This window comes from Saprospiraceae bacterium (genome assembly GCA_016716185.1).
Taxonomy (GTDB): Bacteria; Bacteroidota; Bacteroidia; order Chitinophagales; family Saprospiraceae; genus Vicinibacter.
In genome coordinates, this window is the sequence record JADJWV010000002.1 from 173,015 (window position 1) to 288,357 (window position 115,343).

Sequence of the window (115,343 nt, forward strand, 5' to 3'; positions counted from 1 at the left end):
TGGGACATTTGCATGAGGGAAATTTGCATGCCCGTTTATTTCAGGATGTTGATATTTTTTATCATGGATTTTATGGAGGAGGAATTTATGCTGGACATTCTGAGATGAATGCAAGGATAAATAACAAATTAGCTGCCAGTCATTTTGTGGTGAGGAACAATGAATATCATTGCGATGATGCATATTTCAATTTTAATTCAATTGATCCCTACATCGTTTTTCAGCGGATGCGCTATCAGGCTGCTTACAGCATTTTATTATTATCCCAATTTACGAAAATTGCAATTCCTTTTTACGATCCCGACTGGCTTATTTGCAACTACCAGATCGATGACAGAGACCAGGCATTTAGTCGTTTTTATTTGAATACATTGGGCCGGCAACTCGATAAATCGTTGTTGGAAATTCCCTGGCAACGCACCGGTTTAGCCCCAAAACATGTAGCTTTAAATTGCTTTGTTCAACAGTATAAGCTCAATTCAGTTGGTGAACGGATTTATAATTTATTTGGAAAGAGCCGTCATTTCATCAACTACAAATATTTTGATGATGAAATCAACCATTGGATCAGGGAATTTTCATCGGAGATCAAACATTTGGGTGTGCCATATTCCATTCGCAAGAGGGAACACAAATTACGTATGCTGAGTCTGATGGTTTGGCTTCGCATGAGTCAAAAGAATCGCCCCAATGTCTTATAGAATTTTACATATCGTCGATCAGTGGTTGCCGGATACGATGAACTGGCTGGATGCCTTGTTGCAAAGTTCATCAGCCAAATGCGAGCATCTCATTTTTTGTGAGTACAGGATTCACGAGGGTCCCGATCATTGGGAGTTTATCATGAAGCAGCGCCAGTTGGATTATCCAATTACAAAGTGGCAAAGACTCATTAAGTATTTTAAAAGGCAGGAATTTGCTGACACATTGAAACAATTTGCGAAGGAGGGAAATGTGGATTTGATCCATATTCATTTTGGACATTTGGCTGCACGATATTATCGCGAATTGATGGAAACAGGCAAGCCTTTATTGATTTCCTTATATGGATTCGATTATGAATATTTGGTCCATGCTCATCCTTGTATCCTGGAAACTTACCTGAAACTTGCATCTGTTGGTGCTTCATTTATAGTAGAGGGCCAGTATTCCAAATCATTGTTGATTAAATATGGGATCACAGATACGCAAATTCATATCGTACATTTATTATTCAGACGAAATGAACACATCAACTGCATTCGTTACAGGGGTCCTGTCAGGTTGTTACAGGTGGCTACTTATACTGAAAAAAAGAATCAATTGGGTTTATTGGAGGCACTCCAGGATCGTCATGCAGGTAAGTTTGTAGTCAAATTTTTTGGTGAGGATAAGGATAAACAATATACCCAGGAATTGATGAAGCTTCAAAAGATCAGAAACAAACACTCAATTCTCATAGGAAAAAAGATTTCTTTTGAAGATTACCTTAAGCAAATGAGGACTTCCCATTTTACAATTCAATGGAGTAAACGATCGAAAAATTTTGATACGGAAGGCGGTTGTCCGGTCTTTATAAAAGATAGTTTGAGTCTGGCCTGTCCGGTCATCAGCTCCAGGCACTGCGATATCCCTGATATAATTGTCCACCGTTATAATGGATTTTTAACAGAAGAACAAGACTTGTACAATTTAAGTGAGCTTCTGGATGAGATACTTTTGATATCGCCTTTAGATTACTTAAAGCTCCAGCGAAATGCGCTTCAAAGTGTAGATCAAAATATCGAAGGCAATTTATGTGGATCAGAATTAATCGGAATATACAAACGCATGGTTTCATTCAATTCTTAATCGACGCAACATCTGAGCTCATTGAGCAAAGAATTCAGACTGAATAGAATATAATGTCTGAAAACGGCCAACTGGAATCTTTAGAATTTCGCCTCCTGTTAGGGTTGTGGTACCGCCCAACTGGCAACTTCGGGGCAGATCTTTCTTACATCAGGATCAATGGATATATAGGCTTTAGGAACATTATCTGCCAGCCATTCCTGGAATTTCTGACCTTTCTTATTTTCTTTTGCGACTTGTTGTATTTTTGAATAATCGTCTTTTAGATTTGCTTTGTGAGGTGGTGTTTTCGAATTTAATTTTACTAATTTAAATACCTTCGTTCCATCCTGTTCAGTACTGGAAAAAACTTTGCTGATTTCTCCCACCTGTAATTTATCGATGGCAAAAAATACATCGGGATCCAGATCACCTGTTTCAAATTCGGCAGTTCCGGTTTTGGGATTTAAGAGTAGGCCACCATTATTATACGATTCTGATTTTTTATCGGAATACAGGCGCACTGCTGCTTCAAAGGGAATTGAATCTTTGATGATCACAGATTTGATCGAATCGAGATATAACTCAGCAGCCTTATAGTCTGCTTCATCGTATCGGGGTTTGATCAGGATATGTTTTGTCAAAATGGTATTTCCTCTTCTTTCAAGCAACTGGATGATGTGATACCCATATTCACTTTCTACGATCCCGGAAATAGAATCTTTATTTAATGAAAAAGCAACGGCCTCAAATTCAGGAACCAGACTCCCGCGTTTTGTCCAGCCTAAAGAACCACCATTTTTGGCAGATCCGGGGTCGTCGGATTGAACCTCAGCTATTTTGGAGAAATCTTCACCTTGCTGAATCCTTGTTAAAATTTTTTGCAAGCGTTCTTTGGCTGCATTTTTTTGGTTTTCGTTGAGCCGGGGCTTGTAAACTATTTCTGATATTTCAACTTCGGAGTTGATATACGGGATGCTGTCTTTCGGAATCTTGCTGTAAAATTCTCTGGTTTCTTCTGGAGTGATGCGAATTTCGCCAATGATTTTATTTTGAAGTCTTTCTGTAAGCAATTGATTTTTTAATTCTTCTCGAAATCTTTCCCGTGTTTCTGTTACACTTTGTCCGTAGTACTCTTTGAATTTATCGTAATCATTATTGAAATAAGCAAGAATATTTTCAATTCTGGAATTGAGTTGTTGCTCAACTTCATCGTCTTTAATTTCAATACTGTCGACCTTAGCTCTGTTCACCAGATACTTTTGAATGATGAGATTTTCAAGGATCCCGCATTCATTATTTCTGTTCATCACATTGTTCTGCCTCGATTTAATGAATTGGATTTGCTCCTGCCAATCAGAGTACAATATAATTTCTGATCCGACTTTCGCAATAATCCGGTCAATGGTTTGTGCAAAGTTGTCATTTGTTAAAACAGCGAGCAACAAGCTGCAGAAAATTTTTAGAAATGATATTCTCATTTGTTCATGATTTGTATGCGTTTTTCTTTAAGCTCATTTTCGTAGCGTTCAGCTTTATATGTTTCAAGAAGTTTGATTTTACGCTGGTGAAGAATTGCTTTTTTAGCCTGATCCCGTACAAAGGATAAAGGCGGATCTTCATGTGGTCTTACTACTTCGAAAAAACGTATTTTATAACTGTGATTAAAATCGGCAAAATCCCGGTTAAGTCCTTCATTGATATTTTTCTCCTGAAGAAACCGGTTCGGGATGTAAGATTTTATATCATCCCACTGATACCATTTTGCTGAATTGAGAAAACATATTTCGGCATTGTTTTGGCAGTAGATATTTAAAGCTTGCAGCGAACCCTGGTTTAAATTGCCCCACAATTGATCCAGTTTCCGGGAATCGTTCACTGGTTTATTAGCTTTAACCATTACAAAACGGAAAATGGTGCTTTCCAATTTGTAATTGGATTTATTGCTGTTGTAATAACGCACAAGTTCGGCATCGCTGATGACCGTGTCGAGCTTTTCACTGATCAGCTTTTCTTCGTATTTTAACAGGAGCAACTCGTCTTTATATTTTTCTACAAGTTGGTTGATTTCATCGAGTTGTTTGAGTTCCGAATATGCATCTTTAATGAGGATCTGATCTTTGAGCCAGCGGTCTATAAAGTTGTTGATAAATTGTAGGCTGTCCTCTCCCTGAAGTTCTTCAGGGATGCTTTCTTCGAGTTCCTTGAATTTTAGTTTCCGCTCTCCATATTGAACGAGAATTTGATCCGGATTTGAGGAAAGGTCTGATGTTTCGTTTTTACATCCAGCCAGACAAAGCAAACCGCCAATCCACAAGCTTAATCCAAATGCATATATCCCAGACACCCGCTTTAGTGCTTATTTCTTAACCAGAGAATTGAATACATCTGAATTGATCCTTAACTCATATTTTTTCTGAGTTCGTCGACCCACATCATTTCAAGGTGATCCTGGTAATCAGCAATGATGTATCCTCTTGCTTCATCGAGTGTTTTGGTGCCGGCAGGATGTATGGCTTCTATTTTATTGAATTGATAACCCGTATTATCCTGATTCAGATGAAGTTTAGATACTGAATTTTTAGAAAAGGATAAATCTTTGTAAGGTTCCATTCCCTTTTTCTCTACCATGGTACGCTGATAGGAAATGAATTTTTTGTTCGTATCGAATTTTGAAAATACTTTTTCAATCGGATTTTTTCTGGCAAAATTATAAACCTCGTCCACAAGTTTTTTATCTGTTGTGTCAACAGATACTGTAAGCAACATAGCCCTTTCCTCCCAACGATACTTATCTTTATTTTTTTGATGAAACATTTTTAATCCGGCGGTATCTTCTGATGCCCGATCCCAGACCACAATTTTTGTAGCTTCAAAAAGTAATATTCCTTCTCTGTATTCGCGCATGAGCGCTTTAAAATCGGGATATTTTTCCTCGAGTTTTCCTTCTTCAAACTGAAGGCATTTTTGATTGGAGTATTCTTTGAGCATGTTTTTCAAAGTGGTCTTTACGTCCTTGTTTTCTCCACCCTGCATTCTCAGTCGTGTATTGCTTTTAACAAATTCAGCAAATTCCAAAAGTCCAAACGCCTGATTGCTTAAAGTAAAAATCGGATCGTTCTTCAAGTTTTCGGGAATCTTCCATTTATATGTATAGAACAAGGTATCGATATTGGCAATGAAATCATTCAAAGTATTTTCATTTTCTTTATAGCCGGCTTCGGATTTGATCTTCTCTATAAGTGACGCCTGAGCTACATTAAAGCGTTCGTCTCTTTGAATATCTACCTGGATCTTCCTTTTGCACGTTCATAGGGGAGTTCATCGTCTTTGCGCAGTCTTTTGATGATGTGCCATCCAATTGCCGATTCAACCGGAACTGAAATGTCTCCATCCGATCCTATAGCAAATGCAGCATCTTCAAAGGAGGGCTCAAACTGATTGATTCCAATATATCCAATCGAACCACCTTGAACAGCACTCGCTTTGTCGTCGCTGTGCACCCTGGCCAGTTCTTCGAAATTCTGTCCGGATTTGATCAGTTTATATAAGCTGTCAGCTTTAGCCTGGGCGATGATGTCGGGATTTCCGCGACTGGATTTTTTGATAAAAATGTGTGCAATTTCCATGCGTCGATAGGCCGGCCTTTCTGCTTCCAACTGCAAAACGTGATACCCAAGTTTGGTACGTATGGGCAACGGATAGACCTGTCCGGGCTGAAGCGAATATGCAGCATTTTCCAGGGTATAAAACCATCCGGAAACATGGATGTAAACCATCCTAACCTGCCATTCTTTTGAGCGGAATTTAAATCGTTGCTGTTTTTGGCAGCATCGCTCCATTTCATTCCGGTATTGATCATTCGAATGGCGTTGGCTGCCATGTTATAAGATTTTACAGTGTCGGCACCAGTGGCGTTCGGACTCAGGCTGAACAAAATATGATTGATCAGAAGGTCCTTTCTTTGTCTTTCATAAACTTCCCTCGCAAGTTTATCGGTAACTTCTTTATCGTTTAAATAACTGGTTGTAAGTTGTTGACGATAACCTTCCAATTCCTTGATCAATGCCGGTATGGTATCGACTTTCATGTCTCTTGCGGCCTGAACTTTCAATTTGAATTTGGTGTACAGATTGAGATAGTCGTCCAGCGATTTACGGCTGTAATCGGCTTCTTTCTGGTTGTTTTTGTTGTATATATATTCGAATTCAGAAAGATGTACAGGGGTTCCTGCAACCGTAAACAGAACCGGATCAGTTTGGGCGTTGGTTACCCATGTCAAAAAGGCAATAAAAATGGTGAGAATTAATCGCATATGTTTGGCTTTTTAAAAACGGTCAAAATTAAGAACTAGAAACGTTCAAACCGCGTATTCTATTGGATGAATGCAGGGATTAACATGAACTTTAATAAAAAACTACAGGATCCCCAAAGTCTGGATTTTATTTTAAAGTTTGAGGGCTAACTCCTTAATCCTGAAGGAATAAGCGTTTAACCCTACCCGAGAGTCTGGCTAAGATTTCGTAGGGAATGGTCTCACAGGCCTGAGCCAGGTCCTCCAACGGAGCATTTTTTCCGAATATTTCCACCTCCATACCTTCCGAAACGTTTTCCAATCCGGTCAAATCGACCATACACATATCCATGCAAACCACGCCTATCAACGGAACTTTTTGACGGTTGATCCAAACCTCAGAGGCCTTGCTGCCGGCATTTCTGGGTAATCCATCAGCATAACCGAGGCTAAGTACTCCAATTTTGGATTCCCGTTTGAGCACTCCGGACCTGTTGTAACTTATGGTTTCTCCGGCTGGATAGGTTTTAATCTGGCTGATCCTTGTCTTTAAGGTATGTACTTTTTCAAGTTTATTTTGAACGGCAGGGTCGCTGTCGAAGCCGTATAAGCCAATGCCCAATCTGACCATCGAATAGGACATTTCGGGATGTCGCGAGATGCCTCCACTGTTCAAAGCATGTAAAAATGGTTTGTAACCAATAACTTCAGAGATCTGTTCTGCCATTTTTTCAAATAAGCTCAATTGCTGTTTGGTAAATGCATCAAAAAATGACTGATCACTGGCAGCCAGATGAGTAAATATACTTTTTACCTGGATCCAGGGATGTTTACTTAAAATTTCCTGGAGCGCCGGGAGGTCCTGCGACAAAAATCCCAGGCGATGCATGCCGGTATCCAGTTTAATATGGATGGGAATAAAATTGGATGATCCCATTTCAAGAAGACATCTTTGCAATTGTGCAATTGAAAAAATTTCAGGTTCCAGATGATATTCAAATAAACTTTGAAAATCTGAAGTTCCAGGTATTCATAACCATTACCGAAGTCTGACTCCTTTTTGACGGAGCAGGATTCCTTCATCGGGATAGGCCACGGCCAGGTATTCAACTTTTTTTGTGTTCGAGTAGTTTAGCGATTTCATAATGGCCACTCCCATAGGCTGCTGCTTTTACAATGGCCATGATCTGGGTGCCGGGTTTAAGCAAAGATCTGTAGACATCCAGGTTATGAGCAATCGCCTTGAGATCAATTTCCAAAAGGGTGTCGTGTTTAGACAAACTAAGTTGATGAAACAGCCGTTCCAATTTGAATTTTCGGGCACCTTTAATGAGAATAAGTTCATTGTGGAAATTTAAATCATCCAGTTTTTCTAAAACATCTTCTGTATTACGGAATGGGTGAAAACTAAGGTTTCTTTTATTATTAAATTGAAGTGTTGAAATTTCTTCGCCAATGAGGATCACTTTTTGAATGTGATATTTGTCTATCAAATATTCCAGCCCGGAGAACAATTCTGAATGATCGCGGTGTTCTGCAAAATCAGTAATTACAAGGGTGCGCGGTAGATTCTGGTTTTGCTGATCCACGAACTGAAGAGCAAGCTGGAGGGACTTGAGATCCAGGCTGTAACTGTCGTTGATCAGGATGCAGCCATTCAATCCTTCTTTTTGTTCGAGCCTCATGCTGAGGTTATGCAAATGGCCGATGCCCTCCTGAATTTCCGATGGAGACATTCCGAGTTCGAGAGCCATGACGATGCAATGCATGATGTTTTCAAGGGAGGCTTCATCCTGAAACTGCAGATCGAATTCAAATTTTTGCTCATCTCTGAGCAATTCCAAAGCAATATGATCTCCTGCTTTTTTCAGTCTTTTAATTTTGTAAGCAGCATCTAATTTTTGCGACCAGCTTATGTTTCCATGATGATGCTTTCTGTGATGGTCTATACTTTGGTAATCTTTGCAATAAATGAGTTTTTCGGCATGATTAAACAACCGGAGTTTTTCCCGGGTCTTTTCGTCCATTCGGAGAAACCCGATTGATGGGCGTCGCCAATATTGGTGATGATGCCAAGAGTGGCAGAGATCATGGCAGACAAGCGCGGCATTTCACCGGGATTGCTGATACCCGCTTCAAATAATGCAATTTCATGGGTATCGTTTAAATCCAGTACCGACAAAGCAACACCCAGCTGAGAGTTATAAGATTTTGGATTTTTGCATACTTTGAATTTTGACTGAAGGATGGTTGCCAGCCATTCTTTGACTATGGTTTTGCCGTTGCTGCCTGTGATTCCGATGATCGGAATGTTAAATTTTTTGCGATGGTGTTCAGCCAGTTTTTGCAAGGCTGACAGGACATCATTGACAACCAGAAAACAAACGCTGTTGTGGATTTCTTCAGGAATTTCCCGGACTACAAAAACATGTACTCCTGATTCGATGAGTTGCGCAATAAAATTGTGGCCATCACTTCGTGTGCCTTTCATCGCAAAAAGAGGGTCTGTGCCGGTTGCAAAACAGAGCGGCTGTCGCATTCTGCATGACTGACCGTCCAATCAGCTAACGAACGTTCGTAAGTTTGTATATGGAATATTTCTGCAAGTTCCTTAACCGTATATTGCATGCTCAGGAGGTGTGTTCCTTTTCAGACAAACTGATTTCAGGATAGAGATCAAAGCCAATGTCATTTCTGAAATATTTTTTATCAAATTGAACAGAATGTGCAAGTTGGCGGCAAAGCTGAAGCGCTTCCTTAGGCGAATCTTGAAGTGCGGTAACGGCAAAAACTCTGCCTCCCTGAGTTCTTAGCACATATTCATCCAATTTGGTGCCTGCATGAAAGATATAGGAATCCGGAATGAACTCATCTTTGAGTTCTATGGGCTTTCCTTTTTCGAAGCTACCCGGATATCCGCCACTGGCAAGCACGATGGTGGCTGCGGTTTTCGGACTGATTTCAATTTTAGAGTCCTGGAGTTTTTCCGCTTGCATATCCATGAAAAGTTCGAGAAGATCAGATTCAATTCTTGGTAAAATCACCTCCGTCTCCGGGTCACCGAGTCTGCAATTGTATTCGATGACCTTTGGTTGCTCGCCTACTTTCATCAGCCCGAAAAAAATAAAACCTTGATAGGGAATTTCATCTGCCTGTAATCCTTTCAATGTCGGTTCAATGATTTCCCTTTTTACACGGTCCATTAATGCCTGATCTGCAAACGGTACCGGCGAGATAGCACCCATTCCACCTGTGTTGGGGCCCGTGTCTCCTTCTCCTATCCGTTTGTAGTCTTTCGCTTCAGGTAAAAGAACGTATTGTTTTCCATTCGTAAGTACAAAGACAGAAAACTCAATCCCACTCATAAATTCTTCGATGACCAGCGTTTCGGATGCCGTACCGAATTTTCCCGAAAGCATGGAGATGATTTCTTTTTCAGCTTCCATGTGATCCTCACAAATGACCACGCCTTTTCCAGCTGCAAGTCCTGATGCTTTTAGCACAATTGGAGGGATGAGATTGCTGATGTAATCCATGGCATCGTTCAGCTGGTTCTTTTGAAATATTTTGTAAGCTGCAGTTGGAATTCCATGTTTTTGCATAAAATCTTTGGAAAACGCTTTACTACTTTCCAGTTGTGCACCTTTTTTGCCAGGGCCTACTAAAATGAGCTTGTGTAATCCTTCCGTTTGTGAAATAGCATCCATGATCCCTGCATCCAGCGGCGCTTCGGGACCGCAAACGACTACATCGATATCGAATTGCCGGATGGCGTGTATGACAAAGGGGATATCTGACAAATCTCCGGGAATATTGATGGCTACGGACATCGTGCCTGGGTTTCCGGGCAGGACAAAGAGCTGTGCCAGGTTTTCACTTTCAGACAATTTCCAGGCAAGTGCGTGTTCGCGTCCACCGGAACCAAGGATCAAAACATTTTTTTTCATAGGATGAATCAGATTACGAAGGTAGAGAATTATGTTTGATCAGTCTTCAGGAGCCATGGGTGATCTGTTTTTGGAAGTTTCCTTTACGAAGAAGTTTTTCCTATATAGTGCCTGTGCAATTCGTTTACTTTTCGTTGAATATCAGTCATGCGTTCGTCCATCAGACTTTGGTGGATCAGCGAAGGCTCGCGAAAAGAAATATGAGCCTGGTATTCCCATAATTCTTTTATTTCTTCCATTGGAAGCTGAAAACTTGGGTAGAGTTGGTTATCAGAAATACAAAGCATTTCCTGATTGTTTGGAGTTTTCTGCAATCGCTTATACACCACCCCTTCTCTTTGTGAAACTACGATATAACAGTTGTTATTTTTTACTTCATCGAGGCGTTCGACGTATTTACAGATCACGATGTTGCCGGGTTCCATGGGAAGCATGGAGTCGCCTTCGATCTCGAAAGCCCTGAGGTGTCCCTGCAAGGAAGGCAATTGAAATCTGGGCAATTCGCTGATGTATTCCGGGTCCTGGAAGCTGTCCATATAACCTGCGGCTGCTTTGGTGCGAACCAGTTCGATGTTGTTTTTTTCCTGGGCATCGACCGAAATGGCCAAAATTTTAAACTGATCCGACCGTTGATCTTCCCAGGCCACATTTTTGAGTCTTTGGCTGATGAGGCTTTCTATTTTCAGTCCGTACACCCGGGCTATTTTAGAGAGCGTTTCGATATTGGGTTCGGTATGACCGCGTTCGTAATCACCTAGCGTGGTTCTGGGTATGCCTATTTTTTCGGCAGCTTCTGCCTGGGAATAATTTTTTTCCTGTCTTATAAATCTAAGATTTTCTGCTAAATACATATATGTAGTTTATTTGCCCGGTACAAAAGTACAAAATAATTGTTGAAAAACTCGTCCAAAAATATTATTCATCCTATTTTTGACGATAAATTCGTCAGACAGCTATTCACTAAGGACTTTTATGTATCATCGAGCGATTTTGCATATGGACCTCGATGCATTCTTTGTTTCGGTAGAATGCATCAAAAACAGTCAGCTCCAGGGGCTTCCGCTGATTGTTGGGGGTTATAGCAGTCGCGGGGTGGTGGCAGCCTGCAGTTATGAGGCCCGGGCATTTGGCGTACATTCGGCGATGCCCATGAAAATGGCCTTGCGTTTGTGTCCGCAGGCCACGGTAATTCGCGGCGACATGGATTCTTACACCAAATATTCGGCGATGGTAACCGATATCATTGCAGAGCAGGCGCCGGTATTTGAAAAGGCTTCTATCGACGAGTTTTATCTGGACCTGACCGGGATGGATCGTTATTTCGGATGTATGAAATGGGCTGTGGAGCTCAGGGAAAAACTGATGCGGGAAGCGGGTCTTCCCATTTCGTTTGGTTTGTCGGTCAACAAGCTGGTGTCCAAAATCGGTACCGGCGAAGCCAAACCCAACGGGATGTTGCAGGTGGCTTCGGGCGAGGAGCGGGAATTTTTATCGCCACTCAGTACCTCCAAGATACCGGGTATCGGCAAGCAGACCTACAAGCGATTGAGTTTTATGGGGGTGCGTTTCATCCATACCCTGCGCGACATTCCGGTACCCCTGCTGCAGCGCGAGTTTGGCAATGAATCGGGCAAAAGCTTGTGGGAGCATGCCAATGCCATCGACGAGACAGCGGTGGTGCCCTATCACGAGCAGAAATCCATTTCGAAAGAGACGACATTTGAAAAAGACACTCTTGACATTCGTCGCATCCGCATCCTGTTGCTCGACATGTGCGAGAAGCTGGCCTTTGAGTTGCGTCAGGGTGGCCGCGTATGTTGTTGTGTAACCGTCAAGATCCGCTATGCCGATTTCAATACCTATTCCAAACAAAGGCGCATTGCCTATACGGCGCACGACGACACCCTGCGCAGAGTGAGTTACGAATTGTTTGATGCCCTGTATGAAAAGCGGCAGCTGATCCGCCTGGTCGGACTCAAATTCAGCGGACTGGTCCAGGGTCATTACCAGATCAGTTTGTTTGAAGACACAGCAGAGCAGATCTCCCTGATGCAGCAACTGGATCACATCCGCCGCCGCTGGGGCGCAGGTTCGGTGATGCGGGCTGCGGTGTTGAAGTAGGGGGGAGGCTTAAAGCTTAAAGCTCAAAGCCTAAAGCCGGAAGCTCAAAGGCTAAAGCCTAAAGCCTAAAGCAATTTGGTTTATTAAACTAACTAACGTTTGTTAGAATTAGGGTAAAAGAAGAAAAGAGAGGACTTGTGCTGGGCTAATTGTCCTTAGATTTGCGCAGAGAAATTTTTCTGCGTAAATCTGAGAAATCTGCGGGAGTCTCTACGGATGATTCAGTTTGTCGATAACGTTGAAAATGAATACTGATATTTCCATAACTAACAAATGTTAGTTACATTTCCAACACCTAGCACCTAACACCTAACATCTAACACCTAACACCTAACACCTAACACCTAACATCCAACACCTAACATCTAACACCTAACATCTAACACCTAACATCTAACACCTAACATCTAACACCTAACATCTAACACCTAACACCTAACATCCAACACCTAACATCCAACACCTAACACCTAACATCTAACATCTAACACCTCACACCTAACTGACATTGATCCATTTACAGGTACGCAACAAATAGCAAATAAAATCTTGACATTTTCATCATTTGAATTTGTCAATTTATAAATTTTAGTTTGAAGATTTGATAACGGAGTGATGACTTGCTAAATAATGCTCTATTCTTTTTGGGCAGATACTTTTGCAACAACTCAAAACTAAATTTATGAAAACAAGATTTTTTAAGATCCTGTCAGGGATCGCACTTGCTGTATGTATTCATTTTGATGGCCATGCGCAAATTAAAATGATGAATGATTACAAGAATTACCACTCCGCACGCATTGGTACCTATCAGGGTATATTATTTCGGGAGGCTGGATTTTCTTCTCTTTATCCGATCGCCGGGAGTCATGGGACCGAATTCTGGACTTGTTCAGATCGCGGGGTAAACGTCGATGCAGCCAATGCAAATGATCAGGCTTGCAGACCAACCTACGATAAAATATTTCCATTTCCATCGTATATACCAAAGATTCATCGCCTGCGGATTGCAGGAGATAGCATTCAGATCCTTCAAACCATTCCAATTCTTCGTCCAAACGGACAAGGGGCAAGCGGTTTGGTCAATCCAACAGGTTTTGGGAGTACTGCTTCCGAACAGATTTCTACAGATACCGTAAACAATTGTAGTGCTTTTCAAAGTAAAACTACATTAAAAGATACTTTTGGGATTGACTGCGAAGGTTTGGTAGTAGATCCCGACGGAAATTTTTGGTTGTGTGAAGAAGGAGGCCCAACCGTATGGCAGCTCAACAAAGCAGGTGTTTTAATAAAGCGCTATTCACCTTATGCAAATTTACCGGGAGCACATCCCGTGGATGTATTGATAGATACCGTATTTAAATATCGCAAAAACAACCGGGGCTTTGAAGGCATCGCCATTACTCCCAGTGGTAAAATTTATGTTGCAATTCAAAGTCCACTTTTATTTCCTTCAAAATCAGCAGGAGAAAATACAAGAATTCATCGTCTTCTTGAAATAGATCCTAAAACAAATGCAACCAGAATGTTTGCGTATCTCAACGATGGAATTATTGGCAAAGGAGGTGACCAAATCCGTCTCCGCGATTGGAAAATCGGAGATTTATATGCGATTAATGACCATGAATTTTTAGTTTTAGAGGCTGCTGCCCGCGGAACTACAGATATCAAAAGACTTTACAGGATCAATCTTTCCAATGCGACTCCGGTTCGGTCGGGTTTATTTAATAATAACATGACCCTGGAACAATTGGTGGATTCAACTGGACTGGCCGCCAACCAAATCAGACCCGTTGAAAAAACGCTGGTGATGGATTTGTTGGCAGAAGGATGGCCCGCAAGTCTGGATAAAGCAGAAGGAATTTCCATATTAAACGACAGCACGATTGTCATTGGAAATGACAATGATTTTGGTCAATTTTCTCCCGATGAAAACGGGATTGCAATGGCTACCGGTAAAGAAAGTCATTTAATCGTTTTCCGGCTTTCAGGCAAAAATAAAATCAGCCGCTATCGGGAAGTTTATCCGGTCACTCAGGGACTAACGGGTCCGAGTACCAACCAATCACCCTATGTTCTTCCAGCAGCACAAGACGTTCAATTCACTTCCATACTTACAGTGGGAGAATCTGCAAATGGTTATACCCTGTGCGGAATTCCGGATGGGATGGGAGCTTATGACAACGGCGATGGAAGCTTTACAATTTTGTTGAACCACGAATTTGGTACAACTGCAGGTGCTGTCAGAGCACATGGCTCCACCGGAGCGTTTATCTCTAAATGGAAAGTAAGAAAATCCGATTTAAAAGTGCTTAACGGAGAAGACCTGGTAAAGAAAGTAAACTTATGGAACGGTACGGGTTACACAGAAGGAACTACCGCTTTCGCAAGATTGTGCTCTGCAGATCTTCCACCCTATACTGCATTCTATCATAAATCTGGGATTAAAAGATTGGGTACCATGACCCGGTTATTTTTAAATGGAGAAGAAACTGGTGATGAAGGTCGCGCTTTTGCGCATATTGCGACTGGCGTGAATACCGGGACCAGTTATGAATTGCCATATCTGGGTAAAGCCTCCTGGGAAAACGTAGTTGCACATCCAGAATCCGGAGTAAACACCCTGGTGGCGCTGTTGGATGACAGCAATGGCGGACAAGTGTATTTTTATTTGGGGAAGAAAGGAACAGCCGGTAATGAAATTGACAGAGCAGGACTCAGCAAGGGAAAATTGTTTGGATTGAAAGTTGAAAATTATCCAGTCGAATTGGATTCTGTCATCCCTGCATCCAATCAAAGATTTTCGATAGTGGATCTGGGAACCGTTCAAAATAAATCAGGTGCTGAATTGAATACAATGAGTAATGCGAATGCGGTCACTCAATTTAAGCGTCCTGAAGATGGAACCTGGATTCAAGGCGAGCCCAATGTATTTTATTTTGTGACGACCAATGCATTCAACGCACCCAGTCGTTTGTGGAAAATTGAATTTGACGATATACAACATCCTGAAAAAGGTGGAACGATTGAGATTCCTTTAGACGGAACTGAAGGACAAAAAATGTTTGACAACATGTGTTCAGATAGCCGTGGAAATTTATTACTTCAGGAGGATGTAGGCAACAATGCACGTTTGGGGAAAATCTGGCAATATAATATTTCCACTGACGAATTAAAAACAGTGGGAGATCATGATCCTACAAGATTTATTAACGGTGCCCATAATTTTCTGACTCAGGATGAAGAATCCTCGGGAATCATAGACGTTCGTCATATTCTGGGACATGGTATGTTCTTGCTGGTAGATCAGGCTCATTATCCGCTACCCGGACAACTCGTTCAAGGCGGGCAGATCCTTGCCATGTATAATCCGGATTCAGATAAGCCATCAAAACTTAAGAATCCTGTACCTGGTTTAGACTCAGGAAGTATTTTAGATGCAATAGAACAAAAGACAAAAACCAGCACAGCGAAAGAATTTCAACAACATATACGCGTCGGTGAATTGAATAATCAGCATAAACTGGTTATTTATCCAAATCCAATTTCTTCCGGTCAATTATTAACCCTTGAAGGTTCAACACAACATGAACTTATCTATGAAATCGGACTTATAAACAGCTCCGGACAGTTGATCTGGAACGAAAAAATTTCAGAACCTGCAAACCAATATTTTTTGGAGCTTTCAGAAAAGAGTGTAGTCAGTCCAGGCATGTATTACCTCTATACCATTACGAACTTTGAAAGCCATTTGTTGAAATTGTTTGTTGAGTAATTATTTGACTCAATTATAAAAATTAAAGCCCTGTCTGGTTTTTCAGGCAGGGTTTTTTTATTCAAAAATATTAATATTGCGGACTTCATTATGGAATCCAATAATTTCCATCAATAAGTCATGATTAGAGGCTATCAAAATGTCATTTTATAATGCAATATTTAACAAACGTTCATTAGTGCTTGAGTGTAAAATAAAATTATCATTCTCCAAAATTGATAAGTTATTTTTCACCAAACCAAACAAACCTTACCCGTACTCTTCCTGTTCTCCAACAACTCGTGGGCTTTTGCAATGTCGCTTGCTGGAAAACGGTGCGGAGTTTCCGGCTTAAAAATACCCTGTTCGGTGATTTGAATGACTTCGCAAAGCATTTGATGAATGAAATCCGGTTTGTGATCCGCAATTTCCAACATGTTGATACCCAGTATTGCCTTCGATGGCATCATCAGCATCACGGGATGAAAGAATCCGAAGGATAGGAACTGAGCTATTTTTGAAAATAGATTTCCCGAACTTAAAGCAGATGCACCATGTAAAACAAGTCTGCCACCGGTAGCGAGTATTTTGAAGCTCTTGCGGGCAGTGCTGCCACCCACACCGTCAAAAACTACATCTACACCACCTTGACCGGTGATCCTTTTTTACTTCGCTTACAAAATCAGTTTTACTGTAATGGATGGGAAAATGAACACCCAGGTCTTTCAGAATTTTCGTTTTCTCTTCGGAACCGGCAGTTGAGATCACTGTGCATTTTTAAAAAGACAATACTGAATGAGCGCGCGTCCGAGTCCGCCGGCACCGGAATGGATGAGAACTTTATCTCCTTCTTGTAAATTTACCAATTTGGCAGCAGCGTAATAAGCCGTCAGGTATTGAACAGCAAGTGCTGTGGCATCAACGGGATCCCATGTAGCGGGTATCTTCACAACTCCGGTTGCTGAAGTGCATACATATTCGGCATACCCATTGAATTTGGAAAGTGCCACCACCACATCACCGGGTTTTAAATGTTTTATTTCAGATCCAACAGAGACCACCGTTCCGGCTGCATCAAATCCAATGACCGCAGGGAGTTTCGGCGCACCATCGTATAAGTTTTTGCGAACCATGACATCAGCAAAATTCAATCCCGAACAAATGTTTTTAATAAGTACCTCGTGGGGTTTTGGTTCCGGAATGGCGATTTCTCTGAATTCAAAAGAACGGAACGGGCAGGAATGACGCACCAGGTAAATGGCTTTCATCGGTTAATATTTAGAATCGTATTAAAATTACAATGGAAATAATGATCAGGCTTTTCAGCAGAGAGTTAATTCCAGCGAGGTCTTGCTATGATGACAAACAAAAGAAAAAGCAAATATAAAAATCCGGGAATGGCAAGAATGTATAACAATCTCTGGCCAAGCTTCATATAATCATGGTTATAACACCAATAACTTCCTCCCAGGATGACAACCAGTCCCAATAGGAGCAAGATCCATATTTTCATATTAAAAGCGCCGACCGACCCGTCACTCAACCCGGTGATAAAAAAATATAGTGCAACCAATGCTATGATTGCATCGAAGATCCAAAGTATCCAAAAGAAGTTCATAGAACAATATTACGATTATTTGAGAGAATAAAAAAAGAACTCAACCAGGCGAGCCCTTGGAGAATAATCTGTAAGCACAAATCTTCTTAATATGTATAATTTCATTTTCTAAGGTTCAATTTATTATTTGAATCATACACTCTAGAAAAATTCTTTGAATCTTTAAATTCGTATTATTATTTCATTTAATACTATTGATAATTATTGGATTCTATTATAATGTAATTGCCTACTTTTAAACTCCATTTTATCAGCCAAATATGAAATATACACACCTCTTTGCTGGAATACTGTTCCTAAGCACCCATTTAAATGCCCAATCCATTGTCACCGACCGGCCGGATCAAACCGAAAGCGCTCTTTGTGTGCCCAAGAATGTACTGCAGTTTGAAACCGGAGTAAGTGTTCAATTTGAAGATCTCGATGGCGGTAGTATACAAGGTTTGGTGTTGCCGGGAACTTTGTTCAGATATGGTCTCGGAGGCCCCGTCGAATTTAGGGTCTATCACCAGTTGGTGAGTGAAGGGGTTAATTCTGATACCCGGTTTGGAATTGCGGATCTGGAACTTGGTCTCAAATTTAAATTGTTTCGTTCAGCTTCAGAAAAAACGAACCTAGCCTTGCTGACTCAAGTCCTGCTGCCCAGTGGATCCGGATTTTTGAGCAATGATAAATATGGCAGTTTGAATAAATTATGTGTCAGCCATCAGATCACGGAATCCAATAGCCTGAGTTATAATGTTGGTTATAATTATTTCGGTAAGGGGAAGGGCGATTTGACGTATTCTCTTTCCCTGGGAGCAGCAATTTCAGAAAAGGCCGCACTTTATGTAGAGCCTTTTGGAGCCTTCGAGGAAATGGATGAATTTATATTAAATGTCGATGCCGGTTTTACCTACCTCCTCAAATCCAATATGCAATTGGATTTTTCCTGGGGAACAGGGATTCAAAGAAAGATGAACTACCTGGCGATTGGCTTCAGCTGGAAATCCGGAGGCTGATCCAGGCATCTATTCAATTTTGCTACTATAACTTATGAAATATGGCTAAGCAGGGATCATTCCCAGCCTTTCCAGCCTGTAAAACTCGCGGAAAGTAATCATCCTTTCCTGCTGTTCATCCCAGAGTTTATGGCTGGCTAATTTCAAACTCTGCCAGAAATTGATCTCTGTGGTGTATTTGTGAAACCAGGGAATGGCATCCATACATTTCTTAAGATTGTAATTGGGTATGGCCGGATTCAGATGGTGAATATGGTGAAAGGCAATATTCCCTGTAAACCAGTTCATAATTTTAGGCAGTTTGTAATAACTGCTGCCTTTAATAGCCGCATACATGAATTCCCACTTATCTTTCCAATGCTTGTAACCATGCTCGTGCTGATGTTGCACATAAAAAAACCAAATCGCAATGATCGCAAATGCACAGAGGATTGCAACCTGTAGCAACACAACTTTTTTCCAATCGAGCAACAGACAAAGTCCGGTAAATAAAGCTATATACACGAGATTATTAAGCAACAATCCGGGTTTCAGTTTTTTGAATTCAGACATGTCTATTAAGGGCAGGCGATTGTGGATAAATACATAATAAATCGGACCCAGAAAAAACATCACTAACGGCGATCTGTATAATCTGTATTTGAATCTCGCCCATCTTCCCAGAGCGGCATATTCTTTCACCGTGAGCGTATCGATATCGCCAATATCCCTGACCTCCAACCTGCCATTATTCATGTGGTGAAAATGGTGCGACTTGGCCCAATAAAAATAAGGAATCGAACTGGCAAGGCTGCAACAATAACCTATGATCTTTCTTACGGTCTGATTGGCCACAAAACTTTGGTGCCCGCAGTCGTGCTGGATAATAAATATACGCACTAAAAAAAGTGCGTTTAAAACGCATAAGATCAAAGCCAACCATAAATACGAATCCCATAAATTGTAAATGGCAACCCAGATCAGTAAAAACGGGCCGAAAGAATTGAGAATTTGGATAATGGCCTTTTTATTGTCTGTAACCTGGTAGTCTTTGATCGATTTTAGGGCCAGCTTAACTTTAGCCGTAAAATCCTGAAGTTCCTGATGCTGCATGTCTTTTTGAAATGGATACAAAGATAACCGGAAGCTTCCTCTAAATGTATACATAATTTTAAGTCAAACTCATCTTTAATTGTCAGGAATTTATATATTGGAGAAAATTCAATGCTTAATGTCCTAATTATGAAATAGAAGAATGGTCTATGTGGATAAAAGTTTTGGCGTTATGCACCAATTTTAATCTCAGGTGTACCTTCAATTTTCAGAGTCCAAAGAGAATGATTAACTTCACCAAAAATATTTAATAATGATCAAGTGGCTGCTCACAACCTGCTTTTACCTCTTTATAACCAGTTTATTTGCTCAAAATTACAGCATTAAGGCTTCCGTGTTGCTCAGCGTGGAAACCAACCAGTCTCCACCCATGATTAAATTGAAATGGGCAGCAGAACCGGATGCTACTTCTTATTCGGTTTTCAGAAAACTGAAAGGAGCCTCATCCTGGGGAGCTGTAAGAGCAACACTTCCAAAAGATTCAACCAGTTATACCGACTCCAGTGTTGAGATCAATAAAGCTTATGAGTATCGGGTTAAACAGAAGCAGTACGTCAATTCCTGGGTCTGGTTATGTTTATGCGTCAATTGCTTTACCCGCAATGGAATGGAATGGCACCGTCCTCTTGCTTATCGATAGCACCGTAAATAAACAATTGTCCGCGAAAATCAATATACTCAAAGATGATTTGTCAAATGAGGGCTGGTTTGTGTTGACCTATGTTCCTTCTGTCCGAGAATCCGTAACCGATATTCGCAGTAAAATTGCCAATTTCAGATCCATCCATCGAGATTTGCGCTCGGTGTTTATTCTTGGGCATGTAAAAGTTCCTTATTCCGGAAATTTTAATCCGGATTCACATCAAGATCATCTGGGGGCCTGGCCTGCAGATACCTATTATGCAGATGTTGACGGGATATGGTCTGACATTTCTGTCGATAACAATGCAGCTTCAAGACAGGCCAATAAAAATGTTCCCGGCGATGGAAAATTTGACCAAAGTATCATTCCTTCAGATGTGGAACTGGAAGTCGGCCGGGTTGACTTTTTTGATATGCCTGCATTGAATAAAAGTGAAATGGAGTTGTTGGGAAGGTATCTCGATAAAAATCACTTATGGAGAACCGGACAAATTCAGGCTGAACAAAGAGGAATCGTCCTGGATAATTTTAATTTTAGGGACGAAGGTTTTGGGCAAAGCGGGATGAAAAATTTTTCGAGCTTTTTTGGACCCGGAAATGTGTTCTATGGTAATTACCGGGATAGTCTGCTTAAAAAATCTTACCTCTGCTCCTTTGGTTCAGGAAGTGGAAACTATACAGGTGCTGCTGGAATTTCAAATACGGCTAACATGGCTAACGATAGTTTACAATCCATTTTTACTTTTCTATTTGGAAGTTATTTTGGAGATTGGGACAGTCCAAATAATTTTTTACGCGCAGCCCTTGCCAGTGGTACCATACTGACCAATGCGTGGTCGGGCAGACCCTTATGGACCCTGCACCATATGGCACTGGGAGAAACTATTGGTTATTCTACCCGTATAAGTACAAACAACAATTCGACTTATACCGCCGGTTACAGTGCCCGTGGAACTCATATGGCATTGATGGGGATCCCACTTTGCGCTTGCATCCCTGGAGTGGAACCGGTCAATTGCAATTGGTTGAATCCGGACCCCATATTGATTTGCGTTGGAATACCAATAACCTTGCAAACATGGGTTATACAGTTTATCGTCGTATTGAAGGCAACACTCAATTTGACGTGATTGCAAGAAACATAATGGATACTACTTTCAGAGATGCTTGTTTACTTCCGGGTTTCAGGTATGAGTATATGGTCAGGGGAACTAAAATGGAAACTTCCGCAAGTGGAAATTATTACAATCTTTCAAGCGGGATAAGAGACACCATCAGCAAAATCTTAAACATCACGCCGACAGCGGATTTCAGCTTTTCGAAGGACTATGAATTTTTGCATCTGAAATCCGAATCAAAAAATACAAATCAGGTAAAATGGATCATTGGAACAGATACATTGACCGGAAACGAACTCGATGTGGTGCTGGATTGTAAATCCAGCAACGTTTTGGTTTGCCTCATTGCAGAAGGAGCATGCGACTTCGATCAAATTTGCAAAACCATCAATTACGATTGCAGCATACCCCAGGTTTCAAAAGTGATCATCGACAGCATTCGTTGCAATGGATTAAAAGGAGGAATTGAAATTGCAGACCTCACCTGGAGCGGATCCTTTCCGTTTTAAATGGAACACTGGTGATACTACACTAAAATTAAACAACATCAGCGCAGGTAATTATATGCTCACCATCACTTCTTCGAGAAATACAGAATCCATTTACACATTTAATTTAACCGAACCTGCAATCCTGCAGGCTAATTACAACATAAAACATGCAAGTCCGGGTAATAATGATGGAGCTGTTGAAAATCTCGACATTACAGGAGGAACACCACCTTATCAATACCAGATCTCTGGTGGTCGTCTGGATTCACTGGCCGCAGGCAACTACATTATAGGTATCCAGGATCATAACGGTTGCACACTTCAAGTCAATATAAAAATAGAAGTAAGAACAGCAGTTGACAATATCCTTGATGGAACCCGATATTTCATTTATCCGTCCCCTGCAAGAGAATTGATCAGTTTACATGTAGATGGTCCAGGTAGATTAAGCAAATTAGAATTGCTGGATGCACAGGGCAGATACATCCGGAACCTGAATCCTGAAATCACAGAAATTGATTGCAGCAACTGGCCACCGGGATATTATGGTTTGCAATTGTGGTCTAAATCCGGGAAAAATTTAGTGTTAAGGTTTGAAAAACTCTAAACCCCAACACAAAATTTATTTCTCTGCAGGTTCTGGTCCGGTTTGATTTTAAATCATACTTTTATCGGAATGGATAACTGCATCCAAATAATTCTTTTTGTTCCTTCTTGTTCTGGTGTCTTCGTGACAGAAAATAGGCAACCTAATCTCTAAGCATTGAAATGCATTTTCAATATGTCGAAATGTCGAAAAACCTGTGCCATTTATTTCCCGCAGAAAACGCAGATGACGCAGATCTTTTATTTAGTTTTTTATCAAAATCCCGATAAAATAGCATAATACGTCAGAAAAAAAATAGGTAGCTTTAATTTATCGGGACATAAACTCATTGCTGTTTACCCTATCAAAATTTCTTTGTGTCCCTTCGGGTCTTTGTGCTTTTGTGGCAAAAATCTAACAACGAAAACTCTAAGCTTAGAAAAGCATTTTCTATATTTCAAAAAGTCGAAAGGTCGAAATCCCGATAAAATAGCATAATACTTCAGAAAAGAAATAGTTAGCCTTATTTTATCGGGACAAAAGGTCCAAAAGTCGAAACTTCGAAACTTCGTCCTGACAAAATCGCATTTGTATTGTTAAAAAACTAATATGGGTTAAAAATATATTTTAAACTACTTCAAGTGGTTATCATAAAAACTCAATTTGGTTCTACCTTTATCTTCTAAAATCGATTTTACCATGAGAATGAACCATTCACTGAGAAGCCTGTTTTCAGGTTTATTAATTTATTTAACACCTGCTTTTTTTTGTGCACAGGCAACACAAGTTAAAGATATACATCCTGGTGGAAGTTCTTCCAATTCAAATCCTGCTTCCCTGGTCTGCTTTGAGGACTTGCTTTATTTTGAAGCCACAGACGGAAGCTTAGGCAGAGAGCTCTATCAAAGTGACGGAAGCAATGCAGGAACTATTTTATTAAAAGACATTCGTCCGGGAGCCGGCAGCAGCATTCCTTCCTTTTTTGCGGTTTATGGATCCAAATTATATTTCCAGGCCAATGATGGAAGCAATGGCGCTGAATTATGGGAAACCGATGGCACCCTAGCCGGTACAGTGATGTTTAAAGACATCAAACCCGGTGGAGGAAGTTCGGATCCGAGTTTTATGACGGTAGTAAATGGTCTGCTGCTTTTTTCAGCGGATGAAAATGCCACGGGAAGGGAATTGTATAAAAGCGACGGAACCCCGGGAGGTACCGTTTTGGTTAAAGACATCAATCCAGGCGCCTCCAATTCTGCACCTGATGAATTTGTCAGAGTTGGGAATAAATTATTTTTTGAAGCCACAGATGGAACTAACGGTCGTGAGTTATGGGTCAGCGATGGTACAGCTGCCGGTACGTTTATGGTGAAAAATATAAGTGCAGGGGGTTCTTCCTCAAATCTTACAGAAATGACCGCAGTCGGGGACATTTTATTTTTTGTAGTCAACGATGGCATAAATGGTCTGGAGGTATGGAAGAGTGATGGCACAGATGCAGGAACTACTTTGCTGAAAAATATACATCCCGGAGGAAGTTCAAATCCGGAAGAACTTACTGCTTCTGGCGGAATGTTGTTTTTTGCAGCAGACGATAACGTTAATGGAAAAGAACTTTGGAAAAGTGATGGTACGGAAGCCGGTACAGTGATGGTTAAAGACATACGTGCAGGTGCAGCCAACAGCAATCCTCAGTACCTCGTCGATCTGAATGGCGTGGTGATGTTTACTGCTCATGATGGCGTCGTAGGTTTTGAGTTGTGGAAAAGTGACGGAACCAATGGAGGAACGGTACTGGTAAAGGATATTCGTGCCGGAGGTGCAGGATCAACTTCTCAAATTAAGGACACCTATAAAGCAGGCCCTAAAATTTATTTTGAAGCCAACGAAACCAGTTTCGGACAAGAACCCTGGAAAAGCGATGGCACGGGAGCAGGAACTGTAAATATTGCCAATATCAATCCGCCACCCGGAGGCAATGGTTCTGATCCGGATTTCTTTACCTTGTGTGGGCCCTATATTTACTTTGCTGCCAGAGATGGAGTTACGGGGACAGAATTATGGAAAACGATGGCAGATGGCGATGTTACACCCCCCGAAATCAATACATGCCCCGTAATGATTACCGATAATTCTTCTTGTATGCAGGTTGGTACACTCGATCCTCCTTATTCTACGGTACAAGCAAGCTCAGATTATGCCACTTTTTCGAATGCCACAAACCAGGGAGATGCCGACGATAATGTGGGAATAACGACTGTTAGTTATCAGGATGCTTCAACAGGAACCTGTCCGATCGTGATCACGAGAACCTGGATCGTTGGAGATGCTGCCGGAAATACGGCTTCTTGTGTTCAAACGATAAATATGGATGATATCAATGAACCAATGATCACATCAGATGCAGAATTGGATCCTTGTTACGCTACAACAGCTGAGGCTATTTCGGCAGCGGTCGCAGCCACAACTGCAATAGACGATTGTACTGCGGAAGTGGATCTCACCAAACAGTCAGATATTCAGGGGACTTGCGATGCGCTGATAACCGTATATGTATTTGATGCTTGTGGCAACTCTGCAAGTGCAAGTTATTCAACCAGCATCGACAATACAGATCCAACCATTGACTGTCCTTCTACACAGACTCAATTTTTAGATTCCAATTGCGAAACTTTGTTACAGGATTATACGGGACTAGCTGATATCGACGATAATTGTCAAGCATTGGTTACCGTTTCTCAGACACCCGCACCTAATACTTTGTACGATGCCGAAACTACTGTGAATGTGGTCCTCGTTGCAACAGATGGCTGTGGTAACACAGCGGAATGCAACTTTGATGTGATCATAAACGACAATACGGCTCCCCTGCCAGATTGTGAATCCGACCAAACGATTGTTCTGAATAGCGTGTGTCAGCTGATGGTTCCGGATCTCACGGATGACGCAACGGCTTCCGATAATTGTTCGTCTTTATTTTCCTGGAGCCAATTTCCTTATGCAGGAACTTTAATGGCCTCTGGAGAAGGTACTACCCACACCATAACGGTGACCGTTGACGATGGTAATGGAAATACGAACACTTGTTCGGTTGTTTTGACCGGAGATGATACTACTCCACCCATACCTGATTGTGAAAATGATCAGACCGTATTGTTGAATGTGAATTGCGAGGCAAATGTTCCGAATCTTCGAAATGGTGCAACGGCTACCGATAATTGTTCGACCACATTTACATGGACCCAGAGCCCTGCCCAAAATACCAAACTAAGTCTGGCAGAAGGCGCCATGTATACCGCAACGGTCACTGCCAACGATGGCAATGGAAATACCGCAAGTTGCACCGTTGTGCTTACGGCGGATGACCGGCAGGATCCCGTTCCAACCTGTGAACCCGATCAAATTGTTGGCCTTTATACAACTTGTGATTTGACGGTACCAGATCTCACCGACATGGCCACCGCAACTGACAATTGTGCCATGAATTTCAGCTGGTCGCAAAATCCAATAGCCGGAAGCCAACTGGCATCAGGGGAAGGAATGACCCATACAGTTACGGTTACCGTCGATGACGGAAATGGAAATACAAACCCGTGTACGGTTGTGCTGACCGGAGATGATTTGGACGGACCAACCCTATATTGTCCAGGTAATCAGACCATCAGTTTAGACAATACATGCAGCTTTATCATGCCTGATTTTATTTCAGCATCATCGGCATATGATAATTGTTCTAATAGCTTTACATGGGCTCAGTCTCCACCGGCTACCACACTGATTTTATCTGGGGAAGCTATGATGCATTTTGTCACAGTTACCGCAGACGATGGAAATGGAAATTCCGATTTTTGTGTCATTAAAATTACAGCGGATGACATTATTCCACCTGATCCCGTTTGTGAAAATAATCAAACACGGAACTTAAATGTAAACTGCAAATTGGTAGTTCCCGACTTAACCGATGGAGCATCGGCAACGGATAACTGTTCCGCTAATTTTAGCTGGTCGCAAAATCCTGCTTTCGATGCGCGCTTAAATTCCGGAGAAGGAATGACGCATACAGTCACCGTAACGGTAGATGACGGTAATGGGAACACGAACACTTGTACGGTGGTCCTCACCGGCGATGACAAAAGAGACCCTGAACCAATTTGTGAACCGGATCAAATTATTATGCTGGATCAGTTTTGTCAGCTAACGGTTCCGGATCTTACAGATGGGGCCACGGCAAGCGATAACTGTTCTTCGAGTTTTACCTGGGGACAAAGCTTACCACCCGGAACGATGATTGCTTCAGGGGAGGGAATGACCCATACCATCACGGTTACCGTTGATGACGGCAACGGCAACAGTACCACTTGTTCTGTCATTTTGACCGGAGACGACACCACACCACCCGATCCGATTTGTGTCAATGGAGGTGTTATTTCCCTTGACGCAGAATGTGAAATTTTAGTGCCTGATGCAGTCACAGGAGCTTATGCTTATGACAATTGTTCTCAATCTTTTTCCTGGTCTCAAAGCCCTCTGGCGGGTACCGAATTAGCATCGGGAGAAGGAATGTCACACACCATCACAGTAACCGCCGATGATGGCAATGGAAATACGAACACCTGTTCGGTAGTAATTTCCGGCGACGATGTAACTCCTCCTGTGCCGGATTGCGAAAACAATCAAACCGTTGCACTCAATGCGAATTGTGAATTGATGGTTCCAAATAAGTTGAACAATGCAACGGCGACCGATAATTGCTCGATGAATTTTACCTGGGCGCAGAATCCAACCATAGGCAGCAAATTAGCATCTGGCGAGGGGATGACCCATACGGTCACCGTCACCGTCGACGATGGCAACGGCAATTCAGCAAGCTGTACTGTTATTCTTACAGGTGATGACAGGAGGGATCCTTTACCTATTTGCGTAAATGATCAGACGATCATACTTGATGAAGATTGTGAATTGCTCGTTCCTGATTTGTTAGATGGAGCGATCGCATCTGACAATTGCTCCACATCCTTCAGCTGGACTCAGGATCCTGCAGAGGATTCTGAATTGGCTTCCGGTGAAGGAATGACCCATACCGTTACGGTGACGGCAGATGATGGAAATGGAAATACCGGAACTTGCGTGGTTATTTTAACCGGCGATGATCAGGAAGATCCTTTGCCAGACTGTGAGGAAAATCAAGTCATCACTTTAAATGAAAATTGTGAACTCGTAGTTCCGGATTTAACGGATGATGCATCGGCTACAGATAATTGCGCCAGCATGTTCAGTTGGAGTCAAAGCATAGCTGTCAACACAGCACTGGCATCCGGAGAGGGCGTGACGCATACAGTGACAGTAACTGTGGATGATGGAAATGGAAACAGCAACACCTGCGAGATAATACTCACGGGGGATGATAGAACCAATCCTGAACCTGATTGTGAGCCATTGTATAATGTTAGCCTGGATGAGAATTGTGAGCTTTATGTGCTGGATGCTACTTATGATGCCAGTGCGACGGATAATTGTGCAACGAGTTTCTCCTGGTCACAATCCATTTCACCGGGTACCTTATTAGCGTCCGGTGAAGGAATGATGCATACCTTAACACTCACCGTCGATGATGGAAATGGGAATAGCGCAACGTGTTTAACGGTATTGATTGGAGATGACAAGTTGCCTCCATTCATCAATTGCGAATCCAGCCAAACCATCGAACTGGACGAGGATTGCCAATTACTTGTACCAGATTTGACAGATGAAGCAAGTGCAACTGATAATTGTTCAATGAGTTTTACCTGGGAGCAAAGTACCATGGCTGGTGCTTTAATACCCTCTGGTGAAGGCATGGAACACTATTTTACGGTCACAGTACATGACGGAAATGGTAACAGCTCGATCTGTTTTTTAACGCTCACAGGCAACGATGCTGAAATACCAACATTGGTTTGTGAAGACCCTCAGATTGTTTCGCTGAATCATAAATGTGAACTTCTTGTACCGGATCTCACGGATGGAGCCCTAGTCGAAGACAATTGTGCAACGGACTTTATCTGGACTCAGAGTCCTGCAGCGGGTACATTTTTATACTCCGGAAATGGGATGACGCACACGATAACCGTTACCGTTGATGACGGAAACGGAAACAGTACAAGCTGTACAACAGTTCTTACCGGAGACGACAATACACCTCCTTCCATTGAATGCCCTATAAAAACCACACGCGGAACGACAGAAGGATTATGCAAATATGTCATTCAGGAAGATGAGTTTGATGCCGCAGCGAGTGACAATTGTAGTTTGGTAAGTCTTGAATATGAATTGAGTGGTGTGACGATAGGAAGCGGAATGAATACCGTTTCAGGATCTATGTTAAATAAAGGAACGACCACCATCAAATGGAAGGCCAGCGATGCTGCAGGAAACATGAGTATGTGCAGTTTTACGGTAGAAGTGAAAGATACAGAACCACCATCCATCACTTGTCCGCCAAATATTAATGTCATCACGGCTCCGGGTCAGTGTTCAGTTCCGTCCGGCTCAGTTCCATTGGGCACACCGGTGGTTTCTGATAACTGTGCGATCAAATATCCTTTAACCAACAATTCTCCGGGAACTTATCCGTTGGGTGTCACCAATGTAAAGTGGATCGTAACAGATTCCAGTGGCAATACCAAAAGTTGTATCCAGAAAGTTACGGTGACTCCATACAACTGCGGTAAACCAACGAGCGTTAGTCATTTTGATGTCACCTACAATTCTGCGAAAGTATCCTGGGCTGCGGGACTATGCGCTACTGGTTATGAGTTAAGGATCAGAAAGCAACTTTCTCCCGGAGTATGGGGCCCTTATTCTTCCTGGGCAGTGGCATCGGGCCCTGGAAACCTCCATATGTTTATGGATCTTGATGAAAGTACGTATTATCATTATCAGGTCCGCGCTAAATGCGGGAATGCGAATTCTACTTCAGTAAATGGATTTTTCACGACTCTGGCTTCCGGATTTTTGAAAAAGTCGATTAAAGATGAAATTCAAAAAAATAAAGAATACGAACAGTTGTTAGTATTTTCTAATTTGAGTGAAAAATATATTCCATCGATTGATATTCATCCAAATCCTGGGCGGGATTTTGTGATCATCACTTTGAATAACTGGGATCCCGGAATCCATAAATTGATTAGTATTGTCGATATTTTCGGAAGAGTGGTTTACAACGTAATTATCGAACAAGAAGTTACAGAATTGGAACTGGATCTACAACAACTGGAACTCAGTACAGGACTTTATTTGGTGAAGATCTCGGGAGTAGCACAAAGTTGTAGGGCCACAATGTATATTGAGCGTTAAAAAAAGGAAAAGAATTCCAGGAGTTTATTAAAAGTAGCCGACATAAAATTTAGGAGTCGCACAAATGCGTGCTCCTTTTTTTATTTAGAGCAGTTTGTAAATATTATTTATTTCTTACATCTATTTTCTTTAGAAATCCTGTTTTGAGAGCAATTATAAGGTTAATGCTGGGACTGATTTGCATGGATGGTTCGAAATAAATAAAAACAGGTCAGGTTTGGCTGAATTTCGAAATTCTAATCGATTATTAAATTGTTCTAATTTAAATTGCCTTTCGGGAAATCCAAAGCTCCGTCTCCTAAATCGCAGCTTCAATAATTTTAATTTTTATCTTTTTGAGAGTTAATCATTTAACAATTAAGTAATTTTTACATAATTGCACCAGGAGGTAAACAATAGGGAATAATATTGGGACAGGATCCAAAGGAATGCTGCCAAATTTTATTTTTTTGGTTAATGTTTTGCGAATACTAAAATTTTTGTTATAACTTCACCTGCGTTTTTACATCAAGATCAAGCCTTTAAGCGAAATCGCATATGTAAAAATTGTTTAATTTTAACAATAACCATGATTTACAACTTACCAACCCCGGGTATTCGTATTCATCAATACGAAACCAGTTTCATTTTTTTTACGAGGTTTATTTTAAAAATAGTTTGGCCTGTTGTCATCGGGCTGCGAGGCTTTATTTTATTTTTTCACCTGAATTATAATTAAAAATTACTATTACCTTAAATATGATCGCCATGAAATCTTTCATCAATTTTAGAATTAGGGTGCACGCAATTGAAATTACAAGTCGCATCCTTGTTCTCTTTTTTTTCAATTTGTGGGTGACGCAAATTTGGTGTTCAAATTTGATTGATCCTGTGCACAACCTGACACAGTTGACAGATCATCCAACAATTATGGCAGCCATCGCAGCAGCAAACCCAGGCGATGTGATTGAATGCGACCCGGGCACCTATCCGGAAAAAGTGATCATCGATAAATCACTTACGCTGCAAGGCACCAACGAGGCCAGTTGTATTCTCGATGGCACCGGCCTGGGAACGGGATCCGGAATTGTGATCAACAATGGGGTTACAAACGTCACTATAAAAAAACTTACCATTCAGGACTATGCAGGAACAGCTCCCAACTCTTACGCTGGTATCTATGCAACTGGAGGTAATAACAACCTCACCGTGATGAATTGTACCATCAAGGACAATATCGGAGGTTGCGGCTTTTATGCCAATGGACCTGTAAATACGGTAAATCTTCAATACCTAACTGTATCCGGCCATTCGAATGCATTCGGTGCTGCTAGAGGAATTGTTATTTGGAATGGATTGAAGGAAAACATTACCATTCAGAATTGCACGGTATTTAATAATAATTGTTGTGGAATTGAGCTACAGGATGGTACTTGTTCTGCTGTTAACATGAGCAATAATAATGTTTATGATAATGGGGATAGTGGAATGAGTGCAGTGGGTCTTACGGGTATCACTGGAGCGAATACCATATCAAATAATACACTTAATAATAATGGTCGTTTTGGTATCGAAATCAAAAATCCTGACGGAAATGGAAGCAATACCACGGTAAGTGGCAATACGGTAAGTATAACAGGCAGTTTTGCGGTTTTGCGTCCTTTGGAAAAAAGGGACCTTGCTGGGATCGCAGCTTTCCGAAGGGGGGTACTTGCCGGAAACGTGGATGTGCCAACCGGGGTAAGTATTACGGGCAATACCGTCAGTGGATACATTCAGGATAATGCCACCAGTAATAGTGAAGGTTTTGGAATCGTGGTGGAGGGAACCAATCATACAGTTACCGGAAATACAGTCAATAACAACGATGTAGGGATTCAACAGCAGGCAGGTCATACACCTTATCCGGGAGACGGGGATCAATCAGATCTTGCGGACATGTATTTTGGACGAGGCAATTCACCGGCAACATGTGGCAATACCATCAGTGGCAATACATTCAGTGGAAACGGGACCAATACAAGAAACAATGGTTCTGTGGGAGGGGCAGGCTTTGTGAAAAATACCAATTCCGGAGAAACATTTTGCAGCATTCAGGCTGCTATCAACGATGCACAAACATTGAACGGGCATGAATTGATCGTTTATGGCGGAGTCTACACTGAAAATGTCAATGTATCGAAATCCTTAACTCTAAAAGGAGCTAACAACGGTACGAACGGTTGTTCGGGAAGCCGGGTTACGGAGAGCCGCATCGATGGCCTGGCTGGAACAGCGGTTACGATCTCAGCGAATGGAGTGACCTTGGATGGATTTGAATTGAATGGACTAATTGGAATCAGTTCTACAGGATTTAACGATATAGAAATTATCAATAATAAAATTTATGTGCAGGCAGCAGGTGTGCAGCTTACCAACCTCACCACCAGTGCTGGAAATACGTGCAAGATTGAAAAGAACTGCATTGATTTAGTCAGCCAGGTGTTTGGAGGAACCAACACTTCTGCCGGGATTTATGTGAGTGGTGCAAATGGTACCGAAAAAGTTACGATCAATGACAATACGGTTACAGATGGATTCTATGGTTACGTTATGCATTCCATAACGACCAATCCGAAATCTATTATTTCAAATGGAACCGTCACGGGTTGCATGCAGGGTATTGCGCTTGTCAATACTGTTGGCGGCCCTTTGGCGATGGTCGACATTGAAATTGTTTCGATGAATCTTATGGGATTCTCCGGAAATTATCCAACTCTGCCAGCACAAAACTTTCATGCAGGAATTTATACGTTTACGACAGCCACCACAGTTCCGGCAAATGGTATTCAAGCGCTCATTCAAAATTGTACGATCAGTGGAACAGGGTCCCTGAGTCCATCTGGTGCAGGAATTTATTTGGGAGATTTCAGTACAGGTGGTGTTGCAGTACAAAATCTTACCATTGATGAGAATACGATTTCAAACAATTTAAATCGAGGAATTGATGCGCGAGGATATGTGCTTGCCACAATTACTCAAAACACAATGACGGGCAATGGTTCAGCACCGTGGGGCACCGGTGGAAATGATGGCTTCACGATCTTAGCACAAAAAGGAGCTGTAGTCTCTGCCAACAACAATTTTATAACACATCCGGCTGCAAGTACCCATCCCGTAACGGCTTTTTTTACTGGAAACGCGCCTCTAAATACCATAACGGCCAACGACAATAGTGTATTGATGAATGGCAATCCCAATGCGTTAGGAGCCAATTCGATTGCCGGAACAGGTAGTATTTCTGCAGAGTGCAATTGGTGGGGAGTTACGGGTTCATCGGTTCCTCCTCTGATGTCTGGTACTGTAGATTATGAATTGTTTTTAACCTCTGGAGTGGATGATGCCCCCGGTACGCCGGGATTTCAGCCGGAACCTAATTCTTGTAATGGTTGTGTGAATGGAAATTCTGTTCATAACATGAACAGTGGGGAGTTTTTCTGTTCAATCCAGGAAGCCATCGATGACGCGCAAACTTTGAATGGACATACCCTGAACGTTGCATCGGGAACCTACATCGAAAATGTAATTGTGAATAAAGAAGTTTCCATCATTGGGCCCAATAATGCGATAGACCCATGTTCCGGCATGCGAGTCCCTGAGGCCATAGTTGTTCCTGCGACAGCAGCTATTTCCAGTGGTGAAATTTTTCACATAGCGGCTTCAAATGTTACAATTTCTGGAATCACTATCGATGGTGACAATACAGCTCTTACAAGTGGGTTCTCAAGCACCAACGGGGCTGATATCGATGCAGCGGAAGGAATTACGGTGTATGAAACGGGTGTCAATAATTTAACGGTAAGCCATAATATTTTTAAAAACCTTTCTTATTTTGGTGTTACTCTTTACGATTATCCGGCTGCTGTTCCTTCTTCAGGGCATACCATTTCAAATAATAAATTCCAGGATTTTGGTACGTATGATGCTACCTCGGGTATTGATTATTGGGGCGGTGGTGTTTTGATATATAACAATCAATATGCCTGGGTGAAAAATAATTGTATGACCAATTTAAGAATTGGAGTGCAAACTGGTAATTTTCATTTAGCAAATCCAGGATCCAATTCCTATCAAAGAATTGAAAATAATACCATGGTGGTCCGTAGAAGAGGAATTTTCCATAACCTACATTACAATACTGCAAGTCCTCTGACGCTTTCTAACAATAACATCTCTGGAATTGAGCATGCCAGTGAGAGTTTTTGGGATGGAATCCTTTTGTCCTCACTTTCTGTTAATTCCACTTCCTCCTCTAATACCATAAATGGAACGGGAATTACCAAACCATCCGAAGGCTATGAAGTTTGGAACGTAAAAAGTTTAACACCCGCTCTTATTGATGGTGGTTCTGTTACGGGCGTAGATCGCGGAGTATTTATTAACAATTACGATGGTTACAATAGCGATGCAGGAGATGGTGCACATGCCAGTCTTTCCAACATCAGCATATCGCCAAAGGCATCTGGTATTGGAATACGTTTATTCGATAACCCGCTGGCAACTTCCAACTCCAACGTGCACGCAACCCTTGGTGCCAATATAAGCATTTCGGGAGGTACAGATGGTCTGGTGATCGAAAATGAAACGGCTATGGTAGCTTCGCCATTAGGTAACCTTTCATTTACAGGCCAAACAGGACAATATATTAAGCTCATCAGCAACTCCAACAACCTCGACGCCACCAGTGCCAGTTTTGATGGTGTCACAGGTGTTTCAGGAACCCATGCTCAACTCTTTACAATAGAAGATAAAATCACGCATGGTATCGATGAAAAACCTTTGGGTTTTGTTACCATCAAAAGCAATCATGCATTTGTTACAGATGTTGCTCCTTCAACGGGTACCAATAATGATTATACAAGAATTCGCAATGCAGTTGAACTTGCAGGTAACAACTGGACTATCAATTTAAAAGGAACTTTTGATTGGACGGAAACCAACGCAGCGACATCGTGGTCTTTGGGTAATGATGGTATCGTTTCGCCGGCTGATGATTATTCTATTTTAATTCCCGCCAATAGAAACGGGGTCACATTTACTGCTCCCGAAGGATTGGGAACTGCAAGCATAACAGGTCCGGGCGATTTGGCGTCAGTGAATCTCGAAGGGGTACTTGTTTTTGATGGCGGCGATAATCAATCCTGGACGATATCCAATATTGAATTTAAAGAATTTGACCTTTCCATTGGAATGTTTTTCGGAGCCGGAGGCTCAGATGCATTTAACAATACAACCATAACGAACAACAGATTTGATATAGCGACAGATTTGAATGCTGTTGACGCACCAGCGGATGTGAACCAGAATATCGGAATACATTACGCATTTGGAACCAATCAAACGATTTCCAACAATATATTTAATGTTCCCGGAGATGGAGTAAGTAACGGTGCGAATTATTCAAGTACCGTTTGTATGCAATCCAATACCAGTGGGGGAAATGTGTATGATGGCCTTCTCATATCGGGTAACACAATCAATATACTGAATGCGCAATCGGCAAATCCTCAAGTTGTTTTGGGAATTTGGGAAAATGGCCACGCTCATACAAGCAATATTACCGTAAGTAATAATCAGTTTTTAAATCTTGCAGGTGGCAATAATCCAGCACTCAATTTACAAAGAGGATTTCGGGTAACTTCACATTCGGACGCAGGAACCAATGTTGTTTATTCCGGCAATACCGTTAAGGGTGCAAACATTGGTTTCCAATGGATATCCGGAAGCAACTTCAGCGCACAACAAGCTGTGCAATTAACAGGAAATATTTTGAATGGAAATGATCTGGGTGTGTTGTTGCAATCAAATGGAAAAGCATTGTTTACCAACAATGATTTCGATGATGCTACAGACAACACGAAAGATATCCAGATTCAGGCTGGAAGTATGATGACAACCGGTGGTAGCAATCAATATGCCGGTGAAACATACTACATTGAAAATTTAAGCTCTTCAGGTGTAAACATCAGTGGCGAAACATTTGATCAGGCAAACTTATTCAGACAGACGGATAGAATTTATGGAGCGCTCGATGATGCAGCATCAGGTCTGATTAGATTTGATGGAAACAATTTGTATGTTTCAACTCCGGGAACTGGTAGTTCTGATGAATCTATCTCAAGGGCAATGTCTGCAGCCAGCATGTCAGGCGATAACATTCATATTGAATCGGGTTCTTATTCAGAACCCATTGATGCTTCTTCAAAAGATGTGACGGTTACACCAGGATCCAGCCCCGGATGTGTTACGGTTACCGGTTTAACGCTCGGAGGAGGAGACGAACTCGAAATGGAGATCAATGGAACTACTGTTTGTACGGACTATGATCAAATAGTTGTGAATGGCACTGTTGCGTTGGGCGGAGCAAATTTGGATTTATCATTGGGCTATACCCCCTTGCCAGGTGATCAATTTGTAGTGATCAGCAATGATGGGGCAGACCCCGTAAGCGGCACTTTTGCTCAGGGAAATATGGTTTCGACAGGAGGATTTGATTTTAAGATTAATTATTCAGGTGGCGATGGAAACGATGTCGTGTTGAGTGTTTGTTTACCCGTTCAAAACGTAAATACAGGAGAATATTTCTGCACCATACAAGCAGCTATTGATGATCCCCAAACCCTGGATGGTCATGTAATTATTGTTGCAGCAGGAAATTATACAGAGGCGATCAATATAAATAAAGCCCTTACGATAAACGGACCCAATGTCGGCGTAGCGGGGACCGGGATGCGGGTCGCGGAATCAGTTTTACTGAACTGTTCTATTGACATTAATAACGGAGGCACAACAGTACTTGACGGATTACACATACTCAGAACCGACGCAGTTTCTGGCGACCAGATCATTTTGGATGGAAACGGCGTCAATACGGTTCAAAACTGTTTAATAGAAAGAAATGGTTCGGCTGCAGGAACATTTATTCGGGCTATTACAACGTCTGCAGGTGGGGGTACAAAAAATATACTAAATAATAAAATCACCGGGGATCCTTCCGGAGGCCTTTTTGGTTCTCATAAATCCTGGAACAATGCATTATATATCAATGCAGGATCAGCTCTTGTGAATATTACAGGTAATACCATCATGAATTGTAGAACTTCACTCAATGTGGACGATTACAATTCTAATTTAAGTATATCGGGCAACACTTTTAACAACAACGGTACGCATATTTCTTTGGGAGGGGTGGTCCCGACTTCAGGTTCCCACACATTAGGGGCTAATGATTTTATAAATAATGCCGCTTCAACCATGGTTAATTTGAGCAATGTTGCGGAATCATTTCGATTTAACATCACATCTTCTTCGTTGAACGGTACTGCATTTTCAGCTTTGACCGATGCCCAATTGTTTGAAATGGAAGCGCGGATGGCACATAAAGAAGTAACGGCATCTAAAAAAGGGAAAGTCATTTATAAAGCCAGTCAACAATACGTGAATAATTTTACGGTACCTGTAGTTAAAATTGATAAAATCCAGAATTCAATAAAGTATGCTGATGCTTCTGATGTGATCAATCTTGAGGATGGTACTTACACGGAGAAACTGGTAATTGATAAATCAAATATCACCTTGAAAGGTGTTACAAATAGTAAGGCAATATACATTCTTGATGGAACAGGCCTGGGAATAGCATCTGGAATTTTACTTAACAGTAATGTTACGAATGTTTCCATTAAAGATCTAACCGTTCAAAATTTTAGCGGGGCCGGAGGAAATTCTCATGCAGGCATTTATGCAACCGCCAATAATAACAATCTTACCATAGACAATGTGTTCATTAAAGACAATACAAACGCCTCTGGAATATACGCAAACGGGCCTATTGACAATGTTTCTATTACCAACTCCATGGTCTCCAATCATGTGACCGGAGCGCGTGGTATTGTGATATGGAACGGATTGAAAACTAATATTACGATTACAAACAATATGGTCACCAACAACAGTTGTTGTGGAATAGAACTCCAGGATGGTGATGCCTCTGCTGTAAATATTTCTGACAATACCATAGATATAGGAGTGGGAGATAATGCTATTGGCGTAGTTGGATTAACGAATACCACAGGAGCTAATACCATTAATGACAATACAATTACAGGTGGTGGTCGATTTGGTATTGAAATAAAAAATCCTGCTGCAGGAGTGACTGTTAACAATAACAGTGTAACCTTATTGAGTCAAAATACAGACCAAAGAGACCGGGCTGGTATCGCGATCTTGCGACGGGGAGTTTTAGGCTCAAATGTTGATATTCCTAATGGAGTCACGATAACAAACAACACGGTCGACGGATATCAACAAAGTTCCGCGAGTGAAGGTTTTGGAATTGTTGTAGAGGGAATTAACCATGTGGTTACCGGAAATACAGTTCAAAATTGTGAGGTGGGCATTTTACAGCAGCAAAACCCTTCCAATTATCCTGGTGATGCAGATCAAAGCAATTTACCAGACCAATATTTCGGTAGAGGCAATTCTCCTCACACTTGTGGCAATACGATTAGTAGCAACACCTTCAGCGGCAATGGTACGAACGAACGAAATATTGGGGTCGGATTTGCGGTTGTAACAAATGTTAATAATGGTAAAAAGTTTTGCAGCATCCAGTCTGCTATTGACGATAGCCAAACGATGGCAGGACATGTGCTTTCAGCAAGTGATGGTTTATACAAAGAAAACGTGGTCGTAAACAAAGCAATCACTATTAACGGATCAGGAAATGGAAATGATCCCATGTTAAACACCGTACTGAAACCGATGACATCGTGTTCAGGCACGGGAATCACGGTTTCTACCTCCAATGTAACCTTGAATAATATGCATCTCACCGACTATCAGGACGCAGTAGCATTGGGAGGGGTTACTGATCCGACGTTGACCAATATGGCTCTTGTAGATTACTGCAGATATGGAATTAGATTGGATGGATCCAACACCTCTGTTGATGTCACAGGTTCCGATATTCTTCGGACTTCTAATCTGGCTGGTACTGTTGGGATAAGGGCTGGTACTGCAAACGCAGTCAATGGCATGGTCATTGACGATTGCACGATTAACGGCAATGTCATGGGGATGGCTATCTTTCAATCTTCCACACCGGTGGCATTTGATAATATAAACATCAAAAACAGCACCATAAGTAATAACTCTCAGAAGGGAATGTACTTTGAAAAGCTTAGCAACGCCACATTAGAAAATCTGACCATGGACAATAATGGAAATGACCCATTAAATAACGTGAACAATGGAATTGATATAAATCTTAAATATGGAAGCTATTCCAATATCACTATCAAAGATTGTGATATCACTAATTCAGGAGCAACGGGTATAGCGACCGATCCACAAAACCCTTGCGCTCTAGCAATTAAAGCTAGAGATGATGCCCCATTCTACAATACTATTCCTGCAAGTCTTAATAATGTTATCATTAAAAATAACAAAATTACCGGGCCTCAAAACGGAATTCGCATTGGCGAATTTGGAAAGATCAACACCACCCCAACCAATGTAACCATTGAAGGGAATGATCTGTCTTTTTCGTTTGCCCACAAGACGCTCATTAGTAGAATCGACAACGATGTTACGGTTAAGTGTAATTGGCACGGAACCACAGATCTGGCTACTGTTTTATCTACCTTTTCGAAATCGGGAACCGGTAACATTCTTTTATCTACAGTGCTCAATTCTGGGGTTGACGCAAGCATGAATGTCGGATTCCAACCAGCCGGTAGCTGTGTTTGTCCCAATGGAAACTTGGTAACCAACAACAACACTTCTCAAACTTATTGTACCATTCAGGCTGCTATCGATGATGCGCTGACTTTAGATGGGCATACATTAATTGTGGGTGCTGGGTTGTATATTGAAAATATTATTGTAGATAAACAGCTCAATATTTTAGGACCCAATTCAGCAATAAACCCCTGTACAAGTTTGCGTGTCTCTGAAGCTGTGGTGGTTCCATCTATTGCTGCTATTTCAAGCGGAGAAATATTCCATGTGGCCAAATCTAATGTAACGATTTCTGGTTTCACAATCGACGGTGATAACACAGCCATTACAAGTGGCTTTACCAGTACCAATGGTGCAGATATAGATGCTGCAGAAGGAATAACGGTTTACGAGACAGGAGTAAATAACCTGACAGCAACCCATAACATCATTAAAAATCTTTCTTATTTCGGGATAACCTTATATGATTATCCTGCAGGGGTGCCATCTACAGGACACACTATTGCATATAACCAGATAAAAGATTTGGGAACATACGATGCTACTTCCGGAATTGATTTTTGGGGTGGAGGCGTACTGTTATACAACAATCAATATGCAAATGTGAAGGAAAATTGTATGACTAACGTTCGTTTGGGTGTACAGACAGGTAATTTTTACAGCGCGAACCCAGGCTCTTCAACATTTCAAGTGATCGAAAATAATACAATTAGCGCACGCAGAAGAGGAATTTTCCACAATTTGTTTTATACGAATGGTTCTGCATACACCCTTTCTGGCAATACCATAACAGGTGTCGCGAATGTAAATGAAACAGGCGCCTGGGATGGTATTTTGTTATCTTCCTTATCAGGGGCCACTCATCTGGCTAGTTCCAACATCATCAATGGTTCTGCCATTACAGGGATACCTAAAACCGGAATTGGAGTGTGGAACGATCAAAACGCACCAACCATTTCTGGAGGTACAATCAGTAGCGTTGGGCTTGGAATCAATGTAAACAATTTTGAAGGGTACCCAACTTCTGGATCTAATGCAAACAACACTTTGGCAACAATTGATGGAGTGACCATAACTGGAGCTTCCATTGCCGGTATTAAAATTCAGGATCATCCGTCAAATAGCAATAATGCTACAGTTTTTGCAGAAGTGAAGGGAAATACGGAGATAAATGGAAGTCCAACAGGAATTCTGGTTTCAGGCTCTGATGCAACGGCTACCATTCAAAATAATTTGATGTCTATCCATGACAATGCGATTGGTATTGATGTTGATGCTGCAACCGCAACTATTCATCATAATGCAATATATGATAATGGAACGGGTATTCGCTTTACCAATGGAGGTACAGGAACAGTCCATACAAACAAATTTGAGAATGCGAATACAAACAGTACCGATTTGCAGTTGACAGCCACAGCAGGGAATGTATTGGCAAGTCCAGACAACTGGTTTGCAGGTTCACTTTGGGGTGTTGAAAACCTTGGCGGGACTACAGTAGATGCCACATTAAATTATTGGAATGCAGCAAACGGACCTTCAGGGGCTGGCTCGGGCTCAGGTGCAGCAATTTCAACTAATGTTGAATATTGCCAATTCCTGAACGGAGTTCCTTCTCCTTTTGGAGGAATGGGCGTAGCTACTTCACCCACAGTTACAATTGGTGAGACAGATATAAGTGGAGTTGCTCCAAATGATGACATCATTTGTAATGGGGCTTCTGCAACTTTAGATGCAACCACCACGGGTGCAACATCTTATTCGTGGTCAACAGGGGCAAATACTGCCAGTATTGTTGTATCGCCAGGGACAACCACAACGTATACCGTGACTGTTTCATTTCCCGATTGCGATGTCACAGCAACTAAAACAATTACAGTAAATCCACTTCCGGTTTGCAATATATCAGGAACAAATGGACCCGTTTGTCCTTCTTCTTCAAATGATTTCACCGGACCTGCCGGCATGAGCTATTCGTGGTCAGTTACAGGGAATGCAAGCATTCCAGGTTCATTGACTTCTCAAACGGTTACAGTCATAGCAGGTTCAACGAACAATGCCAGTTTTACCTTGAATCTGGAAATTACCGATGTAAACGGATGTAGCTCAAGTTGTTCAAAAACAGTTTCAGTACAGGATAATGTTGCACCCACTCCAACCTGCGAGATGGCACAGACCATTGCATTAAACAGCAGTTGTCAATTGGCTGTACCTGATTTAACAGACGGCGCGACAGCAACCGACAATTGTAGTATGGCATTCACGTGGAGTCAGAATCCAACAAGCGGTACATTACTTGCATCCGGAGAAGGCACAACACATACTGTAACGGTGACAGCAAATGATGGAAATGGAAACAGTGCTACATGTACGGTAGTATTGACTGGAAATGATAACACCAATCCGGTGCCGACCTGTGAAATGGCACAGACCATTGCATTAAACAGCAGTTGTCAATTGGCTGTCCCTGATTTAACAGACGGCGCTACAGCAACCGACAATTGCAGTATGACATTCACGTGGAGTCAGAATCCAACAAGTGGTACATTACTTGCATCCGGAGAAGGCACAACACATACTGTAACGGTGACAGCAAATGATGGAAATGGAAACAGTGCTACATGTACGGTTGTATTGACTGGAAATGATAACACCAATCCGGTTCCGACCTGCGAGATGGCACAGACCATTGCATTAAACAGCAGTTGTCAATTGGCTGTACCTGATTTAACAGACGGCGCGACAGCAACCGACAATTGTAGTATGGCATTCACGTGGAGTCAGAATCCAACAAGTGGTACATTACTTGCATCCGGAGAAGGCACAACACATACTGTAACGGTGACCGCAAATGATGGAAATGGAAACAGTGCAACATGTACAGTAGTATTGACTGGAAATGACAATACGAATCCGGTTCCGACCTGCGAGATGGCACAGACCATTGCATTAAACAGCAGTTGTCAATTGGCTGTCCCTGATTTAACAGATGGCGCGACAGCAACCGACAATTGTAGTATGGCATTCACGTGGAGTCAGAATCCAACAAGTGGTACATTACTTGCATCCGGAGAAGGCACAACACATACTGTAACGGTGACAGCAAATGATGGCAACGGTAATTCTGCAACATGTACAGTTGTTTTAACAGGAGATGATATTACACCACCGGTGCCAGATTGTGAAAACAATCAAACATTATCTCTAGATGCCAATTGCGAAATTATGGTACCTGATAAAACCAATGCAGCCTCAGCAACAGATAATTGTTCATCAACATTTACCTGGACCCAAAACCCTTTGCAGGGAGCGAAATTGCCCTCTGGTGAAGGTATGATGCATATTGTTACAGTAACTGTATCTGATGGCAATGGTAATTCTGCAACATGTACAGTAGTATTGACTGGAAATGACAATACGAATCCGGTTCCGACCTGCGAGATGGCACAGACCATTGCATTAAACAGCAGTTGTCAATTGGCTGTCCCTGATTTAACAGACGGCGCGACAGCAACCGACAATTGTAGTATGTCATTCACATGGAGTCAGAATCCAACAAGTGGTACATTACTTGCATCCGGAGAAGGCACAACACATACCGTAACGGTGACCGCAAATGATGGAAATGGAAACAGTGCTACATGTACGGTAGTATTGACTGGAAATGACAATACGAATCCGGTGCCGACCTGTGAGATGGCACAGACCATATCATTAAACAGCAGTTGTCAATTGGCTGTCCCTGATTTAACAGACGGCGCGACAGCAACCGACAATTGTAGTATGTCATTCACTTGGAGTCAGAATCCAACAAGTGGTACATTACTTGCATCCGGAGAAGGCACAACACATACTGTAACGGTGACAGCAAATGATGGAAATGGAAACAGTGCTACATGTACGGTTGTATTGACCGGAAATGACAACACAAATCCGGTTCCGACCTGCGAGATGGCACAGACCATTGCATTAAACAGCAGTTGTCAATTGGCTGTACCTGATTTAACAGACGGCGCGACAGCAACCGACAATTGTAGTATGTCATTCACATGGAGTCAGAATCCAACAAGCGGTACTTTACTGGCATCCGGAGAAGGCACAACACATACCGTAACGGTGACAGCAAATGATGGAAATGGAAACAGTGCAACATGTACAGTAGTATTGACTGGAAATGACAACACAAATCCGGTTCCGACCTGCGAGATGGCACAGACCATTGCATTAAACAGCAGTTGTCAATTGGCTGTACCTGATTTAACAGACGGCGCGACAGCAACCGACAATTGTAGTATGTCATTCACATGGAGTCAGAATCCAACAAGCGGTACTTTACTGGCATCCGGAGAAGGCACAACACATACCGTAACGGTGACTGCAAATGATGGAAATGGAAACAGTGCAACATGTACAGTAGTATTGACTGGAAATGACAATACGAATCCAGTTCCGACCTGCGAGATGGCACAGACCATTGCATTAAACAGCAGTTGTCAATTGGCTGTACCTGATTTAACAGACGGCGCGACAGCAACCGACAATTGTAGTATGTCATTCACATGGAGTCAGAATCCAACAAGCGGTACTTTACTGGCATCCGGAGAAGGCACAACACATACCGTAACGGTGACTGCAAATGATGGAAATGGAAACAGTGCTACATGTACGGTAGTATTGACTGGAAATGACAATACGAATCCGGTTCCGACCTGCGAGATGGCACAGACCATTGCATTAAACAGCAGTTGTCAATTGGCTGTCCCTGATTTAACAGATGGCGCGACAGCCACCGACAATTGCAGTATGTCATTCACGTGGAGTCAGAATCCAACAAGCGGTACTTTACTGGCATCCGGAGAAGGCACAACACATACCGTAACGGTGACTGCAAATGATGGAAATGGAAACAGTGCAACATGTACAGTAGTATTGACTGGAAATGACAATACGAATCCAGTTCCGACCTGCGAGATGGCACAGACCATTGCATTAAACAGCAGTTGTCAATTGGCTGTACCTGATTTAACAGACGGCGCGACAGCAACCGACAATTGTAGTATGTCATTCACATGGAGTCAGAATCCAACAAGCGGTACTTTACTGGCATCCGGAGAAGGCACAACACATACCGTAACGGTGACAGCAAATGATGGAAATGGAAACAGTGCAACATGTACAGTAGTATTGACCGGAAATGACAACACAAATCCGGTTCCGACCTGCGAGATGGCACAGACCATTGCATTAAACAGCAGTTGTCAATTGGCTGTACCTGATTTAACAGACGGCGCGACAGCAACCGACAATTGTAGTATGTCATTCACATGGAGTCAGAATCCAACAAGTGGTACTTTATTGGCATCCGGAGAAGGCACAACACATACCGTAACGGTGACCGCAAATGATGGAAATGGAAACAGTGCAACATGTACGGTAGTATTGACTGGAAATGACAATACGAATCCGGTTCCGACCTGCGAGATGGCACAGACCATAGCATTAAACAGCAGTTGTCAATTGGCTGTCCCTGATTTAACAGACGGCGCGACAGCAACCGACAATTGTAGTATGGCATTCACGTGGAGTCAGAATCCAACAAGCGGTACTTTACTTGCATCTGGAGAAGGTACAACACATACCGTAACGGTGACCGCAAATGATGGAAATGGAAACAGTGCAACATGTACGGTAGTATTGACTGGAAATGACAATACGAATCCGGTTCCGACCTGCGAGATGGCACAGACCATTGCATTAAACAGCAGTTGTCAATTGGCTGTCCCTGATTTAACAGATGGCGCGACAGCCACCGACAATTGCAGTATGTCATTCACGTGGAGTCAGAATCCAACAAGTGGTACATTACTGGCATCCGGAGAAGGCACAACACATACTGTAACGGTGACAGCAAATGATGGAAATGGAAACAGTGCTACGTGTACGGTTGTATTGACTGGAAATGATGCCACGCCTCCGACTCCAGTTTGTGAAGATCCACAAAACATTAATTTGAATTCAAATTGTCAATTGACGGTTCCAAATCTAACAGATGGCGCAATAGCCACCGATAACTGCAGCATGGCATTTACATGGAGTCAAAATCCAACTGCCGGCTCAAATTTATCATCGGGTCACAACATGACTCATACGGTGACAGTTACTGTTGATGACGGTAATGGCAATAGTGCAACATGTACAGTAGTGTTGACCGGAAAAGACGTAACTCCACCTGTAATGACTTGCCCTGCTAATCAAATAAGGGGGATGGATGAAGGACTATGTCGGTATACGGTCGTTGGAAGTGAATTTGATGGAACTGCATCTGATAATTGCGGTGTAGTTACTAAGACCTATATGCTTTCTGGAATTGAATCGGGAAGTGGATCCGGGTCATTGGCAGGACAATTGTGGAAAAAAGGAATTACAACAGTGAAATGGACCATTACAGATGCTGCTGGATTATCTTCTATGTGTAGTTTTACCGTTAATGTGAAAGATCTTGAACCACCTCAAATAACATGTCCACCTAACATAACAGTAATAACTGCACCTGGACAATGTTCTGTGCCAGCATCTTCAGTTTCATTAGGCACTCCAACGGTTTCTGACAATTGCGGTATAAAATATCCTTTGACAAATAATTCACCGTCGAGCTATTCTGTTGGTGTAACCAATGTAAAATGGATCGTAAAAGATTCCAGCAATAATTCAGCAAACTGTATTCAAAAGGTAACAGTTGTGGCTTATACATGTGGAGCCCCAGTTCAGGTATACCATACGGATACAACACACGAATCGGCAAAAATTGTTTGGAATCCTGGAACCTGTGCAACGGGTTATCAGCTAAGGATCAGAAAAGAGTTGTCACCCGGGGTCTGGGGACCATGGAGTTCCTGGTCAAATGCAAGCGGACCAGGAAATACACATTTGTTTATGGGCCTGGATGAAAGTTCATTTTATCATTATCAGATACGCTCAAAATGTGGAACCACATTTTCAATAAATATAAATGGATGGTTCCACACGATTGAAGCGTTTGGTGGAGTGGTAAACAGGGCAAGAGATAATGAAAATTCAAACCAGCTTGAGAATTCAATAACTGAACCACAAGTTGAACTGGTTCCCAATCCGGCAAGCGATGTAGTCCGAGTTCAAATTACAGGATTTGATCGCGAAACCAAAGAGGTTACTTTAGCAAATCTGTTTGGCAAACTAATTTTTGGGGTGAAACTAAAATCAGATCAAAACGCAATTGAAATAGATTTAAAAGTTCTTAGTCTAAGAAGTGGAATGTATTTTATACAAGTAAAGGATTCTAAAGAAAGAAAAACTCAACAACTTATGATCGAAAGATAATTATTGGATTTGGAGCTATGTTGATGAAACATTTATAATTGTACATTCATCCCGATAAATTATACTTCAGAGGAAGTGAAATTTGTCGGGATGATAAATTGGGCCAATAAGAAATTTAATGTTTATGAATTTCAGTACATAGACAAAGGTTCGTGCTTTATTAGTAAAGGGAATTTCGGTAAATTCATAGTTTAATCAATCCATTTTTGGAAAACAGAATAATATTCTGAAATATTTTTTATTAAATGTTGACAAGTAAGTCAAAGTTGTTGAAAAGCTGAATTTTCCAGACAGCTCCGCTTGGGTTATGTTTAGAACTTTAGATTAAATATGAATTACGCAGGCTTTTTTGTTTGCCTTGATCTAAGTATTCTTTTTCCTATGTCTACTGCATTGGCGGTATGGATGCCGAAGAAAATGCAAAGAATTTCATTAGCTGCAGTTCTGGCTTTTATTTTTGATAACCCATAGTGATCTTTCTCAGTTCCGAATGAACCTTCTAATCTGGTTGCTCTTTCTTTAGAAAGTAAGGATTGCATTTGACTGCGCTGGGGCTCTAGTGGCCCTGGTCTGCCTTTAGGTGTAAAATTTTTTTTAATATTCTGGCTTGTACAATAAGATCTGTTTTTATTGGTGGCATAGATTGATCCGCAGCTATGTGAGTGCACTTCCCTGTGAGTTTTCTTACTAAAAATATACTTTGTTCTAAGCGAATACCTTCATTAAATGCATCGAAGCTTAGGTATTCTATAAAATTGATACCATCAATCTGAACACAGTTCACCTTAGCTCCAAATTCTACGATCTTGGTTTCCTTTCCCCGAACAATTGGGCGAAGATAATTTTTAGCAATACTTACTATCCTGTCCTTAATAGGCAATCCAGTTTCAAAGCGTTCCTGCTGCTGACTCAGGATAGTCTGAATCGTTTGAATCCTCTTGGCATAGGCAGCAGGTAAAACAAGATCACGTGTGGATGCTATTTGGTAAACTTGTTCTATTTGACTCAATAACTTATTGAGTAGATAAAGTAATGCGCGCTTTCTAATTTGAGCTTGCTGATACGTCTTCTTTCGTTTCTTCTGATAGGATAGGTACTTATCTTGCTGTTCCTTGAATTTTGACCGTGGTATTCGCTGTTTAGACTGCTTGCAAATTCTCTTCATTTGACCATATGTCCATTCGCAGCACTCCCATAATAGTTTTACGTCGGTTGGATATCGAAGTAGTGATTCATAACATGTCGCATCAACCAAACCGATATGTACATCCTGTAAATAGGGTTTCCAGTGTTTCATAAGTTCAATCTGAATTTCATCCAACGACAATGCCGGTGCCAGTTCACACCGGATTTGACTGGTTATTTTTTTATCCTTGATTTGATCATCAGGTCTAAGGTAAATCCCACAGAAAAACTGTAAAACATAATCCGTATTTATTCGATCAATTATTTTCGAATCTGAATCTCCAATATATTGCTTCAAAAACATCAAGACGATCTTACCTTGCAAATTGAAATAGGATTTTCTGCCTCTTTGTTCTTTCCGACGCAGATTCTTTCTAAAAACTTCGCACAAATTAGCCCAAGGAATAGCTTGATGGATAAGCCCTAATTCAGTTCTTAAAAAGGACTGATAATATGTGTCAAACCTTTGATCGGCACTCTCGAAATTAATTTTCAGAATATTATTCTGAATGCTTATTAAATTAGCAACATTATTTTATTTAAACTTACCCTGAATTTATACAAAAAGTGCTGAATTCAGGGTTTTTTGTGGCCTTTATTTTTTCACATTCCGTTAATTTCTACGTACTTAGATTTTTACCGAAACGCCCTAATAATTTCAATAATAAGTTTCTAAAGGAATGGTTTCAAAATCACTAAGTATCTAGAAGTGCTTTAAGAAATAAACATAACACAATTAAATTATTGAACTTTGAATCCTCTCTCTCTCATAAGGGCATTTTTATCGGGATCTTTCCCTCTGAATTTTCTGTAGGCTTCTGCTTCATTGAGAGTACCCCCAACACTGAAAATATAATCGTGTAATCTTTTTCCAACAACTTTATCGTAAGGGCCTCCTGCTTCAGTGAAAGCCTCATATGCGTCTGAACTGATCACATCTGACCACAAATAACTGTAGTAACCCGCAGAGTAGCCATCGTCAGAAAAGATATGGCCAAATTGAGGAGTCCGGTGACGCATCACAATTTCTTTGGGCATGTTCATCGCTGCAAGAGTTTCCCGCTCGAATTGGTCAGGGTCTATTTTCTGATCTCCTGCCAAATGAAGTTTCATATCGATAAGGGCACTGGCTAGATATTCTAAAGTTGCAAAACCCTGATTAAATTTCGCTGCATTTTCAATTTTTTTCAGCAACTCTTTTGGCATGGCTTGACCGGTTTGATAATGCAGTGCATATTTTTCAAGTACTTCAGGAGTAGATAACCAACGCTCAAGTATTTGCGAGGGAAATTCTACATAATCTGTAGCCACATTCGTTCCCGATAATAAAGGATAATTTACATTTGAACACAAACCATGCAAGGCATGTCCAAATTCATGAAACAGGGTGACTGCATCATCCCATGAAATCAATAAGGGTTCTCCTTCTTTGCCTTTAATAAAATTGCAATTGTTGGATACGATGGTAGTGATATTTCCGTTTAAGGTTTCCTGCTCCCGATACGCAGTCATCCATGCACCGGATCTTTTTCCTGTGCGGGCATAGGGATCAAAATACCAAAGCCCAATAAATTGACCATTGGTTTTATGGCTGACTTTGTAAACCCTTACATCGGGATGGAATACAGGAACGTCCTGCACCTGGTCAAATTGCAATTGAAATAATTCTCCGGCCACAAAAAACATCCCTTCCCTCAACTTTTCCAATTGAAGATATTGTTTCACTTCTTCATGATCGAGATCGTATTTTTCTTTCCTTACTTTCTCCGCATAATATCTGTAATCCCAGGCCTCAATTTTTATTTTATCTCCTGATTTATCTGCATAGGATTGCATATCTGCAACTTCTTCATGCACGCGTTGTACAGCATAGGGCCAAACCGATTCTAAAAGTTCCATTGCTTTTTCAGGAGTTTGAGCCATTTTGTCTGCCAACCTCAGGTGGGCGTGTGTCGGGAATCCCATCAATTTTGCACGTTCAGCCCGCAATTGCAGTATTTCCGGGATAATGGCGTTGTTGTCTGTAGCATCACCGTTGTCTCCTCTGTTCACAAACATCTTCCATGCTTTTTCCCTTAGGGCTCTGTTATTACAGGAACTTAAGAAGGGCTCGATGGCCGAACGGGTGTTAGCTATTACCCATGAGCCTTTCTTGTTTTTTGATTCTGCGGCTTGTGCCGCAGCGGTGATCAGATTTTCAGGAAGTCCGCTAAGATCTTTTGGGTCTGTGATGAGTAGAAACTTTTGAGATTCATCGGCCAGAAGATTCTGACTGAATTTTGCAAATAATGCGGCTAAACGCTGATTGATTTCTGCGACTCTGGCTTTTGCTGAATCATCCAATTTTGCGCCCGCTAGTGTATAGCTGGTATGATAGCGCCACAGCAGTCTTTTCTGTTCATCTGATAATTTGGATTGATCGCCGTTATGAAGTGATTCAATACGCGAAAACAATTTTGAATTTTGAATTACGGAATCCTGAAAAGATGCAAATCTGGGTTCTAGTATGGATTGGATGGAATCCAATTCAGGACTTGACATGTTGCTGGTCCACACCCAATATATGGATTGAATTCTCTTGAATGCATTACCCGATTTTTCCAATGCTTCAATGGTGTTTTCAAAAGATGCAGATTCCGGATTTTCGGCAATGAGATTGATCTCTTCCCTTTTTTCTGTCAGGGCTTCTTCTACAGCCGGAATAAAATCATTGATATCAACCTGGTCAAAGGCTGGAACACCATTGTGTGGTCCTGACCAGGGGTTAAGGATTTGAAAGGTATAATTAGTTGTTGATCCAGCTTGATCGTTTTTTTCGTTTTGGGATATATTGCAAGACATAAACAGAATTACAAGAAGAATAAAAATTTGCATAAGTAATAAATTTTAACCTGTTATTTATTTAAGTCGTAAAATTAAACATTTTTTTATCACCGGAATAAGGATTCTAATGCTTTGAAACTAATCAAATCCACGTGATTGTTTTTAAAATAGTAGGCTTTTAAATCCTTAGTTTCAATTTCGTCTATAAAACACAAATCCGTTTTTCCGGTACAGCTCCTGTAGATCCGGTAGCTGATTTAGTTCATGAACTTTATGAATTTTACTTACGATGTAAACAGGTTTATCTGTCTGGCCTGTCAAAAGCCAGTTCCGGTTGTTCGGATCAGGTAATAGAGGATAGCTTTTTCTGCTGTAAAAATAATGCGCATAGGTTTTAAAGCCATGCGGATAAATATAACAATCCTCTGATTCTTTCTCTTTGTAAAATTCTATAGCTGCATTTTGCGAATACGATTCAATGTGATTGATGTGAAAGATTAAAACAAGAGTATAAAAACATGCTAAAGAGAGAAACAATAAATTAATATTTTTTAAAGAATAAAAAACTTCTTGGAAAAGGAGAACCACAGCAATATGATTAAAAGGATCATCGCCGGAGTATAATCTGCTAATGTCCATTTTACTTTGGCTTCGAGGTTTGCCATAGCAAAAGGATCCTTCATAAAATAGGGTTTGAGCATTTCAATGTTATTGCCAAAATAGGGTGCTGTACCCACAACAAGGAGAAACAATGCGCCGGAAAAAATAAAAATAGCGTTTAACCAACGGCCCCATTCAAGCTTTTGATCTATCATTTTATCTAAAGCAAACGCAGATAAATAGGTGATGGGAAAATATGCTAAAGATGAATAATGCACAATTTTTGATTCAACAACAGAAAACAAAACGAGCACGACAACCAACAAAAGCATCATCCATTTTTTTATATCCGATTGGTGATAATAATCGCCTGGGTCTTTGTAAGAAAAAGCCTTCAAACAAAATATCGATGCAGGAAATACACCTAGGAGTAGAATTGCAAAATGATATCCTGGAAATCCTCCATGCCCGGCATCCGGGGTAGAAAAGAGCCGTACCTGATAACTTACAAAAGCATTTACAAATGCAGGTCCATTGATAATGGTTTCCATCAAAAACCATATTCCGGGAACGCCCAATGAAATCGCGACATAAATCGCGAAGTCTTTCAGACTTAAACTCCATTTAAATTTGTTTAGGACTCCATAAAGCCCAAGGCAACTCAATAACACAAGCAAAACTGCAGGACCTTTGGTTAGTATGGCCAATCCCGTAGCAAACCCAGCTATACGTAAATAATAAACTTTTGGCCATTGAAAAGATTCCAGATTAGGATTTAACTGTTTCTGGTGGAAAGCGATTAAAGAAAACAAACCAATGAAACTAAACAAATTATACCAGGGATCGATAATCCCAGATTTAAAGTAGAGGAAGGGAAGTAAGGAGCCAAAATAAGATAAAGCCCAAAGCCAACCGAATCTGGAAGAATCAACTTTTTTTCCGATATAGAATATTACAAGCAATGTAATAATCCCACACACCGCATTGGGCAAACGGGCAGCAAATTCATTAATTCCAAATACATGCATACTGCAAGACTGAATCCAGAAAAATAGGGGAGGTTTTTCAAAAAACGGTTTGAAATCAACATGGACGCTGCTGTACTCATTCAAAACAATCATTTCCCTGCTGATCTCGGCAAAGTTGATCTCGTCCCAGTCAAAAAGATGCACTCCTCCCAATAAAGGCACGTAAAATATCAATCCCAGCAGTGCAAGAAATAATGGAAAATAACTATTGAGCTTTTGTGGCATGCCGACAATTAATCAAAGCTTCACAGACTTTCGGCAAATGTAATGATGTGCGCACAATAATCTTGAACGAACCCCATCCCCATGTGGAAGTAAGGATCAAACAGGCAAAAAAAAGGCCACAAATGTGACCTTTATTATTTTTTAACCCAGCTTAGGTTTACACACCACACACCACACCACATCACACCCACACTCACACTCACACTCACACTCACATCACACTCACATCACACTCACACTCACACTCACACTCACATCACACTCACACCCACACCCACACCCACACCCACACCCACACCCACACCCACACCGGATTCGTGGTACCTCCAGGAATCGAACCAGGGACACACGGATTTTCAGTCCGTTGCTCTACCATCTGAGCTAAGGTACCTCCTGAGTAAAATTAAAACATTGATAATGAGTCAATTCTACTCAAATGGGCTGCAAATATAGTTTAAAAAGGAAATACTGAAAAGCAAAAGTTGAAAAATGAAAACTGAAACCAGAAGAAAATTAGGAGGATGAGTTCCAAACTGGGGGTTCTAAAAATCATATGAAAAGGAGTTAAGACCAGGAATCCCTGCAGGGAACCAGGGACACACGGATTTTCAGTCCGTTGCTCTATCTCCCGAAAAAAGCAAGCAAATTGTAAAATCAAATAATGATTATTTCGGGATGAGCTAAGGCAGTTCATTGTCATAATTTAAGCATTGGTAAAGAGTGAATTCAACTTCAATAGTCTGCAATGGCAGCTTAAAAAGGAAATACTGAAAAGCAAAAGTTGAAAAATGAAAAATGAAACCAGAAGAAAGTTAGGAGGATGAGTTCCAGACTGGGGGTTCTAAAAATCATATGAAAAGGAGTTAAGACCAGGAATCCCTGCAGGGAACCAGGGACACATGGATTTTCAGTCCGTTGCTCTATCTCCCGAAAAAAGCAAGCAAATTGTACAATCAAATAATGATTATTTCGGGATGAGCTAAGGCAGCTCCCGACTAAAATTAAATTATTGAAAATGTGTCAATTATACTTAATTGGACAGCAATTTGGGCCTCATCTAAAAAGGGAATTAATCCAAACTATAATAAAGAGTACCAAAACAATCTGCAGTGAAGCAAAATCACCTAAAGGCGGGATGATTATGATTGACCCACCTTTTTCATGTAGCGGGATCCTATACTTTCGAATGACCTGAAGGAATCCACGGTCTGTCTTTCATTGGGCGGTTTTCATTTTCTGTTCGGTTGATTAATGTTTTCTTTATCCAGAGGGAATGATGATATGTGAGCAGCGCAATAAATTGCAAGGTCTTGATAATTAATAAATTAACATAGAACTCACAAAACTGGAATTTAAAGGATCCGGTACCTGCCTGATCAGGCATACCCTCCATAAAAACTGAAACAGAATACAAATTCTCCATAGAAGCAGCTTTCAGGAATGAAAAATTCAAGGATAGTTATCTTGCTTTTTGGGATTAAATTCTAATGCGGCGGATTAACTTTAAGTCAGATTTACACAACTCCCTATGCCTTCAAGACGACTACAGACCTTTTGTGTTTTGATTTTTCTTCTGTGCCTTTGGCTCACCGATAAAAACGAGATAACAAGCTTGTGGATCCTTTTACCGGCGGGCCTTTTGGTCGTTGCGAGTTTTATTTTTTCAGACCTGATCAATGAGTGGTGGTTTCATAGAATTCCTCCAGACATTTCTTCATATGAAAGAAATTGGCTCGCGAACTTTGTGCCTTATTATGCGAAGTTGAGAGAGGATGCCCGAAAAAGATTTGATAGCAAATTAGCAAAACAATTATTTCGCAAGGAATTCATACATATGGCGGAAAAGGATATCCCGGAAGAATGGAAAATCATGGCTCTTGCTCCGGCAGTGTATCTCGGATTGGATCATACCAGTAAAGATGCCGACCATTACAATAGAATTGTATTTTATATGCACCAGTTTCCTTCGCCTAAACAAGACTATCTTCATGTTTCAGAAGTGGAGCACGAAGACGGTGTGCTTATCTTTTCTGTTCCACATCTTGAATCATCGTATATTAAACCGGAGTCTTATTTTAATACAGCCAACTACGAGTGGGGAGAAGTATTTTTTAAAATACATGGTTTGCCTCAGAGCTGGTCTGAAAATAAAGTAGCGCTCATCAACGATTGTTGCCAATCCATTCAAATTACTGAGTCCGATTTATTAAAGTACCTGTGTCAGGATGAACTTTCCTATGGTGGAATGATCATGTATTACTTTCTTTCATTTCCTGCAATTATGCAAATTAAATGGAAAGAACAATACGATTACATTGAGCAATTCGTTTTGAATTGATGTATGTATTTAAATGACTACCAAATTTACTCATACGGAAACCATCCTAAAATTCCTTTTTCTGATTTGCAGTTTATGCATGCAAAATGGTCATGCACAAAACTCCAATCATAAGCTGTGGAATGAATTGTTATCCAAACATGTCAGCGAAACCGGATGGGTAAACTACAGGGGATTTACATTCGACAGCCTGAAATTGAATATTTACTTGAATCTCCTCAGTAAGAGGCCACCACAAACGAATTGGAAAAAAGAGGATAAAATTGCTTACTGGATCAACGCCTACAATGCATTCACCATCCAATTGATGATTCGAAATCCAGGAATTCAAAGCATCAGGGAAATCGGCGGAAATTTTCCATTTGTAAATAGCACCTGGGATATAAAATTTATAACGCTGGGAGGTATTCAATTCGATCTCAATGAAATTGAACACGGTATTCTCCGAAGGAAATTCAAAGATCCAAGGATTCACATGGCCCTGGTTTGTGCATCTGTATCCTGCCCGGCTTTATTGAATCAAGCCTTTACAGCACTGCGGCTCGGAGAGCAACTGGATTTGTGTGCAAAAAAGTTTCTGGCTGATACATCACGGAATATTATTTCATTGGAACAACTTCGTTTATCGAGAATTTTTGAATGGTATTTTCGAGATTTTAATGGGAAAAAGGGGATTATCAGTTTTATTCAAACTTATGGTCCCGTTAAAAATCTCGATCCAAAAATAAAAATCGATTATTTGGATTACGACTGGTCCCTAAATGGAAATTTCTAAAATTTATATTTGTATTCATTAAACTTTTGGATGCATCGAAAGTCTATTCTTAAAATTTTAAACAAAGAATCATGAAAAATCAAGTCCATTTTTTTGCAATCATCCTGATGTTCGCTTCATTTTCCTCTCCAATCTCGTCAGCCTGTCTTGTTCAACCGGAATCAGTTCAGCCACGCTGGGAACTTTTGGGCACGCGCAATGTAAACTTTGCAAATGATCGTGACGAGATCGAAGTTACTGCGGCAGAAGGCCTGTTTACAGCATTGAAAATAAAAGTACTCCGGTCCGCCATGGATATGAATAAAATGGTGGTTCATTTTGGTGATGGAAGTACTGAAAACATAGAATTGAAAAACCTGTTCAAAGCGGGTGATGAAAGCAGAGTCATCGACCTGCCGGGAAACAGAAGGGTCATTAAAAAAGTCGTATTCTGGTACGATACCAAAAATTACAAAAAACGCAGAGCCGTTGTAGAGCTCTGGGGAAGGCACTAAGAGAAGATCATTGAGTACCCATAAAGCGTCCTGACAAGTCTGTTTGCCAGGACGCTTTCTTTTCATTTATCTTCGCAGCATGTTCAGCAAATCAGAACTTATCGCAGAGCTTTGTTACAACACGTTTGTAAGTCTGCAGCCTTCACCGGTTCATGGAATAGGTGTTTTTGCAATCATTGATATACCCCAACATTGTAAAAATATTTTTTCGACAGAACAAGGCGATTGGCATACATTGACCATGCAGGAATTTCAATCGCTGCCTCCTCATGCCCGCCATCTGGTAGAAACCTATTGCCTTTTTGATGAAAATGCGTATTACGTACCCGCAAACGGTTTCAAACAAATGGACCTTTCTCTCTTCCTCAACCATAGCGATCAACCCAACATCCTATCCGTAAATGATGGAGAGTATTTTATGACATTGCGCGATATCGCAAAAGGAGAGGAACTGCTCATCGATTATGGGACGATTGTTGAAGGGGAAGAATAGGCTGAAGGGGAAAAGGCTGAAGGCTTAGGGAGAAAAGGCTGAAGGGGAAAAGGCTGAAGGCTTAAGGAGAAAAGGCTTAAGGTGAAAAGCTAAAAGGGAAACGAGCGCCATTCTAATTTAATAGGACTTGTTAAGACATGGGGGAACTTGGCATTCATAAGTTGTTAGATGCTAGTTGGTAGTTTGCTTGATAAGTGATAAAGCAACTAAACATTCGTTAGTTTTGCGTTTCCCAGACGAGCAGACATTCCTCCAATCCTCCATTCCTACCAGCCTCCATGCCCCTCACCCATTATTTCAGAATCTGAATTGACAGAATTTTGAATTCACAGAATGAAGAATTAATTTGATACTGAACTCTCCCCAATTATGAAAATTCTAAAATTCAGAAAAATCTGTTTTAAATATTCGATAAATTGTTCGTTTTTATATGAATGATGCATCAATGGGAATCGCACCTAAGCTTTAGGCTTTTAGCTTCAAGCTTTTCCGCTGAATTGCATTCCCTCCAAGCCTACTCCGCTTCCGCAACTACCTCCTGCACTTCCGGAACCATTCTTTTCAACAAGCCCTCAATGCCGGCTTTTAAAGTTACGGTAGATGACGGACAACCACTGCAGGAGCCCTGCATGGTGACCGTTACAATACCGTCTTTGTAATTTTTGAATTCAATATTTCCTCCATCCATTTCGACCGCGGGTTTGACATAGGTTTGGATCATTTCCCGGATGCGCTGCACAATTTCGCTGTCTTTGCCGCTGTACTCTCTGGCAACGTCGGCATCCATTTGTTCTCTTTGAAAGACTTCAAAATCTTCATGAACAATAGAGGTGCCTTGCTCAATTAAAGCTTTCAGATATTCCTTGGCAGGTATCATGATTTCCTGCCATTCGAATTCAGGCTTTTTGGTTATCGTTACAAAATTGTTGGAGATATATACTGCCTGAACGTATTCCTTTTCGTAAAGTTTGGATGCCAGTTCAGACCACTTTCCTGCAAATTCCTGATCCTTGAAATCAGCAATGCCCTTATAGAGCAGTTGATTGGTAACAAATTTTAGAGATTCCGGATTGGGTGTTTGTTCGGTATATACCAGCAACATACTGTTTACAACGGGTTTGGTAGCCATAATTTTCAATTTTATTCAGATACCCTTAAGGACAATTGAAAAGGGTGAATGTTCAGCTTAGTTATAACTAAATTTCGTAACAAGCTTCTATAGGGCAGTGATCTGAAAATCGTATATCCCGGTGATGTTTGTAATCTAAAACCTGAGAGGCCAGGTTTTCGGTAACGGAGTGATAATCAATCCTCCAACCTTTATTCTTGCCATAAGAACCCGCGCGAAAACTCCACCAGCTGAATTCGATTTTATCAGGGTAGATCAATCTGAAACTGTCTTTAAATAAATGGGTAAACCACTTGTGAAGCCAGGCCCTTTCATCCGTTCTGAATCCACTTGGATTGTCTTTCCGTTCCGGATTGTGGATATCCATATCCTGATGGACGATATTGTAATCACCCACTACGATCAACTTGCGTTTAGATTGAACCAGCTTTTCAAAATAGGGATAGACGTCATGAAGAAATTGCATTTTAAAAGCATGACGGTCTTCCCCTGATGAACCCGAGGGAAAGTAACAATTGCACAATGAAAAATTTGGATACTCCAATAAAATCATTCTTCCTTCGCGGTCATAAAGGGGAAGATCAAATCCAATCGTTACCTGGCTTGCTGGTTCTTTGGCAAGAATCAACACTCCACTATACCCCTTTTTTTCAGCACAATGCCAGTAGGCATGGTATCCTTCTGCTTTAAACAGATCCGGATCTGCATGGGAAGCATCCATTTTAGTTTCCTGGATACAAACAAAATCGAAATTGTTTGCTAGCAACCACTCCCTGAAACCTTTGGTTATCGCTGAGCGAAGTCCGTTTGTATTTAAACTGATGATTTTTTTCATGTACGGTGTTTAGAATTATACTGCAAAAGTTCACGAACACAATAATAATACCCCTTCAACAAATATTTGAATCCCGTTTTGTTTTGATCAAAATGGACCTGATTTTTTATCCCGTTTCAAGAAAAGACACATTTTTCGGATGTGAATTTGGGCCAATTTAAAATGAACTAAGTCAAATTGCCTTCTATTAAAAGGTATTTTAAATCCAATTTTCAAAAAATGTAAGTGAATTGACAGATGCAGCATTTGTTATCAAGACTTTGACAAGAAGATCTCTATGAATGTAAATTATAAATATGTAAAGGATGATATTACATTTTTATCACATGCCGGTGACTACGCGAATGGGGTATTTTTTTCAAATTTTAACTGAAGATATGTGATCTGGTCACTATATGAGCGCTTAAACCCTTGCAAAATGGATCATATTAGATCAATTTGCTATGGTATAGTTTTTGAAACATTCTAAATACTTCACCTGATATATAGAACTGTGTTCTTAGTTTGATTTACAGTTTCTGTCCGAAATGTCGAATGGAAAATACCCGGGTTTCCGATTAAAATTAGTAAAGTTTATTTTTTTATTCATTAATCTCTGAAAGCGTATGAAGACAAACCAGGCCCCAGCTGTTTTGTACAAGGACGTTAGGTTTTGGTTGGTGACGATTCTGACTATAGTGTTAGTCGTTTTGCTCATTGCAACCTATCCTGCATGATTCAGCCTTGTATCTTCAGACTTAGGTCGAGGCTTCCGGCGCTGTGCGTCAGGGCTCCAATAGAAATAAAATCAACTCCGGTGAGTGCGATTTTTCTGACGGATTCCAGACTCACACTTCCGGAAGCTTCGGTTTTAAATTGCTTATTAACCATTTCAACACCTTCTCGCAACAATTCCAAAGCGAAATTGTCCATCATGATCTGGTCAACCATACCAATGTTTAATACTTCTTCTAGCTCCACTAAATTTTTCACCTCAATGGTTATTCCCAAAGCTTCCAGTGCATTTTCTTTGGCGTATTCGTTTACCTTATGAATTGCAGTTCTTATATTTCCACAAGCTTCTATGTGATTGTCTTTGATCATGAATCGATCGTATAATCCAAACCGATAATTTTGACATCCCCCCAGCCGAACAGCCCACTTCTCAAAATACCGGTTTAAAGGCGTGGTTTTTCGCGTGTCCAGTAAAACAACCGGCAAATCTTCAACTTCAGCATGAAATCTGTTTGAAAGGCTTGCAATACCGCTCATTCTTTGCATCAGATTCAAAACCAGTCGTTCGCTTTTTAATAGTGATCTTGTGTTTCCTTCCACTACAAAGGCGATATCACCATAATGAACAACATGACCATCCTGTTTCATCCTGGTCATATTCAAATCCGGATCCACAACCTTAAAAATTTGAAATGCGGCTTCCACTCCGGCAAGAATACCATCTTCCTTGACCTTCAATATCCCTTTGGAATGATGGCGTTCCGGAATACAGGCCAGCGAGGTGATATCTCCATTGCGGATATCTTCCTCAATCGCCTGGTTGATATATTTTTCGAGATCAAATAGCTGCATAGTTTAAAAAGTAATGCCAATTCTGAAATCAACACTGGATAATATACCTTTTGAATTCTCTTTGCTGCCATCTGTATAAATTCCCGTGTCATTTGTAATATCTGTAAAAGATTGATAAAACCGGATTCCGGCGAGTAAGGATAAGTCATCGGAAATCGTTTTCTCAAATCCAAGATTAATTCCGTAAAACATACTTGCACCAGCAATAGATCCCCGGATATCTTCGTCGACTGTATATGGCAAGTTATCGGCAGCAATTTTTGCTCTGGCTTTGGTTCTGAACGATAAACTGAATTCTGGGGCCTGCACATAAAATCGGTAACCTTTAAAAGAACCGGTCCGTAATTTCAATCCGAATGGAAAATCAAGATAATTCATTTTATAATCAATGCGCGTTCCGGCTGGCAGATTGTGATAATCGGGAAGACTCAGGTCTGATCCTTTCAAAAGATCCCCGCCTTTTTTAAATTCCAAGGCCCCTCCTTGGGCAATCGAAAATCCGATTCCGGCAGTGAACGCATATTTATCGTTAAACCAATATTCGCATTGGATATGGGCTTTGTAGGAAAACAATGAACCTTTGGATTCAATGACATTCTTGTTTGCCCGCAACCAACTATACGACAAGCCACCCATCATATTGAAATGGATTTCCTGAGCCGGGCTTGATATGGATATCAAAATGAATAGAATTGCTGCAGAAAATTTCATAAAACTTGTTTTAAAACGGATTCAAATTAAAAGTAAAACTATAACAAAATAGGAAGATCATTCCAGTCATTATTTAAACGAATCGAGGTCGTACAGCAACAATTGACCAATAGACTTGCAATAATGGGGATTTTTAGAAGTGCCCTAAATGCATTTTCTTTGTAGTTGAATTTCATTAGTGGCAAACAATATGCGCATCACTCTTATTTCTTTTTGTTCGTTTTTTATTTTTTTTTCATGCAAAGACCCGGGTTCAGAACAGCCTCCCGATGTCAGCAAAATAAAGTCCGGGTTAAAAATATTCCGGTTTGAAAATGAACTCTATGGATTGGACACTTCCAATTTCATGGCATCGTTGAAAAAACTTTGCGAATCGCATCCAGCCTTCAGCAAGATCTATTTCAACTCTGTAATTCAAATTCCCCTACCGGATGTCCAGATGGATACTGCATTCGCATTGGAATTAAAAAACTATTTATACCATGCTTCAAACTTGCGGATTTATGATAAAATAAGACAAGCAATTCCTGGTGAAGAAGATATAAGAAAGGATTTTGAGCAGTCCTTGCGTTACTTTATTCATTATTTTCCCGAAGTTAAACCACCGGTATTTTATACGGCATTTTGTGATTTTAGTTATTCGAATTTTATATTTGAACACGAATCCGGAACAGATGGAATCGGAATCGGACTGGAATTTTTTGCAGGGGATCAAATCGATTATAAATCCATAGATCCGGAAAATCCCGTTTTCTCGGATTACCTCAGCCGGAGCTTTAATGCCGCCCATTTATTGCCGCGCACCTGGGATGCCTGGCTTGAAGACCGGATTCCGGTATCCGCAGGCGGACAATTGCTGGATTATATAATTCAGCGGGGAAAAAAGATATACATCCTGGAGCATCTGCTTCCTGAAGTGGCTGATACTGCAATCTTTGAAATGTCGTCTTTACAACTTGACTGGTGCAAGAAAAACAGAATGGAAATCTGGGCCTTTTTTCTAAGCCAACAATTGTTGTATTCCTCTGAACTCCTCAAAATAAATAAATACATCAATCCAAGCCCAAATTCACCAGGGATGCCCGAAGCAGCTCCGGGACGGACGGGATCCTACATAGGCTATGAACTTGTCAAATCTTACATGGAAAACAATCCTAATACACAGATCGTTGATTTACTGAATTCTACAGATAACCAGGTTTTTTTACAAAAATCCAGGTTTAAACCCAGGAACGAATAACAGGTCTAAGCTGTTATATCGAGGTTTTGGTTTGGTTTTTGATACAAGCCTTGTAAAAATTAGTTATGTCAGACCGCGTCATTCCATTAGTCGATCTGGATCAATTCAGTTCAGGCGATCAGACTCAGAAAGCACGATTTGTCGCCGGACTCGGAAAAGCTTTTCACGAAATTGGTTTTGTGGGGGTAGTCAACCATGGAGTGCCCAAACCTCTGGTCGACGGTTTTTACGAAGCATCTAAAAAATTTTTTTCGCTGCCTCTCGAGGTAAAACTCCAATATGAAATTCCCGGTCTTGCCGGTCAAAGAGGTTATACTTCTTTTGGAAAAGAGCACGCAAAGCATTCCAAAGTCGGAGATTTAAAAGAATTCTACCAAATCGGCCAGGTGGTAGAGGGCGATGATCCTATTAAATCAGAATATCCCGAGAATGTGATGGTTAAGGAAACTCCTGAATTTACAGATCTTGGGAATAAACTTTACAAAGCCTTCGAAAACAGCGGTGCTAAACTACTGGAAGCCATCGCATTGCATCTTGGGCTCGATGAAAATTACTTTACTCCTAAAATACATCATGGCAATAGCATCCTGCGGGCAATCCACTATCCTCCCATTATTGAAGAGCCGGCCTCTGCTATCCGGTCGGAACAACACGAGGATATCAATCTGATCACTTTGCTGGTTGGCGCTTCCTCCGGAGGACTTCAGGTACTGACGAAACAGGGAGAATGGAAGGATGCTATTCCCGGAGAAAACGAAATAGTTGTAAACGTAGGAGATATGCTTCAAAGATTGACCAACAATTATTTGGTCTCGACGACACACCGGGTGGTAAATCCACCCCGGGAGCTGTGGCATATTCCAAGACTGTCGATTCCGTTTTTCCTGCATCCGAGGAGCGCCATGGACCTGACTTGCCTGGATTCTTGTATTAAAACAGGCCATGAACCGGATTACCACCCCATCACAGCCGGTGAATATTTGAACGAGAGACTCCGAGAAATCGGATTAAAAAAATAACTTTGACCTTTAAATTATACACAACATGAAATTATTATTATTGGGAAACCTGGGGACAACAGAAGTCATTGTCATTCTGCTTATAGTGCTTTTGATGTTTGGTGGTAAAAAAATTCCAGAGTTAATGCGCGGTTTGGGAACGGGTATTAGAGAATTCAACAAAGCTAAAAACAACATCTCTAATGAAATTCGAGAGGGGATGAGAGATGCCGATCGCAAAAGCATTGATTCCGAGAACAACTAACTTATTTACATAAAGACTATCCATAATTATGAAAGTAACAATGCTTTTATGCAGTATGCTTATGTGCTTTTATGCACAGCAGGTATCTGCACAAAAAGTCGGGCATGTGAATTCAGTCCTCCTGATCGATTCGTTAAAGGAAGCCAACCAAGCTTCAATTGCTCTAAAGCAATACGAGCAATCTTTAGCCAAAACCGGCGAAGAAATGATAGCAAGTTTCCAGCAAAAGCTGAAACAATATCAGGAAGAATCCAAAAAGGGAAACTTTACCATCAATCAGCAGAAGCAAAAGGAATCGGAGTTGGAAGTTGACCAGAATGCCATCGTCAATTACAGAGAATCCATGCGAAGCAGTCTCGATAAAAAAAGACAGGAATTGGTTAAACCCATATTGGAGAAAATTAATAATGCCCTCAAGGAAATTGGCAAAGAGGAGCAATATCAGTTTATTTTTGACAGCTCAGTCGGAATGCTTTTTTTCAGAGAGAGTGACGACTTGTTCAGCAAAGTTTTCAAAAAACTGGAACCACAAAACTAACAATCGTTAGTTTTTAGTCTTCAAAACGGAGGTGCTTGACCGTGGTGTCGTTTTCGATGAGTTTTTTCAGGGAATCTATTCCGATCTTCAAATGAAGATCCAGGTAGTGTTTGGTCACCAATTGGTCACTGGCTTCGGTTTTAACACCTTCCGGGATCATAGGCATATCTGATACCAGTAATAAAGCCCCTGCCGGAATTCTGTTTTTAAAAGATGCTATAAAAATTGTTGCTGTTTCCATGTCGATTGCCAGGGCACGAAGACGGGTCAGATATTTTTTAAAATCCAGCCGATGTTCCCACACTCTTTTATTGGTGGTATAAACCGTACCGGTCCAGTAATCTTTCTCGTATTGCCTGATCGTTGTGGATATGGCTTTTTGCAATGCAAATGCAGGCAATGCAGGAACTTCAATCGGGAGGTAGTCGTTTGACGTACCTTCTCCCCTGATGGCTGCAATGGGCAAAATAAAATCACCCACTTTGTTTTTCCTGGATTTGAGGCCTCCGCATTTTCCTAAAAACAAAAGCGCCTTGGGATGAATTGAAGTCAGCAAATCAACTACCGTACCGGCATTGGGACTGCCCATTCCAAAATTAATGATCGTAATGTTGTTTGCAGTTGCATTCGGCATAGACCGGTCTCTGCCCAACACCGGTACCTGATGCCATTCGGCAAAAAGATCCACATATAAATTAAAGTTGACCAAAAGAATATACTGCCCAAAATCTTCCAATGCAGTACCCGTGTATCTGGGTAACCAATTTTCGACAATTTCTCTTTTCGTTTTCATAGGCTTCAGTGAATCAATGGGCTTTTGTTTATCGTGTAAGATACATATACCGCTTCGCATCGATCTCTCTGAAGTAAGGATCATAAAGATCTTTGATGAAATGTATGGCTTCTCCGGTTGATTTCATTTCGGGTCCAAGGCTGATGTCGACACCGGGAAATTTATTGAATGAAAAAACAGGTACTTTGATGGCATAGCCCTGGAGCTTATGCACAATTTGAAAGTCACTCAGCTTTTTATATCCCATCATAATTTTTGTAGCCATATTTAAATAAGGCACCTGATAGGCCTTGGCAATAAAAGGTGTGGTCCTCGATGCTCTTGGATTGGCTTCGATCACAAAAACCTGATCGCCTTTGATAGCAAATTGGATATTGATCAGTCCCCGGATATTCAACCGGAAAGCTATGGCTTTTGCATATTCAATCATGGTTTGTACAGAAGCTTCACTCAGGCTGTATGGTGGGAGGACTGCCGAACTATCGCCGGAGTGAATACCGGCAGGTTCGATGTGCTCCATAATTCCCATGATGTGTACATCTTCACCATCGCAAATGGCATCGATCTCCGCTTCTTTGGCACGTTCGAGAAACTGATCGATCAATACCTTATTATCGGGCATATGTTTGAAAATGGAGAGTACATGTCGTTCGAGTTCTTCATCGTTGATGACAATTCTCATTCGCTGTCCACCAAGTACGTACGATGGTCTCACCAATACCGGATATCCAATGTTTCTTGCGACTCCAAGGGCCTCATCAGCATCCGTTGCTACACCATATTTTGGATACGGAATCCCCATTTCTTTCAACAGGTCCGAAAATCGCCCGCGATCTTCTGCAATGTCCATGTTGTTGTAATCCGTACCTATAATAGGGATGCCTTTTTTGTGAATTTTTTCAGCAAGTTTTAAAGCAGTTTGTCCACCAAGCTGCACAATGATTCCTTCGGGTTTTTCATGTTCGATGATCTCCTCGAGATGCTCCCAGTAAATGGGTTCGAAATATAGTTTGTCGGCTATGTCAAAATCCGTTGAAACGGTTTCAGGATTACAATTCACCATAATCGCTTCCAATCCTTCTTCGCGAATGGCCATGACGCCATGCACACAGCAATAATCGAACTCAATACCTTGTCCAATGCGATTGGGTCCTGAGCCCAGGACAATTATTTTTTTCTTAGGATGTGAAACACTTTCGTTTTCAGAATCAAAACTGGAATAGTAATAGGGCGTCTTGGCTTCAAATTCTGCCGCACAAGTGTCGACAAGTTTGTAAACTCTCCGGATGTTTAATTTCAATCTTTGTTTGGTAACGTCTTCTTCTTCCACCCGCATTAACCAGGCAATCTGGGCATCGCTGTATCCGCTTTTTTTGAGTTCTTTGAAAAAATTGACAGGAATATCTTCGGGTAAATTGTATTTCATCAACTGGTCTTCCATTTGGACCAGCATTTTAATTTCTTTTAAAAACCAGGGATCAATTCCGGTGAGTTTGTAAACAGTCTTTTCAGGAACCCCAAGTCGCAACGCATCTTTAATTCTAAAGATGCGATCATCGCTTACGACTTCAAGCCGCTCTAGAATATCTTGCGTATTGATCCATTCTTTTTTGTCGGCTCCCAATCCGTGACGGTCATTCTCCAATGACTGACAGGCTTTTTGAAGGGCTTCCCGGAAGCTCCGTCCAATAGCCATGACCTCTCCTACAGATTTCATCTGCAAGCCAAGCCGGCGATCTGCTCCATGAAATTTTTCAAAATTCCATCTGGGCATTTTGACGATCACATAATCCAACGAAGGTTCAAAATAAGCAGAGGTTGTTCCGGTGATTTGATTCTGCAATTCATCAAGTGTATAACCAATGGCAAGTTTTGCGGCAATTTTTGCGATCGGATATCCGGTGGCTTTGCTCGCCAAGGCAGAAGATCTGGATACCCGTGGATTAATTTCCACAGCGATGATCTCTTCGGTATCCGGATTCATGGCAAATTGCACATTGCATCCTCCTGAAAAATTTCCAAGAGATCGCATCATTTTAATGGCAGTATCCCGCATTCTCTGAAATCCCGTATCGGATAAGGTCATGGCTGGGGCTACTGTGATGCTGTCGCCGGTATGGATTCCCATGGGATCGAGATTTTCTACCGTGCAGATGATGACTACATTGTCTTTTTGATCCCTGAGCAACTCCAGCTCAAATTCTTTCCATCCCAATACTGCTTTCTCAACCAACACTTCGTGTGTTGGCGAAGCATCCAAACCTCTTCTCAGGGATTCGTCAAATTGGTCTGCTTTAAGCACGAAACTTCCACCTGAACCACCTAAGGTATAAGATGGTCTTATAACCAAAGGATAACCTATCTTTTGTGCTGCTTCTTTACCCTCGAGAAAGGAGTTGGCTATTTGAGATTGTGCCACACCAATTCCCAAATTGATCATGTGTTGTCTGAAGAGTTCCCTGTTTTCTGTAAGTTCAATTGCAGAGATATCGACACCGATCATTTTAACTCCGAATCGTTGCCAAACATTTTGTTTGTCAGCTTCAATGGCCAGATTCAAGGCAGTTTGCCCCCCCATGGTAGGCAATACTGCATCGATCTTCCTTTCTTCAAGTATTTTAACGATGCTTTCGACTGTAAGAGGCATCAGGTAAATATGGTCTGCTGTTACAGGGTCAGTCATAATGGTAGCTGGATTAGAGTTGATCAGACTGACTTCAAGCCCTTCTTCCCTTAAAGACCTTGCTGCCTGTGTTCCAGAATAATCAAATTCACAAGCTTGTCCTATAATGATGGGCCCGCTTCCTATGATCAAAACAGACCGGATCGAGTTGTCTTTTGGCATTAAATATTAAATTTGGCGCAAAGATAAGCTTTGCAAGAAGAACACAGTGATCGAAGCCCGATTCAACTGTTTCTCTGAAACCTCATCCTGAACAAATTATACATGACAAAACCAAAGGTTCTGATTACCGACGATGTGCATCCCATGTTGATCAATGCACTGATTTCTAAAAATTACGAGGTGGATTACATGCCGGATATCAGTCTGCAAAAGACCATAGAAATAGTAAAGGAATATGAAGGACTCGTGATCAATAGTAAAATCAAAGCTGACCGTTCTTTTATTTTGGCGGCAGACAAACTTAAATGGATTGGAAGACTCGGTTCCGGAATGGAAATTATAGATGCTGTGGCCGCCCGGGACAAAAACATTCACCTGATCAATACACCGGAAGCCAATTGTCAGGCCGTTGCCGAACATGCCTTAGCCATGATTCTGAGTCTTTTCAGAAATCTGAAACGCGCAGACAGTCAAGTAAGAGCCATGACATGGCTGAGAGAAGAAAACCGGGGCAAAGAGCTTCAGGGTCAGACAGTTGGAATCATTGGTTTCGGCCATACAGGCCCCGCTTTTGCCAAATTATTGTCCGCTTTTGATGTTAAAATTCTCGTTTTTGACAAATACAAGCAGCATTTGGAAACCGGGTACCGTTATGAGCTTGTAAAGAATGTCGAAACGATTCAGAAAGAAGCCGGCCTGATCAGTCTCCACATTCCACTAAACCCTGATACGAAACATTTGATCGATGAAGAATTTATAAATTCTTGCAGCCATTCTTTTTATCTGATCAATACTTCCAGGGGTCCGATTGTTAAAACGACCGATCTGATCGACGCGCTTAGATCGGGCAAGGTTCTGGGAGCCTGTCTGGATGTCTTTGAAAACGAGCATCCTTTGAATTTTTCCGAAACGGAACGAAAACTTTATGAAGATTTGTACACCTTTGATCAGGTAGTACTGAGTCCGCATATTGCGGGTTGGACCCACGAGTCCAAACTTAAAATTGCTGAAGTCCTCTTGGCTAAACTGGAAGCATGGCTATGGAATAACATGTCTTAAATATTGATAATCAAGAGGTTATTTTTATCATCTTCAAATGCATGAAATAATTTAAATGCCTGCTGGTTAAATAGGTTTGAAATGCATTTAGAAATTCTTAACATTGCGAAATTTTTAAAGGATAATTTTTTCAAATTCACATTATGGTCAAACGTTTAGTACTCATTTTCCATGCTGTCATTCTTATGTCCATAGCCGCCATGGCACAGACCGCATTGGCGGGAAAAGTTTCGGACAAGGATAATGGTGAACCCATAATTCAATGCGCCATAATCTTATTCAAAAACGGGATCCAGGTAACCACCGTGGTCACCGATTTTGATGGAAATTATAGCGTACAGTTGGATCCGGGGAAATACGATGTCGAAGCAAGATATGTGGGTTACAATCCACAAAGAGTTACGGGCATCAACGTTTTAGGGGGTAAAGCCAATACCCTGAACATCAAAATGACTTATGGTCTTGCTCTTGAAGTTGTGGAAGTTGTAGAATACAGAGCTCCGTTAATAGAAAAAGATAATACAACTCAGGGATCCGTCATCACCGCCGAGAAGATCAAAAACATGCCGGTTAAAAATATCAATGCGGTTGCAGCTACATCTGCCGGTCTCTCCAGCGTAGACGGTGGGAATGCTTATATACGGGGAGGTCGTTCGGATGCTACCGTTTTTTATCTGGATGGTTTGAGAATCACAGGAAGACAAATACCAACTTCCGAATTGGAACAATTACAGGTGGTCACTGGGGGAATTGAAGCTCAATACGGAGATGTCACGGGAGGTATCATTGCACTCACAAGTAAAGGCCCTTCCTCCAAATTTTCAGGAGGTGTTGAGGCGGAAACTTCAGAGGGACTGGATCCTTATGGCTACAGACTGTTAAGCTTGAACCTCAGCGGTCCCATCTGGAAACAAAAATTGACTGATTCAACTTACGGGCGCACCATTTTGGGTTACCGCGTAGCTGGTCAGTACAATTATCAGAAAGACGATGATCCTCCGGCTTACCCGATCTACAGAGCCACAGAATCATCCATATCGAGATTATCAAGGGATCCTCTGAATTTATTGGGCGGAACTCCTACCGTGTCAGGCCAATTCCTGGAAGATAACGAAATCGATGTGCTCGACTACAATCCTAATGAGGACAATACGGCTTACGATATCACAGCAAAACTGGATTTCCGGCCTGTTGAAAATATCGATATCTCTATCTCGGGTAATTATTCCGATGTAAACAACCGCTTCAATCCAGGGGATGACAATACCACAGGACAAGGTGCCTGGACTTTATTGAACTGGATCAACAATCCCGTACAAGATAGTCGGATTTACCGGGCCAACATCAGATTACGCCACAGATTAGGGAGGTTGGTTGATTTAGGAACAAATCCCGGAGAAGAGGGAGCCGCAAGTTCAAATATCCAGAATGCATACTATACCCTTCAGGGAGGTATACAGAAATCCTTAACTGAAACTCAGGACTGGAGACATAAGGATCGTCTATTTGATTATGGTTATATAGGCAAATTCCCGGGCCACTATCAATGCGAAACCAGAGAAGGGGTACACTCAGGTTGGACCTTTCTCGTCGATGGTTTCGATCCTGCAGGCAGTCCTAATCCGTCTTATGCTGCACTGAATCAAATTGGAATCACAGAACCTCAGTTGCTGGATGGCTACAGGGCTTCCAATGGTAGATTGAGCTCGGCTTTCGACAATACCTGGTCAGGTTTGAACAATAACGTGGGAGGAATTTACAACCGATATAATAAGACTGATAATGACCTGGTTACTTTACAGGTTACCAGCGGATTTGATTTTCTACCCGGGGGTTCAAAAAGCGGCAGACACAACATTCAATTCGGTCTGGTATATGAACAAAGGGTGTCGAGAAGTTATACAGTTGCTCCATTTGCACTCTGGAATTTGGCCAGGCTTTATACCAATAACCATATTTCCGGTGTTGATACCACAGTAGTGGTTGGCTTTGATCCGGACTGTGGCGATTTGTACAGAAATATCATTACACCATCACCTGAATCCAGATTTTATAGAGAAGTCAGACGTAAAATATTGCCTAATATTCCTATCGACTCAGCTATTTATCAATACGTGAATGTTAACGAATTGGGTGCAAATGATTTGAGTCTCGATATGTTTTCTGCTCAGGAACTGACCGATCAGAGTGCCATTGGTTACTCTGGCTTTGATTACCTGGGAAACAAATTAACCGGAAATGCAAAATTTGAAGACTTCTACAAAATCATCGATGCCGATGGAAATAAAGCATTTACCGTAGCTCCGTTTTCTCCGATTTATGCAGGTGGATATATTCAGGATAAATTTACTTTTAAAGACATTATTTTCAGGCTCGGATTTCGCGTAGATTACTACGATGCCAATACTAAAGTGTTGAAAGATCCTTATTCTTTATATGGCATCATGGGGGCCAAATCATTTCACGAAATCAATGGCACCAACAAGCCCGGATCCATTGGAGATGATTATAAGGTATATGTCACGGGAGAACGCTCTACTACAGTTAGAGCATATCGCAACGGCGACCAATGGTACAACTCATCAGGTACACCTGTGAATTCTTCCGATCAGATCTTTACGAGTAATCTTGTATTCCCGGCTTACGTAGAACCGGAAGATACCATTCGTTCTATCAAAAGGGCTACATTTAAACTCGACGATTCATTTGAAGACTATGATCCTCAAATTAATTTTATGCCGAGGTTGGCATTTTCTTTTCCTATCTCAGACAATTCCAACTTCTTTGCACATTACGATATCTTAGTTCAAAGGCCAACTTCGAATGCATTTGTTTCACCCCTTGAATATTATTATTTTAATGATCAGGGACGCACACCGGCAAATAATCCAAATCTGAAGCCCAGCAAGACCATCGATTACGAAGTTGGTTTCCAACAAAAAATTTCCAATTCATCTGCAATAAAATTATCGGCTTATTATAAAGAATTGAGAAACATGATCAACAGAATAACCTACAGCCGCGTTGCGACTGTTGGGACTTACGACAGCTATGGAAACATCGATTTCGGTACCGTAAAGGGATTTAACTTTACTTACGATTTAAGAAGAACCGGAAATATCGAATTCACAGCTGCCTACACCTTACAGTTTGCAGATGGTACGGGTTCTGATCCGGAATCTCAATCGGGTCTGACCCAGAAGGGAATCAATATCAGAAATATCTTTCCGTTCAATTACGACGAGCGCCACAGATTTGCATTTACTGTGGACTATCGTTACCAGTCAGGCAAGGCTTATAATGGTCCAAGAATTGCTGGCAAAGATATTTTTGCCAACGCAGGAGTTAATCTCCAGATCATCACCGCATCAGGGCGTCCTTATTCGCCGGGAACACAGATCGTCCGTTTTGGCGGATCCGGATTCCGTGGAGATATCAATGGAGCGCGTTTGCCCTGGAATTTTGGAGTGGATATGCGAATAGATAAAAATTTCAGTCTGGTAAAAGGCAAGAATCCACTGGACCTTAATATTTATCTCCGCGTGCAAAACTTATTTGATACCAAGAATGTAATTGCCGTATACAGGGGTTCAGGAGATGCCAAAGACGATGGTTATCTGAATTCTGATCGCGGTGCTGCAGAACTGGATAATGTGATCACTTCTTATGGAGAAGATTACGTCGATTATTTCGTAAACCAATATAACTACAGGGTTCTGAACCCTGACAATTTTACGCTGCCTAGAAGAATATTTATAGGTGCGATATTGGAATTCTAATTTTAAAAATTTAAAAAATAATATGAAATATTCATTTTTTATTTTCATTCTTTTATTGTCTTTTAGCAATGGTGTATTTGCACATAAGCCATCAGAGGCTTATCAAAAACAAAATGCATCCGGCAAAAAATTACAATTGCGAGGGGGTGCCTGTGCACCTGCAACAAAACAAATAGACCTCGACATCAATAACGTCCGGGCAAGACTCCTCAATGGTGGCGATTGCTGGTGGGATCTTAACCGCGGAAGTTATATCGTTCCTAAAGTGGAACCAGGGTCCAACAAAGAAGAAGTTTCTGCAATTTTTGCCGGAGCCGTTTGGGTTGGAGGAAAAGACCCTGCTGGAAACCTTCACATGATGGGTCAGACGTTCAGAAGTTCCAGTGAAAATGATTGCTGGCCAGGTCCATTGACCAATCTTGGAGAAACCGATATGGACATTTGTTTGAAATGGGATCAGTTTTTCACAGTTTTAGGATCAGACATTCGTACCCAGCAAAAAAATTTCAGGCTGGTCAGGGGTATTCGCGATTTGAACATCGATGAAATTCCCGAAGATGTTTTATACTATCCAGCCAGAGGTAATAAATACTTCTCACAGAAATATAATTTTGAATTGCCTGATCCGGTTCTGTATCCTCAGGGTTTAGGTTTGTTCTACGAATATCCCGAATCGGAAGATGGAATCTATCAACCAGAGAAAGGCGAATTTCCGATTATCGATATCCGGGGATGCCCCGAGCCGGTTTTCCCCGACCAAATGATCTTTTGGATTTACAACGATAACGGAGGGATCCACACCAACTCCAATGGAGAGCCCATTCGTATGGAAGTCCAGGTCCAGGCTTTTGGATTTACTACCGGTGATGAGATCAACGACATGACCTTCCAGCGATATAAATTGATCAACAGAGCTCCACAGGATCTCGAGGAATGTTACTTCGCTATGTGGGTCGATCCCGATTTGGGATGTTATTCCGATGATTACATTGGATGCGATATCGACCGCAGTCTGATGTTTATCTACAACATCGATGCTTCGGATGGAAACAACGGTTGCAATTGCGATCGTGGTGTTAACACCTATTGTACTGAAATTCCTGTTTTAGGTGTTGACTATTTCAGGGGTCCTCTTGACACGAATGGTTTGGAGATTGGGATGTCTTCTTTCATGTATTACAACAATCCAAGTGGAGGCGGGAACCACCCGGCTGCCACTACAGACCCGCAATTAGCCACAGAATATTACAATTATCTCACAGGTAGATGGCGCGATGGAACACCATTGACAAGGGGAAACACAGGTTACAATCCTGGCTCTGTGGACTCTTCCAGATATGCCTTTCCTGGCGAACCCAATGACCCTGCTGGCTGGAGCATGTGCTCCGTGCAAGCTCCGGAAGGAGACCGCCGTACATTACAGGCTACTGGTCCTATGTTGTTAAAACCAGGCGCTATCAACGAATTGATCATTGGTGCAGTCTTTGTTCCCGATCAAAATTATCCTTGCCCGGGTCTTGATGAATTGTTTGCAGCCGATAACCTTTCGCAGGATCTGTTTGACAATTGCTTCAGGCTTAAAGACGGTCCTGACGCTCCGGATGTTGATTTTATTGAACTGGATCGCGAACTGGTTATGGTACTTACCAATGATATTGGATCCAATAATTATCATGAGTCTTGGGCAGATAAAGGAATTGGTTTACCTCCAGGGGTGGATAGTCTCTATCGTTTTGAAGGTTACCGCATTTTTCAATTGGCAGATGCATCAGTCACATTGACAGAGGCTGTTATTGCCGATCCTACAAAGGCAAGAGAGATCTTTACCGTGGATCTGAAGAATAATATCACAAAAATTTATAACTGGGTAGGTACAAAAAATCCAAACCCGGATCAGACAACACATCCGATTGTGTATAGTCCTGTCGAAAAGGTTTCAGGTGCGGATGTAGGTATACGCCATACATTCAGAATTAAAGAAGACCAATTTGCGACCAGCGACCGGAGACTGGTCAACCATAAAAAATATTATTTTGTGGCCATAGCCTATGGTTATAACAATTATAAAAGCTATGACCTCGTGGAAAACCTCGGACAAAGAACACAGTATTGTCCTGGCCGATTGAACATCGGGCCGAATGGAGACGGTAAACCATATACGGCGGTTCCCAGACCTCAGGTTTACGAAAAATTAAATGCAGAATACGGACAGGGATTTGAAATCACACGCCACGATGGTGTGGGCGCAGGCCATATCGATCTGAAATTGAAGTCTGATATGTATGATAAAATGCTGAGTCCAAATTTTGATGGGAAAATCACCTATCAGGGGGGCAGTGGTCCGGTTGAAATAAAAGTTTACGATCCGCTTCGGGTTAAAGACGGAGATTACCAGCTTCGTTTTACCGATGCCAATTTGAATAATACAAAATTAGACGACCCGGTAAACTGGATGCTGATCCGGACCAATTCAAACGATACCATTTTTGCTGAATCCGATATCAACCAGTTCAATGAACAGGTTATGAATAAATTCGGAATATCTGTGGCGATAGGTCAAACCGTTGATGCCGGCAGCGATTCCACCAATACTTGTGGAGTCATAGGAGATGGTTTGTATTTTGATTATAAAGATCCCAATGGATTGAGGTGGTTAATTGGCCAACCCGATAACAACGTCGGGCAGGTTGATTTTATACAAACCGGACTCGGACAATCCCGCTATTTATTAGACCCTCAGGAGTGTTTTTCAAATCTGGGTGGCCCGGAAATTGAGGGAACCTGGTATCCTTACAAGCTACCTGCTGATTCGTTTAGTATAACTCCGGTTTGGATTGATCCATTGTCGAAAGTTACACAGGGTACCATGAAAATGTCGGAGCTCAATAACGTAGATATTGTATTTACTTCTGATAAATCAAAATGGAGTCGTTGTGTAGTCATTGAAACCTGGAATTCTAACACGACAATGGATCCTAATTTACTAAAATTGTACAAGAATTTTGCAATTAAAAAGAATCCATCAGTTACTAAAGATGATTTAGATGGAGATGGTTTGCCAGATATAGATACAAACGAGGACAGTACAGGCTATGGTTGGTTTCCGGGATATGCTGTAGATGTTGAAACTGGAAAACGATTAAATATTTTCTTTGGAGAAAATTCATTTTATTCAAGCGATAATGATTTGCTCAATTTTCCTGCCTGTACTCAAAGAGGATTAACAGGAAATGACATGATGTATAATCCAACTGATGAATACGTAATTTTGGATCAAGGATGTCCATTTAATGCACTAATCTCTGAATTAGGAGTTCCTCTGGGAGGTCATCATTACATTTATGTGACCAAGACCCCCTATGATTCCTGTAAGTCCTTCAGAGCAGGTCTGAATTCAACAAGGATTGCAGATAAGAACAGATTATTCCGTGATTTCACCTGGTGTAGTATGTCGGTGATCAATCAGGGAATGCAAATGAATTCATATAAGGATGGTCTGATACCTAATGACGTGACTGTGAGATTGCGTGTGGATAATCCTTACCAATACGCGGTTGGTACCAATGAAAACAAAGGACATAATTTATATTCCTTTACGGTTTCGGGTTTTGAAGCCGATGTTGTGGTTGATCAATCATCCTTTACAAATGCATTGGACAATGTGAATGTGGTACCTAATCCGTACTACGGATTTTCGAATTATGAAACGGGACAATTTTCTAATGTTGTCAAAATTACCAACCTTCCGGCAAGCTGTACAGTAACCATCTACTCTGTCGATGGTAAATTTATCAAGCAGTATAAAAGAGATGAGGTTCCTGTGAAGAGAAGAGGTTCCAATCCGGGCATTGTAGAAACGCAAATCACACCAGATCTCGAATGGGATTTGACGAATTTTAAAAGCATACCGGTATCGAGTGGGGCATATATCATACACATTAAAGAAAACACTACCGGAGCTGAACGCATCGTGAAGTGGTTTGGTGTAGCCAGAAAATTCGATCCATCCGGATTATAATTAGAAAAAATTTAACCTGCCCGGAAAAGAAACCGGGCAGGATTTTTTGAAATTAATAAATTCATGTTTTATGCATAAAAAGTTACTTAGCCTCGTCATCTTATTAAACCTAGCTGTTATAGCCTTTGCGGGAAATCCCGACAGACAGGGAGAGGCGGGCGCTTATGAGTTGTTGATGAATCCATGGCCAAGAAGCGGCGCACTCAATAGCTTGAACGCTTCGCGCGTGGGTGGAATAGAAGCCATGATGCTGAATCCTGCCGGACTTTGCAGGATCAACAATTGGGAATTGGGGATTGCTCAAACCAAGTGGCTGCGACCCAGCGGTATTGAAATCAGCTCAGGAGCTTTCGCTACAAAAGTGGGCAAAAATGGTACATTGGGTATAGCATTGATGAGCATGAACCTGGGTGATATTAAAGTGACTACAACCACTAATCCCGAAGGAACCGGAGCATTTTATTCTCCTAATTTCAGCAATATTGCTATTGGATATTCGCATTTATTTGGCAACAAGATTTCTGTTGGATTCCTTGTGCGAGGAATTTCAGAAGGGATTCAGGACTTAAGTGCGTTTGGTATGTCTTTGGATGCAGGAGTACAATACGTTACCGGTGATGAAAACAATTTTAAATTCGGGATTGCTCTCAGAAATATTGGCGGCCCGATGAGTTTCAGCGGCGACGGGCTCTCAGCGCAGTTAAAAAGTCCTGAAAATACAGACCTCACCTACAACATCAGACTTACACAATTTGAATTGCCATCGCAATTGCATATCGGTGTTTCTTATGATTTTAATCCTTCCGGACAAATTGGTTTCACACCCATTGTCAATTTCACTTCCAATTCTTTTGGAAGAGACGAAATTGGTGCCGGTGTCGATACCAGACTGACTAAATATCTGGATCTAAGAGCTTCTTATAAACTGGAATTGGGAGAGGCTATCGAAGGAGATGTCAATACTGCTCATACAGGTTTAGCCGCGGGAGTCACAATAAATGTTCCTTTGAGTAAGAAGAACGACAGCAGACTGGCTATTGATTATTGTTACAGACATTCTGATCCGTTTGACGGAACCCATCAACTTGGTTTGAGGTTAGAATTTTAATTTTCCCTGAACTAAACAGGGGTATTATGTTGTTGTAATATTTAAAGAGCAAAAAATAAAACGTTTGTCGCCCCAAGCGGCAAGCGTTTTTTTACTTTAATCAGCCAAATAATTGAATCATGAATGGATTGAATTACATGACCCAGGAAGGTTATGATAAGCTAAAGCACGAACTGGATCATTTAAAAACTACCGGCAGACAAGATGCGGCCAAAGCAATTGCTGAAGCCCGGGAAAAGGGCGATCTTTCGGAAAATGCAGAATACCATGCTGCTAAAGATGCACAGGGTATGTTGGAGTTTAAGATTCATGAGCTGGAGAAAAAATTGATGAATGTCAGAATTCTTACAGAAGACGATATCGATACCTCCAGTGTCGCCATGTTAACCAATGTCAGGATTAAAAATCACAAGGCGAACAAAGAAATGACCTTGAAGATCGTTTCTGAAGCTGAAGCGGATGTGAAAGCCAGTCGAATTTCTGTAAATTCACCAATCGGACAAGGGCTCCTGGGTAAAAAAGTAGGAGAAAGAGCCGTGGTCAATACACCTGCCGGCGAAATGGTTCTCGAAGTTCTTGAAATAACCATCTGATGGCAAGCATCTTTACCCGTATTATCGGGGGTGAAATACCCTGCTATAAAGTTGCGGAAAATGAATTTTGCTTTTCATTCCTGGATATTAAGCCCCTTGCCAAAGGCCATTGCCTGGTCATCCCTAAACAAGAAATTGACTATATTTTTGATGTGCCGGATGAGCTTATAATAGAAATGATGTTGTTCTCAAAAAAACTGGCCGTAGCTTTAAAAAAGGTAGTTCCTTGTTTAAAAATTGGAATGAGTGTCATTGGACTCGAAGTACCTCACGCACACATTCATTTGGTTCCGCTCCAGCAAATTTCAGATTTAAATTTTAGCAATCCACGAATGCAATTTTCAGAAGAGGATTACAAAGAACTTGCTGAAAAAATATCTCAGGCATTTTCAAATGTATAATGGCATTTAGTGATTCATTATTAATAGAAAAGCCAATGAATACAAAAGTGAATTACCCTGGAGGGATCACTTTTTCCGGATTCTTTTCTATGAACTTTTTCCACCCCGTGGATGCTTCTTTAGGTTTTTCAGGGGATTTGATTTGAAATGACAGGCATAGGGCAGCTGCCAGTGCATCCGATGCATCAAAATATTTGGAGTTCATTTTAAAATTGAGAATGGATTCCAACATGCCGGCTACCTGTTCTTTACTTGCATTTCCATTTCCGGTAATTGACTTTTTTATTTTTTTTGGTGAAAACTCGTGAATTTCAAGACCCATCACCATGGCTGCGGCAATAGCAACTCCCTGAGCACGACCCAATTTGTGCATACTTTGTGCATTTTTTCCAAAGAATGGAGCTTCAATGGAAAGCGCAAATGGTTGATACTTTTCGATCAGTTCCTGAATGCTTAAAAATATTTCTTTTAATTTATCCTGATGAGAATCGATCGACTTTAAGTGCAAAACATTAAATTCAATAACTGAAGTATGATTATCTTTGAATTCAATGATTCCGTAACCCAGTACATTTGTACCCGGATCAACACCCAAAATGCGAAATGACTTATGCATGCCATGGCAAATGTAATCACGATTGACGAATTGGTGTTCTCATGAATAATAGTCAGGAAGCTTTGTTTTCAATTTGGAAGAATGCGATCAGAAAGCCTGGTTTTACTTGGATGCCTCTCATGGCTTTTGTTGGTTTATGGATTGTACTTCTCAATGAGCTAAACGTATGGAAGTTCAATTTTTATTTTTTTGATTATTATTTTTTAACGGCCCTGTTTTTCATCGTTTTTTTAATTCCCTTCAATATCGGATTTGAGGCATTGAAGTTTTCGGTGATCAGAAGGTCTGGGTTTTCTGTTTGGGACAATGCAATTAAAATTTGCATGGGATGCTGTATGCAATTCTTATTGCCTTTTGGATTGGGAATGGTGACGGGGCGAATTTGGAATTCTAAGGAAATTGATAAACGCGCGCAGATAGAAGCAAGCATTTTAGGTGGTACCATGCAATCAATTAGCAACCTGAGTGGTTTGGTTTTACTGGCAGTGCTTCCAACGACAATGCTCAAGCCAATATCAGGATTAATTCCGGATTGGGGTCGGTATACCATTTTGTCGATATTGTTGTTCTCAGGGTTCATATTATTAGCTACATGGTATTTTAGAAAGTGGCAGGGGTGGTCAATTTGGAAAAAAATAAAACCTCTGGGTTTTATGTGTGTGGGAGAAATAAAATGGAGCTTGAAGAAACTGTCTGGTCTTTTTGCCTGGAGTATGATGCGGTATTTTATTTATTTGTTGCAATGGGTTTTGCTGCTGGCTTTGGTTGGTAAGTTGAGTCTGACCGAGTCACTTGTGGCGGCGATTGTATATTTGATTGTTTTGACCTTTGTCGTATTGCCCCCCGTTTTTTCGGTTGCTTCGCGCAATATTATTGCCTGGACGGTATTTGGTGCTTTTGGCCTGGAACCATCTATGAGCATCTTTTTTAGTTGCCTTATTTTTTTGTTAAACAATGCGGTCCCTGCAATGTTCGGATTTCTTTTTTTGTTAAAAGCAAAAGATGGCTCATAAAATTTGTATAATCTGTGTATTCATTGCTGTAATGTCTGGCCTGGCATTCAATCCGGCAACAAACAGCAAATCCGGGGAATCTGCTTTTGGAAATGGAGAGAAGCTGGTTTATAAGATTTTCTATAACTGGAATTTCGTTTGGCTGACGGCTGGTGAGGTGCATTTTGAAATCAAAGAAGAAGAGGATTTGTTTCATATTGAAGTCACTGGAAAGACATACGCGTCATACGAATGGTTTTATAAAGTGAGAGATAAGTACCATTCCTATATTGATAAAACAAGCGGTTTGCCAAAACTCTACATCCGCGACATCCAGCAAGGTAATTACAGAAGATATGAAAAGGTAGTTTTCGACTATGATAAACGAATGGCCTACAGCTATACAGGAAGAACCATGTCAGATTTGAAGCTGACTGAAATTCCATTGGATAAGCCCTATTACGATATGATTTCGTGTATGTATTATTTGCGAAGTCAGGATCTGCAGAAATTCAGTACAGACAAGAAAACGACGTTTAATATTTTGCTCGATGATGAAAAATATGAATTGGGTTTAAAGTTTAAGGATTATAAAAAATCCTTTAAAATTAAAGATTCAGGGACGTACCGGATCTTTCATGCAGTCGCAGATGTCATTTCTGGTCATGTGTTCGACAAGGATGCCAAAATAAAATTGTATGTAGGTGACGACCACAATTATCTGCCTGTTTTGATTGAATCACCCCTGGTGGTAGGTTCAGTAAAAGCCATATTAAGTAGTTGCAATAATTTAAAACACCCTTTCGACTCCAAAATAGAATGAGCAGAAAAACCAAAAAATTCCCCGATAGAAGAACAGGATAATACTTTGGGGATCGAAGGATGAGTCAATTATAAAGTCGAAATCATAACTTTTCAACATCTTCTAAAAGATACATTAAACGGTTGATGTCGACTGAATTTAAAATAAGCTTGCCTTTAATGTCAATAGGCTCTGATGTATAGGGAATGGGCTTGTTGGCTTTTATTTCGACGACGGTTTCCGGCCCGGCTTTTCCGCAAAAAAAACAACTGGCGTATGGGAACGCAGAAAACACAAATTCTGTATGGCTCTTGAATCCATCTGTAGGGATAATATAGCCTTTCAATTGTATGATCTTTCCTTCAAGCGCTTTGAGTTCCTTACTGAATATGGGTTTATCTACCTTAATACCAAGTAACTCGTCGTATTCTTTTTTATAGGTTACTTTCGCTAAAGCCGGCCACATGTTTTGAGCCTGTGCCTCAGTTATAAATGCCATACAAACAATGGTTAGTATGGTCATGGCCCCATGTTTAGAAATAGATTTTATAATGTGCGTATTCATGATTCTTGGCTCAAGGTAAGGTGAATGTCGGTTTTCATGGCCCGGATGGCTGGTATCAAAGCTGCAATCAGACTCAATAGGCAGGCAGCTAACGGGATCATCCATTCTCCTGGAACGAGGACAGATGATCTGATGCCATACTTCATTTCAAGTTGAAGTGTGGGCTCGAGAATGGCAAGAGCTCCGTGAGCCAGCAGCATCCCGGCAATTATGCCGGTGATCGTCAACAGAGTGGCCTCTGCCAAAATCCACAACACGATTTTTAAAGGGCTTGCACCTGCAAACCTCAGCAAAGCCAGTTCGTATTTACGTTCTTCCATAGCTTGCCATAAACTGATAAACAAACTAAGCATGGAAAGCAAGATAAGAGCCAGAAGTACAAATGAAAGCAATTCACTGGCTGTTCCTGTAAGTTCGTATAAACGGTTAAGCTCAATGGCAGGACTTGCTGCCATGATTGAAGTATTCTCGTTGATGCTCCTGCCAAAATTCAAACTTTGAATATTAGTGCCTTTAAACTCCAACAGCAATGAGGTGACAGATCCCTCAGTTTTGATAAGATCTTCATTACTGAGGCAGGCTGGCCCATGGTGATGTTCGGAATGATCCTCAGCCAGTTCGTCGTGATGCAAAGCCCAGTATGAAGATATAGTCACGAATATCAATTGGTCGGTCACCGTCCCGCTTTGATTTAAAATACCCTGGACTTTAAACTGGTGCGAATCGTGCTGATGGGCATTTTCATTGTCTGATTGAAATCCATGTCCGGAAATGAAAGTATCTCCTAAACGAAGGCCTGTTTTCCGGGCAACTTCTGAACCGAGTACAGCTTTGAAATCGTCATCAAAATTATGGCCTTCCCGAATTCTGGCATTATAAAAATCGAGGAAAGCCGTGGTAGTGCCTACCAGTCTGAATCCTGCATATTGATCTCCAAGTGCCAGAGGCAACGCTTGTTGAATAATTGGGTGATTTGATCTCAGGAATGCCTTAGATTCTTTCAGTGATATATTGCCGGTTGGAAAATCTAAATGAAATAAATTGCAGAGAACGGATTGGAGCGGACTTCCTTTTGCAGCGAGAATGAGGTCTGTTTTGCCCAGGTTTTTATTGAAGTGATTTTCAAATTGACTGTTTACCAATAAGCCCAGTGTGATGAGGCCTCCGGAAAAAACGAGTAATAGCAGATTGAAGCCGGTATTCAGCCGCCGGTGCCATAAATTCTTCCAGGCCAGATGAAAGGCATTCATGTAAGCAGGATTTGGGTTTCGAAATAATCTTTTAATCTCGAATCATGGCTCACCACGACCAGGGAAGCCTTGTGGATTTCTGCCTGGTCTGAAAGCAATTTTGCCACGACAAGAGCACGTTTGTCATCTAAAGAAGAAGTTGGTTCGTCTGCCAATAACAAAGCTGGTTGATTGATCACTGCTCTGGCCAGGCTGAGCCGTTGAGCTTCCCCCTGTGATAAGGAATTTGGAAGTTGCTTTGCTTTGTCGCTGAGATCGAGTATTTTCAATAGTTCTATGATGCGATCCACATCCTTCTTTCGACCGGAAAGTTTTTGAAAAAGTTGAAGATTTTCAGTAATATTCAATGCATTTAAAAAATGAGGCTTTTGTAATACAAGCCCAATGTGGGCAGCCCGGAATCGGTCGTGTTCATGCATTGGCAACTTTTGAAATTCCTGTCCGGCAATTTGAATACTTCCGGAATCAGGAATGAGCAATCCTGCGAGTAAATGCAATAAAGTAGTTTTTCCGCAACCAGAGGGGCCTAATATCAATACGGCTTTACCTGCTTCGCATTGTATATCAGGAAATTGAAATACGCGATTCGCAGAGCGATACTTGAAGGAGACCTGACTGGTAGATAACATGTTATTGTCAATAAAAAAAGCTGTACATCAGGCACAGCTTTCATTTTTAAGATTTATATGAACGATTACTTCATTAAAATATAACACAAAAATATCTTATTGCTTAACCCATTTTTTTGTCGTACTCGATCCACCACTTTCTATTTTTGCAAAATAAATACCTTTCTCGAAGTGCTGAACATTCAGTTCAAAACCATGGTTTTGCAATTGAATGCTACTGTTATACATAACTTTTCCCAGCAAATTCGTAATGACCAAGTTTGCATTTTTTTGTAGGTTTTCAGGGAAAATAATATTTAATTTCTGAAATACCGGATTGGATTGGATGTGGAAGGGAAGAATTTTCTCCTGAGTGGTGGCTGTAATGACATCATTCGCTGATCCGCTGTTCAGGATCTCTTTGGTCGTTTCTTCCTGCACCCATACCAACGTATAAATTTGATTAGGCACCCAGGAAGGCTGGAGGGTATATGTAAAGGATTTGGCAACGGATCCACCCTGATTGCTGAGATCTATTTCATCGCCACCTGCATCGCTTGCAAAATCTCTGAATACATCGTAATGAACTTTTTCGCCATTGGGTGAAGCATATTGCAAAACGCGTTCGACAATGGCAGCATAGATGCGATATTTACCTGCTGGTTTTGTACCTAATGTTTTGATTTCAATATTCGAAATTCGCATATCCGTACCGGCATCTTTAACTAAAATCTGTATAGGGGATTCTTTTTTTATTTCAGCATCCATGAATGAAGCATTGACAGAAGATGCAGATTTTTTTGTTGTACCGTTGAAAACGATGGTAGGAGTGCCTAGAATTCCATAAAAGTTGCTGCGTTGATTTTGGTCATCTTTATTCGCCTGATAGAGCAGACAGGCCGAATAAGGAATCGGAGGGTGAATGGATATGTGATGATATTTGTCTTTATAATTATTTAAAAGGTTATAGTAACCTGGATTTGTCGCCGCACAAACCCCGCAACGTGTATTGGTGAAGTGTTCCATAAAAACATAGCGCTTGGCTTGCGAAAAAGAATGGCTAATTACAGATAGGAAACAAAAAGAAATAAGTAATTTTTTAGTCATGTTCATCATATTTAAGTTTCGGAATGCAATAATAACGAATGGTTGTTGAAGATGTTTAAGAAAACCATAGGCTTCTATATTAATTTTAGTTAAATAATTTCAGGCGCCCCCCTTCCAAAATTGCAACTTTGTCGTGGCTTGTGGAAAGTTGACGAATACGATTAATTCCAGAATATAATTCTGTTTCAATTCCAGTTTTTTGGCTAAAACCAAATATTTTGTTGTTTTTTATCTTATATATGGACTTGCTGTTGAGGCTGGCTGTTTCGAGGTCGGGGTCTTTCCAATGATCATGTTCAAAAAGTTGGGTGGTGAAGCTTTGTATCCCGACGTATCTGCAAATGAAATAGATTTTATCCTGAAACTTTAAAATCGAGACATCTCTCCCTTTGACAGGTAAGTTTAATCCGCTATAAATAGAATTTTCAATTTGTTGCGTGTGATAATTTTTGATATAGAGTTTATTTCCGTCATATAAGATCAGCCGTTCGCTATCAAAGTGACAAATCCTTGTGTTTTCACTCAATTCGGGTTCATACAATGTTTGGATTAAATGCAACTGGGCATCGAACAGGCTCATTTGGAAATCTCCTGGATAGTATAAAATAAGTTTAAAAGGGTCGCTGACATCCAGTGCAACTTCATTCCAGTTGTTTTGAAGAGTCGTCTGGTGAAGCAACTTAAAATTTACATCGTATTTTAATAAAGTTTTATCGGATTGACGGAGAACATATATATTTCCAAGTGGATCCAATTGTATCAAATCTGCCTGAATCGCGGTATCCAGCAACAATTTTAAAGTCTGTGAATACGCAGACGTGAAAACAGCAATCCAGAGTAAATTAAGAATAAGGAAAAACCTGGTCATTCTTATAAAAATTAAGTTGAACATGGCCACCTTCCATGCTGGCATATGACCTGAAGCTAATCCAGTCTCCTAAATTTATATAACGGGATTTTTTATTCGACAATAAATAGTCGATTGGCAAATGACGGTGTCCAAAAATATAGTAATCACAATCATTTTCGGGTAGATGTGATTCGGCAAATTGAATCAACCATTCTTTTTCAGGTCCTAAAAACTGCTGAACCGCATCCTGTGCTTCCCTGCTTTTTGAACTGAAATAGTTGGCTAAACCGATGCCGACATCCGGATGAAGCCATCTGAACATCCTTTGGGCAAGTGGATTGGTAAATAGTTTTTTAACCAGTTTATAACCATGATCTCCCGGACCGAGTCCATCGCCGTGACCAATAAATAATTTTTTGCCCTGAATTTCCCTGATGATTGGATTTTTGTAAATTGGAATATCCAACTCCTTTGTAAAATAATCAAACATCCAAAGGTCGTGATTGCCGGTAAAAAAGTGAACAGGTATATTTTTTTTTCGCAACGCATACAAGGCGGAAAGGATACCTGTATATCCTCTGGGAATCACTTTTTTATAATCAAACCAAAAATCAAAAACATCTCCTACAAGGTACAATTCAGCTGCATGATCTGAAATGCTTTCAAGCCAATTCAGGATGTGCTGCTCCCTATCCTTACTATGTTCAGTTTCGGATTTCAGGTGAAAGTCGGATGCAAAATAAACGACTGCCAAAAGATAAATTATGTGGGATCAGTAAACCTGGGATCTGCTTCCATAACAGTGCCACAATTGGGGCAGGTCCTGAGTTCTGAAGAGTTGTAATATTCCTTGAACCGTGGTAAGAAGTCTTTTTCAATATTTTCAAGATGAAAATAACTATCGTGAAGTTTGGTATTGCAATTCTCGCAAAACCACATCAGGCCATCCATATCCTGTTCGCGCCGTTTTGCTTCGATGACCAGTCCGATGGTTCCCGCGGGTCTCATCGGTGAATGGGGCGTTTTCGCAGGAAGGAGAAATATTTCCCCTTCGCGTATGGGTATGTCCACAGGTTTTCCATCTTCCTGGATCCGTACCGTGATATCGCCCTCTAATTGAAAAAACCATTCTTCCGTTTCGTTGTAATGGTAATCTTTCCTCGCATTCGGGCCTGCAACGACCATAACAATAAAATCATCGGCTTCCTGATAGAGGTTCCGGTTGGCAACAGGTGGTTTGAGTTCAGAGCGATGTTCTTCCACCCATTTTTGGATATTAAAGGGTCTGCGTACAGGCATGGTTTTAAAATTTAGGATAAAGATAGTTCATTCAGGCTAAAGGCAAAAGGCTGAAGGGAAAATGGAGGATGGGGTCTTTCTTTACTTTTTGAGATAATCCTTCACGGCATTACCCCTTCCACATTTGGGTACGACTTAAAAACTGCTTTTATTTTATTCTGGTAATGTTATGTTCACGCTTTAGGCAGTAAGTAGTACATCCAAAATAAAGTGGCTGATCTATTTGTAATCTTTTAGAAAAGAAATCGACCTTTAAAAAAAACCGAAAAAGGCATCCAGCTTGATCCAATGCAAAAGTTTATACAACTTAATAAAAGACTTCTAAAAATTCGTTGCACAAAGCACTATAAATGGATAAAGACATTCCATTATTTTAAAAGTTATTTCAAAATCGATGATAATATTTTAATCCATACGAAACATTATTTCAATTGTTCCAAATCAAATATAATTTTCAGAGTTTATGATTCGTTAAATTATTTATTCGGGTACAAGAGAAATTTATATGAAATGAAATTTGAGTGATTGTATGGAAGGCATGGCCACAATTATGAACCTAACATTTACCATAATTAAGAATTTGCAGGATTTAGGCTAATGTAAGGATTTGCTCTTCAAATCTGTTCATCTCACAATTCATTAAATCCCCTTAAAATCCGTTAAATCCTGTCAACTTTCCACTACTTTTGCAAATCCTAATGATATTTCCTAACAAATCAAGATCATGCGTTTAATTTTTATAGTATTGTATTGTTTTGCAAATTTGCCAGGCCCCGCTGCTCAATCTCTCAAAACGCCATTTGAAAAAAACAACAACCAAACATCTACCTATATAGATTGTATCAACTTTTATAAAGCGCTGGAGAAAAAATCGGGCTTGGTAAAAGTTTTTGAAGCAGGTCCATCTGACGTTTCTTTGCCCATTTACACGGTCGTATTGAGTAGTAAAAAAAATTTTACTCCTGAAAAAAGCCGGAAAGCCGGCAAAGCCATATTATTTATAAATAACGGAATTCATCCGGGCGAACCGGATGGCATCGAAGCTTCTATGATGTTTGCACGCGATCTCGTATCAGATCCCAATCAGGCAAAAATTCTGGATGAAATCAGCATCGTAATTATTCCGATCTACAATGTGGGCGGTAGTCTGCTACGAAATAAATATTCTCGGGTCAACCAGAACGGTCCCGATGAATACGGATTCAGAGGCAACGCACAAAATCTGGACCTCAACCGCGATTTTATCAAATGCGACAGCAGAAATGCAAAGACCTTTACCCAATTGTTCAGACATTGGGATCCCGATATTTTTCTCGAAACCCACACAACAGATGGAGCTGATTACCCTTACCTGATGACCCTTCTTTCCAGCCAAAGACATAAGCTGCAAATTGAATTGGCAAATTACATTTATAAGCATTTCATCCCTCCCTTTATAAAATCGATGTCTGAAAGAAATTTAGATGTGATCCCTTATGTAAATTCAGAAGGAGATCCTTCCGGAGGAATTTTTGATTTTTTAGACTCACCACGATTTTCTACAGGATATGCAGCACTTTTTCATTGCATGGGTTTTCTGGCCGAATCTCATATGCTGAAACCCTATAACGCAAGAGTAAGTGCACATAAATTGTTGATGCAAAAGCTTGCCGAACAAACCCGGTTGCAGAAAAATGAACTGCTCCGTGTTCGCGAAGAAGCCAAATCAGCAGCTACTAAAAGTAAGACTATGGATATACGCTGGAAAATCGACAAGTCGCGCTGCGATAGTTTGTATTTTACAGGTTATACTGCTGAAAAAAAAATCAGTGAGCTTACGGGTTTAGAACGCATCTCATACGATAAAAATAAACCTTATTCAAAAAATATTCCCTATTACAATGTTTGCCAACCGGTCAAAACTGTGAAACGTCCAACGGCATACTTCGTACCTGCCGCTTTTGAAATGGTTATCGAGAGATTGAAATGGAACGGTGTACAGATGCATCGTCTCGAAAAAGACAGTCTGGTTCGGGCTCATTATTATAAAATTAAAAATTTCAAAAGCGTTTCTAAACCTTATGAAGGCCATTTTATGCATCAGGAGGTTGAAACAGAATCCATAAGAGATTCGCGAATGTACTTCAAAGGGGATTACATCATTTACACCCAACAACCTGCAATACGTTATATCGTTGAAACGCTGGAACCCGAAGCTCACGATGCATTTTTTGTTTGGAATTTTTTTGATCCCATACTTCAAAGAAAGGAATACTTCAGCGACTATCTTTTCGAAGATCTGGCTGTATCTATACTTGAAAACGACCGGGACATTAAAAAAGAATTTGAAGAGAGAAAGTTGAACGATTCCCAATTTGCTCGGAGCAGCAGAGCCATGCTCGAATTTATATATGACCGTTCAAAATATGCAGAACCGGGCTACCGATTATATCCGGTAGCATTAATTTATCAGGAAGATTGATGAGTACCGGCATCTTTTTGCTGTTTTTCGTGTACACTTTTGAATAGCTCATGGTTTTTTAATACGCTGGCTCTATTTTGATTTGTCAGATTAGATTTGTCTATAATTAACCCAATCTCTGCATTAGAATTGAAAATATACTATATATTGTTGATTATCAATATATAATTTCAAATATATTGCAATAGAAAGGTGATTTACAAAAACCCTATACAAAGCTTATTGCTTCTTGCTTTAAGCTAAGTAACTGGATTCCATGGCATGAATTGGGATTAACATTCAACCTTGTCATTTGAATGACATTCGCTTATCTTTGCACACCCTTTAAATTGTGATATGGGAAGGATATTTGAAGTCAGAAAACACAAAATGTTTGCTCGTTATGCCAAAATGAGCAAGCAGTTTGCACGCATCAGTAAGGAAGTATTTATGGCGGTAAAGGCCTCAGGCCCCAATCCCGATAGCAATCCAAGGTTGAGGGCTGCATTCCAGAATGCAAGGGCCTGCAACATGCCTAAAGACAGGTTGGAAGCGGCGATTAAAAAAGCAGCATCCAAAGACGAGAAAGATCTGGAGATCCTTACTTATGAAGGCTATGGTCCATACGGTGTTGCTGTTTTAGTTGAGACCGCTACAGACAATCCTACCCGAACCGTAGCCAACATCCGTTCCTACTTTAATAAATATGGCGGGAGCCTTGGTACTTCCGGAAGTGTGGAATATTTGTTTGAACACAAATGTAATTTTCGGATCAGGAAAAAACCAGGAATGGATCCGGAAATGCTGGAACTGGAGCTCATTGATGCGGGTTGCGAAGAGCTCAATGAAGATGGAGAAGAACTTGTAGTCTATGGAAATTTTGACGGCTTTGGCAGTCTGCAGGATTATTTTGAAAAACACGAAATTGAAATTATTTCTTCTGGTTTTGACCGGATACCAACTACGACTAAAAAACTTACCCAGGAACAGGAGGAAGAAGTCAATAAATTGTTGGATAAAATTGAAGAAGATGAAGATGTTCAAAACGTCTTTAGTACCATGGAGTGATTTCCATAATAACCCAAAGCATTTTTAAATGAGCACTTTCAGCGAAGATTTTTTGTTGAATGTCAGATTGCATCGCATTGCTCTTTTGGTTTTGCCATTTCTGATTTATGCAAATACGCTCAACCATGAATTTGTGCTGGATGATGGTATCGTAATCACTGAAAATAAATTCGTTAAACAAGGTTTTTCGGGTATTGGTGAATTGCTTACCAAAGATTCATTCTATGGCTTTTTCAAAAAGCAAGGAAAAGAAAAATTGGTTTCCGGAGGAAGGTACAGACCCATGAGTTTAATCGTTTTTGCTGTGACCTATGAACTCTTTGGTGCAAGTCCGTTTGTATTTCATTTTCTGTCCATTCTGATCTATGCCTTGTTGGGCTTGGTCATGTATGTTTGTCTCCAAAAATTATTCTCATTGAAACTGGGTCAAGCCTCCAGACCTTTTTCACTCCTCACATCCTTGTTGTTTATAACTCACCCCGTCCATACGGAATGCGTGGCCAATGTGAAAGGAATGGACGAGAGCCTGGCCTTGTTGTTTTCACTTTTAGCGTTTGTTTTTTTTCTTCAATACCTTGAAGTCAAAAAATATCAGATGATTGCAATTTCTGGTTTTTGTATGCTGCTCGGACTCCTGTCGAAAGAAAATGCAATAGCCTATGTAGTTTTGATACCCTTAGGCACATTTCTTTTGCACGATTACAATAAATCGCAGTTGGTCAGGGCCTCAATGGTATTGATGATTGCGGGACTTATTTTTGTTTTAATGCGAGCAAATACTTTGGGTTTAAACCCATTTACCAGGCTGTCGACCGAACTTATGAACAATCCGTTCATGAAACTTGAAAATGGTCAGAAAGTGGCCATGAATATTTTTGAAAAAACCGGGATCATCACTTATTGCCTTTTTGAATACCTCCGGCTATTGATCTGGCCGCATCCGCTTACCCATGATTATTATCCCAAGCATATTCCATTGTTAGGTCCCTTTTCCTGGAAATCAATTTCGGCAGTAGTGATTTACACTTCAGCCATCGCTACCGCTTTGTGGAGTTATAAAACACTCCGGGTATTTACTTATTGTGTTGCATCATACATCCTTCCTTTGTTTTTAGTTTCGAATATTATGTTCCCGATAGGAACAAATATGGGGGAGCGATTTCTTTTTATGCCTTCATTGGGATTTATCATTGGTCTTGTCTTCCTGTTGCTGAAATTTAATCATCTCAATTACCAGAGGAGCTTTTATATGCTCATGCCACTTTATGTGCTGTTCTCTTTTTTAACGATCAACAGAAATCCAGCCTGGAAGTCCAATAAAATATTATTTGATACCGATTTACATACCTCTGCACAAAGTGCAAAAATTCACAATGCTGTAGCAGGTGTTCTTCTCGAATCGGTACCTTCGATAAAAGATAGTGCCGAGATTCGAAAAATTACCAGCAAGGCCAGAATGGAACTGGAAAAAGCGCTTCAAATTCATCCACTTTACATGGAGGCACATTTGCAAATGGGGAATATTTATTATTACGAAAAGGACTACGCAAATGCGATTGAGAAATACAATTATTTATTGAGTCATTTACCGGAGGACGAAGATGCATTCAAGAACCTGCAAATGGCCTTGCGCGAGCGCGGCAGGCAATTGGGTCAATCCGGTAAACTTCAGGAAGCAACTGATTTTATCAAAAAGGCTTTGGGCATGAACCCAGGTGATGCAGAATGTTTGATGCTGATGGGAATTGCTGAAGGATCTGCAGGAAATAATGATGTAGCCATTGAATATTTCAGAAAAGCAATCCAGATGGAACCTAAAAATGCACAAGCTTATTTTAACCTGGGTATTGCTTTTAAAAATTCGGGCGACGCGATTAAATCAGATTCCATGTTTAACGTTGCAAAAGTAATTGATCCACAGATTTTACAAAAGAACGGCCTGATCGACCAATGAAAATAGTAAAATGCATTTTAATTCTAATATGCTTCTATGGTCGCGCCACCGGTCAGGATAATTTTAACTTGAATGGTCCCGATACCCTGCTCAAAAAAATGACACTTGAGGAAAAAATCGGACAGTTATTTATCATCCGTTCTTTTTCAAACGAAAACGAAGAGCAAACCAGGGATGTCATTCATACAATCAAAACTTTTGGCGTTGGAGGAGTGTGTTTTTTTAAAGGGACTTTGGCTGGAATGACTCAAAAAATAGATACGTATCAGACCGTTTCCAAGTGGCCATTGCTGATGAGTATGGATGGCGAATGGGGATTGGGGATGCGGCTAACAGATGTTTCCAGGTTTCCTAAGCAAATGTGCCTGGGTGCATTAACGGATAATAAACCCATTTACAGAATGGCATATGAAATGGCCAGTCAAATGAAATTGGTTGGACTGCATATGAATTTCGCTCCTGTCGCAGACATCAACAACAACTTGCTCAATCCTGTGATTAACGAACGTTCGTTTGGATCAGACCGGCGAATGGTCACCGCTAAAGTATTTGCTTATATGCTAGGCCTTCAGGATGGTGGCATTTTAGCCTGTCTGAAACATTTTCCCGGACATGGAGATACGGAAGTGGATTCTCATAAGGATTTGCCAGTGCTTCCTTTTTCGAAGTCAAGACTTGACAGCCTTGAACTGTTTCCTTTTGCTGTACTCAGTAAATTTCAACCTGCTGCAATGATGGTTGGGCATTTGCATATCCCTCGTCTGGACAGCACTCCAAATATGTCCGCAACGCTATCCGAGAAAATAAACCATCAAATCCTTCGGGAGGAATTTGGATATGAGGGCTTGATTATAACCGATGCCCTTGAGATGGAAGGCGTTACCAAACATTTTTCAGATGCAGAAATCGCTTTGTTTGCTTTTAAAGCCGGCAACGATATGCTCTTGCTCAGCAGAAATATTTTTGAAGCGGGTAATGCTATAAAAGATGCTATTCAAAGAGGTGAAATTTCAGAAAGGCAGTTGGACGAGAAAGTGAGTCGGATTCTAAATTATAAACACAAAGTAGGTTTGTTTGCGCAGCGAATACCTGATCGTCCCGAAGGATTATTAAAATCATTCAACAAGAGGATCGCAACGCACAATGACCAATTATACAGGAAAGCCATGTGCCTGGGGAGAGACCCCCAGAATCTCATTCCGATCAGAGATATTCCGGCCAAAATAATCACATTAAAGCTAGGAAAGCCAACAGCCGCAACTTTTTTGTCGCGAATTAATGATTATGCAGCTGTTTCAAATTATAGTCTCGAAGATACATCGCAGTGGAATGATCAACTCGGAAAAGCGATTTCAGAAGCCGAACTGATCATTATTCATGTACACGGACTGAGCTTTAATTCACAAAAATCTTTTGGATTAGATCTGCTAAACCTGCAGAAACTTAACCCGCATCTCCGTGAAAAAAAATGTATAGTAGTGATGTTTGGTTGTCCATACGTAGCCATGTATTTTCCTCAACACTGCAGTTTGTTTCTCGCTCATGAAGAGAATGAATTGAGCATGGATATTGCTGCTCAAATGCTGTTTGGAACTGATCCGATTGTTGGAACAGTTCCAATGATGGTTTCTAATGCATTGCAACAAGGAAAATCAATAACCCGACCCTCCCTTTTGAGGATGGGCTATTCTATTCCGGAAACCCAGGGAATGAGCAGCGATAGTCTTGAAATTATTGATAGTATAGTTTATGAACTGATCAGTCAGAAGGCGGCTCCGGGTTGTCAGGTCGCTGTAGCACGCAACAATAAAATAATTTATCAGAAGTCATTTGGCTATTTGGATTATGATTCCTTGAGGAGAGTGGAGAACAATACTATATACGATCTGGCATCACTTACAAAAATTGTCACCACTGCCCCTATTCTATTTCAACTTGAAGACAGAAATAAGATAAAAGCTTCAGATAAGTTCTCCGACTATTTTGAATTATTCCGCAACACCAATAAAGAACAACTCACATTTAAAGATTTTATGATGCACCAGGGAAGATTGCTTTCGTGGATCCCGTATTATAGAAGCACATTAGTTCCAGTCGATAGCCCGGGTCTATATAATCCATTATATTACGATACAATTCCATCCAAGCAATATAATATTCCTGTATGTGAAGGGATGTTCCTCCGGTCGGATTTTGTAGATACGATATTGCAGGTTATTGCTGATTCCAGATTACTCGAAGAGCGAAAATTTAATTACTCTGATCTTGGTTTTTATTTTATACCCAAGTTGGTGCAGCAAGTCACCGGAAAAAACTTTGAAAGATATTTTCAAAAAGAGATATCTGAAAAGTTAGAACTTAGAAATGTTTTATTTAATCCAATAAGAAAAGGAATTCCAATAGAAAGTATTGCTCCTACCGAAATGGATCCATATTGGCGGAAGCAAAGAATACAGGGATATGTGCATGATATGGGTGCCGCCATGATGGGAGGAATCAGTGGACACGCAGGATTGTTTGGAAATGCACATGATGTACTCAGATTGATGCAATTGTATTTGAACAGAGGCCAATATGCAGGAAGGGAAATTCTGAAGGCATCTTCCATTGGTAAAAAAATGACAAGAGATTGGGAGTTTCAGAGAAGGGCTTATTTGTTTGATATGCCCCAACTAAAATCCGATTCGATTAAGCCTTATGTATCGAGCCTGGCATCGAATAGAACAATTGGGCATCAGGGCTTTACGGGTACCTGCGCCTGGGCAGACCCCGATGCCCAAATTAATTATGTATTTTTATCCAACAGGACTTTCCCTTTAGCCGAAAATAATAAATTGCACAAAGAGCGTTACCGGACCAGGATTCAGGAAATTCTATACAAAGCTATCATACCGGATGCTGGTGAAAATCCATATTTTCGTAATGTCAGTTCGGGTTCGGGGGCAGGTCCGTAAAATGCTAACTTTAATCATTCATGTGGCTTAATTTAAAAATCGCATTGCGTTATCTCGTTGGTAAAAAATCATCCCAGGCAATCCATTGGATCACCGGTATTTCGATTTTTGGGATAGCTGTGGGCTCTGCTGCCCTGATCATTGTTTTATCTGTATTCAATGGATTTGATGAACTCGTAACCGGAATGTTCAGTAAACACAATCCTGACATTAAGATCATTTCCAAAAATTCCAAATATTTTACAGAAGATTCCACGTTGGTACAGAAAATTTCAAAAGAAGCATATGTAGAATTCTTATCGCGTTCATTCGAAGAAGTTTGTATGTTTCAATATAAGGATGCTCAGGAATTTGGAATCATAAAAGGTGTAGAAAAGAATTTTCAGGAGGTTAGCCGGGCCTCAGAGGGAATGATCGAAGGAGAATTTACGCTCCTGGATGGTAACAGACCACTTGCCAATATTGGGTCTGTTCTGCGCAACAAATTAGGCGTGAGCTTGCGGGAATTTCATGAACCGGTCAGGATATTTTTGCCAGATTCCAAAACCGATCAAATTCAAAATGCCAGTTATCAGGATTTTTTATTGCAGGCACAGTCCATTTTTATTTTTCATCAGGAAAGCGATTATTCTACAATTATAACGGATCTCAATTATTTACGGTCTAAATTAGGAAAAACAAAAATTCTTAGTTCCATAGACCTTAAGTTAAAATCCGGATTTGATACAAAATTTGTAATTGAAACACTGGAAACTTTGTTGGGCAATGATTACATAGTAAAAGACCGGTACCGTCAGGACGAAGCTTTTCTGAAAATCATGAAACTTGAAAAATGGCTTTATTACGCATTGTTCAGTCTTACCATTTTGCTCGTATCGTTTACGGTGGTGGGTGCGCTGTGGATGATTGTTTTGGATAAGCGGTTTGATATTTCAATCTTAAAATCATTGGGAATGGCTGACCAACGAGCACAAAATATCTTCATCCTGTTGGGTTTATTGATTTGTTCATTGGGATTGATTATTGGGTTTTTTCTCGCTGTTGGTTTTTACATCATTCAGAAAAAATACGGCCTTATTGGGATCCCTGCGGAATTTGTCATCGATAGTTTTCCCATGCAAATGCGAAAGATTGATTTTGTGATCGTTTTGACCACAGTATTGATTATTGGTTTGCTGGCTTCCATAATGCCTAGCAAAAAAGTAGCAGGAATCAATCCCGTATTTCATGAAGAATAATTGACTAATTTTGCGCCCATGGAAGATTGGGAATTGGATTTTGAGTGGCTGCGTATCAGGCACTTCGTTAGAGATCGCCTGGGTTCCAAATCACTGCCTGATCTGAATGCAATTTTACTATTAATTGGTATACAAGAACTTGGAAGATTAAAACCGGGGAAATTTACCAAAGAAGAGAAAACCGACCTGATGCATATAGCCAGCTGCAAACTGTTGAGTGAAGATGGATATTATGCCCTGAAAGGTCTGGATCAGGATGGATGGCCACATTTTGAAAGTCTGAAACCATTTTTGATTAAGGGTGTTAGTGCTCAGGAACGCTATCTGAAAGAAAAAGCGGTATCTTTTTTCAAATTACAATACGCAGCAGAGCTTTCCGTTGAGTTGAATGCACCGATTGATGAATTGAAACCATAAATTGATATGACTAAGTATTTATTTCTTATTGCATTTTGTTTTGTTTTTACTTTTTCATGTAAAGACGGAGGTAAATCCTCTGCCAAGGGAACTCTGGCGGTTATTGAAACATCCCATGGCAACATCAAAATCAGGTTGTATGACAGTACTCCAAAACATAAAGAGAATTTTATCAAACTGGTTAAAAGCGGATTTTATGATGGTTTGTTATTTCACCGCGTGATCTCTGGTTTTATGATGCAGGGAGGTGATCCTGTATCCAAAGACGCTCCTCCGGGTATTATGTTGGGCAATGGTGGTCCGGGATATACCATTCCCGCTGAAATTGGAGCCAAACATTTTAAGGGAGCTTTGGCTGCAGCCAGGCTTGGCGATTCGGCCAATCCGAAAAGAGAATCTTCCGGTTCCCAATTTTATATTGTTCAGGGAAAACCGGTAAGTTCAGATGAGTTAATTATGATGACCCGTAGTAAAAACATTGCCTATACTGAAGAAGATAAGAAAAAATATGCAACGCTGGGAGGTGCACCATTTCTCGATGGAGAATATACCGTTTTTGGCGAAGTGGTCGAAGGGTTGAATGTCGTGGATGCGATCTGTAGTCAGCCTTGTGAACCAAACAGCCGACCAGTGACCGATGTAAAAATGAAAATAAGAATGCTCTAAATTATATTAATAAGCGATCATGATGTTTCCTCCAAACCGTTTTATTTCCTGGATTTCCATAGCTTTAATTTTTTCGTCCTGTGCCCGGAAATCTGAATTGTTTCAAATCCGCCAAAATCAGGTAAAAATGCCGGCAGAAGTCCAGTTTGAATGCCAAACTGAAAATTTTGATCGCCTGGAATGGAATTTTGGCGATGGTAAAACGTCTGCCGAAAAAAATCCAAAGCACCGGTATTTGAAATCGGGAATTTACAATGTTCAATTAAAAGTTATAAAAGGAAAAAAAATGGATATTTCTCAGCATAAAATTGAAATTTTGCCTCCGGAGGGTTGTGTAATTAGCATTGAAACTCCCTTTGGAACCATGTTGGCCAAATTATACGATCAGACTCCACTCCACAGGGACAATTTTTTTAAACATGCAGAAGAAGGGTTTTACAACGAATTGCTGTTTCATCGCGTCATAAGTGGCTTCATGATTCAGGGTGGAGATCCAAATTCGAAAGCAGCTGCACCTGGTAAAATGTTAGGCAGCGGAGGTCCGGGTTATACCATTCCGGCTGAGTTCAATCCTCAGTTTATACATAAAAAAGGAGCCATTGCAGCAGCAAGGACTGGCGATCAGGTGAATCCAAAAAAGGAATCTTCGGGTTCCCAATTTTATATAGTTCAGGGAGCTTTGCAGACCGATCAGAACCTGAATATGGTTGAAGATCGAAAAGGCATTAAATACAGCGAAGCGCAAAGGAATATTTATAAAACACTGGGAGGAACTCCCTTTCTGGATATGGAATACACCGTTTTTGGTGAAATTATTGAAGGGCTGGATATCGTTGATAAAATTGCCTCGGTTAAAACAGAACGAGGCGACAGACCCTCTGAAGACGTTAAAATGGTCATCAAAGCCCTGCACTGACAGAATAAAGAGCTGTTATAAATTCGGAACAGCCGTCTGACAGGTATAACATTTGCTTTATTATTGAAAAAATGGCTTGAATTGGCCAGGAAATGAGCATATGTGATTCCACTTTACATTGCTCTGAAAGAAATTTAGTGACTGCAAGCAATTGCATCATTGCTTGTTTTTTTTGTGAGGTATCTGGTGGATGATTTTAACCGCAAGCAATAAATTGAATGGAAGGAACTTTTAATGAAACCGAATTATAAGTGGATTTTTATCGAAGACAAGCATCGCACTATAAAGGAAATGCCTTTCGAACACGCAGAGCGCAATAAAACAGAATTTAGATATTGAAATACCGGATCATACTTTTAACATCCTTATCTTCTCTGAGTTCAGGTAAAATTTCGAACAGGATTTCGTGAAGATTTGGATTTTCTGAAAGGGCTTCCTCCAGGCATTCTATCGCGTTTTCCCTGCAATCATTCATAAAATAAAATGCGGATTTGCAATAAAGCAAATCTGCCCCAAAACTATATTTATCAGAACGATTAAGGAATTTTTCGGCTTTGATAAGTTCTTTTCTTTTTAATAAGAAAGAAATAAGCATAGACCAATACTGGCTTTGCTCCATTCCATAACTGGCAGCTTTTTTATAATGCGTTTCTGCTTTTTTAAAATTCCCGAGATTTTCATATGCTTTTGCGAGACCCGCCTGAAATTCTTCTCTTTGCTCATCGAGGTCCAGCGCATTGAGATAATATTTGATTGCTTTTGGATAGTTGCCTTCGTATGAAAAACATTCAGCCAGGTAGAAAAATATTTCTTCGTTGTAAGGATCGTGATAAACAGCTTTCTGCAATTTATGCTTCGCTTCCTTGTGTCTGTTGAGCTTTATCAGGCATTCTGCAATATAAACGACCAGCTCTCCATCAGGACCAAAAATATCATTAGCATCACTATAACACTGAAGTGCTTTTTCATATCGATTAATTTGGAGGCAAAGCTCGGCACAATCCAGATAGCCTTGTTCAAATTGCGAATTAATGAGAAATGAATATTCAAGGGCATCTACTGCAGATTCGTATTCGCCGATGCAGGAATAAGCATGGCCAAGATTGTACCAGGCCAAATAAGAGTATGGATTTTTATCTATTATATCCTGGTGAAGACGAATGCTCTCTTCGTATTTCTTCGAAAACTCAACGCTTACCCAGATTTGTTCAAGAGCTTCGTGATTGTTAGGATTAAGTATGAGCGCTTCTCTCAGCGTATCGAACATTTTATTAAAATCTTTCATGGTTTCGTAGATAAATGCTTCAACCAATAATAAATCAGGTAAATCGGCTTTTTGAATTCTGCATTTCAAATCCATGATGATTTTCAGACTTTCATCAAACTGTTGGATCAAGGCACTGGCCCGTGCTTTCAGAAATTGGATCTCAGGATTCATTGGAGAAATTGCATACGCCTGATCAAGAACGTCAAGGGCAAGCATGGCCTGTTGGGAAGCCATCAGCAATTTAGCTTTCAATAAATAAAAATCCTGTTTGTACTTGTATAAGTGAAGGGCCTGGTCGGTGAGGTTTAGGGCTTTGTCAAATTGAAACTGTCTTTCATAGTGTTGAATAAGCCTTATGTAATAAGACTCTTCGCAATACTCGCGATTAATGAGTTGACCTTGTTCCTCAAATTCAGTAATGAGTTTTGAAAGAATGTGATCCGGCTTCGTCCTTTTCGGCATATCTTCCCAGGGATTATTAAATGCGCTGTAAAAGTAACATTATTATCCAGAAATGCTTCTTTGCTTCATTCTTTTTTTAGCGCAGAGAGTTCGTATGATAAAAGCGTATATTTGATGAAAAGTCAGAATTACAATTTCTTACACTTTACCCAATATACGCATGTGTAAATTAGAATTTTGTAACTCGTTAATTCTCACTTGTTAACTCGTTTCTTGCCTTTTTTTAAAAAATTCTAAATTTTTTTTCCCGGAAAGGAATAATCCGGTAAAAATGAGGATCCCTGACAGGAGGTAATTCCATTTCCATTGGTCTTTCCCCGTCCATAATGCGAAGGCTGTACCAATAAGAGGCTGCAGATAAATGTATATACTCACCAACGAAGGATCAGTGTGTTTAAGCGCATAAGCATTGAGTAAATAGGCTCCGAATGTAGTTGCCAGGAGTACAAATGCAAATGCAAGCCATTCCTCGCTCCCAAATTCCTGAAATTGCACAGTCAATAATTCGTTGTATGCAAAAATTCCTACCGGTAGAACAGAAAAAGTAAATAAGGATGTAAGAATGTGAAATGGACCATATTTGGCAATTAATGGAGGAACCTTGACCAGGTAATATCCATATAACAAAGCATTAAAAAATACCATGAGGTCGCCCAAAAGGCTTGAATTTGTATTTTTATTGCCTACAGAACTGAGAATGAGAGAAACAACTCCTGCCAAACCGATCAAACAAGCAAACCATTGTCTTGAATTGAGTTTTTCTCCTAACCAGACTTTGATGATCAGGACCAGGAGTGGTGTGCACACCATCAATAAAGCAGCATGAACAGGGGAGGTGTTTTTCAGACCATTGAAAAATAACAACTGGTTGCCCAACACCCCTGATATGCCACAAATTATTAATGGAACCAGGTCTTTCTTTTCATAAATAAAAAGCGTTCTTGTAATGCATAAAAAAAGGAGGGCTGTCGAAAAAATTCTAAAGAAAACAAAAGCATTTGGGCCTAAATATCCCGGATCGAGGATCATTTTCGCAATGCTGTAATTTGCCCCATAAATTAATGCGACAGCAAAGAGTGCAAGGTGGCTATATAAACGGTGATTCAATTCGGGGCAAATCTATTGAGAATATGAATATTGAGGATGTAAGTTGCGGGCAGACTTTTGGCGTAAAATCACGTAAAGGGCGAAACATATAGAAGTGTATGCGGAATTCTTTGGGGTGTATGATGATCTGAATCTTAGCAAAATAAACAACTGCGATAGGTTTAAAAAATGATGATCGTTGTTGAATAAAAACATCGCCACATTGAAGCAGGCCTTGCAGAACTGTTCAATGAATTCAATATCTTGCATCCTGATTTCAGAATACCCATGTTTAACTATCTCGACGAACTCAATGAAGTCCAACGCCAGGCAGTAACACAGATCGACGGACCGGTTATGGTCATAGCTGGTCCTGGTTCAGGAAAAACCAGGGTGCTGACTTTCAGATTGGCTTATCTGATTGAACAAGGCATTCCTCCGCATCAAATTCTCGCGCTCACCTTTACCAACAAAGCGGCCAAAGAAATGACAGAGCGGATTAGCCATTTGGCAGGAACTGCTGTTAAAAAAGTCTGGTGTGGCACTTTTCACTCGATTTTTGCAAGGATCCTGAGGGTTGAGGCTTCAAAAATTGGCTATCCACCAAACTTTTCGATCTACGATACCGACGATACGAGAAGCGTGGTTGCAGAAATCATCAAAGAACTCGATCTGAACCCCAAGAGCTACAATGCAAATACCATCAGGACCAGGATCTCATCCGCCAAGTCCAATCTTATTACTCCGGTCATGTATGAGAAGAATGGTGAATTGCGCGATCAGGATCGGGAAAACAACATGCCTGAAACCTGGGTGATTTATAGAAAATATGTTCTGAAATGTACACAGGCGGGCGCTATGGATTTTGACGATCTTCTGTTGCAGTTGTATCGATTGTTTCAGGAGAATCCTGAAAATGTATTGGAAAAATACCGGAAATTTTTCAGATACATTTTAGTCGATGAATTTCAGGATACCAATTACCTGCAGTATGCCATTATAAAGAAATTAGTGGTTTACGAAAACAGCCCCAGGAATATTTGCATTGTTGGTGATGATGCCCAAAGTATTTATTCCTTCAGAGGGGCCACGATTAAAAATATACTGGACTTTAAAAAAGATTTCCCGGAGACAAAAATTTTCAAACTCGAACAAAATTACCGGAGTACACCGCATATTGTCCAGGCCGCAAACGATGTGATTACCAGGAATGCAAATCAGATCCAAAAAGAAATCTGGACAGAAAAGGAAAGCGGCAATAAAATAAAACTGGTCAAGTGCACTACTGATATTGAAGAAGGCAGGAAAACAGCGGATTACATACTCGAGTTAAAAAACCGGTACCATCTTAAAAATAACAGTATAGCTATTTTGTACCGCACAAATGCGCAATCGAGGATTTTTGAAGAACAACTCAGAAGATACAACATCCCATATAAAATTTATGGTGGGATGTCGTTTTACCAACGCAAGGAAATCAAGGATTTTATTGCTTATTTGAGGCTGGTTGTGAACCCTCTCGATGCGGAAGCTTTCAAAAGAGTGATCAATTATCCTAAAAGGGGACTGGGCAACACAACTCTGGATAAGCTTTTGCAATTTGCAAATGAAAAGCCATGCAGCTTGTGGGATGCAGTCGATGAATTGGATGTTTCGGCAAAAACCAAACAAACACTCCGGCAATTTAAATTGCAAATACTTGAGGCACAGTCATACGCCAGAAATGCCGATGCTTATCAGACGGCTTTGTACATTTTTAAAATTTCAGGCCTTTCTTCGGAACTGAAATCTGATATGAGCAATGAGGGTATGCAGCGACTTGAAAATGTCATGTCCTTACTGGATGGTATCAAATCATTTACTGAACAGGACGAACTTGAAGAACAAACCGGAGAAAATCATAATCTGGCTTCCTTTCTGCAGTCTATTTCGCTGATCTCCGATCTTGATGAACATTCAGAAGAGAACGACTACATCACCCTGATGTCTGTGCACTCGGCTAAAGGGCTGGAATTCGATGCGGTCCTCGTTGTCGGACTGGAAGAAAATTTATTTCCCAGTTATATGTCCATGAAAGATCAGGACCAGATCGACGAAGAGCGCAGGTTGTTTTATGTAGCCATTACGCGTGCCCGGCATCATTTGGTTTTGAGTTATGCTCAAAACCGCTATTTATTTGGCAATTTAAGAATTTGCGCCCCAAGCAGATTTATTGAGGAAATTGATCCAGAAAGATTGGAAATGGATAAATCGGTAAAAGGAGTATTTGACCTGACCAGTGAAACAAATACGTTCAGACAGAAATGGGTAGCAACCAAACCAAAATTTTCGCAGGAAATCATGGGTAATTTTATTCCCAGTCCTTCAGAAACAATTCAATCAGGAATGGTGGTGTTACATCAAAAATTCGGCCGCGGCAAAATTATCCAAATTGAAGGAAGCAGAGACAATAGAGTGGCAACCATACTTTTTCAGGAAATCGACAACCCGCAGCGCAAGATCATATTAAAGTACGCTAAGCTACTGATTGTTCCGTGAAACGGTAGACCTTGTTTTTGAATATTTTCACTTTCAATGTAAATGAAAGTTCGACACATCACTCTTAGTTTCGGGAATTAAATTAGTTTATTAAATGTTCATGATGTTTTTTGCAGCAAAGAAATTGCTTAAAGGCTCTCTCGTACATAAACTTACCAGTTTTGACATTCTTTGAACTTTCCACCTTGCTCTGTTGATATTTCACCCCATCGGTGCTGGATTTAGAGCAAGTTTATGTTCCTAAAAGCGTTATGCCATTCTCCATTCTCCATTCTCTATTCTTTATTCTTCCTTCTCTACAAATAACTCAACCACCACTTATCCCTGTTGTTCGATTTATATCGATCATACCAATGGCAGATAGGATATAAAAGCATTAAAACAAAAATCCAAACCCCATAAACACCCAGTAAAGACAATCCTTCTCCGGGAACTACAAACAGAAATGGCAATTTTTGTGCCCCATCAATTGCTTCCTGGAAACTGTGCCCTCTTATAAAAAAGGAAATCACCGCCAATCCATGGATAATGTAGATATGAATGATGTAATAAAAAAATGCAGTCCTTCCAAAGATGCTCAGATTCCGGGTCAATGCGTTGTCTGTTTTTTCAACTGCAGCCAGAGCGATCAATGTGGGTCCGATCATGATACACAAATACAACAAACTGGGTGGGTATTTGTCGACATGCAGAAAGGATAGAAAAGTTAACCATCCATTCGATTGAACTTGCCAATCTACAGGGTCGCCGTATATATTGGTGAATCTTAATAAGGCAAAAAACAACAATAAACCAAGGCCTGCATTGATTAAAATTTTATTCCTGCGAGTCTCTGAAAATTCCGGATGAAATAATTTTCCGGCAGCATATCCCAATAACATCAATCCTGTCCAGGCGACAAACGGGTAAACGAGCAAAGCAAAATGCCCCGATGCAAAGGCATATGTTTTAAAATGGCCACTATGGAAGAAATCCCACCAAAAATTTGGGGTAAAGCCAGGTCTGGCTTCAATAAAGTCGAGCAAATTGTGGAAAAGAACAATGGTCAGTCCCAAGCCAAACAATAGAGCCATCGGTACTTTAAATCGTATACACAATCCAAGAATGACCATACTTATTCCAAGAGTCCAGATCACCTGAAATGGAATAAGATTGTAAAACGGATTGAAAGTCCAGGCCAGCGATATGATGAAAAATTCAGCAAATATCAACCAAAGCCCTCGTTTGATGACAAATGCCGATAATTCCAATTCAGTTTTTCTCAAACTTTGAAGGTAGATGGATACTCCAGATAAAAACACGAATACCGGAGCACAAAAATGAGTGATCCATCTTGTAAAATAGAGAGCAGTTGTAGTGGTTTGCAGATTCAGGGGATCATCTGTAAATGCTTCAATATGAAAATAATCGCGAACGTGGTCCAATGCCATGATGACCATGGCCAGGCCTCGCAATATGTCGATGGATTGGATCCTCTTTCGGGTAATCGATTCAGCGTTTGACATATAAATAAAATAACAGATTAAACTTGTCTCCAAAAGTAACAAATTAAATTACAAACCAACTATAAATGGCATAACGCTCATGGGGCACAACAATTTACTTTTCATAAATGGCCGGTCTGGTGGCTAAATTCTTTTTCAAAAATTGTTTTTCGAATGGAGATCCCGAAAATCTAAAATGATTCGGCAAGCTAAACTTTACTTGTGCAAGAACCCCAAACAGACGTTAGTATTTCTTCGGGGACAGGATTCAGGAAATATTATATGCAGTACAAGATTTCAATACCTCAAAAAAATTATGTTAATATTTTAAGCATTCTTAAAATGGAAGGGTGCCATTGGATTTTTTTTGCATCTTTGATATCTTATATTGACCATATGAATGTAAAAAAACCGGGTACCATTGAGAAATTTCTAAGCATCGTTGAACGTATTGGAAACGCCCTGCCACATCCTGCAACTTTATTCGCCATATTGGCTTTTATAGTGCTGCTCCTCAGCGGGATTTTGCATTGGATCGGTCTATCAGTGCTTCATCCGGGTACAGGTTCAGTAGTTAATGTGGTGAATCTTTTTTCAGTCGAAGGATTTCATAAAATCATTACTAACCTCATAACCAATTTTACTGGTTTTGCACCATTGGGCACTGTTTTGGTTGCTTTGTTAGGAATTGGGATTGCCGAAGGATTGGGATTGATAAGTGCAGGCTTAAGGCTTGTGGTATTAAAGTCTCCTCCAAGATTATTGACAGCCGTCATCGTTTTTTGCGGCGTAATAAGCAATACTGCCAGTGAAGTCGGTTACGTGCTCTTGGTGCCTTTGTCGGCAATTATTTTTCATGCCGTTGGAAGGCACCCGCTTGCCGGATTAGCCGCAGCCTTTGCAGGTGTTTCAGGAGGCTACAGTGCCAATCTCCTGTTGGGCACAGTTGATCCTTTGCTTGCCGGTTTGTCTCAGGAAGCTGCAAGAATTATTCAACCGGATTACACGGTCAACCCCATGTGTAATTATTACTTTATGGTTGCGTCCACTTTTCTTTTGACAATATTAGGGACTTGGGTGACTGAGAGAATCGTTGAACCCAGATTGGGGAAATACGACGGAGATGCACAAGCAGAAGAAATAAAACCTTTAAATCCGGACGAAAAACGTGGTTTAAAATTTACATTATTGGCGCTGATTTTATTTTCTGCATTTATAGTTGGTGGTTTATTGCCGGAGCATGGATATCTGAGAAATCCGGAGACGGGAGAAATTTTAAAGTCACCGTTTATGTCCGGAATAGTGGCCCTGCTTTTCTTTGGTGCGGCACTTTTAGGCATTGCTTATGGCATTGGCGCAAAGGTCATTAAATCAGATGCTGATGTGATGAAAGGGATGGCTAAAAGTATGGAAACGTTGGGTTCATACATCGTGCTGGTGTTTTTTGCAGCGCAGTTTGTTGCTTTTTTTAATTGGTCGAATATTGGCGTGGTCATTGCGGTAAAAGGAGCAGAATTGTTAAAAGCATCCGGATTTGGTCCAATCCCCCTCATGATCACTTTCATTGTTGTTTCTTCCATGATCAATCTGATCATGGGTAGTGCTTCGGCAAAATGGGCAATCATGGCGCCTGTATTTATTCCGATGTTCATGCTGTTGGGTTATTCTCCGGAATTTACTCAGGTAGCTTACAGGATTGGCGACAGCGTAACCAACATCATATCGCCAATGATGTCTTATTTTGCCCTGATTGTTGCTTTTATTCAACGATATCAAAAACAAGCCGGAATCGGCACTGTGGTGGCCACTATGTTGCCATATTCAGTTGTATTTCTGATTGGGTGGATCTTATTTTTCATCATCTGGATACTTCTCGAAATCCCAATTGGTCCGGGAGCTTCCATGTATTTGAATAAATAATGAATATTATTAGAGTAAATTTTTTCAACAGAAGGAGATCTCCGGAATATTTTAAAAACAATGTAAATACAATCAATTTTCGAGCTTATCGTTTAATTGCACTGTGAAATTATATTCTGGATCGGGGCGCTGGAAGTCAATTTTAATTGTCATTGGCCTGGCTTTTGTACTCATGCCTTTGTTTTATTCCAATTATCTCGGTAATAAGCTGGCAGATCTCGAGCTTAAGAAAATCGAATTGTTTGAAAGAACTTTGGCCGAAATCACTAATACTTCCAACCTGGATGCAAGCGAAGATGTAAGTTACGAACTGGAAATGCTTCATACCATTATTGAAGACCTCCAATTGATAGTTATCAACAGAAATCAAAATATAGATCTTTACAACTATCCTGAAAAAACCGATACCCTCAAGGAATTGAATCAGTTGCGGGCTAATGGTCCCTCTCCGCTGATCTCTGACGATTACACCATTTATTATAAATATCCATTTACACTGACCCTGCTTCGTTATTTTCCTCTTGTCCAGTTTTTATTGTTGATGTTGTACGCAGCTTTTGGCTACGCAGTTTTCAATGCGAGCCGGAGAGAAGAACAAAACCGGGTCTGGGTGGGTATGGCTAAAGAAACTGCACACCAACTGGGTACCCCGATTTCAGGAATGATTGGATGGCTCGAAGCTTTAAATATGAATCTGCCCGATGAAGAGTCTAAAAACATTCTTTCAGAAATGAATAAAGATGTTGAAAAGCTTCAATTGGTTGCAGACCGGTTTTCAAAAATTGGTTCGACACCTGAATTGGAAACTTTTGAATTGGATAAATTGCTTTGGGAAAGTATACATTATATTAAAGCAAGGGCTTCCAGGGAAATTGTTTTTTCATTGATGGACAATACCAATGGTCAATGCCATGCTTCTTTGAATGCAAACTTATTTTCCTGGGTTATCGAAAATATTTTGAGGAACTCATTAGATGCCATGGACAGCAAAGGAAATATCAGCGTGTCTATTCACCAGGATGGAAAATGGTTGAGCATCGATATCTCGGATACCGGAAAAGGAATCCGGACCACTAGAAAAAATGAAATTTTTAAACCAGGTTACACTACCAAGAAAAGAGGTTGGGGACTTGGGCTTTCCCTATCAAAGAGGATCATAGAAAATTATCACAATGGAAAAATATATGTAAAAGCCTCAGAACCAGGCAAAGGAACCATAATTTGTATTCAATTGCCAAGAATTTCTTAACAGGGCAAACGATACGTTAATCAACAAGGAGTACATTTACATTTCGTCTTACATTTGCAGACCGTATTAATTTAAACAGCAAACTATGAGCTTTTATGGGAAGATTTCAACCAAGTGCCCTTTAGAGCATTTCGGAATCCGCAACAACAACAATCAATATTGCAATCTGTCCCAGGCTGAATTGATCGAAGAAAGCCTCAAGCGCAAGCTTGGAGAATTAAGTGATCAGGGAGCTTTGTGTATTAAAACCGGAAAATTTACAGGCAGAAGCCCTGACGATAAATTTACTGTCGATGATGCTGTGAGTCATGATTCTGTCGACTGGAATAAATTTAATCAAGCTTTTCCAAAAGATAAATTCAACAAACTATTGGAGAAAGTTTGCAGGTATTTTGATGGCAAAGACATCTTTGTAAAAGATGCTTATGCCTGTGCGGATCCGAGATATCGGATCACCATCCGGGTATTTGCAGAATATCCCTGGAGTGCACAGTTCGCGGGGAATATGTTTATTAGACCAGACGAAACAGAACTTGAAGATTTCGATCCGGAATGGTGTATTTATTGTGCACCTGGATTTCAAGCCGACCCTTCCGAGGATGGAACCCGGCAACAAAACTTCTCAATAATTGATTTTGAATCCAAGAGGATATTAATTGGAGGTTCAGCTTATACAGGTGAGATCAAAAAATCGATTTTTACCATACTTAATTTTGTGCTCCCCTTTCAGAAAAACGTTCTTTCGATGCATTGCTCAGCCAATATCGGTAAGAAAGGAGATACAGCCATCTTCTTCGGACTATCTGGAACCGGAAAAACCACATTGTCTGCAGATCCGGATCGATTTTTAATCGGGGATGACGAACATGCTTGGTCAGATGAAGGTACTTTTAATTTTGAAGGTGGATGTTATGCTAAATGCATAGACCTTACCGAAGAAAAAGAACCAGATATATATCGGGCCATATGTTCAGGAGCCATATTGGAAAATATACAATTTTTTGAAGGAACCAACATTCCCGATTATTCCAACTCTAAAATAACAGAAAATACACGGGTATCTTATCCGATTGAACATATCAGGAATGCCGTAATTCCATCCATTGGAGGCCATCCCAGGAACATCTTCTTTTTAACATGTGATGCTTACGGCATTTTACCGCCTATCAGTAAATTGAATAAGGCTCAGGCAATGTACCACTATATTTCCGGTTATACGGCCAAAGTGGCTGGGACAGAAACCGGAGTAACAGAGCCCAAAGCCACCTTCTCAGCTTGTTTTGGTGCGCCCTTTTTACCCTTGCATCCAACTTTTTATGCAGAAATGCTCGGCCAACGTATTGAAAAATTCAATCCAAATATCTGGCTCGTAAACACGGGTTGGACCGGTGGGGCATATGGTACAGGATCGCGCATTAAACTGCCCTATACGAGAACATTGATCTCAGCCGCACTTAACGGCCAATTAGAGCAAATGGAATTTGCCCGGGATGAGGTTTTCGGATTGGAGTATCCAACTTCTTGCCCTGGAGTTCCCAGCGAAATCCTGAATCCACGAAACACCTGGCCTGATAAAAAATTATACGACCAAAAAGCATTTGCTTTGGCTGAGTTGTTCACCACCAATTTTGAAAAATACGAAAACAAAGCCAGTGAAGCGATCAGGGCTGCAGCTCCTAAACTCGTGACAGGAAGTAGCGTTTAGGTGCCGGTTGATGGCTTATAGATGATGGGTTTGAGTTGACATTTGGTGGAGAAGACTTAAGCACTAAAACCAATTTCAAATACTAACGATTGTTAGTATGCTCTCATTCTATTCATATGTCACCCCTACGGGGCTGGAATTTATGATATTTCCATTCCCTATTAATATGCCACCCCTACGGGGCTGGATTTAGATTAATCTAATATGCCTAAATGCTTTATGCATTCTCTATTTATATGTCGCCCCTACAGGGCTGGAATTTTAATATTTCAATTCCCTATTAATATGCCACCCCTACGGGGCTGGATTTAGATTAATCTAATAAGCCTAAATGCTTTATGCATTCTCTATTTATATGTCGCCCCTACGGGGCTGGAATTTCTATTCTGCATTATCCATTGCTCCTCGCTTTACGCTTATCGCTTTGAGCTTTTCGCTTTAAGCTTCAAGCTCCATAATAATCACTCTGCACTTTGCTCTATTGACATTCCACCCCTACGGGGCTGGATTTTTAATATTTCCATTCCCTATTAATATGCCACCCCTACGGGGCTGGATTTAGATTAATCTAATATGCCTAAATGCTTTATGCATTCTCTATTTATATGTCACCCCTACGGGGCTGGATTTTAATATTTCCATTCCCTATTAATATGCCACCCCTACGGGGCTGGATTTAGATTAATCTAATATGCCTAAATGCTTTATGCATTCTCTATTTATATGTCGCCCCTACGGGGCTGGAATTTTAATATTTCCATTCCCTATTAATATGCCACCCCTACGGGGCTGGATTTAGATTAATCTAATATGCCTAAATGCTTTATGCATTCTCTATTTATATGTCGCCCCTACGGGGCTGGAATCGCAGGGCACCCACCCGCTGGATTTTAATATTTCCATTCCCTATTAATATGCCACCCCTACGGGGCTGGATTTAGATTAATCTAATATGCCTAAATGCTTTATGCATTCTCTATTAATATGTCACCCCTACGGGGCTGGATTTTCTATTCTGCATTATCCATTGCTCCTCGCTTTCTGCTTATCGCTTTGCGCTTTAAGCTTCTTATCCATTCTCTATTTATATGTCGCCCCTACGGGGCTGGATTTTTAATATTTCCATTCTCTCCTCGCTTTCAGCTTTTCGCTTTCAGCTTCTTATCCATTCCCTATTGACATTCCACCCCTACGGGGCTGGATTTAGATCAAATTAATGTTCCTAAAAGCGTCTATTCACTATTCGCTATCCTCTTTTCTCAACCATTCCGCCTTGAGTCTTTTTGTTTTCCAGATCCTTTCTATTCCGGTTTCTCCGGCTTTTTATATTCCGGAAAGTCGATCATGGGCTTTTCTGGTCGAATCGAATCATAAGGGATCGTCAGACTGTCGTATTTTATTTTTTTGGAAAGCACGATGAGTATCGAATCGGCATATTGATCCAGTTGATCCTGGATGTACTTTTCACATTCTAAATTTTTATCTGTGTTGTATTGTGTAAGCAATGCAGAAAGTTTTTCTGCCACTAATTCTTCAGTGAGACTGTCCCGATCTTTACACGAGATCAGGATGCTGAGCATAAACATGACCAAGCATTTTAATTTCATAATCCCTCTTGCAATTTAATAATTTCTGATTTTCGCTGTCCTACAATGGAATCGAGTTTGTACTGAAGCGCTTGTTCCAATTTATACTTGCACAAAGAATCCAGTTTGAGTTCAAGATCGGGTTTTTGTAATTGAAAAATGCTATCGGCCTTGACACGTGATATTTTTTCTATTTCGGTTTTGTCTCCACCACAGGAAATAAAAAGCATAAGACCACTACAAAACCAAAGGAGTAAACACTTCATGAATGAATTCTTTTGCGTAACACAAAACTTTGCCCTAAATAAACTCTTCTTACGGTTTCATTAGCGGCTAATTCTTCAGCAGATCCGGACATGAGTATTTTACCATCCACAATAAGATAGGCCCTGTCTGTTATGGAGAGCGTTTCATGGACATTGTGGTCTGTAATCAGAATTCCAATATTTTTAAGTTTCAGATTGTCGATTATATTTTGAATGTCTTCAACAGCAATTGGATCAATTCCTGCAAAGGGCTCATCCAATAAAATAAATTTCGGATCCGATGCCAATGCTCTTGCAATTTCCGTCCTTCTGCGTTCTCCTCCACTCAACGAGTCGCCAGAATTTTTACGTACTCTGTTCAGGTTAAATTCTCCTAACAAACCTTCCAGTTTGTCTCTCTGTTCTGATTTACTGAGGTCCCGCATTTCAAGAATGGCTTTGATATTATCCTCCACGCTTAGTTTCCTGAATACAGAAGGTTCCTGAGGAAGATAACCCAATCCTTTGCGTGCACGTAGGTACATGGCATCGCGGGTGATCTCCTGATCATCGAGATAAACTGCGCCTGAATTGGGTGTGATAAATCCGACAATCATGTAGAAACTGGTCGTTTTTCCCGCACCATTCGGTCCAAGTAAACCCACGATTTCTCCCTGATTGACTTCGATGGAAACCCCATTGACAACAGTCCTTTGACCGTATATCTTAACCAGCTGATCCGTCCTTAATTTCATTTTATATTTTTATTTTAGCCTTAACTTCCCAATCAGCCCGAAGTTCAGGCAAATTAAAATACCATACGTCCTCTGCTTGCTTTTTATTTTTGAGATCCGATCCATCCCATTGGTTATTCTCATTGACATCGTGGATCACTCTTAACCTGTAGTTTCCGGGAGGCAGGTATTTAAATGTATGTTCGCCACCTGGGGGAAGCAATTGCAAAGGGGTTTCAGAAATTAAAATGTTGTTGCGAAGTAACTGGAAAAGCATTCGTCCGCCAGTTATAAGCGAATCTATTTGCAAATGCAAACTTGAATAGGAATTTAAAGGGGGACTGATGACCCTTAGGGTATCTGGTAAATTAAATTGACCAAAACAATTTTGTATTGCCCCGGCTTTCAATGTAATGGAAGTCTGCTGTCCAACAGGCCAATTGCCATAAATTAAAATTACTCTGGGGTCCGTTGAGTCTTTGTTGATTTTAAAATTTGAATGCAAACTATCGGTGCGAATAAAATCTGCCTCGGTAACTTCACGTACTGGAAATTCGCTTTTCAATTTTAAGGGTTCATCAGGAGCAATAGTAACGTTCGTTAGTTTAAAATGAAAACCCGTATCCTGTTGAGGTCTGATAAAGGGGTGAACAATAAAGGTATCCTTGTAATTCTCTACTTGAATGCTGAATTGCTGGTCTTTCTGAGTATAATTCCAGGCCAAAATACTATCTGCGCTCGAATGTACAATTACACTGTCATTGTCCGTATCCAATGCGATCCGGTCTTCGGATTTGCGCGATAAAACGATGGTGGTCATGCCAGGTTTGAGGATTTTCTCTTTGTGGTTCAATGTATTTTTTTGCAGACTCAGCTTAAGTAATACGTTTGTGACCGGCGCATCCGTTTGTAATTGGATAGGTGTATCCAAAAAGCCTATGGATTCGGTCGGCTGATCGAAATAATTGTTGCTGTTTTTATCAGCAAGAGCGTAGATGGTGTATACACCTGATTTGAGATGCTTTAATTCGAATTGACCGCCATCGTTTGTCCTGCTGAAATAATAGGGCTTACGTGTTCGGAAAACTGAATCTTCAGACTCAAGGTATAGACAAACAAGAATTTGTTTTTGAATTTCTCCGCTAAACGCATCAGTCACGTTACCACTTATACTTAAGGAGTCAATAAAATTTCCTGTGGAAAATACATATTGGATGTTCTGGGCAATATTGCCTTTGGTGATATCCCTGATTGCGGTACCAAGTTGTAGGATGTAAGTTGAATTGGAATCCAGATTTTCTTTTTCATCAAATTTTACAGTGAGCTTTTTACCACTCACTTTTACTTCCAGAGGATATACCGTTGATGGGGCAATCTGGATATTCCCAACAGGATTATCAAGCCGAAACCACTCATCAAATAAAAAGTTGATTTCGCGGCCTTTAAAATTTGTTTGGAGATTAGGACTGGATCCGGATATAACCCATTGTGGCGGGGCAAGATCGTCCGGTCCGCCTGTTATTCCCTGAATATTGGCACAGGAAAACCAACAACTGATAACCATTATACTAAACACTATTCTAATCCAGAACATGCTGCAAAATTAATCATGCAATCCATACATTGGATTGCTGTGCTATTTGGTATTGAACTATTTGTATGATTTCTCGCGAATTGGTTTTATGGATATTGGTATTGATCAAGTTCAACTGTCTTTTGATGGTACTTTATTATACAAATGAGGATGATTTGACAAGATTATTAATATTCAAGTGGTTTTCCTGACAAAAAGTTTTCTACTTCAAATTCCTTTTAATAGGGGAGTTCCAGTCCCTTAATTCGCTTTGATTTCAATGAGGGAAGCCCCAGTGAAAATTAGTTAAACTTTTCTGCCTTTCCAATTTATACTTACGGGAAGACATGAAATCAATCCAATACCGAGGTAATAGAAGTTATGGACGATCCAAACAGGAAGAAACCATTTTTTCCAATGATTTATTTGATACAGTTTAGTAGCATGGAATTGCAATATAAAATCCGAAATACATGGAATAATTAGAGTTGCAGTGGCAAGGATCCAACTCAGGTAAGTATCTGAATACAGGACTAAAGCCAGGCTAATGAACATGCCCGCGCGTTGAATCCATACAAAAGCCGACAAGAAACTTAACTTCAGATTTTTCATTAGTCTCAGTTTTCCAGCCCACCGGAGGCGTTGAGAAATAAGTGCTCTCCAACCCGGCAGAGCATGAGTTTCCACAAGTACATCGCTGCAAGGTGCAAAAGAAATTCCATCGGGATGATTCAACTTTATTTTTTCTATGAGAAAAATATCATCTCCCGAAGCGATTTCATAATTGTTATCGAAAGCACAGGAATGGAGAAATGCATCTTTGCGGTACGCGAGATTCGCGGCATTGCATAAATAATGAGTTCCGGCGTGTATTCCTGCGGCATTGATCAATCCATTACCTGAAAAATCAAGGGCCTGAAAATAATCTAAAAAGGATTGAGGATTATGAATCCCAACAGGACCACTCATCAGTTGAACCTTTGATTGTTCAAA

79 protein-coding genes and 1 tRNA gene (2 of these 80 running past the window's edge) are annotated in these 115,343 nt (G+C 40.6%); 39 read left to right on the forward strand and 41 right to left on the reverse strand.

Features of this window, described 5'->3' with window-relative positions; all coding sequences use genetic code 11:
- Together IPM34_02615 and IPM34_02620 are read left to right on the forward strand one after the other, a co-directional pair.
- Positions 1-701, forward strand: the 3' portion of a protein-coding gene (locus IPM34_02615; GenBank protein MBK8954433.1) for a hypothetical protein. Its footprint begins 925 nt before the window's first position; 701 of the gene's 1,626 nt are visible here — the last part of the coding sequence; the start codon falls outside the window, past its left edge; the stop codon is at positions 699-701.
- Complete coding sequence (locus tag IPM34_02620; protein ID MBK8954434.1) at positions 691-1,830, forward strand: glycosyltransferase; 1,140 nt, start codon at positions 691-693, stop codon at positions 1,828-1,830. Before IPM34_02615 ends, IPM34_02620 begins: the two co-directional genes overlap by 11 nt.
- Before the next feature lie 98 nt (positions 1,831-1,928).
- On the opposite strand, the gene IPM34_02625 is transcribed toward IPM34_02620, so the two are convergent.
- The 10 genes from IPM34_02625 to IPM34_02670 all read right to left on the reverse strand — a co-directional run bounded on the left by IPM34_02625 (position 1,929) and on the right by IPM34_02670 (position 10,901).
- Positions 1,929-3,290 carry a peptidylprolyl isomerase gene (locus IPM34_02625; GenBank protein MBK8954435.1) on the reverse strand — a complete coding sequence of 454 codons (1,362 nt, stop codon included), beginning with the start codon at positions 3,288-3,290 and terminating at the stop codon, positions 1,929-1,931.
- On the reverse strand, positions 3,287-4,156 hold the full coding sequence (locus tag IPM34_02630; GenBank protein MBK8954436.1) for a hypothetical protein: 870 nt from the start codon (positions 4,154-4,156) through the stop codon (positions 3,287-3,289). The genes IPM34_02625 and IPM34_02630 overlap by 4 nt, the downstream gene beginning before the upstream one ends.
- A 53-nt stretch (positions 4,157-4,209) precedes the next feature.
- Complete coding sequence (locus IPM34_02635) at positions 4,210-5,001, reverse strand: hypothetical protein (protein MBK8954437.1); 792 nt, start codon at positions 4,999-5,001, stop codon at positions 4,210-4,212.
- A gap of 92 nt (positions 5,002-5,093) precedes the next feature.
- Entirely contained in the window at positions 5,094-5,312 is a 219-nt protein-coding gene (locus IPM34_02640) for a peptidylprolyl isomerase (GenBank protein ID MBK8954438.1), read from the reverse strand.
- A gap of 35 nt (positions 5,313-5,347) precedes the next feature.
- Entirely contained in the window at positions 5,348-6,124 is a 777-nt protein-coding gene (locus IPM34_02645; GenBank protein MBK8954439.1) for a peptidylprolyl isomerase, read from the reverse strand.
- 154 nt (positions 6,125-6,278) lie between these two features.
- Positions 6,279-7,133 carry an alanine racemase gene (gene alr / locus IPM34_02650; protein MBK8954440.1) on the reverse strand — a complete coding sequence of 285 codons (855 nt, stop codon included), beginning with the start codon at positions 7,131-7,133 and terminating at the stop codon, positions 6,279-6,281.
- Between the two features lie 76 nt (positions 7,134-7,209).
- The gene (locus IPM34_02655) at positions 7,210-8,130 is read right to left on the reverse strand and encodes an alanine racemase (protein ID MBK8954441.1); all 921 of its coding nucleotides are present in this window, start codon (positions 8,128-8,130) and stop codon (positions 7,210-7,212) included.
- On the reverse strand, positions 8,049-8,642 hold the full coding sequence (locus IPM34_02660; GenBank protein MBK8954442.1) for a hypothetical protein: 594 nt from the start codon (positions 8,640-8,642) through the stop codon (positions 8,049-8,051). Before IPM34_02660 ends, IPM34_02655 begins: the two co-directional genes overlap by 82 nt.
- Positions 8,643-8,733: 91 nt before the next feature.
- A complete protein-coding gene (purD, locus tag IPM34_02665) occupies positions 8,734-10,050 on the reverse strand; it encodes a phosphoribosylamine--glycine ligase (protein ID MBK8954443.1) in 1,317 nt (438 codons plus the stop codon).
- A gap of 83 nt (positions 10,051-10,133) precedes the next feature.
- Positions 10,134-10,901: a helix-turn-helix domain-containing protein gene (locus tag IPM34_02670; GenBank protein ID MBK8954444.1), complete on the reverse strand. Its 768-nt coding sequence runs from the start codon at positions 10,899-10,901 to the stop codon at positions 10,134-10,136.
- Positions 10,902-11,022: 121 nt separating this feature from the next.
- Between IPM34_02670 and dinB the strand changes: the two genes are divergently transcribed.
- Together dinB and IPM34_02680 are read left to right on the forward strand one after the other, a co-directional pair.
- Positions 11,023-12,171: a DNA polymerase IV gene (gene dinB / locus IPM34_02675; protein MBK8954445.1), complete on the forward strand. Its 1,149-nt coding sequence runs from the start codon at positions 11,023-11,025 to the stop codon at positions 12,169-12,171.
- 682 nt (positions 12,172-12,853) lie between these two features.
- A complete protein-coding gene (locus IPM34_02680; protein ID MBK8954446.1) occupies positions 12,854-15,946 on the forward strand; it encodes an esterase-like activity of phytase family protein in 3,093 nt (1,030 codons plus the stop codon).
- A 230-nt stretch (positions 15,947-16,176) separates the two neighbouring features.
- Here IPM34_02680 and IPM34_02685 read toward each other — a convergent pair whose 3' ends face one another.
- The 3 genes from IPM34_02685 to IPM34_02695 form a co-directional block, all read right to left on the reverse strand.
- Entirely contained in the window at positions 16,177-16,545 is a 369-nt protein-coding gene (locus IPM34_02685; protein MBK8954447.1) for a zinc-binding dehydrogenase, read from the reverse strand.
- A gap of 144 nt (positions 16,546-16,689) precedes the next feature.
- A complete protein-coding gene (locus IPM34_02690; GenBank protein MBK8954448.1) occupies positions 16,690-17,193 on the reverse strand; it encodes an alcohol dehydrogenase catalytic domain-containing protein in 504 nt (167 codons plus the stop codon).
- A 65-nt stretch (positions 17,194-17,258) separates the two neighbouring features.
- Complete coding sequence (locus IPM34_02695; GenBank protein ID MBK8954449.1) at positions 17,259-17,543, reverse strand: osmoprotectant transporter permease; 285 nt, start codon at positions 17,541-17,543, stop codon at positions 17,259-17,261.
- A gap of 260 nt (positions 17,544-17,803) precedes the next feature.
- Here IPM34_02695 and IPM34_02700 point away from each other — a divergent pair, with 260 nt between their 5' ends.
- Positions 17,804-18,544 (forward strand): transporter, encoded by a 741-nt coding sequence (locus IPM34_02700; GenBank protein ID MBK8954450.1) that lies wholly within the window; start codon positions 17,804-17,806, stop codon positions 18,542-18,544.
- Between the two features lie 45 nt (positions 18,545-18,589).
- On the opposite strand, the gene IPM34_02705 is transcribed toward IPM34_02700, so the two are convergent.
- Positions 18,590-19,636 carry a fatty acid desaturase gene (locus tag IPM34_02705; GenBank protein ID MBK8954451.1) on the reverse strand — a complete coding sequence of 349 codons (1,047 nt, stop codon included), beginning with the start codon at positions 19,634-19,636 and terminating at the stop codon, positions 18,590-18,592.
- Between the two features lie 253 nt (positions 19,637-19,889).
- On the opposite strand from IPM34_02705, the gene IPM34_02710 reads away from it, so the two are divergent.
- The 6 genes from IPM34_02710 (at position 19,890) to IPM34_02735 (ending at position 46,920) form a co-directional block, all read left to right on the forward strand.
- The gene (locus tag IPM34_02710; GenBank protein MBK8954452.1) at positions 19,890-20,276 is read left to right on the forward strand and encodes a hypothetical protein; all 387 of its coding nucleotides are present in this window, start codon (positions 19,890-19,892) and stop codon (positions 20,274-20,276) included.
- Complete coding sequence (locus IPM34_02715) at positions 20,239-21,408, forward strand: hypothetical protein (protein ID MBK8954453.1); 1,170 nt, start codon at positions 20,239-20,241, stop codon at positions 21,406-21,408. The genes IPM34_02710 and IPM34_02715 overlap by 38 nt, the downstream gene beginning before the upstream one ends.
- Positions 21,357-21,905 carry a hypothetical protein gene (locus IPM34_02720; GenBank protein ID MBK8954454.1) on the forward strand — a complete coding sequence of 183 codons (549 nt, stop codon included), beginning with the start codon at positions 21,357-21,359 and terminating at the stop codon, positions 21,903-21,905. Before IPM34_02715 ends, IPM34_02720 begins: the two co-directional genes overlap by 52 nt.
- Positions 21,862-22,494, forward strand: coding sequence for a SprB repeat-containing protein (locus tag IPM34_02725; protein ID MBK8954455.1), 633 nt, complete (start codon positions 21,862-21,864; stop codon positions 22,492-22,494). The genes IPM34_02720 and IPM34_02725 overlap by 44 nt, the downstream gene beginning before the upstream one ends.
- A 678-nt stretch (positions 22,495-23,172) precedes the next feature.
- Positions 23,173-29,808 carry an HYR domain-containing protein gene (locus IPM34_02730; protein MBK8954456.1) on the forward strand — a complete coding sequence of 2,212 codons (6,636 nt, stop codon included), beginning with the start codon at positions 23,173-23,175 and terminating at the stop codon, positions 29,806-29,808.
- Positions 29,809-30,555: 747 nt separating this feature from the next.
- Positions 30,556-46,920 (forward strand): HYR domain-containing protein, encoded by a 16,365-nt coding sequence (locus tag IPM34_02735; GenBank protein MBK8954457.1) that lies wholly within the window; start codon positions 30,556-30,558, stop codon positions 46,918-46,920.
- Between the two features lie 556 nt (positions 46,921-47,476).
- On the opposite strand, the gene IPM34_02740 is transcribed toward IPM34_02735, so the two are convergent.
- The 5 genes from IPM34_02740 to IPM34_02760 all read right to left on the reverse strand — a co-directional run bounded on the left by IPM34_02740 (position 47,477) and on the right by IPM34_02760 (position 53,172).
- Positions 47,477-48,409 (reverse strand): DDE transposase, encoded by a 933-nt coding sequence (locus IPM34_02740; protein ID MBK8954458.1) that lies wholly within the window; start codon positions 48,407-48,409, stop codon positions 47,477-47,479.
- 437 nt (positions 48,410-48,846) lie between these two features.
- Positions 48,847-50,979 (reverse strand): M3 family metallopeptidase, encoded by a 2,133-nt coding sequence (locus IPM34_02745; protein MBK8954459.1) that lies wholly within the window; start codon positions 50,977-50,979, stop codon positions 48,847-48,849.
- 141 nt (positions 50,980-51,120) lie between these two features.
- A complete protein-coding gene (locus IPM34_02750; protein ID MBK8954460.1) occupies positions 51,121-51,465 on the reverse strand; it encodes a hypothetical protein in 345 nt (114 codons plus the stop codon).
- A 14-nt stretch (positions 51,466-51,479) separates the two neighbouring features.
- Positions 51,480-52,781, reverse strand: coding sequence for a glycosyltransferase family 39 protein (locus IPM34_02755; protein ID MBK8954461.1), 1,302 nt, complete (start codon positions 52,779-52,781; stop codon positions 51,480-51,482).
- A 318-nt stretch (positions 52,782-53,099) separates the two neighbouring features.
- Positions 53,100-53,172 (reverse strand) — tRNA-Phe (locus tag IPM34_02760).
- Between the two features lie 1,221 nt (positions 53,173-54,393).
- On the opposite strand from IPM34_02760, the gene IPM34_02765 reads away from it, so the two are divergent.
- The 4 genes from IPM34_02765 to IPM34_02780 all read left to right on the forward strand — a co-directional run bounded on the left by IPM34_02765 (position 54,394) and on the right by IPM34_02780 (position 56,881).
- Positions 54,394-55,119, forward strand: a complete 726-nt coding sequence (locus tag IPM34_02765; GenBank protein ID MBK8954462.1) for a hypothetical protein — start codon at positions 54,394-54,396, stop codon at positions 55,117-55,119.
- A 79-nt stretch (positions 55,120-55,198) separates the two neighbouring features.
- Positions 55,199-55,894: a DUF547 domain-containing protein gene (locus IPM34_02770; GenBank protein ID MBK8954463.1), complete on the forward strand. Its 696-nt coding sequence runs from the start codon at positions 55,199-55,201 to the stop codon at positions 55,892-55,894.
- 71 nt (positions 55,895-55,965) lie between these two features.
- Positions 55,966-56,388 carry a hypothetical protein gene (locus tag IPM34_02775; GenBank protein ID MBK8954464.1) on the forward strand — a complete coding sequence of 141 codons (423 nt, stop codon included), beginning with the start codon at positions 55,966-55,968 and terminating at the stop codon, positions 56,386-56,388.
- A gap of 79 nt (positions 56,389-56,467) precedes the next feature.
- Complete coding sequence (locus tag IPM34_02780) at positions 56,468-56,881, forward strand: SET domain-containing protein (protein MBK8954465.1); 414 nt, start codon at positions 56,468-56,470, stop codon at positions 56,879-56,881.
- A gap of 514 nt (positions 56,882-57,395) precedes the next feature.
- Here the strand turns inward: IPM34_02780 and IPM34_02785 are convergent.
- The 4 genes from IPM34_02785 to IPM34_02800 all read right to left on the reverse strand — a co-directional run bounded on the left by IPM34_02785 (position 57,396) and on the right by IPM34_02800 (position 61,122).
- Positions 57,396-58,010, reverse strand: coding sequence for a NifU family protein (locus IPM34_02785; GenBank protein ID MBK8954466.1), 615 nt, complete (start codon positions 58,008-58,010; stop codon positions 57,396-57,398).
- A gap of 67 nt (positions 58,011-58,077) precedes the next feature.
- Complete coding sequence (xth, locus tag IPM34_02790; GenBank protein MBK8954467.1) at positions 58,078-58,845, reverse strand: exodeoxyribonuclease III; 768 nt, start codon at positions 58,843-58,845, stop codon at positions 58,078-58,080.
- A gap of 717 nt (positions 58,846-59,562) precedes the next feature.
- Complete coding sequence (gene nadC / locus IPM34_02795; protein ID MBK8954468.1) at positions 59,563-60,411, reverse strand: carboxylating nicotinate-nucleotide diphosphorylase; 849 nt, start codon at positions 60,409-60,411, stop codon at positions 59,563-59,565.
- Between the two features lie 3 nt (positions 60,412-60,414).
- Positions 60,415-61,122 (reverse strand): PorT family protein, encoded by a 708-nt coding sequence (locus IPM34_02800; GenBank protein ID MBK8954469.1) that lies wholly within the window; start codon positions 61,120-61,122, stop codon positions 60,415-60,417.
- A gap of 178 nt (positions 61,123-61,300) precedes the next feature.
- Between IPM34_02800 and IPM34_02805 the strand changes: the two genes are divergently transcribed.
- The 4 genes from IPM34_02805 to IPM34_02820 all read left to right on the forward strand — a co-directional run bounded on the left by IPM34_02805 (position 61,301) and on the right by IPM34_02820 (position 64,163).
- Positions 61,301-62,362: a hypothetical protein gene (locus IPM34_02805; protein ID MBK8954470.1), complete on the forward strand. Its 1,062-nt coding sequence runs from the start codon at positions 61,301-61,303 to the stop codon at positions 62,360-62,362.
- A 65-nt stretch (positions 62,363-62,427) separates the two neighbouring features.
- Entirely contained in the window at positions 62,428-63,381 is a 954-nt protein-coding gene (locus IPM34_02810) for an isopenicillin N synthase family oxygenase (GenBank protein MBK8954471.1), read from the forward strand.
- A gap of 25 nt (positions 63,382-63,406) precedes the next feature.
- Positions 63,407-63,625, forward strand: a complete 219-nt coding sequence (locus IPM34_02815) for a twin-arginine translocase TatA/TatE family subunit (protein MBK8954472.1) — start codon at positions 63,407-63,409, stop codon at positions 63,623-63,625.
- A gap of 28 nt (positions 63,626-63,653) precedes the next feature.
- The gene (locus IPM34_02820; protein ID MBK8954473.1) at positions 63,654-64,163 is read left to right on the forward strand and encodes an OmpH family outer membrane protein; all 510 of its coding nucleotides are present in this window, start codon (positions 63,654-63,656) and stop codon (positions 64,161-64,163) included.
- Positions 64,164-64,176: 13 nt separating this feature from the next.
- Here the strand turns inward: IPM34_02820 and IPM34_02825 are convergent, their stop codons facing one another.
- Together IPM34_02825 and carB are read right to left on the reverse strand one after the other, a co-directional pair.
- Entirely contained in the window at positions 64,177-64,956 is a 780-nt protein-coding gene (locus IPM34_02825; GenBank protein ID MBK8954474.1) for an AMP nucleosidase, read from the reverse strand.
- Positions 64,957-64,984: 28 nt separating this feature from the next.
- A complete protein-coding gene (gene carB / locus IPM34_02830; protein MBK8954475.1) occupies positions 64,985-67,801 on the reverse strand; it encodes a carbamoyl-phosphate synthase large subunit in 2,817 nt (938 codons plus the stop codon).
- Positions 67,802-67,903: 102 nt separating this feature from the next.
- Between carB and IPM34_02835 the strand changes: the two genes are divergently transcribed.
- The 6 genes from IPM34_02835 (at position 67,904) to IPM34_02860 (ending at position 78,759) form a co-directional block, all read left to right on the forward strand.
- Entirely contained in the window at positions 67,904-68,860 is a 957-nt protein-coding gene (locus IPM34_02835; protein MBK8954476.1) for a hypothetical protein, read from the forward strand.
- Positions 68,861-69,003: 143 nt separating this feature from the next.
- A complete protein-coding gene (locus tag IPM34_02840) occupies positions 69,004-72,639 on the forward strand; it encodes a TonB-dependent receptor (protein MBK8954477.1) in 3,636 nt (1,211 codons plus the stop codon).
- A gap of 22 nt (positions 72,640-72,661) precedes the next feature.
- Positions 72,662-76,657 carry a hypothetical protein gene (locus IPM34_02845; GenBank protein ID MBK8954478.1) on the forward strand — a complete coding sequence of 1,332 codons (3,996 nt, stop codon included), beginning with the start codon at positions 72,662-72,664 and terminating at the stop codon, positions 76,655-76,657.
- 70 nt (positions 76,658-76,727) lie between these two features.
- A complete protein-coding gene (locus IPM34_02850) occupies positions 76,728-77,765 on the forward strand; it encodes a PorV/PorQ family protein (protein ID MBK8954479.1) in 1,038 nt (345 codons plus the stop codon).
- A gap of 119 nt (positions 77,766-77,884) precedes the next feature.
- A complete protein-coding gene (gene greA / locus IPM34_02855) occupies positions 77,885-78,358 on the forward strand; it encodes a transcription elongation factor GreA (protein MBK8954480.1) in 474 nt (157 codons plus the stop codon).
- The gene (locus IPM34_02860) at positions 78,358-78,759 is read left to right on the forward strand and encodes an HIT family protein (GenBank protein MBK8954481.1); all 402 of its coding nucleotides are present in this window, start codon (positions 78,358-78,360) and stop codon (positions 78,757-78,759) included. Before greA ends, IPM34_02860 begins: the two co-directional genes overlap by 1 nt.
- Positions 78,760-78,811: 52 nt before the next feature.
- Here IPM34_02860 and ruvC read toward each other — a convergent pair whose 3' ends face one another.
- Positions 78,812-79,375, reverse strand: a complete 564-nt coding sequence (gene ruvC / locus IPM34_02865) for a crossover junction endodeoxyribonuclease RuvC (protein MBK8954482.1) — start codon at positions 79,373-79,375, stop codon at positions 78,812-78,814.
- Between the two features lie 41 nt (positions 79,376-79,416).
- Here ruvC and IPM34_02870 point away from each other — a divergent pair, with 41 nt between their 5' ends.
- Positions 79,417-80,388 (forward strand): hypothetical protein, encoded by a 972-nt coding sequence (locus tag IPM34_02870; protein MBK8954483.1) that lies wholly within the window; start codon positions 79,417-79,419, stop codon positions 80,386-80,388.
- Complete coding sequence (locus IPM34_02875; protein MBK8954484.1) at positions 80,378-81,190, forward strand: DUF3108 domain-containing protein; 813 nt, start codon at positions 80,378-80,380, stop codon at positions 81,188-81,190. The genes IPM34_02870 and IPM34_02875 overlap by 11 nt, the downstream gene beginning before the upstream one ends.
- 82 nt (positions 81,191-81,272) lie before the next feature.
- Here the strand turns inward: IPM34_02875 and IPM34_02880 are convergent, their stop codons facing one another.
- From IPM34_02880 to IPM34_02910, 7 genes are all read right to left on the reverse strand, one after another.
- Positions 81,273-81,692, reverse strand: a complete 420-nt coding sequence (locus tag IPM34_02880; protein ID MBK8954485.1) for a hypothetical protein — start codon at positions 81,690-81,692, stop codon at positions 81,273-81,275.
- A gap of 38 nt (positions 81,693-81,730) precedes the next feature.
- Positions 81,731-82,984, reverse strand: a complete 1,254-nt coding sequence (locus IPM34_02885; GenBank protein MBK8954486.1) for a hypothetical protein — start codon at positions 82,982-82,984, stop codon at positions 81,731-81,733.
- Positions 82,981-83,613: an ATP-binding cassette domain-containing protein gene (locus tag IPM34_02890; protein MBK8954487.1), complete on the reverse strand. Its 633-nt coding sequence runs from the start codon at positions 83,611-83,613 to the stop codon at positions 82,981-82,983. The genes IPM34_02885 and IPM34_02890 overlap by 4 nt, the downstream gene beginning before the upstream one ends.
- 96 nt (positions 83,614-83,709) lie before the next feature.
- Positions 83,710-84,699 (reverse strand): Omp28-related outer membrane protein, encoded by a 990-nt coding sequence (locus IPM34_02895; GenBank protein MBK8954488.1) that lies wholly within the window; start codon positions 84,697-84,699, stop codon positions 83,710-83,712.
- An 85-nt stretch (positions 84,700-84,784) separates the two neighbouring features.
- Positions 84,785-85,567, reverse strand: coding sequence for a hypothetical protein (locus tag IPM34_02900; protein MBK8954489.1), 783 nt, complete (start codon positions 85,565-85,567; stop codon positions 84,785-84,787).
- The gene (locus IPM34_02905; protein ID MBK8954490.1) at positions 85,542-86,312 is read right to left on the reverse strand and encodes a UDP-2,3-diacylglucosamine diphosphatase; all 771 of its coding nucleotides are present in this window, start codon (positions 86,310-86,312) and stop codon (positions 85,542-85,544) included. The genes IPM34_02900 and IPM34_02905 overlap by 26 nt, the downstream gene beginning before the upstream one ends.
- Positions 86,312-86,848 (reverse strand): 3-hydroxyanthranilate 3,4-dioxygenase, encoded by a 537-nt coding sequence (locus IPM34_02910; protein ID MBK8954491.1) that lies wholly within the window; start codon positions 86,846-86,848, stop codon positions 86,312-86,314. The genes IPM34_02905 and IPM34_02910 overlap by 1 nt, the downstream gene beginning before the upstream one ends.
- Before the next feature lie 724 nt (positions 86,849-87,572).
- On the opposite strand from IPM34_02910, the gene IPM34_02915 reads away from it, so the two are divergent.
- The 8 genes from IPM34_02915 (at position 87,573) to IPM34_02950 (ending at position 98,501) form a co-directional block, all read left to right on the forward strand.
- Complete coding sequence (locus tag IPM34_02915; protein ID MBK8954492.1) at positions 87,573-89,309, forward strand: M14 family metallopeptidase; 1,737 nt, start codon at positions 87,573-87,575, stop codon at positions 89,307-89,309.
- Between the two features lie 336 nt (positions 89,310-89,645).
- Positions 89,646-90,356 (forward strand): YebC/PmpR family DNA-binding transcriptional regulator, encoded by a 711-nt coding sequence (locus IPM34_02920; protein ID MBK8954493.1) that lies wholly within the window; start codon positions 89,646-89,648, stop codon positions 90,354-90,356.
- 28 nt (positions 90,357-90,384) lie between these two features.
- Positions 90,385-92,310, forward strand: a complete 1,926-nt coding sequence (locus IPM34_02925) for a tetratricopeptide repeat protein (GenBank protein ID MBK8954494.1) — start codon at positions 90,385-90,387, stop codon at positions 92,308-92,310.
- Positions 92,307-95,264 carry a serine hydrolase gene (locus IPM34_02930; protein ID MBK8954495.1) on the forward strand — a complete coding sequence of 986 codons (2,958 nt, stop codon included), beginning with the start codon at positions 92,307-92,309 and terminating at the stop codon, positions 95,262-95,264. The genes IPM34_02925 and IPM34_02930 overlap by 4 nt, the downstream gene beginning before the upstream one ends.
- 20 nt (positions 95,265-95,284) lie before the next feature.
- Complete coding sequence (locus IPM34_02935; protein MBK8954496.1) at positions 95,285-96,502, forward strand: ABC transporter permease; 1,218 nt, start codon at positions 95,285-95,287, stop codon at positions 96,500-96,502.
- Between the two features lie 18 nt (positions 96,503-96,520).
- The gene (locus tag IPM34_02940) at positions 96,521-96,919 is read left to right on the forward strand and encodes a hypothetical protein (GenBank protein MBK8954497.1); all 399 of its coding nucleotides are present in this window, start codon (positions 96,521-96,523) and stop codon (positions 96,917-96,919) included.
- Between the two features lie 6 nt (positions 96,920-96,925).
- Entirely contained in the window at positions 96,926-97,585 is a 660-nt protein-coding gene (locus IPM34_02945; protein ID MBK8954498.1) for a peptidylprolyl isomerase, read from the forward strand.
- Between the two features lie 22 nt (positions 97,586-97,607).
- Positions 97,608-98,501 carry a peptidylprolyl isomerase gene (locus IPM34_02950; protein ID MBK8954499.1) on the forward strand — a complete coding sequence of 298 codons (894 nt, stop codon included), beginning with the start codon at positions 97,608-97,610 and terminating at the stop codon, positions 98,499-98,501.
- A gap of 328 nt (positions 98,502-98,829) precedes the next feature.
- Here the strand turns inward: IPM34_02950 and IPM34_02955 are convergent, their stop codons facing one another.
- On the reverse strand, positions 98,830-100,230 hold the full coding sequence (locus IPM34_02955) for a tetratricopeptide repeat protein (GenBank protein MBK8954500.1): 1,401 nt from the start codon (positions 100,228-100,230) through the stop codon (positions 98,830-98,832).
- 201 nt (positions 100,231-100,431) lie between these two features.
- On the reverse strand, positions 100,432-101,337 hold the full coding sequence (locus IPM34_02960; protein MBK8954501.1) for a DMT family transporter: 906 nt from the start codon (positions 101,335-101,337) through the stop codon (positions 100,432-100,434).
- Positions 101,338-101,604: 267 nt separating this feature from the next.
- Here IPM34_02960 and IPM34_02965 point away from each other — a divergent pair, with 267 nt between their 5' ends.
- The gene (locus IPM34_02965) at positions 101,605-103,854 is read left to right on the forward strand and encodes a UvrD-helicase domain-containing protein (protein MBK8954502.1); all 2,250 of its coding nucleotides are present in this window, start codon (positions 101,605-101,607) and stop codon (positions 103,852-103,854) included.
- Positions 103,855-104,150: 296 nt separating this feature from the next.
- Here the strand turns inward: IPM34_02965 and IPM34_02970 are convergent, their stop codons facing one another.
- Complete coding sequence (locus IPM34_02970; protein MBK8954503.1) at positions 104,151-105,359, reverse strand: DUF1624 domain-containing protein; 1,209 nt, start codon at positions 105,357-105,359, stop codon at positions 104,151-104,153.
- A gap of 375 nt (positions 105,360-105,734) precedes the next feature.
- Here IPM34_02970 and IPM34_02975 point away from each other — a divergent pair, with 375 nt between their 5' ends.
- The 3 genes from IPM34_02975 (at position 105,735) to pckA (ending at position 110,212) form a co-directional block, all read left to right on the forward strand.
- Complete coding sequence (locus tag IPM34_02975) at positions 105,735-107,258, forward strand: AbgT family transporter (protein MBK8954504.1); 1,524 nt, start codon at positions 105,735-105,737, stop codon at positions 107,256-107,258.
- Between the two features lie 103 nt (positions 107,259-107,361).
- Positions 107,362-108,507 carry a HAMP domain-containing histidine kinase gene (locus IPM34_02980; protein ID MBK8954505.1) on the forward strand — a complete coding sequence of 382 codons (1,146 nt, stop codon included), beginning with the start codon at positions 107,362-107,364 and terminating at the stop codon, positions 108,505-108,507.
- A gap of 85 nt (positions 108,508-108,592) precedes the next feature.
- Positions 108,593-110,212, forward strand: a complete 1,620-nt coding sequence (pckA, locus tag IPM34_02985; GenBank protein ID MBK8954506.1) for a phosphoenolpyruvate carboxykinase (ATP) — start codon at positions 108,593-108,595, stop codon at positions 110,210-110,212.
- Between the two features lie 1,301 nt (positions 110,213-111,513).
- Here pckA and IPM34_02990 read toward each other — a convergent pair.
- The 5 genes from IPM34_02990 to IPM34_03010 all read right to left on the reverse strand — a co-directional run.
- Positions 111,514-111,819: a hypothetical protein gene (locus IPM34_02990; GenBank protein ID MBK8954507.1), complete on the reverse strand. Its 306-nt coding sequence runs from the start codon at positions 111,817-111,819 to the stop codon at positions 111,514-111,516.
- The gene (locus tag IPM34_02995; GenBank protein MBK8954508.1) at positions 111,816-112,064 is read right to left on the reverse strand and encodes a hypothetical protein; all 249 of its coding nucleotides are present in this window, start codon (positions 112,062-112,064) and stop codon (positions 111,816-111,818) included. The genes IPM34_02990 and IPM34_02995 overlap by 4 nt, the downstream gene beginning before the upstream one ends.
- Positions 112,061-112,798, reverse strand: a complete 738-nt coding sequence (gene lptB / locus IPM34_03000; protein ID MBK8954509.1) for an LPS export ABC transporter ATP-binding protein — start codon at positions 112,796-112,798, stop codon at positions 112,061-112,063. Before lptB ends, IPM34_02995 begins: the two co-directional genes overlap by 4 nt.
- A 1-nt stretch (position 112,799) precedes the next feature.
- On the reverse strand, positions 112,800-114,371 hold the full coding sequence (locus IPM34_03005; protein ID MBK8954510.1) for an Ig-like domain-containing protein: 1,572 nt from the start codon (positions 114,369-114,371) through the stop codon (positions 112,800-112,802).
- 285 nt (positions 114,372-114,656) lie between these two features.
- Positions 114,657-115,343: the 3' portion of a glycosyltransferase gene (locus IPM34_03010; GenBank protein ID MBK8954511.1), read on the reverse strand. 453 nt of this gene lie beyond the right edge of the window; 687 of the gene's 1,140 nt are visible here — the last part of the coding sequence; its start codon lies beyond the right edge, outside the window; its stop codon occupies positions 114,657-114,659.

Coding starts and splice junctions, on each gene's coding strand:
- IPM34_02625 (MBK8954435.1), bottom strand. CDS start 3,290: ATGAGAATATCATTTCTAAAAATTTTCTGCAGCTTGTTGCTCGCTGTT.
- carB (MBK8954475.1), bottom strand. CDS start 67,801: ATGCCAAAAGACAACTCGATCCGGTCTGTTTTGATCATAGGAAGCGGG.
- ruvC (MBK8954482.1), bottom strand. CDS start 79,375: ATGCATAAGTCATTTCGCATTTTGGGTGTTGATCCGGGTACAAATGTA.
- IPM34_02950 (MBK8954499.1), top strand. CDS start 97,608: ATGTTTCCTCCAAACCGTTTTATTTCCTGGATTTCCATAGCTTTAATT.
- IPM34_02850 (MBK8954479.1), top strand. CDS start 76,728: ATGCATAAAAAGTTACTTAGCCTCGTCATCTTATTAAACCTAGCTGTT.
- IPM34_02770 (MBK8954463.1), top strand. CDS start 55,199: ATGCAAAATGGTCATGCACAAAACTCCAATCATAAGCTGTGGAATGAA.
- IPM34_02820 (MBK8954473.1), top strand. CDS start 63,654: ATGAAAGTAACAATGCTTTTATGCAGTATGCTTATGTGCTTTTATGCA.
- greA (MBK8954480.1), top strand. CDS start 77,885: ATGAATGGATTGAATTACATGACCCAGGAAGGTTATGATAAGCTAAAG.
- IPM34_02710 (MBK8954452.1), top strand. CDS start 19,890: ATGATCAAGTGGCTGCTCACAACCTGCTTTTACCTCTTTATAACCAGT.
- IPM34_02895 (MBK8954488.1), bottom strand. CDS start 84,699: ATGACTAAAAAATTACTTATTTCTTTTTGTTTCCTATCTGTAATTAGC.
- IPM34_02620 (MBK8954434.1), top strand. CDS start 691: ATGTCTTATAGAATTTTACATATCGTCGATCAGTGGTTGCCGGATACG.
- IPM34_02845 (MBK8954478.1), top strand. CDS start 72,662: ATGAAATATTCATTTTTTATTTTCATTCTTTTATTGTCTTTTAGCAAT.
- nadC (MBK8954468.1), bottom strand. CDS start 60,411: ATGCAGCTATTTGATCTCGAAAAATATATCAACCAGGCGATTGAGGAA.
- IPM34_02705 (MBK8954451.1), bottom strand. CDS start 19,636: ATGCAGCATCAGGAACTTCAGGATTTTACGGCTAAAGTTAAGCTGGCC.
- IPM34_02735 (MBK8954457.1), top strand. CDS start 30,556: ATGAAATCTTTCATCAATTTTAGAATTAGGGTGCACGCAATTGAAATT.
- IPM34_02655 (MBK8954441.1), bottom strand. CDS start 8,130: ATGGACGAAAAGACCCGGGAAAAACTCCGGTTGTTTAATCATGCCGAA.
- IPM34_02900 (MBK8954489.1), bottom strand. CDS start 85,567: ATGACCAGGTTTTTCCTTATTCTTAATTTACTCTGGATTGCTGTTTTC.
- IPM34_02940 (MBK8954497.1), top strand. CDS start 96,521: ATGGAAGATTGGGAATTGGATTTTGAGTGGCTGCGTATCAGGCACTTC.
- IPM34_02785 (MBK8954466.1), bottom strand. CDS start 58,010: ATGGCTACCAAACCCGTTGTAAACAGTATGTTGCTGGTATATACCGAA.
- IPM34_02815 (MBK8954472.1), top strand. CDS start 63,407: ATGAAATTATTATTATTGGGAAACCTGGGGACAACAGAAGTCATTGTC.
- IPM34_02825 (MBK8954474.1), bottom strand. CDS start 64,956: ATGAAAACGAAAAGAGAAATTGTCGAAAATTGGTTACCCAGATACACG.
- IPM34_02990 (MBK8954507.1), bottom strand. CDS start 111,819: ATGAAATTAAAATGCTTGGTCATGTTTATGCTCAGCATCCTGATCTCG.
- IPM34_02965 (MBK8954502.1), top strand. CDS start 101,605: ATGTTTAACTATCTCGACGAACTCAATGAAGTCCAACGCCAGGCAGTA.
- IPM34_02835 (MBK8954476.1), top strand. CDS start 67,904: ATGACAAAACCAAAGGTTCTGATTACCGACGATGTGCATCCCATGTTG.
- dinB (MBK8954445.1), top strand. CDS start 11,023: ATGTATCATCGAGCGATTTTGCATATGGACCTCGATGCATTCTTTGTT.
- IPM34_02755 (MBK8954461.1), bottom strand. CDS start 52,781: ATGCCACAAAAGCTCAATAGTTATTTTCCATTATTTCTTGCACTGCTG.
- IPM34_02660 (MBK8954442.1), bottom strand. CDS start 8,642: ATGCGACAGCCGCTCTGTTTTGCAACCGGCACAGACCCTCTTTTTGCG.
- IPM34_02775 (MBK8954464.1), top strand. CDS start 55,966: ATGAAAAATCAAGTCCATTTTTTTGCAATCATCCTGATGTTCGCTTCA.
- IPM34_02720 (MBK8954454.1), top strand. CDS start 21,357: ATGGGTTATACAGTTTATCGTCGTATTGAAGGCAACACTCAATTTGAC.
- IPM34_02925 (MBK8954494.1), top strand. CDS start 90,385: ATGAGCACTTTCAGCGAAGATTTTTTGTTGAATGTCAGATTGCATCGC.
- IPM34_02695 (MBK8954449.1), bottom strand. CDS start 17,543: ATGAACTTCTTTTGGATACTTTGGATCTTCGATGCAATCATAGCATTG.
- IPM34_02955 (MBK8954500.1), bottom strand. CDS start 100,230: ATGCCGAAAAGGACGAAGCCGGATCACATTCTTTCAAAACTCATTACT.
- IPM34_02810 (MBK8954471.1), top strand. CDS start 62,428: ATGTCAGACCGCGTCATTCCATTAGTCGATCTGGATCAATTCAGTTCA.
- IPM34_02680 (MBK8954446.1), top strand. CDS start 12,854: ATGAAAACAAGATTTTTTAAGATCCTGTCAGGGATCGCACTTGCTGTA.
- IPM34_02915 (MBK8954492.1), top strand. CDS start 87,573: ATGCGTTTAATTTTTATAGTATTGTATTGTTTTGCAAATTTGCCAGGC.
- IPM34_03005 (MBK8954510.1), bottom strand. CDS start 114,371: ATGTTCTGGATTAGAATAGTGTTTAGTATAATGGTTATCAGTTGTTGG.
- IPM34_02945 (MBK8954498.1), top strand. CDS start 96,926: ATGACTAAGTATTTATTTCTTATTGCATTTTGTTTTGTTTTTACTTTT.
- IPM34_02870 (MBK8954483.1), top strand. CDS start 79,417: ATGAATAATAGTCAGGAAGCTTTGTTTTCAATTTGGAAGAATGCGATC.
- IPM34_02700 (MBK8954450.1), top strand. CDS start 17,804: ATGAAATATACACACCTCTTTGCTGGAATACTGTTCCTAAGCACCCAT.
- lptB (MBK8954509.1), bottom strand. CDS start 112,798: ATGAAATTAAGGACGGATCAGCTGGTTAAGATATACGGTCAAAGGACT.
- IPM34_02910 (MBK8954491.1), bottom strand. CDS start 86,848: ATGCCTGTACGCAGACCCTTTAATATCCAAAAATGGGTGGAAGAACAT.
- IPM34_02930 (MBK8954495.1), top strand. CDS start 92,307: ATGAAAATAGTAAAATGCATTTTAATTCTAATATGCTTCTATGGTCGC.
- IPM34_02975 (MBK8954504.1), top strand. CDS start 105,735: ATGAATGTAAAAAAACCGGGTACCATTGAGAAATTTCTAAGCATCGTT.
- IPM34_02740 (MBK8954458.1), bottom strand. CDS start 48,409: ATGTTTTTGAAGCAATATATTGGAGATTCAGATTCGAAAATAATTGAT.
- IPM34_02890 (MBK8954487.1), bottom strand. CDS start 83,613: ATGTTATCTACCAGTCAGGTCTCCTTCAAGTATCGCTCTGCGAATCGC.
- IPM34_02970 (MBK8954503.1), bottom strand. CDS start 105,359: ATGTCAAACGCTGAATCGATTACCCGAAAGAGGATCCAATCCATCGAC.
- IPM34_02995 (MBK8954508.1), bottom strand. CDS start 112,064: ATGAAGTGTTTACTCCTTTGGTTTTGTAGTGGTCTTATGCTTTTTATT.
- IPM34_02920 (MBK8954493.1), top strand. CDS start 89,646: ATGGGAAGGATATTTGAAGTCAGAAAACACAAAATGTTTGCTCGTTAT.
- IPM34_02935 (MBK8954496.1), top strand. CDS start 95,285: ATGTGGCTTAATTTAAAAATCGCATTGCGTTATCTCGTTGGTAAAAAA.
- IPM34_02690 (MBK8954448.1), bottom strand. CDS start 17,193: ATGAAAGCCATTTACCTGGTGCGTCATTCCTGCCCGTTCCGTTCTTTT.
- IPM34_02730 (MBK8954456.1), top strand. CDS start 23,173: ATGAGAATGAACCATTCACTGAGAAGCCTGTTTTCAGGTTTATTAATT.
- xth (MBK8954467.1), bottom strand. CDS start 58,845: ATGAAAAAAATCATCAGTTTAAATACAAACGGACTTCGCTCAGCGATA.
- IPM34_02670 (MBK8954444.1), bottom strand. CDS start 10,901: ATGTATTTAGCAGAAAATCTTAGATTTATAAGACAGGAAAAAAATTAT.
- IPM34_02840 (MBK8954477.1), top strand. CDS start 69,004: ATGGTCAAACGTTTAGTACTCATTTTCCATGCTGTCATTCTTATGTCC.
- IPM34_02875 (MBK8954484.1), top strand. CDS start 80,378: ATGGCTCATAAAATTTGTATAATCTGTGTATTCATTGCTGTAATGTCT.
- IPM34_02880 (MBK8954485.1), bottom strand. CDS start 81,692: ATGACCATACTAACCATTGTTTGTATGGCATTTATAACTGAGGCACAG.
- pckA (MBK8954506.1), top strand. CDS start 108,593: ATGAGCTTTTATGGGAAGATTTCAACCAAGTGCCCTTTAGAGCATTTC.
- IPM34_02715 (MBK8954453.1), top strand. CDS start 20,239: ATGGAATGGAATGGCACCGTCCTCTTGCTTATCGATAGCACCGTAAAT.
- IPM34_02860 (MBK8954481.1), top strand. CDS start 78,358: ATGGCAAGCATCTTTACCCGTATTATCGGGGGTGAAATACCCTGCTAT.
- IPM34_02885 (MBK8954486.1), bottom strand. CDS start 82,984: ATGAATGCCTTTCATCTGGCCTGGAAGAATTTATGGCACCGGCGGCTG.
- IPM34_02780 (MBK8954465.1), top strand. CDS start 56,468: ATGTTCAGCAAATCAGAACTTATCGCAGAGCTTTGTTACAACACGTTT.
- IPM34_02800 (MBK8954469.1), bottom strand. CDS start 61,122: ATGAAATTTTCTGCAGCAATTCTATTCATTTTGATATCCATATCAAGC.
- IPM34_02645 (MBK8954439.1), bottom strand. CDS start 6,124: ATGCGATTAATTCTCACCATTTTTATTGCCTTTTTGACATGGGTAACC.
- IPM34_02745 (MBK8954459.1), bottom strand. CDS start 50,979: ATGCAAATTTTTATTCTTCTTGTAATTCTGTTTATGTCTTGCAATATA.
- purD (MBK8954443.1), bottom strand. CDS start 10,050: ATGAAAAAAAATGTTTTGATCCTTGGTTCCGGTGGACGCGAACACGCA.